The organism is Paraburkholderia sp. EG286B (assembly GCF_040965655.1).
Lineage (GTDB): Bacteria > Pseudomonadota > Gammaproteobacteria > Burkholderiales > Burkholderiaceae > Paraburkholderia.
In genome coordinates this window covers 57,672-168,991 of the sequence record NZ_JBFRCF010000011.1, presented here as the reverse complement: position 1 = coordinate 168,991, position 111,320 = coordinate 57,672, and the positions used below count along the sequence as shown (strand labels likewise).

Below are 111,320 nucleotides of genomic sequence, written 5' to 3'. Positions count from 1 at the left end.
GGTCACCGACATCGACGGGGTCGAGCGCGTGCATTACGCGGGCATCGACAACCGGCTTGCGGGGCGCACGGCGGGCTATTTCGTCGGGCGCCTCGCAAAAGCGCCGGGCCGCGTGCTGCTGATCTGCTCGCGCAAGGACTATCACGCGCATATCGAACGGATCAGCGGGTGCCGCGAACAGCTGGCCGAATCGTTTCCGCACCTCGTCTGCGACGAAGAGGCAGTGGAAACGCTCGACGACGTGGACCAATGCCATCGCGCGGTGCTCAAGTCGCTCAAGCACGGCGGCGTGGTCGGCATCTACAATAGCGGCTATGCGTCGGCAGGAATCGAGGCCGCGTTGCGCAAGGTGGGCGCGACGGGAAAGATCGTGTGGGCAGGCCATGAAATGCTCGACCTGCATCGCCAGTACATCGAGCAAGGAACGATGGATATCGCCATCGACCAGGACCCGGACGGTCAGGTCATTTCAGCGTTGCAGCACGCGCTCAACGCATGCGGCGTGCTCGAAACGCCCGCGCCGCCGGGGCCGGTGGAGTTCCGGATTTTTTGCTCGGCGAATGTGCGGCGCAATCCGTATCTGGGCGTGGGGAATTGAGTGACTGGCTTCACGCCGCGGCACTGTCGCGCGCGGATTCCTTTTCGACCGCTTGCCACAACTCGCGAATCCAGTCGCGCATGAGCAGCGATTCGCGCCAGCGGTCGGTCGTGTCGTTGCCATCCGGCCCGATGATCGCGTAAGGCTGCGGCCCCAGCTCGCAGGTGAACGCGAGCGTGTCGTCCGCGCCCGCGCGCTTGCGCCACGAATGAAAGCCGTAGCGCCACCAGTCGAGAAAGAGATCCACCCATTTGCGGTGCGGCGCGAACGACAGCTCGATCTGCACCTGCTCGCGGCTCGCCACACGGCCATGAAACGCCCACGATGCGTCGAGTATGCGATGCATGAGCGCGTGATTCTCCTGCGAAACCGGCCACGCGAACTCGCGCCCCACCAGGTAGTGCGAAATGTCGCCGAGCAGCTTGAGGTCCGGGCGCGCATCGAGCAGATCGAGCGTGAAATACAGGTCCGTCGTCATGCGGTCGCGATGCGTTTCGATGTAGACCGGGATCTCCACCTGCTCGGCCAGCCGCTGCCAGCCGTCCAGCAACGCGAGCGCCTCGCGCTGCGTGCGCGGGCGCACGTCGGGCTGCAGGTCGACGTGGTGCAGGCCGAATTCGGTTGCGAGTTCGAGCACCGGTTGCAGGTCGTCGACGGTCGTCGGGAAGCATTGGCCTTCCGCCGCCAGCCCGTAGGTCTTGCGCAGTTCCGCGAGGCGCTTCACGTCCTCGCGCTGCGTGCAGTGCGCGCTCACGCCGTCGAAGCCCGCCTCGGCGATCATCCGCACGTTTTGTTCGAGCGTGCGCTCGTAGCCGTCGCTATGGCGGCGTTCCATCGACCAGAGCGACTGGAACACCAGGAGTCGTTGCGCCATCATGTCTCCGTTTTTCGTCTCAAAGCAGGCTCTTGAGCTTGACCTCGGGGTTGGCCAACGCCGATGGCAACGCCTCGGGCGCGATCGAAACGCCGCGCTCCACCAGCATGCGCGCGAGCTTCATCTCTTTGGCGAGCGCACTGGTGGGTCCGAAGCCGCTCGCGCCAACGAGCCGCGCGTCGTTGTCCTCCTGGGATCAAACATAAGCGGCGCGCCTGTCGCGCTCAACGGAAACCTTGATGAAATTTCGTCAATTTTCGTCCGGGTCGATGAGCTCCATCGAGTTCATAGGGTCTTGTTCAGTGCCGAGCATGCGCGAAATATCCGCGACGAGCGCATCCACGGCCACGCGCACCTTCGACGGTATGTGCCGCGCCTTCTGCCGCACGACGTGAACTTCGTCGCCCATCACGCTCTTGCTGTCCATGACGAGTTCGAGCCGACCGTCGCTCAGATACGGGCTCATTAGCCAGCACGGCAGCCACGCGAGACCGGCGCCGGCGGCGGCCGCGTCGGCGATCGCCAGCAGGTCGTCGAAGCACAGCCGCGACGCGAGCCGGCACTCCTCGACTGCGCCGCCGGGGCCGCGCACGCGCCATGCCGGGCTCTGTCCCGCGCGGCCATAGGCGATGCCGGTGTGCGTGGCGAGCGCCGCGACGTCCGCGGGCTTGCCGTGCTGCGCGAGATACGCCGGCGACGCGCAGATGCCCATGCGCTGCACCCCGAGCCGGCGCGCGACGAGCGTGCCGTGGTCGGGCAGCGTGCCGATGCGCACGGCCAGATCGAAGCCGTCCTCGACGAGATCGGCCACGCGGTCGCTGAACGAGAGTTCGACATTGAGACGCGGATGCGCCTCGACGAGCCGCCGCACCACGGGCGCCACGCACTGGCGCCCGAACAGCACCGGCGCGCTGATCCGCAGGCGCCCCGCCGGCTCGCGCCGTCCGTGATCGAAAGCGGCCTCCACGGCGCTCAACTCGCCCAGCACGCGGCGGCACTGTTCGTAGTAGGCGTGGCCTTCGTCGGTGAGGCTCAGGCTGCGCGTGGTCCGCTGCAGCAGGCGTACGCCCAGGCGCTGTTCGAGCCGCGCGACGATCTTCGCGACCGCCGAGCGCGTCACGCCAAGGCGCTCGCCCGCGGCGGAGAAGCTGCCCGCGTCCACCACGTCCACGAATTCGGCCACGCCGCTCAGGCGGTCGTTCATATCCCCACTCCTTTTGTATCCCTTACGGCGACAACCAAGCTCCAGAATCTCACCAATGTCGCCTCGCAAGCAACACTATCATAGGTGTTCCCACTCGTACTGGAGCAGTCATGAACGCATGGAAACTGAAGGCCGGCAGCGGCCATGGCGCACTCGTGCGCGCCGACTTCACGCCGCGCACGCCCGGCCCGCATGACGTGGTCGTGAAGATTCACGCGGCCTCGCTCAACTATCGCGACCTGATGTTCGCGCGCGGCGATTACCTCGGTCTTGGCGACACGCCGCTCGTGCCGGTCGCCGACGGAGCGGGCGAAGTGGTCGAAGTCGGCGCGGCCGTCACGCGCTTCAAACCCGGCGACCGCGTGATCAACACCTACTTCCCGCATTGGGTGGACGGCCCGCCCACGCCGTCGAAAGTGCGCGAGACGCCCGGTGCGCAATTCGACGGCGTGCTCGCCGAACGCTTCGTCGCCGCGGAAACTTCGCTCGTTGCGATTCCCGCGCACCTGAACTACGAGGAAGCCGCGACGATCTCGTGCGCCGGCATCACCGCCTGGAACGCGATCTTCGCCGATGGCGGCGCACGGCCCGGCGCGACCGTGGTGCTGCTCGGCACCGGCGGCGTGTCGATCTGGGCGTTGCAACTCGCCCATGCGGCGGGCTTGCGGACCATCATCACGTCGTCGAGCGACGAGAAGCTCGAACGCGCCCGCACGCTAGGCGCGAGCGAGACGATCAACTATCGTTCGCATCCCGAATGGCAGGACGAAGTGCTGCGGCTCACGGGCGGCGAAGGTGCGGATATCGTCGTGGAAGTGGGCGGACGCGATACGCTGCCGCGCTCGGTGGCGGCCGCGAAGATGAGCGGGCTCGTGACGATCATCGGCGGCGTGACGAGTTTCGCGGGCCCCGAACTGGGACTGCTTGCGGTGATCGGCGGAATCAAACGTCTGCACGGCATCATGGTCGGCAGCCGCGCGATGCTCGACGACCTCACGCGTTTCGTCGCCGCCCAGCAGATTCGCCCCGTGGTGGATCGCGTGTTCGCATTCGACGAAGCGCCCGAAGCTTATGCATGGCTGGAAGCCGGCAAGCATTTCGGCAAGGTGGTGATACGCGTGGCCTGACGGCACGTATGCAGAAAAGCGAGGCGGGCACGCCAGGTGCCCGCTTCTTTTTGGATGTCCCGGTCGCTTTAGAAAACCGGATGCCCGTTGATCACGCTGGGCAGCCACGTCGAGAAGAACGGAAAGTAGGTGACCAGATTGATCGCGCTAAAGATCGCGAGATAGTACGGCCACGCGACCTTGGTCGTCTCCCCGATCGACACGTCGCCGATTGCACAGCCGATGAACTGCACCGAGCCGATTGGCGGATGCACGAGGCCGAGTGCGCAGTTCAGCAGGATCATGATGCCGAACTGCACCGGAGCCCACGCCGCTATGCATGGCGAGCGGCAGGAACAGCGGCGTCGTGATGAGGATGTGCGCCGCCATGTCGATGAACGTGCCCAGAAACACCTGGATGATGTTGATGTAGAGAAGCATCAGCCAGGGTAGCGTCGTGGCATGTTCGAGCACGCGCTCGATGGCCTCCGGAATCTCCAGATACGCCATCTGATAGCGCAGCATGTTCGACACCGCGATCAGCAGCAGCACCACGCCCGTCGTCTTGGCCGCGCGCGAGAGGGCGAAGAACAGCTTCTCCTTCGTCATCGAGCGATACACGACCACGGTGAGCGCGAGCGAATACACCACGGCAATCGCGGCCGCTTCGGTTGCGGTCGCAATGCCCCGCGCCACGCAGAACAGAATGATCGCGATCACGAGCAGCCCGGGCAGCGCGCCGAGGAACGCCCGCACCACGGCGAGCCAGCCGGGAAACACCTGCAGCCTGGTCGAACCGTCCGCACTGCGCGGATAGCCGAAGCGGCGCGCCTGCCAGTACGCGGCAACCAGCACGAAGCCCATGACCCACAACACCGGCAGCAGGCCCGAGAACAGCAGGTCGCCAATCGACACGCCGCTCATCTGCTGGCCGTTCAGCGTGCCCGTGATGCCTTGCGCCGCGAACGCGTAGATGATCATGTTCGTCGAGGTGGGCATCAACGCGCCCGCCAGCGACGAGTGCGTCGTCACGTTGACGGCGTAGGCCGCGCTATAGCCCTCGCGCTTCATGAGCGGAATGACCACGCCGCCCATGGCCGACGTGTCGGCGGAAGGCGAACCGGAAACGCCGCCGAACAACGTGCAGGCGACGACATTGGCCATGCCGAGACCGCCGCGAAAATGCCCCACGGTGGCCTGGGCGAAGCGCAGGATGCGGTCGGCAATGCCGCCGTGCAGCATCAGCTCACCGGAGAAGATGAAGAACGGCACCGCGAGAAACGAAAACGCGTTCATGCCCGAGATCATCGACTGCATGGCAGTCGCGGCCGGCAGTCCTTCGTAAAGGTACGTGCTGACGCAGGCGAGCCCGAGGGAGAAAGATACCGGCACCCCAACGGCGAGGAGCACCAAAAAACTGAGCGAAAGAATTGCGAGTTCCATGTTTTCCCTACTTTGCCTTGCGTACGAACAGCGCCAGCAGATGCTCGAGCGAGAACAGCACGATGCAGGTGCCGGCCACGACCGGAATGACATAGCGCACCGCTTCCGGTATGCCGAGAATCGCGATGTGGTCGTCCATGGTCGTGTCCGCCATTTGCAGGCAGCCGAAGAAAATCGCCACGCCGAGCGCGATCAGGCAGAGGTGCTGGAACGCCTCCGCGATCAGCTGCCCCCGCGGGGACAGCTTCTTGACGAGCGAATCGAGACCGATATGGCCGCGCTCGCGCACCTTGAGCGCGGCGCCGAACATGGCGATCGTGACCACCAGCAACAACGCGACCGGCTCGACGAAATCGGGTGCGCTCTCGAACACGTAGCGCATGATCACGCCGTAGAAGACGAGAACCGTCAGCGCGGCGAGCGCGACCGAGGCAACGATCGTCAGCAGGCGAAACAGCAAATCGTTGGGGAGTTTCAGGAAAGTCATGATCCATCCTTGCACGGCACACACGACACAACTGCGTTGCTTCGGCTCCGCGCCGCTCGCGACGCGGAGCCCCGGGCTTTAGTGAATCGCCTGGATTTCGTCCACGATCTTCTTCATGTCGGCCGTCTTTTCATACTTCGTCCAGACCGGCTGCATCGCCTTCACGAAGGCCGCGCGATCGACCTGCGCGGCCGGAATGATGGTCGCGCCGCCCTTCTCCACCGTCTTGCCCGCCGTATCTTCGCGCGCCGTCCAGAGCTTTACGTAGTACGGCACCGAGTCGGCGGCCGCCTTCTTGATGATCTCCTGCTCCTGCGGCGTGAGCGTGTCCCATACCTTCTTCGAGAACACGAGCACTTCCGGCGTCATCGCGTGATCGGTCTCGGAGTACACCTGCGCCACTTCGTAGTGCCTGGTTTCCTCGTACGACGGCAGGTTGTTTTCCGCTGCGTCCACGAGGCCGGTCTTCAGGCCCGTATAGACTTCGGCGAACGGCATCGGCGTGGGCGTGCCGCCCATCGCCTTGATTTCGTCGACCATGAGGTCGGACGGCTGCACACGCACCTTCAGGCCCTTCATGTCGGCCGGCGACTTGATCGGACGCTTCGCGTAGATCGAGCGCGCGCCGCTCTCGTAGAACGTCAGCGCGATCATGCCCTTGGCCTTGAACGCGTCGAGAATCTTCTGGCCTTCGGGGCCGTACATCACCTTGCGGAAATGGTCGATGTCGCGAAAGAGGAACGGCAGCGAGGGAATCATCGATTCCGGCACGATCTCGTTGAACGCGGCGCCATTGGCGCGCACCATGTCGAGCGCGCCGATGCGCACCTGATCGATCGTGTCGTTCTCCGAACCGAGCGCGCTGTTGCCGAACACCTTGATGGAATCCTTGCCGCCCGTGGCCTGCGAAATTTCCTCGCCCATGTGCTTGAGCGCCATGTTGGTCGGGAAGGTGTCGCTGTGCACGTCGGCGACGCGGAACACGCGCGCGTGCGCGGCGCCTGCGGTGAGCGCGAGCGCCGCCGCCAGAACGGTCATTGCGGCGCGTGCGCTACGTGAATTGCGAAAGGTCTTTTTCATCGCTTGCCCCAAGAATGGATGAGTTGTTTTCGAGCCGTGTTTGGGCTGATTCGCTGGCCAACCGGGTGTCTCATAACCGGTGGATGATGCCTGCACCTGCTGCGACCATGCTGCGTGACGAAGACGGCGCGGCCTGGAAGCCGTCGCCGCTCGTTGCGGTCGCGTTGATGATCTGCGTAGCGTTGCCTGCGGGCGTGAGGGTCTTGCCGTTGGCACGCTGGAAAGCCTGCAACGCGTAAAGTCCCGTGCGCCTGGAACGCGTGAAGGACTGCGAGAGATTGAACTGCCGGTATTGCGCGGTGCTCGTGATGCCGTTGGCTCGCGTGGCGCGTGTCGGTGTAGCCGGTCGCAAAGACCTGCGTCGGGACTGGCTTCCCGTGCAGGACGACGCAAAGGCGGGTGCGGCGCCCGCAATCGCCACCCCGACCACAGCGCACTTCAACCGGCGCCTGTTCTCCGCCATTTCCCGATCTCCTTTTGTTCTTCGCGCGCCATTTCTGGAAAACGTTTTCTCGAAATTTAATGCGTTCCTTTTGAAATGGCTAGTAGGTAGTTACGCGGAGCGGCGCAGGGTCGGCGCAGGGTCGGCGCAGGGTCGGCGCAGGGTCGGCGCAGGGTCGGCGCAGGGTCGGCGCAGGGTCGGCGCGGGCGAGGCGGCGGATCGGGAGCGGGCGTGGCGAGGCCGCCGGCCGTTGTCTGGCGGCCAGCGCGGGGGATCTACAGCGATCAGGAAATCAGCGGCAGGCGACGGTCGAGTCGCGCACGACGAGGCGGGGTTCGAGCACGACCTGCTCGACATCGGCGCGGCCGGCGAGGACGTCGATGAGCTTTTGCATGGCCAGCTCGCCCATGCGCTCGCTCTGCCCGTCGATCGTGGTGAGGCGCGGCTCGACATATTCGCCGTAGGGCACGTTGTCGATGCCGGCGACCGAGACGTCCTGCGGCACGCGAAAGCCGAGCGACCGGGCCTCCTTCATGAAGCCGAGCGCGATCAGGTCGTTGTAGCAGATCACCGCCTGCGGGCGCTTCGGTCCCAGCATCACCCGCGAGCAGGCCTGCTCGCCCGCCTGGGCGGTCGGCGCGTGCGTCTCGTAGACGTCGAGCGTGAGGCCGGCCTCGGCCAGCGCCTCGGTGGCGCCGGCAATACGCTCGTCGTTGATGGTCGCCGCGGCGAAGCCCAGATAGGCCACATGGCGGTGCCCGAGATTGAGCAGGTGGCGCACCAGCATGGACGTCGCGAGCCGGTTGTCGAATCCCACGGTGGGCATGTCGAGCCCGCGCACGGTCCGGAGCATGACGACCGGCTTGCCCAGATTCATCGTCCACCGGGCGATCTCCTCGGAAGCCCGCGAGCTGACGATCAGCCCGTCCACGCGCGGCGCGAGCGCTTCGATGAGCGAGCGCTCGCGCGCGAGATTCTCTTCGGCGTCCACGAGAAGCAGCGTGTAGTCGTGCTGGAGCGCCACGCGGTTCGCGCCCTTGACCACGTTCGTGAAGTGCGGGTTCGCGATGTCCAGAATGGCGATGCCGATGGTGCGCGTGCGCCCCGTGATCATCGAGCGCGCCAGCGGATTGGAGCGGTAGCCGAGCCGCTCGATGGCGTCCTTGACCTTCGCTTCCACCGCCGGCGAAAAGCGCTGCGTGCCGTTCACGTACTTCGATACCGTCGCGACCGAGACGCCGGCCATGGCGGCGACATCGCGAATCGTCGGGGAACCACTTTTCATAGATTGGCAACGCCAGGGAGGATCGACGGCGAGCATTGTCGCAGAAACGGACCTGGGGTGAACCCCGGTATTCGCCGCAGGTATTCCTCCATTGACGCTGCGACTCGCGATGGCTATATTCGGAAAACGTTTTCCTCGCGTTTTCCATATCAAAATAATTCCCAGGGAGCCCTGATGTCGCAACACTCACTTGCAGCCAAACCGTTCGGCCGCCTTCTTCTCACTGGCGCGGGCGGCAATCTGGGCCGTCAGTTGCGCGGCGCGCTCGCGAACTGGGCCGACGTCGTGCGCGTCAGCGACATCACGGAACTGGGCGAGGCGGCGCCGCACGAGGAAACGCGCCGCGTCGACCTCTCGGACCGCGAGGCGGTCATGCAACTCGTGGAAGGCGTGGATGCGATCGTGCACCTGGGCGGCATCTCCATCGACGCGCCGTTCGACGATCTGCTCGAAGCCAACATCCGCGGCACGTACAACCTCTATGAAGCCGCGCGCAAGCACGGCATCAAGCGCATCGTCTACGCCAGCTCCAATCACGTCACGGGCTTCCATCCTGTGACGAGCGTGCTCGATACCGATGCCGCGCACCGGCCGGACAGCCTGTACGGCGTGACGAAATGCTTCGGCGAATCGCTGTCGCGCTATTACTTCGATCGCTTCGGCATGGAAACCGTCTGTCTGCGCATCGGTTCGTCGTTCGAAGAACCGAAGAACGCACGCATGCTCGTCACGTTCCTGAGCTATCGCGACTTCATCGAACTCGTGCGCTGCTCGCTGTTCACCAACCGCGTGGGCCATGCGATCGTCTATGGCGTGTCGGACAACCCGGCAAGCTGGTGGGACAACGGCAAGGCGGGTTTCCTCGGCTACCGGCCGCGCGACAGCTCGGCGGCGTACGCCGAGCGCTTCCCGGCGACCGCGCCGAACGCCGAGCTGGCCGACGCCGCGCAGCAGTATCAGGGCGGACCGTTCGTGCTTGGCGAGCCGATGCAAGGCGCCGAACTCTGATCGGAGTCCTGATAGAAAGCGGAGACTGGCGCAGACGCCTGAAAGCAGACCGCTCTGGCCGCGAAGCGGCTGGGGCGGGGTTGGGCGGCGATTGACAGTTAGTTGCACATTCGCCGGCACCACGCGCGCCCAAGGCGCCCTCGCCCGGCAGCGAATACAACCTGCAGGCTGTATTTTCAAATTACAGCCTTTGATTTGTATTTTTATTTTACAGGGTATAGACTGTATTCGACCGCGCCGCGCGTTTCCGTTTGCCGCGGCCGTCTGCATCGGCATGTCGCCGCCCGGAGTTGCCGTGGACTACCCTCTCAAGACCCTGAGCCAGCTGCGCCCGATTCTCGTCGGCTTCCGCAAGAAGGCCGGCCTCACCCAGCAAGACCTCGCCGCACGGCTCGGCATCTCGCAGCAGAGCTATGCCGCGTTCGAGGCGAATCCCGAAGCGGCGAGTGTCGAACGGCTCGTGCGGGTCCTGCGGCTCCTCGACGTCGAAATCAAGCTCGGCGCGCCCGAAGCCAAGGCCTCGCCGGTCGCTGCGAAAGCCACACCCCGGCCGGCAAAGACGCCTGCAGCCACCGCCAGGATGTCGAGCGCGGCCAAGCCCCCGGCCGGCCGCAAACGCACCCGCACCACGCCAGAGGCCGCAGCGCCGCAGCGCCAGTCCACCGCCCGCCGCAAGCCGAGGGAGGACTGGTGAGCGCACGCCCCCGCCTGCCCAACCGGCTCGACCTGTGGATGAACGGCCTGCCGGTCGGATACTGGGAGAACGCGCGCGGCAACGAACGCCTCGTCTACCTCGACAGCTGGCTCGACGACGAGCAAGGCCGCCCCCTCTCCCTTTCGCTGCCGTTCACGCCCGGCAACCAGCCCTACCGCGGCCAGATCGTCGCGGACTATTTCGACAATCTGCTGCCGGACAGCGACCGCATCCGCAGACGCATCGCCGCGCGCTACCAGACCGGCGGCACCTCGCCGTTCGAACTGCTCGCTACGCTCGGCCGCGATTGCGTGGGTGCGCTGCAGATTCTTCCAGCTGGCGTTGCGCCCACCGGCCTGAAGAGCATCAAGGGGCGTGCCCTGAGCGACGGCGACATCGCGCAACTGCTGCGCGAAACCACCGCCACGCCACATGCGGGCGCGCACGATGCCGTGGACAGCCTGCGGCTGTCGATCGCCGGGGCGCAGGAAAAGACCGCGCTGCTGCGGCATGGCGGCGAGTGGCTGCTTCCGCAGGGCAGCACGCCGACCACGCACATCCTGAAGCTGCCGCTCGGCCTCGTCGGCAATATGCGCGCCGACATGCGCACTTCGGTGGAAAACGAGTGGCTGTGCACGCAAATCATCGCGGCCTACGGTCTGCTCGTCGCGCCGTGCGAAATCGCGCAATTCGAGGACACGAAGGCACTGGTCGTGGAGCGCTTCGACCGGCGTCTCGCGAGCGACGCGAAATGGATCGTGCGCCTGCCGCAGGAGGATCTGTGCCAGGCCACGGGCACGTCCGGCCTCGCCAAATACGAAGCCGACGGCGGCCCCGGCATCGACGCGATCATGCAGGTGCTGGACGGCTCCGCGCACGCTACGGCCGACCGCCGCAACTTCTTCGTCACGCAGGTCATCTTCTGGCTGCTCGCGGCCACGGACGGCCACGCGAAGAACTACAGCATTGCGCTGCTGCCCGGCGCCCAGTACGCGGCCACGCCGCTCTATGACGTGCTCAGCGCGCATCCGGTCATCGGCCGGGGCCGCAATCATATTGCGCCGCAACGCGTGAGCCTTGCGATGGCCGTGCGCGGACGCAACCGGCACTACCGCGTCGAGGAGATCTATCCGCGCCACTGGATCGCGCAGGGCCAGCGCGTGGGCTTCGCCGGGGCGGAGGTCGAAGCGATGCTTGCGCAGTTGGCGGCGCAAACACCGCGCGTGATCGAAGCCGTCGCGGCGCAAATCCCCACCGACTTCCCCGCAGACGTAGCCGATGCCGTTTTCGCCGGCATGCGCCGGCTCGCCGCGAGGCTTACCGCGTAGGCAAAATCAGCCGCATGCAAGCTCCTCGTCGTCGATCGCGCGTGTGAGCAGGTCGAGAAACGCCTGCATGGTTTGCGGCAGCGTACGGCCCGCCATCGTCTGGATCTGCAGCGTACGCTGATGCAGCTCCGGATTCGTGAGCGGCACGGCGGCCAGCCCCTCCACCTCGAGACGGCCGCGCACGGTCAGAAAACCGGTGAACGTCACGGCATCGGTCAGGCGTACGAATCGTTGCAACGCCACATGATAGTTGCTGACGAACACCGGCTCGAAGATCAACCCCTCGAGGCTGCAGGCGATGTCGAGCAGCTGGCGGATCGTCACGCCCTGGCTGTTCATGGCGACCGGCCACGGGATCAGATCGCGCAGCGACAGCGACTCGCGCGCCGCCAGCGGATGATCGCGCCGCATCAGCGCGAAGATCGGCGCACGCTGCGAACAGTGCACGGCAATCTCTTTCTCGGGCGCGACGCTGAAGCACAACGCGATATCGGCCGTGCCCTCGCGCACACGCTGCGTTGCAACAGAAGGCGCCGACACGTCCAGCTGAAAATGCGTTTGCGGGTACGTCCGGAGAAAGTGCGCAAACACCTGCGGCAGAAAATCCGGCGCGAGGCCTTCGGAACTCGCCACGCGGATGGTCGCGCGGCCGCCCTCGCTCAGCCCGCGAATCTCGCCGACCACGCGCTCCGTTTCGAGCAGGCTGCGCCGCGCGTGCTCGGCCAGCATGCGTCCCGCCTCGCTCAGCACCATGCCGCGCGGGCGCCGTTCGAATAGCGGCGTGCCGAGTTCTTCTTCGAGCCGGGCGATCTGCCGGCTGAGCGCCGAAACGGCGACGTAGAGCCGCTCGGACGCCTTGCTCAGCGAGCCGCTGCGGGCCACTTCCAGAAAATAGCGCAGTGCGGTGTTGTCCATGTCGATGCGCGCGGTCTCGTCCGCTTTGCCGTTTCGGCAAAGATAAATCACAAATATTGTAATTGTGCAGAAATATCGGCGGTTGCACGATCGTTCGACGGCTGCAGACGGCCTCAACCAGAGGGAGACGCGCGTTGACCCGTGACACCGCCATTCAAACCGCAACCGCTCAATACGATTCAGGCCGCTTCCTGAACGATCTGCGCCGCCGCGTGGCGTTTCGCACCGAGAGCCAGGAGCCGGAGAGCGGCGGCCGTTTGCGCGGCTATCTGGACGAAGAACTCACGCCGCTGCTCACCCAATGGGGTTTCACCTGCCGGGTCGTCGAGAATCCCGCCAAAGGCGCGGGCCCGTTCCTGATTGCCCACCGCCACGAAGACGACGCGCTGCCCACCGTGCTCAGCTACGGCCACGGCGACGTGGTGCGCGGCTACGACGCGCAGTGGCGCGCGGGCCTCACGCCATGGGACGTGACCGTCGACGGCGAGCGCTGGTACGGCCGCGGCACCGCCGACAACAAAGGCCAGCACAGCATCAACCTCGCGGCACTCGAGGCGGTGCTCGACGCGCGCGGCGGCCGACTCGGCTTCAACCTCAAGCTGCTGTTCGAAACGGGCGAGGAAGTGGGCTCGCCGGGCCTGCACGAACTGTGCACGCGGCTGCGCGACGAACTCGCCGCCGACGTGCTGATCGCCTCCGACGGACCGCGCCTCTCCGCGCACCGCCCGACGATCTTTCTCGGCTCGCGCGGCCTCGTCAATTTCAGGCTCGAACTCACGCTGCGCGAAGGCGGCCATCATTCGGGCAACTGGGGCGGCCTGCTGCGCAATCCGGGCGTCGTGCTCGCGAATGCGATCGCTTCCATGGTCGATGCGCACGGCAAGATCCTCGTCGATGGCCTGCGCCCGCCGCCGATTCCGGAATCCGTGCGCCGCGCGCTCGCCGAAATTCGCGTGGGCGGCAATCCGGGCGAGCCCGAGATCGATCGCGATTACGGCGAGCCGGGCCTCACGCCCACCGAGCGCGTGTTCGGCTGGAACAATCTGGAAGTACTCGCGTTCCGCACGGGCAACCCTGAGAAGCCCGTGAACGCGATTCCGCCGCACGCCATCGCTTACCTGCAGATCCGCTTCGTCGTCGGCACGAACTGGCAGGACCTCGAACGGATCGTGCGCGCGCACCTCGACGCGCACGGCTTCGACATGATCGAACTCGAAGTGGAACGCGGCGCACCGGCCACGCGTGTCGATCCCGACAACGCCTGGGTGCAGTGGGCGCTACGCTCGCTGCGCGAGACCACGGGCGCCGACCCCGTGCTGCTGCCGAACCTGGGCGGCACGCTGCCCAACGAGGTATTCGCCGAGGTGCTCGGCATGCCCACGCTGTGGGTGCCGCATTCGTATCCAGGCTGCTCGCAGCACGCGCCGAACGAGCACCTGCTCGGCCCGGTCGTGCGCGACGGGCTGCGCATCATGGCTGGCCTCTTCTGGGACCTCGGCGCAAGAGAGGCCGGCGCGTCCAACCCCGCACCGCATCCAACCACGCTTGCATGAGGACGTCCCAATGAGCATCGAATCCCTACCCGCGCACGGCAGCGAACACTGGTCAGAGCCCGCTCAAGGCACGTCAGGCAAGAACGTCTCGCGGCTCATCGTCGCGACTTCGATCGGCAACGCGCTCGAGTTCTACGACCTGCTGGCGTACGGCTACTTCGCCTCGACGCTCTCCAAGCTCTTCTTCCCCGTTCACAACGCAACGATGTCGCTGCTGCTCACGCTCGGCACCTTCGCGCTCTCGTACCTCGCGCGGCCGGTCGGTGCGCTCGTGCTCGGCTCGTACAGCGACCGCAAGGGCCGCAAGGCGTCGCTCACGCTCTCCATTGCGACGATGACGATCGGCACCGGCATGGTCGCGCTGATGCCCACCTACGCGACGATCGGCATCCTCGCGCCCATCGGCATTTTTGCCTCGCGTCTTCTACAGGGCTTTTCGGCGGGCGGCGAGTTCGGCAGTTCGACCGCCTTCCTGATCGAGCACGCGCCGCAGCGCAGCGGTTTCATGTCGAGCTGGCAGTTCTCGAGCCAGGGCGCGAGCACGCTGCTCGTCTCCTTGTTCGGCGCGGTGCTCACGGGCATGCTCACGCAGCCGCAGCTCGAAGGCTGGGGCTGGCGCATTCCATTCCTGTTCGGCGTGCTGATCGGTCCCGTGGGTCTTTATATCCGCAGACGCATGGACGAAACGCCCGAATTCGAGCGCATCGAAAAAGCCGAGTCGCCCGTGCGCGAACTGTTCGCCACGCAGAAGTCGCGTGTGATCGCATCGATCGGCGTGCTGATCCTGACCACGTCGGCCCAGTACGTGCTGCTCTACATGCCGACTTATGCCGCGCGGCAGCTCGGCCTCGCGCCTTCGTCGGGCTTCATTGCCACGCTCGTGGCCGGCCTGATCGCCATCGTGCTCACGCCGATCGTGGGCCACTGGTCGGACAAAGTGGGCCGCACGCGCATCATGTTCGTGGCGGGCGTGCTGTTCCTGCTCACCGTCTATCCCGCGTTCGTGTTCGTCAATACCCATCCTTCGCTGCCCTCGCTGCTGGCCGCCGTGGTCTGGATCGCGGTGCTGAAGGTCACCTACTTCGCCTCGATTCCGGCGCTCATGGCCAGCTTCTTCCCCACGCGCACGCGCACCACGGGCATGGCGCTCGCCTATAACGTCGGCACGACCGTGTTCGGCGGCTTCACGCCGCTGGCCGTGGCCTCGCTCATTGCGGCGACGGGCAACAATCTCGCGCCGGGGCTCTGGCTGATGTTCGCGGCCGTGCTGAGCCTCGCCACGCTGATCTGGGCCAGCGTACGCCTCGGCGCCCGTTGAAACGGCGCCTTACAAGAACACCAACAGGAAACACGCACGTATGCAACACGATTTGCCGCAGGAAGTTCAGGACGCCATCCAGTTTTCCGTCGATCACGAATCGGCATGGGACCGCAATGCCGATGGCAACTTCGGCGTGCACGTGAACGACCCGCCACCGTGGAACCGCTTGCTGGGCCCCATTCACGACCGCGGCCCCGTGTCCGGCGCCATCGCCGTGAATGGACAGCCACTCGCGCAATGGGGCGCGCCCGATCGGCCCGATCTGACCTTCAGCATCGCGAAGACGTATCTGGCGCTGCTTGCGGGCGTGGCGCACGACCGCGGCCTGCTGCCCGATCCCGACGAGCCCGTCCACGTGCGCGTGCCCGGCATCGGCTTCGATGATGCCCACAACGCCCAGGTCACGTGGACGCATCTGCTGCAACAGACGAGCGAATGGCAAGGCACGTGCTTCGGCCTCTCCGATCAGGCCGATCACTATCGCGCCGTCACGTTCGGCGAGCCGCCCGATGGGAAAAAGGGCGACTTGCGCCCGTTGCGCGCGCCAGGCACGTATTGGGAATACAACGACGTGCGCATCAACCAGCTTTCGTTCGCGCTCCTACGCCTGTTCGGTCGTTCGTTACCCGAAGTCTTTCGCGAGACGATCATGCGACCCGTCGGCGCGAGCGAGAACTGGCAATGGGTCGGCTACGACGACGCGTGGATCGACCTGGGCGGCCGACGCGTGCAGTCGGTGCCGGGCGGCTCGCATTGGGGCGGCGGCATGTCGGTGAGCGCCAACGATCAGTTGAAGGTCGCACAAATGCTGCTCGACGATGGCGTCGCCGCGGGCCGCCGCGTGCTTTCGAGCGAATGGATCGCGCGCATGCGCACGCCCTGTCCGCTCGCGCCGTTTTACGGTTCGCTGGTCTGGCTCAACACGGGGCGGCGCATGTTTCCGGGCGTGCCGGAGTCGAGCTGGTTCGGCGTCGGCGCGGGCAGTTCGTTCATGTGGATCGAGCCCGAGCGCAGGATCGCGCTGATCGTGCGCTGGCTCGATTCACAATTCGCCGATGCGTTCTTCGGCAAGATGCTGCACGCCGTGGATGCCGTGCGCGCGCGCCAGGGCGCGAGCACGCTGGCGACCTAGCGCATCGCCATTTCCAGCACCCGCGCCACGTGCAGCGCCGTGGCGTTTGCGCCGTCGTGGATCTGGTGGCGGCAGCTCGTGCCGTCCGCCACGACGAGATCGGCGCGATCCACCTTGCGCACGGCGGGCAACAGCGCCAGCTCGGCCATCGCCAGCGAAGCTTCGTAGTGCTCCGCTTCGTAGCCGAAGCTGCCCGCCATCCCGCAGCATGACGATTCGATCGGCTTGACCTCGAGGCCCGGAATCCAGCCTAGCACCGTGAGCACGGGCCGGAAGGCATCGAACGCTTTCTGGTGGCAGTGGCCGTGCACCCACGCGCGCGGCGCGTCGAGTTCGTGCAAGGTCAGATCGAAGCGGCCCGCGCCCTTTTCGCGCACGAGGAATTCCTCGAACAGGAACGCCGCGGCCGACAGCTCGCGCGCTTCGTCGCCGTAGCCGTATTGCAGGAATTCGTCGCGCATCGAGAGCAGGCACGAAGGTTCGAGCCCGACGATCGACACGCCGCGCGCCACGAACGGCATGAGGGTATCGAGCAGGCGCCGCGCCTCGTGCTTCGCCTCGTCCACCAGCCCCGCAGCGAGGAACGTGCGGCCGCAGCAGAGCGGGCGCTCTTCGCCGCGCACGTTGAAGTGCACGAAATAGCCGGCCGCTTCGAGCACGCGTTTCGCGGCGCGGGCGTTTTCGGGCTCGAAGTTGTCGTTGAAGGTGTCGACGAACAGCACCACTTCCTTCGTTGCCGCTGCTGCGTCGGGCTTTGCGGCCGCGACCTCAGCAAGGAACGAAGGCCGGAACTGCGGCAGCGAGCGTTGCGGCGCGATGCCGAGCACGCGCTTCGCCCACGCGGAGACCAGCGGAATGCGCTCGCCCGCCGCCGCAAGGCCGCCCGCTTGCGCCACGCGTCGCGCATAGCGCGGTAAATACGCAATCGTCTTCTCGCGCAGCTTGAGGCCGTGCTTCGTGTTCCAGGCCGCGCGCGCCTCGATCTTCAGCTTCGCCATGTCCACGCCGGTCGGACAGTCGCGCTTGCAGCCCTTGCACGAGACGCACAGGTCGAGCGTGTCCTTGACGTCGTCGCTCGCGAGTCCGTCCTCGCCCAACTGCCCTGAGATCGCGAGCCGCAACGTGTTCGCGCGACCGCGCGTCACGTGCTTCTCGTCTTTCGTCACGCGGTAGCTCGGGCACATCGTGCCCGCGTCGAACTTGCGGCAGTGGCCGTTGTTGTTGCACATCTCCACGGCTTTCGCGAGGCCGCCCGTCAGGTCGTCGCCGCTGCCGGGCGGCGTTTCCGCACCCGTCAGCGGATCGCGGCCAACGTCCCATGCCGACCAGTCGAGCAGCGGGCGCATCTGGCGCTCGCGATAGCCCGGCGCGAAGCGGAACAGCTTCGCGTCGTCCATCTTCGGCGGCCGCACGATCTTGTCGGGATTGAAGCGGTTCTCCGGGTCGAACAGCTGCTTGATTTCCATGAACGCCTGGTTGATCTTCGGTCCGTACTGCCAGGCAATCCATTCGCCGCGGCACAAACCGTCACCATGCTCGCCCGAAAACGCGCCCTTGTACTCGCGCACCAGCTCCGCAGCCTGCTCCCCTATCGCGCGCATTTTGGCCGCGCCGTCGCGGCGCATGTCGAGTATCGGCCGCACATGCAGCGTGCCGACGCTCGCGTGCGCGTACCACGTGCCTTCGGTACCGTGCTGATGAAAGATCTCGGTCAGGCGGCTCGTGTACTCCGCGAGATGTTCGAGCGGCACCGCGCAGTCCTCGATGAACGAGACGGGCTTGCCGTCGCCCTTCATGCTCATCATGATGTTCAGGCCCGCCTTGCGCACTTCCCACAGCGCCTTTTGCTCGTTTGCATCGGTCATCTTCACGACCGAGTCCGGCAGACCGTGGTCGCCCATCAGCTCGACCAGTTCATCGAGGCGGCGCAGTTGGGCGTCGCGTTCGTCGCCCGCGAACTCGACCAGCAGGATCGCATCGGGCCTGCCCACCAGCGCCTTTTCGATCACCGGCTTGAAGCCCGGATTGCCGAGCGCGAGTTCGATCATCGTGCGATCGACCAGTTCGACCGCAGTCGGCTTGAGCTTGACGATGTGCTGCGCCGAGTCCATCGCCTGCCAGAACGTAGGAAAGCTCACCACGCCCAGCGTTTTGTGCGCGGGCAGCGGCGCGAGCTTCAGCGTGATCTGCTGGCTGAACGCGAGCGTGCCTTCGGAGCCCACGAGCAGATGCGCGAGATTCGCCACGCCGTCGTCGGTATACGCGAGCGGGTTCTGGCAATCGAACAGGTCGATGTTGTAGCCGGCCACGCGGCGCAGCACCTTCGGCATGCGTTCGGCGATCTCGCCGCGCTCGCGCGTGGCGATGCGCTGCACGCCTTCGAGCAGCCCCGCCAGCCGCGCGCCTTCGTGCGGCAGGTTCAGCGACTGGAAGCGCGCTTCGGTGCCGTCCGCGAGAATGGCGTCGATGCCGAGCACGTTGTGCACCATGTTGCCGTATTCGATCGAACGCGAGCCACATGAGTTGTTGCCCACCATGCCGCCGATCGTGCACTGCGCGGCCGTCGAAACATCCACGGAAAACCACAACCCGTGCGGCTTGAGCCACGCGTTCAGATGATCGAGCACGACGCCCGGCTCGACCGTTACCGTGCGCGCATCGGCGTCGAAATCGACGACGTTGTTGAGCCACTTCGACGTGTCGATCACGAGCGCTTCGCCCACCGTCTGCCCGCACTGGCTCGTACCCGCGCCGCGCGCCAGCACGGGAGCGTGCGCGAGGCGCGCCACTTCCAGCGCGGCGCGCAAATCGTCCTGATCGCGCGGTACGACTACGCCGATGGGCATGATCTGATAGATCGAGGCGTCGGTCGCGTAACGGCCGCGGCTCGCGGCGTCGAACAACACGTCGCCGCGCAGCGCTTCACGCAGGCGCCGCGCGAGCGGCGAGCCGTGGCCCGCGCTCGAGGGAACGAGATGAACCGGTTTGACCAGCATGCCCGAGGTGCGTGCGCCTTTCATCGCCGTTCACACTCCTTGATGAGAACCCGCGGGTTCCTCAGCCTTCTTGCCCAGCTCGAAGCGGCTCTCCGGCTGCATGCGGAACGCGAGAATCACGCCACACCCCATCAGCACCATGCTGCCCACGAACGGCAGGTCCCAGTTGCCGAAGCGGTCGATCAAAAAGCCGCCGACCACGGGCGAGATGATCGCGGCCAGCGCCGAGCCCGTGTTCATCATGCCGCTCGCCGTACCCGAGAACTCCGGGGCGATATCCATGGGAATCGCCCACATCGGCCCGATCGTCATTTCGGCGAAGAAGAAACCCGCCGCGAGGCACGCCATGGAAATGACGGGATCGTGCACGAACATCAGCGGCACGAGCACGATCAGCGTGATCAGCATGCAGACGGAGACCATCCAGCTGCGCGCGCGCTTGAGGTTGCCCGTGCGCTGAAAGAGCCAGTCGGTCACGAGGCCGCCGAGCGTGTCGCCCACCACGCCCGCGAGGAACACCACCGAGGCGAAGATCGCCGACTTGCCCAACTGCAGGTGATAGTTGTGCAGGAAGTATTGCGGAATCCAGCTAAGGAACAGCCACAGCGTCCAGCCGTAGCAGAAGTAGACGATCGTCACCGGAATCATGCGCTTGAAGAGCGCCATCCACGGCAGGCCGGTCACGCGCGGCTTGGGCGGCGGCAGGATCGCGAGTTCGGCCTCGGTGATGCGCGGGTGATCCTTCGGATGTTCGGTGAACGTGAACGCCCACACCACCACCCACAGCAGGCTGAGCGCGCCGCACACGTAGAACGATTCGCGCCAGCCGTAGCGCGCCATCACCAGCACGACCACCGCGGGCGCCACCGCATTGCCGATGCGCGACGCGGAGTGCGTGATGCCCTGCGCGAAGCCGCGCCGCTCTTTCGCGACCCAGCGCGACATGGCCGAGGTCGAGGCGGGAAACGTCGCGCCCTCGCCGAAGCCGAGCAACAGGCGCGCGGCGAGCAGCGTGGCGAGGCCGCCCGCCATGCCCGTGAGAATCGTGGCCACGCCCCACAGCGCGCCGCAGAAAAGCAGCGTGCGGCGCGCGCCGAAGCGGTCGCTCACCCAGCCGCCAATGATCTGAAACAGCAGATACGGATACGCAAACGCCGAAAAGACCAGCCCCACTTCGGTATGCGAGAGCTGGAACTCCTTGCCGAAGCCCGCCGCCGCCGTGCTCACGTTCACCCGGTCGAGGTAGGTGATGAAGTACATGATGCAGAGCATGATCAGCACGATGCTGCTCGCGCTCGTCAATCGAAACCGTTTCATCGTCAGTCTCCGTTGCTGGTTCTATCGGCCGCATCGCCCTTCTCGAAGTGGCGTCCGGCATGGGAACGACCCTGCATCACCCGGAATCGGCCTGGCATGCCGCGCCCCGTGCGCGGCATGGGCAAACGCGCCTCGTCAAGCGGCTTTCAGCGACACCACGTTGGGTTGCGCCGCGAGATATTCCATTGCGGCGGGCAAGCCGCTGTCCTTCAAGGGCACGCCCGCAATGCGCAGGCCCATCTCGCAGCCGGCCAGGGCCGCCAGCAGCGTGAGATCGTTGCAGTCGCCCAGATGCCCGATACGGAACATGCGCCCCTTGACCTTGCCGAGGCCCGTGCCGAGCGAAAGATCGAAGCGCTCGTAGATGAGCTTGCGCACGGCGTCCGCATCGACACCTTCGGGCATCATCACGCCCGTGAGCACGGGACTGTAGACGGCGGGATCGACGCACTGGATCTCGAGGCCCCACGCGCGCACGGCGCGCCGGCACGCCTCGCCCAGCCGCTGATGGCGCGCGAACACGTTGTCGAGCCCTTCGTCCTGCAGCATGTCGAGCGCTTCGGACAGGCCGTAGAGCAGGTTCGTGTTGGGCGTGTACGGCCAGTACCCGCTCTTGTTCATCTCGATGATCTCGGCCCAGCCCCAGAAGCTGCGCGGCAGCTTCGCATGCTCGCTCGCGGCCAGCGCCTTCGCCGAAACGGCGTTGAAACTGATACCCGGCGGCAGCATGAGACCCTTCTGCGAGCCGGAGACGGTCACGTCCACGCCCCATTCGTCATGGCGATAGTCCGCGCTCGCGAGACCCGAAATCGTGTCGACGAGCAGCAGTGCCGGGTGGCCCGCGGCGTCGATCGCGCGGCGCACCGCGGCGATGTCCGAGGTCACGCCAGTCGAGGTCTCGTTGTGCACCACGCACACCGCCTTGATGGCGTGCTGCGCGTCCTCGCGCAGCCGTTTTTCGATCATGTCGGCCTGCACGCCGCGCCGCCAGCCCTCGATGCCCGGCAGGCCGAGAAATTCCGGCTTCAGGCCGAGGCGTTCGGCCATCTGCTTCCATAACGCCGCGAAATGGCCCGTTTCATACATCAGCACCGTGTCGCCGGGGCTCAACGTATTGGCGAGCGCGGCTTCCCACGCGCCGGTGCCGGAGGCCGGATAGATCACCACCGGCTGCTGCGTCTTGAAGATCTTCTTGATGCCATCGAGCACCTTGAGTCCGAGCACGCCGAACTCGGGGCCGCGATGGTCGATGGTCGGATAGCTCATCGCGTGCAGGATGCGATCGGGCACCGGGCTCGGCCCCGGAATCTGCAGGAAATGGCGACCAGCGGGATGGAAATCGAGCTTCAACATACAATCGCTCCTGTTTTGAATTTTGCATTCAAAAAACTATAATCCAGTCAGCTCACGTATAGACAGACAATTCTGACGTGGTTTACCCCAATCACGCGTTGCTTCTTTGGGGTCCCGTCCTTGGGCTAGAATTCGCTGGAAATCGATGGAAATGCCTTTTGCATGCAAAACCCGAACCTGAACTCCTCTGCGATCAGCCCGGAACTGCCGCCCATTCCGCGCCAGCAACTCCATGACACCGTCGTCGACCATCTGCGACGGTTCATCGTGGAAGGCGTGCTCGAGGCCGGGCGCAAGCTCAACGAGCGCGAGCTATGCGAAACCCTGGGCATTTCGCGCACGCCGCTGCGCGAGGCGCTGAAGGTGCTCGCGTCCGAAGGGCTGATCGAGATTTCGCCGAATCGCGGCGCCTCGGTCTCGAAAATGTCGGAGGCGGAGTTGCGCGAGACCTTCGAACTCATGAGCGGGCTCGAAGCGTTTTCAGGCGAACTGGCCTGCGAGCGGATCACCTCGGCTGAGATCGCCGAGATCAAGGCGTTGCACTACGCCATGCTCGCCTGCCGCGCGCAGAACGATCTGGCCGGCTATTACAGCCGCAATCAGGCGATTCACGACAAGATCAACGAAGCGGCGCGCAATTCGGCGCTGCGGCAAACGTATATCGCGGTGAATCGCCGTTTGCAGGCGCTGCGGTTTCGCTCGAACTTCGAGACCCCGAAGTGGGACCGCGCGATTCAGGAGCACGGCGAAATGCTGGAGGCGCTCGACGCGCGCGACGGCAAGCGGCTGGCCGCGATACTGCGGCAGCATTTGCTCGCCAAACGCGATGCGGTGTTGCGGATCGGGGACACGCCTTCGGTGCAGGACGCCGGCAACTGATTCGTTGCGCGCGCAACGTCTTTCGACTACTTCGCCGCCGACTCCAGAAAACTCTGCGCCAACTGCTTCCTCAGGTGATCGGCGGCGGGCGAGAGCCTGCGGCCCACGCGCGTGACCATCTGGCTCGAAAAGCCCGCCGCGATCGGATGATCGATCGGCACGGCCACCAGCTCGCCCAGATCGATGCCGCGGCGCGCCGTGATCGACGACATGAACGCCACGCCCAGCCCGGCGGCTGCGAGCGTCTGCGCCGTGTTGAACAGGTCCACGCGATACGCCGGCATCACGTTCAGACGCGCGTCTTCGAACAGCGACTGCACGAAGTGCTGCACACCGAACGACTCGGTCATGAAGATCAGGCGCTCGCTGGCGAGTTCGGCGGGCGCCACCTTCTGCAGTTTCGCAAAGCGGTGCGAGGGCGCGACGAGCGCACAGAGCGGCCGCGACGCGAAGGGATGAATGCGCATGGCAGGGTCGTCGGAGGTACGCGTGCACAGGCCGATGTCGACGACGTCGTCGCGCACGAGCGACAGCACGACCGGCGTCGGTCCCGAGCGGATCTCCACGAGAATGTCCGGGTACGTCATCGAAAAGCGCTGCAGCGCCCGCGCGATCAGATTGCCGATGAAGCCCTCGCCCACACCCAGCGCCACGCGGCCGCGCCGCAGGTGCCGATACTCCTCCAGACGCGCGGCCAGATCGCGCTGGCGCCGCTGCCCGTCGCGATAATGGTCCACGAGCACCTGACCGATCTCGGTCACGGCCACGCTGCGCCCGCGCCGCTCGATCAACGGAAAGCGCAGCCGCCGCTCCAGCGCCGCCACCTGCCGGCTGATGACCGAGGCGTTGATACCCAAAGCCTCCGCGGCCATGCGCACGCCGCCCGCAGCCGCAATTTCGGCCAGATAGCGCAGCGGCCGCTCGCCGATATCGTCGATCGCGTCTCGCGCCGCATCTTCCCAATCTGCCTTTCCCCGCATTGCATTGCTCCTACCGCGCGCGCTGTCCTTGATCTCGCGATTCAAGAATGTTGTCATGAGGTTGAATTTGACCACGCCTGAGTTCGATCAAAAAATAAAACCTGCTGGCGTGACGTCCGTGCTTCGCGATCCGGAGCACGTGCGATGGCACGCATCATAACGACGACACGCTCGCAGAAAAAGATAACTTTCCTGTATCAGATGAGCGGCGCCCAGGCATGACAGTGCATTTCCGAAAGAACCAACTCTTTGAGTGTGACGCGACCACATGGGCTACGCGCTTTCCGGGCGGATGGCGGAGGGTCAATTGCGCAAGATCGCTGTCGACGTCTGCAACGAGCCTGGCGGGCATCCCGAACCGTGGAGGTAGAAGCGTGCCCTATCGCAGCCCCATCCGTCGACGAGGCGCGGCCATGCATCGTCTCAAAGCGCGCGTTGGCGCGATCGTGATGTTCGGCGTCTGCGCTGCCTGCGCAGTCGCCGGGGTCCGTGCCGACTCGATCGACACGTCCGCGCCGCTGGCACAGTATCGACTCGATCCAGGCCGCTCGGGTGTCACGTTCGATGTCGCGAACGTCTGGCACGCGAACCTCACGATGCGCTTCAGCCGCATAGGTGCCCAGCTTGAAGGATTCCAGGGCTTTGCCGTCGGCCGCGTCATGGTGACGATCGACGCGACAAGCCTCGAATCGAATACCCCGTTTGTCGCCGGATTCGTCGCAGGCGGCGACATGCTGGACGTAGCGCATTTTCCGGCCATTCGCTTCGTGAGCACCCGCTTTGTCCGAACCGGTACATTGACCGGCCTCTTGACGGGCGATCTGACGATCCGCACGACGACGTGTCCGGTCACGCTCGCCGTGGCGTTCGACGAAGACCCGCGCGATCCACCGGGCGCCCGCCGAACGCTGGTTTTTTTCGCCGACGGCCGCTTCAGCCGGGCGGCGTTCGGACTGTCGAAGTGGTCGCGCGCTGTCGGGGACGAGGTGCACTTGAGGATCCATGCCGAATTTGTGCAGGAACGCGCGGATCCTTGAACCATCACACTACCGTTTCACCCGCCGAGTCCCGTCATGACCCAGGCCTTGCAGGGCATCGCGACCGCGGCGACGTGTATGGCAAAGAGCGCGATGTGACGACGGGCTGCTGGAATAGGTCTCCCGCCACGCACGTTTACGGCACGTATCGCGCTGCAGAAAACGTTCATGCCATCTCACCGGGCAAGAGCAAGCGCGTGTCGTTCAAGCTCGCGCCCGGCCACTACGCGCTGATCTGCAACAAGCCGGGACACTATGCAGCGGGGATGCATACGGCACTTGTCGTGGCGCCGTAGATCACCCTGTGAGTCAGAAGAAGCTCGAAAGGCGGCAAAAAAGAGCCATGCGCCGACGGCGGCAATATATCCGCTTTGGCGCGGCGCTTCGACCAAACGGGCATCATTGTTGCGCACGAGGAATAAGGCGTCGGTGCGCCGCGTTTATAGCTATGTAGGTGCCTGCGTTCGCGATGAGCCGCGTGACGCGTCCGCGCCGCATGCGACGTTCGGCGTCGTCGGCCATTGCGCGGCCAATGCCTCGCTGGATACCCCTCAGCGCGACTTCCAGCGAACTTCCCCAGGAGGAAATCATCATGAAGCGGCTTCGGATGGTTCTTGCATGTCTCGTTTGCCTCGGATTGGCCGCGGTTTCTGGATCCGTAGCCGCGAGCGGCGATATGAATCAAGGCGGCAATGGCGCGTCAAGCACCTCGACCAATTCCTCAGGCGGTGGTTACTGAGCGCGGCAGGCGGTAATGCGCAGCACGTCGCCGGGCTCTCCGCGTGATCCGCAGCGTTGCCTTGTGACACTGCTCCCGGCAGCGACCCACCTTTGTATGCTGACCCCTCGTGTCAGATGGCGTTGCGCCGGACCGGAATGGGGTCCGCACCCCGGTCCGGCGCGTGGATCGTGATTGCCCGAGAACTTCCGGGAAATCCGCACGCTTTCTCTTACATTGGCGGGACGACCCCGTTCTTTTCGACCACCAGGCGCTGCGCGGCATAGGTACCCTGTGGCGCCGGTTTCGCAACCACGAAGACTTGCTTGCCTGGCGCCAGATCGGAGCGCGCAGCCGGCATGAAGGTGACGATCGGGACATTCGGAGGCACCGTAATTTCATTGCTGCCGCCCTTGTACGACAGCTTCAGATTGCGACCTTCCGTGCCCTGCACGACGGTATCAACATTCGCATTGGTCATCGTGCTGTTCGGCCCGAGGTCCCACGCGTAGTGACCCTCCCCCGTGCCGCGTGCGGCTTCGGGAAAGACGACGACTTCGGTCGCCGTCAGCTTGCCATCAGTGCCCGTCGTCGCGGCCGTGCCGACGAACGTACCCGGCTTGATGTCGGACAGTTGCATCGCTTTGACGGACGACACTGGAACGTTTGTCTCGAGGGCGATTGAGACCGTGTCGCCACTGCGTCGATGGACCTTGAGCACATCGCCGTCGAGAGAAACGATACTGCCGCGAATACGTACCGGCCTGGTGTCAGCAGTCTGCGCCAGCACGCTGCCGGCTATCGCCATTGCGGCAATGGCCGCTCCAGCTTTCAGTCGAATGGTCATGAATGCTCCATATAGCGGATATGCGTTGAGGAAGGAATCAATTGCACTTCAGGAACCGCCGAACCAGTTATAGCCCTGGTTCTCCCAATAACCACCGGGATACTCGTTCGTCAGCGTGATTGCGACGATATGCTTCGGATTCTTGTAGCCGAGTTTGGTCGGCATGCGCAGCTTCATCGGGAAGCCGTATTTGGGCGGCAGCACATCGCCGTCGTAGGTCAGCGTAAGCAGCGTTTGCGCGTGCAGGGCTGTCGGCATATCAATACTGGTCCAATAGTTATCGGCGCAATGGAGCGCGACGTACTTCGCTGTTGTGTCCGCGCCCGCACGGCGGAGAAAGTCGGAGAAACGCACCCCGCCCCAATGGCCAATGGCGCTCCAACCCTCGATGCAGATATGGCGCGTGATCTGGCTTTCCTGTGGCAGCGCTCGAAGTTCGTCGAGCGTCCATATGCGCTTGCCATTCGCGAGTCCCCCCACCTGCAGCCGATAAGTCGCGGCGTCGACTTCCGGCACGTCGTCGATGTCGTAGAACGCGTTGAAGGGAAAAGGCCGCGTGATCATCGACTCCGGATACGTCGGCGCCATCTTGTCTGGATCGAACAGCAGCGCCTGCACGCGGTCGTTGAAGAACGACATCTTGCGCAGCGCGGTATTCACCGACTTGTCGTTCGAGAGATCGCAGCCCGAGAGCATAGCAATGCCGCCGAGCGTGAGTATCTGTTTGCCGAGCAGTCTGCGCGCGGGACTCTTCAATTCACTGCGCACGTCCTTGATGATCGAATCGGCGTTCGAGACGAGAAACGCATTGGCTTGTTTTTTGCGTGGGCGCATCATCGTTTACCGTCCGCGTATCATCAGGAGCAGTGAGCGCGGCACGAATGCGACCATGACGACGTGCACGACGAAAAACGCGACGAGAATGCTCATCGAGAAAAAATGGACAACACGCGCGTTGTCGTATCCCCCCATCAGCGTTCGCAACAGAGGCAACTGAACCGATTTCCAGACCGCCAACCCCGAAAGGATCACGATCGCGATGTCCACGATCGTCACCACATACGCCAGCTTTTGAACAGCGTTGTAGCGCGCAAGATCCTCGTGCCCCAGCTTGCCGCGCATCGCGGCGGCAAGCTCCCGGGCTACGGCACTGAAACGAATCGGTAGAAGCTTCCGCCACAGACGCTTTGAAAGCACGTTCAGGGACAGGTATGCAAGATAGTTCGCGACCAGCAGCCACATGATTGCGAAGTGCCACTGCAAGGCGCCACCCAGCCAGCCGCCCAAGGTCATGCTTGCGGGAAATTTCAGTCGCGCGAAGACAGGCGAGGCGTCGTATATCTGCCAGCCGCTTGTCACCATCAGCACGACCGCCACGGCATTGATCCAGTGTGTCGTGCGGACCCAGAGAGGCTGAATTATCGTTCGGCTCATTTGCAGGCTTCGTGGAAGTTGTTCGTTGACGACCGGACCCGACTCGATCGTTCCGTGGTCGCACCGTGCTGTTGGGTAAACCACGCACGTGCATCCCTATTCCACTGCTGCCGAGAAATTTCTTCTTACAGAAATCCAGCGAGACGAGTCGACATTCAAAGGCACCTTCAACGACGACCCGCGTGATCCGCCGGGCGCCAGCCAACGCTCGACGCGTCCGGCGGCTCCCTGAGTGAAGGTAGCGAATCGGTCAAGCGGGCCGTAGCGCGCGATCCAGGTCGTCGAGCAAGCGCTCGATCGCCTCGCGATTGGGCTTGTAGTACACCCAGTTTTTGATTTTCTTCGAAGTCACGAGGTCTGCCGCTGCCAGCGCCTGCATATGCGTGGTGACAGTGGGTTGACTCAGGCCTGTTTTCTCCGTGATGAAACTGACACACACCCCGTCCTTCACGAGGTCCGCGTCCCGCTGCGGTGGAAAGTGCTTTTCCGGCTCGGTAAGCCAGATGAGGATCGTCAGCCGGTGGCGATTTGAGAGTGCATGCAGCGCGTCCTGCAGCGGGCTCTCATCGAGGTTGTCCATTTTCGACATTGCTCAGATTTTCCTTGACGGGACCAATCTATATTGTACTCTATCTATATAGACATTTATCGATATAGGTCGATTATGGCGACGGATGCAATGACTTCCACAAGCACTCAGTCGATCGCGCGCACGATCAGCGTTGCCGTCGTCTTCACGCTGTTCGTGGCGGTCGTGTTCGGTTTTGGGCTCTATCTTTTTGCGCTGGTCGTGCCAGTGATGCGGCAGAGTCTCGGGTTCGACTATACGGCGATTGGCATCGTAACTGGCGGGGCCCAGACTGCGTATCTCGTTGCGGCGCTGGTTTGTCCGCGTCTCGCAACCCGCTTCGGCGAGGGGCAGGTCATTGTGGTCGCCGTCGCTGCGGCAGCCTTGCTTTTGCTCCTGTTCGCGCAAGTCCAGAGCGTAATGTCGGTCGGACTCGTTCTCGCCGGACTGGGCGCGACGGCGGCTTTCATGATGGTCCCGAGCGTCGGCGCCATCTCCGGGACAGTCCCTTTCGGGTACCGGTCGCGCGTCAATGGTCTGGTTTCGAGCGGCACGGCCTATGGGCAGTTCGCGAATGGCGTTCTGGTGTCGCGGGTTTTACCGGAATACAGCTGGCACTCGATATGGATTGTGGCGGCGTCGGTCTCGCTCGTCATTGCGCTCGTGGGACTGCTTGCGCTGCGCCGCTTCGCTCCACAGGTTTTCAGCCGCAAGGCGCCAAAGCGCGCCGAAAGTCGCCACGCGTCGGGCGACCGGTGGCGCCTGGTGACTCGCCCCAACCTGACGGTCTGGATCCTGCTCGCGTTGAGCGGAATGGCTTGCGGGCCGTGGCAAAACTATCTGTCGAGCTTTCTGGCCGATGAACAGGGGCATTCGCTGGAAACGATCGGGCAGGTCTGGTCGACGATTGGCGTGGTCGGACTGTTCAGCGGATTTGCGGCGGGCATGGCGGCCGACAAGGCAGGGGTGCGGATTGCGCTCGCATTCTCTTTCACTGCACTCGCCGGCTCCGGTCTCCTGATCGCTTTCCATTCCGACGCATGGCAATTGCGAGCGGCCGCCGTGTGTTTCGGTCTCTCGTTCTATGCGATTTACGGACTGATTCCCGCGTATATCAGCAAGACCATGGACCCTCGCTCGGCAACCACGGTGTTTGGGGTTGCCAACGTCTTTCTCGGTCTGGGAACGACATTGGGCAACGTGATGGGGGGCAACTTCGCAGGCTGGTTTGGGTCGCTCAAGGACGTTTTTATCACCGCCTCGGCGCTTGCTTGCGTGGCGCTGATACTTACAGCGACGCTCCGTGATGAACGAGCAGTGACCTCCTGAGATATCGTTTGGTCCTTCGATGTGGGCGCCAGACCAGACCAACTTGCAGGCCAGATCGCCGGTCAAATGCGCCCGGCAACCCTTGTGCAGTTCGACGCGGTATGGGTCAATGGAGGGAACGCATTCAAACTTCGTCGGGCAATGAAGCGGATTCGATGTCGCGATAGCGGATTGGCTCGAACAAGCCTAACTGTTTTGCCAGCGGAGGTTGCAGATGGGTTCTGATGAACGCGCGATTCGCGAGGTGCACGCGACCTGGATTGATGCAGTCAACGCCGGCGATCTTGTCCGCCTGCTCACCCTGATGGCGGACGATGTCGTGTTTCTCACTCCGGGCCAGGCACCGCTCGGCCGGGAAGGATTCCCCGTTGGCTTCTCGGCCGCGCACCAGCAATCCCGAATCCGTTGCATCAGCGAGTTGGAAGAAGTCGTGATCGTCGGCGAAGTCGCCTACACCCTGTGCCGGGACTCGTTATCTGTGACACCGCGCGTCGGCGGAGAAGCAACGCAGCTGGCCGGTCACCGGATCACCCTATACCGCAAACAACCCGACGGCCGCTGGCTTCTGGCCCGCGACGCCAACACGCTCGCCCCGGTGGCAAGCTGAGGTCGTGAGCATTGTCTCAGTCGACCTATCGGCGCCCTTCGATCGCCATCCGAACGGCCAGACCCGTCAACACGGTTCTCATCATCCAGCGCTGCATCGCCAGCCATCCGGGCCGGCGCGCGAGAAACCCGGCGATCGAACCCGCAGCCATCGCAATGAATGCGTTCACGCTGATACTCAAAGCAATCTGCACGAAGCCCGTGGCCCGACAACGGTCTGCCGATCGACTTTGTTGTCGAGTCGGATCGTTCTCAACTGCGTGAGATTGTCCAGCGGGTGCGGGACGGGCGCCTGCGGACGAATATCGGCAACATCGTGCCCCTCGACGAAGCCGTCGCCACGTTCAATTCCACCAAACGGATCAGCGGGAAGACGACCGTACAGGTTCGTTAGTCAACGCTCGGGGAGGTCGAGCCGTGCTGCGCTTCGCCTTCCCCGCCATTGCGGAACAAAACCGGGCGCGCCCCGCAAATCCGGTTTTGCGGCAACGCTCAAAGTAGCCGGGAAGGTTCGAGCCCGGCTAGGCGCACACGCTCGTGGTCGATCACCGCGTGCCGCACTCCACATCGCGGATGCCGCTGACGGCCTTGATTCGCAGGGGACAGAATTTTATTTCCAGGATCATCTTGCTGCGCCGCGACAATCGATCGTTGACTTAAAGTCAACGTTTTCGATGCATTTCCGTCATGGGTCGAGTTTTTCGTCGATGCAATACTCGGCCTTTGGCGTGTGTCCAAACCTATTCCAATAAAAGGAGTCCCCCGTGAGCGAGCAGCACTACTGCGAAGTCGCCGACCTGGCCGAAGCCCGATCGGAACTCGACGAAATCCGTCATCACCTCCACAAGCACCCCGAGCTGTCGTACGAGGAAGCCGACACGTCGCGCTTCGTCGCCGACAAGCTCGAGTCCTGGGGCTACGAAGTCACGCGCCACGTGGGCGGGCACGGGGTCGTGGCGGCGCTCAAGGCGGGCACGAGCACACGCACCGTAGGCGTGCGCGCCGACATGGACGCCCTGCCGATCCAGGAGCTGACCGGCCTCGACTACGCCAGCGTCCACGCGGGCAAGATGCACGCGTGCGGCCACGACGGCCACACGACCGTGCTGCTCGGCGCAGCACGCCAGCTCGCCAGAACGCGCAATTTCGACGGCACCGTCCACCTGATCTTCCAGCCCGCCGAGGAAGCCGGTTCGGACAGCGGCGCCGAGCGCATGATCGCCGACGGCCTGTTCGAGCGTTTCCCCTGCGAAGCCATCTTCGGGCTGCACAACCATCCGGGCGTGCCCACCGGCACCTTCGGCTTTCGCGCAGGCCCGCTCATGGCCGCGTGCGACACCGTCAAGCTGCGCGTTCACGGCAAGGGCGGCCATGCCGCGCGCCCGCATCTGGCCGTCGACCCGGTGCTCGTGGGCAGCAGCATCGTGATGGCCCTGCAGTCGGTGGTGTCGCGCAACGTCGATCCGAACGAAGCCGCGGTCGTGACCGTTGGCGCGTTCCGTTCGGGCCACGCGCCGAACGTGATTCCTGAAGACGCCGTGCTCGAAATGAGCGTGCGCTCGTTCTCGCCCGAGGTGCGCGCGACGCTCGAAGCGCGCATCCGCGCGCTCGTGCAGGCGCAGGCGCAAAGCTACGGCGCGACGGTGGACATCGAATTCATCCGCGGCTATCCCGTGCTGATCAATAGCGAAGCCGAAACCGAATTCGCACGTCAGGTCGCCGAGGAGCTGGTCGGGCCGGAGCACATCATCGCACCGTTCCCGCCGATCGCCGGCAGCGAGGACTTCGCGTACTACCTGCAGCAGCGCCCCGGTTGTTTCGTACGCCTTGGCAATGGCGAAGGCCGCCCGATGCTGCACAACGCGCGCTACGACTTCAACGACGAGAACCTGACCATCGGCGCGGCGTTCTGGACGCGCCTCGTCGAACGCTTCCTCAGCAAGGACCGTGCATGAACGCCGCCACCGAACCGCTCCTGGAAGCGGCCGAAGAAGCGACACTCTCGCCGGGCTACCAGCGCAAGATCGTTCTCGCGGCGGTGATCGGCAACCTGCTCGAATTCTTCGACTTCACCGTCTATAGCTATTTCGCGCTCACGATCGGCCATCAGTTCTTTCCGGCCGACAGCCAGGTCACGTCGCTCCTGCTCGCGTTCGCGGTGTTCGCCGTGGGCTTCGTGATGCGCCCGCTCGGCGGCATCGTGCTCGGCCGCTACGCGGACCGCGCGGGCCGCAAGCCGGCGCTCACGCTCACCATCCTGCTGATGGCGGTGGGTTCCGCGTCCATCGGTCTCGCGCCCACCTATGCGCAGATCGGCCTCGCCGCGCCGCTGTTGATCGTCGTCGCGCGCCTCGTGCAGGGGTTCGCGCAAGGCGGCGAGTTCGGCGCCGCCACCGCCACCCTCCTCGAAATGGGCGGCCAGGCGAGCCGCGGCTTTCGCGCGAGCTGGCAGCTCGCGAGCCAGGGCGCGGCGGCGCTGCTCGGCTCGGGCCTCGCGGCGAGCCTCGGCTTTCTGCTCTCCGCGGAAACGATGCATAGCTGGGGCTGGCGCATTCCGTTCCTGCTCGGCACGCTCATCGCGCCGGTCGGCATCTATCTGCGCCGGCACATTCGCGAAGAGCCGCCGGCGCAGCGCGTGGTCGCGGACCGCAACGACCCGAAGCGCGGCCTGTACGTGCGCAACTGGTTTCTCACGATCTTCGCGATCATGGGCATGTCGGTTTCGACCTACGTGATGATGTACTACATGCCGACCTACTGCATCCAGTACCTGGGACTGCCACCCAAAATGTCGATCCTCGCTGGCGTGGCGTCCAGCACGATCTCGCTCGTGATGTGCCCGATCTACGGCGCGTGGTCGGACCGCATGGGACGCCGCAAGCCGCTCACGGTGATCGGCCGCGTCGCGCTGATCCTGCTGCTCTATCCGGCGTTCTGGCTCATGACGCACTTTCCGTCGCTGCCGGTCGTGCTCGCCGCGCTCGTCGTGCTCATGCTCTGCTATACGATGGGCTCCGCACCCGCTTACGCGCTGATGCCGGAAAACTTTCCGAAACATCTGCGCGCGAGCTATATGTCGAGCGCGTACGCGATTGCGGTTTCCGTGTTCGGCGGTACGGCTCAACTCGTGGCCGGCTGGCTCATCCACGTGACGGGCAACAAGATGGCGCCCGCATGGTACATGATCGGCTGCGTGCTGATTTCACTCATCGCCGTTTCGATGTTCGAGGAAACCGGCAACAAGCAGATCGACTGACCGCTCGCCTGAAAAGATGCAGCCCTAAAAAGGGCGGCCGACGCACGCTGCGTCGCCCGCCCTTCGCACTACACCCCGATTATTCTTCTTTAGTCAGTTCGACTACATACCACGCCCTTATTGGCTGCCGCCAGGCTGCGTGCTCATCCCGCCATTGCCGTTGTCGTTGTTATACGGCATGCTTTGAGGGGTTCCCGTGGCAGGCGCAGGCGCCGCGCCAGTCCCCGTCCCCTGGCCGCCGCCGGTCGCTGTAGTGCCGGGCGCGCCATAGCCGCTATTGTTATAACGGGTGCCTGCGGTGCTGCCCGGCGGACGCGCCGTATTGATGCCCGCCGCGCCCGTCGTGCCGCCGCCCGCGCCTACGCCATTGCTACCGCCGCCGGCGCCACCGCCCCCCCCGCCGGCTCCCCCGCCTGCGCCCTGCGCGAGCGCCGCTGCCGAACACGTTGCGATGATGACCCCAGCCAGCAATTGTTTGATCGATCCATTCATTTCGCTCTCCTTGAGGATTGTGGATGGAACTGCTACGTGGCGAACCGGCGGCGCACCACGCCTGCCTGTTGTTCCGCAAGCGCCATGCCGCCGCAGAGTCGAACCCGGCTGCGCGCCGTTCGCTCTGATTCGAGGTTTCACGCACCGCGCGGTATCCGCCTTGCTACAGCTGAGATTGGTTGCAAACGGTCTCAGACGGTCTCACTCAAGGAGGAAATCGCAATGGCTAACATGCTCGACAACTGCAAGGTCGCAATCCTTGCCATGGACGGATTCGAGGAAGTCGAACTTACCGAGCCGCGCCGCGCATTGAAGGAAGCGGGGGCGCACGTGGACGTGATATCGCAGAAAAGCGGTGAAATTCAGGGTTTTCGTCACGTCGACAAGGGCAGCAAGATCAAGGTGGACCGCACCTTCGGCAGCGCGAAGGCGGATGACTACGACGCGGTCGTATTGCCCGGCGGCGTGGTGAACTCTGACGCCATCCGCCTGATTCCGGAGGCGCAGGCGTTCGTGCGTGCGGCCAACGACGCGCATAAGACGATTGCCGTGATCTGCCATGGTGGTTGGCTGCCAGTCTCAGCTGGTATCGTCAAGGGACACACCATGACGAGCTGGCCCTCGCTTCAGGACGATATCCGCAATGCGGGCGGCAAGTGGGTCGACGAGACCATGGTCCACGACGGCAACTTCATTACGAGCCGCAAGCCCGACGATATACCTGCCTTCAACGCCGAGATCATCTCCACCCTTTCGGCGGCGGCGGGCACGGCATGACGGCGCCGGCCGGCGTCATGCTCACAGCGCCACCTGCACGCCCAGCTCGACCACATGCGCGGGAGCCAGACCGTAATATTCGGCGCTCGAAGTGCAGTGGTACGACATGAACGCGAAGAGCCGCGCACGCCAGCGGCTCACGTCGTGCTGGGCTTGCTCGCGCAGCACCTCGTCGCGCGGCAAGTAGAACGTGGTCTGTTGCGGGTCGAAACGCCAATCGCCCAACCTGCCTTGCAGCGATGCCAAAAGCCGCGGCAGATTGGGCCGCTCGACGAAGCCATGATGCGCGACGATCTCCCAGCAACCCGCGCCGAGGTCGCGCGCTTCGATGCGCGTTTCATCGTCGGCCTGCGGTGCGGACTCCGAAACATTGGCGAACACGATCACCGTGCGATGCAGGACGTGATTGTGGCGCACGTTGCTCGCGAGCGCGGCCGGCGTCATGCCGGGTGCGTTGCCCGGATACACGGCCGTGCCCGGCACGCGAGGCGGCTTCGGATCGGCAGTGCAGATACCACGCAAAAAGACGTCCACCGATTCGCCGCGTGCCGCATGACGCGCCTCGAGTTCGCGGCCACGGTGCCAGGTACTCGTCATGATGAACAGCAATGCGCCCACGGAAACCGGGAACCAGCCACCGGTGGGAATTTTCGGCAAGCTCGCGGCAAGCAGCATGCCGTCCACGATCAGCAGCGGCACACATGCCAGCCATGTGGCGACGCGCGGCCAGCCCCATACTTCGCGACATACAGATAGCATCTGCATCGACGTGGTCACCATCGTCATCGCCACGGCGAGGCCGTAGGCGGACGTGAGCCGCTCGGAGCTGCGAAAGAACAGCACGAGAAACACCACGGCCACGAGCAAGCCCGCGTTGACCGCCGGAACATAAATCTGGCCGCGCCGCGTGCTCGAGGTTTCGATCGTACGCATGCGCGGCAGGAAGCCCAGTTCGATGGCCTGGCTCGTCATGGAAAACGCGCCCGAGATCACCGCCTGCGAGGCGATGATGGTGGCGAGCATGGCAATACCCACTGCCGGAATCAGTGCCCAATGCGGCACCGAGCGAAAGAACGGCTGGCTGGCGCCGCCCGGCTCGAACAGCACGGTCGCGGCCTGGCCGAAATAGCCCGCGACGATCGCGGGCAGCACGACGCAAAAGAACGCCATGCGGATGGAGCGCGTGCCGAAATGGCCGATGTCGGCGTAGAGCGCCTCGGCGCCCGTCAACGCGAGAATCACGGCGGCTAGCACGCCGAACGCGAGCCCCGGATGCGCGAGCGCGAGCCGCACGGCCCAGACCGGCGACGCCGCGGCGAGAATCGCCGGATAGCGCACGATGTGATACACGCCCACCGCGCCGAGGCTCAGGAACCAGAGCGCCATGACGGGCCCGAACGTGCGCCCGACCACGGCGGTGCCGCGCGACTGGAACAGGAAGAGCGCCACGAGAATCGCCAATGAAACCGGCAGCACGGCACTGTCGAATGCGGGATTGATTTCCTTGAGCCCTTCCACCGCGGAGAGCACGGAAATGGCGGGCGTGATCATCGAGTCGCCGTAGAACATCGCCGCGCCGACGAGCCCCGCGAGCACGAGCAGACGCGGGGCGGGCCGCCCCGCCTTCGCGAACCCGGCGCGCACGAGCGCCGTGAGCGCGACGATGCCGCCCTCGCCTTCGTTGTCGGCGCGCATGACGAAAGTGGCGTACTTGAGCACCACGACGATCAGCACCGCCCACAGGATCATGGAGAGCACGCCCATCACCACGGGCTGCGCCGTGGAATGCGCCGTCTGCACGGCTTCGCGCAGCGCGTAGATCGGGCTCGTGCCGATGTCGCCGAACACCACGCCGAGCGCGCCGAGCGCCAGCGCGCGCTGGCCAGCATCGGCGGCGTCCTGCTTGCGCGCCCGCTCTTTCGGCGCGTTTCCGGGCGGGTTGAGGCGTTCCTTGAGCATGGCTGCGCGGCGATCGTGGAGGCTTTGCCTTCACGCAATTGGCGTTCCTCTTGCGCCTCGGCGAGTCAAGGGTCGAACGCAATTTCCCGGCCGCGTGGCGAACTTGCGTTATCCGCCGGGCGCGCCTATATTGAGTTCGAATGGTTGCGACTCGCAACCATTCGCATGAAGACCATAACGGAGACCATCATGGATTTTGTCGACGTGCCCGCGCAGCCCCGCGAGACGACCATCCTCGAGCTGCGCGAGTTCTCGCGGCGGCTGGTGCGCGAGCTGGGCTTCATGCGTACGACGCTCGCCGACAGCGATCTCGCCCCTTCCGCCGTGCACGCCATCATCGAGATCGGCGCGCAGCCGGGCATCAACGCGAGGGCGCTGGGCGACATCCTGCGGCTCGACAAGTCGAATACGAGCCGGCAGGTCGCACGGCTCGAGGCGGCCGGCCTCGTCAAACGCAAGACCGCCGACGACGACGCGCGCTCGTCCGAGCTGACCCTGAGCGCGGCAGGCCAGAAGCTGCGCGCGAAGATCGACCGCTTCGCCACGGACCAGGTGTCCAACGCGCTGCGCAGGCTCGTTCCGGCCGACCAGCAGACACTCGTGCGGGCGCTCGCGCTCTATGCCGACGCGCTCGCGCACGACAACCCCAACGAGACCAGCACAACCGCGCCGACGGCGGGCGTGCAGATCGTGGAAGGCTACCGGCCCGGCTGCATCGGCGACATTGCGAGTCTGCACGCGCGGTTCTACGCGGCGAACTGGGGCTTCGGCGCTTTCTTCGAAAAGAAGGTGGCGGCGGAACTCGCCGATTTCGCCGGCGCCTTGCCAGCCGTTGGCAAGGCGCTCTGGCTCGCGGTGGAGCGCGATCGCGTACTGGCTTCGCTGGCGATCGACGGCAACGAGAGCGGCAACGCCGGCGTGGCCCACCTGCGCTGGTTCATCGTGGACGACTCACTGCGCGGCACCGGCGTCGGCAGGCAGCTGATGACGAACGCGATGCAGTTCGTCGATGCGCACTACGCCGAGACTTACCTGTGGACCTTCAAGGGCCTCGACGCCGCGCGGCATCTGTACGAGTCGTTCGGCTTTCACCTCGCGGAAGCGTCCGAAGGCGACCAGTGGGGCACGAAGGTCACGGAGCAGCGCTTCGTGCGGCGCCGCGCCGGTTGACTCGCATCACACGGAACTTGCCGGGCGCCCGCGCGTTTCCGGCATGCGCAGATACACGATCAGCGAAATCGCCGCGCAGGCCGTGACGTACCAGTAGAAGTACTGCTCGTGCCCGCTCGCCTTGAAGCGCAGCGCGACGAACTCCGTCGTGCCGCCGAGAATCGCCGTGGTGAGCGCATACGGCAGGCCCACGGCGAGCGCGCGGATGCGCGTGGGGAACAGCTCCGTTTTCGCGAGCATGTGCACCGAGGTGAAGCCGCTCAGCATCACGAGCCCGGCGAACGACAGCAGGAATGCCACCAGCGGATCGCGCGTATGGCTCAGCGCCGTGAAGAGCGGCACGGAAAACAGCGTGGTCGACAGGCCAAAACAGATCAGCACCGGGCGGCGGCCGAACACGTCGGAAGCGAGCCCGAACAGCGGCTGGAGCGGCATATACAGCAGCAGCGCGCCGGTGGAGACGAGCGTCGACATCTCCTTCGAAAGGCCCACGGTGTTCACGAGGTACTTCTGCATATAAATCGTGAACGTATAGAAGCCCACCGTGCCGCCCACGGTAATGCCGATGGCGAGCAGAATCTGCCGCCAGTGCGACAGCAGTTGCTGCAGCGCCGGCGGACCGGCTTCACGCCGGCCGCGCTCGAACGCTTCGGTTTCCGTCACGTTGCGGCGCATGTAAAGCGCGAACAGCGCGAGCGCGCCGCCCAGCAGAAACGGCACGCGCCAGCCCCAGCGCTCGATCTGCTCGGCCGTCATCAGCAGGTTCTGCATGACGAGCATGAGGGCGAGCGCAACGAGCTGCCCGGCCACCACGCTCACCTGCAAAAAGCCGAGATAAAAGCCGCGCCGGTTGGCGGGCGCGATCTCGCTGAGGTAAGTCGCGCTGGTGCCGTACTCGCCGCCCATGCTCAGGCCCTGCAGCAGGCGCGCCGCAATCAGCACGACAGGCGCGAGCACGCCGATGCTCGCGTAACCGGGCGTGAGCGCGATCATCAGCGAGCCGATGCACATGGCCGTGACCGACCACGTGAGCGCGGACTTGCGCCCGTGGCGGTCGGCGTAGAAGCCCACGAGCCAGCTGCCGAGCGGTCTCGCCACGTAGCCCACGGCCGCGATGGCCGCCGTGTTCATGAGCTGCACGGTCGGCTTGTCGCTCGGGAAAAACGACTTCGCGAAGTAAATCGAAAAAATGCTGTACGCCAGAAAGTCGTACCACTCGATCAGGTTGCCGGCCAGGCCCCCGACGATCGAACGGATGCGTGGCCGTGCGCTCGGTGCAGCGTATGCTTCCACCGCCTGGTTGTCGATTCGGACTCCGAAATCCGTGTCATTCGACATGCGTGTCTCCTCCTCTTGTTTTTCAAAATTCCGGGGGGTGCCGTTCAGTCCTTCGGTGCGTACTCGCGATCGAGCCGGTCGAAGAGCGGCTTGTTCACGAGGCGCTGACGCTCGGCGAACGGCGCGACGATCGTCGCGTCTTCATCGAGCCGGCCATTCGCGCGCAATTGCCCGAGAGCACGCTGCATGCCGACCACGGCGCCCTGCAGCGCCGCGTTCGCGTACAGCACCAGCGCGTAGCCAAGGCCCGCCAGCGCTTCGCGCGACTGCACCGGCGTCTTGCCGCCAATCACGATGTTGATGAGTTGCGGCGCGTCGATGAGTTTGGGCAGCCGTTCGATGTCTTCGAGCTTTTCCGTGGCTTCGATGAAGAGAATGTCCGCGCCCGCCTCGATGAACGCGTGGCCGCGCGCGATCGCGTCTTCGATGCCGTGCACGGCAGCCGCATCGGTGCGCGCCATGATGAGCAGGTTGCCGTCTTCGCGCGCGTCCACGGCCGCGCGGATCTTGCCCACCATCTCGCTCGCGCCGATCACTTCCTTGTTGGCGAAGTGGCCGCACTTCTTCGGCGTCACCTGGTCTTCGAACTGGATCGCGTCGGCGCCGCTGCGCTCGAGCGTGCGCACGGTCTGGCGCACGTTGAGCGCGTTGCCGAAGCCCGTGTCGGCGTCGACGATGAGCGGCAGGTTGACCGCGTCGCGCACGCGCGCCGTGTGCTCGGCAATGTCGCTCAAGCCGATGAAGCCGAGATCGGGCAGGCCGAACGACATGTTGGTGACGCCCGCGCCCGTGAGGTACAGCGCCTCGAAGCCGGCGTCCTCGATCACGCGGGCGCTCATGGCGTTGAAGGCGCCCGGCACGAGCAGGCCGCGGCGTTCGTCGACCTTGGCGCGGAACGCGGCGCGGCGTGCGGCAGTGGAAGTGGTCATCGCGATGACTCCGTTCAGTGGGTTTTGAGATGGCTCGGATATTCGCACGATGTATGCCAACCAGCGGAAGCTGGGCGCAAGCCATATAAAACAATACTTTAGGCGGCCCAGCGTGCGATCGACGTTTCATGCCACAATCTCTGGAACGTTTCATGAAACGTTCCAGAACGCCAAATTTCGTACCGAGGATTCCGCCGTGCCTCCCCCCAGCCCGCCCCAGGCCGCCAGCCGCCCGAGCATCGCGCTCGTGAGCATCAGCCGCTTGCGCAATCTCTGCGAAACCGTGGCGCCGCGCTATGCCAGCGAGGCGCGCTTCTTCAACGTGCGCGAAGGCTATGGCGACGCCGTCACGGCGCTGCAGCCCTATATCGAAGCCGGCACCGTGGACGTGGTGCTCGCCGCCGGCTCCAACGGCGCGTACCTGCGCGACAACCTGAGCGTGCCCGTGGTCATGGTCAAAGTGAACGGCTTCGACGTACTGGCCGGCATCACGCACGCGAACGCCACCTGGCCCGGCGCGCCGATCGGGCTGATCCTGCATGAGAGCGTCTCGCACGAACTCGCCGACCTCGGGGCGTGGCTCAACCTGCGCCTCACGCAGCGCGCCTATCGCACGGTGGACGAAGTGCGCGACGCCGTCACGGCGCTCGCCGACGAGGGCTGCCGCGTCATCATCGGCCCCGGCATGGCCTGCGATCTCGCCCAGGCCGCGGGGCTCGAAAGCGTGTTCCTCTACTCGCTGGGCGCGGTGCACGAGGCGTTCGAGCGCTCCGTGGAACTGGCGCGCGTGAGCCGCCAGAAGGAGTCCAAGCGGGTGCGCCTGAACACGATCGTCGCGCACCTGCGCGACGGCGTGGCCGCGTTCGACGCAGCCGGTCAGCTCGAAGCGGTCAATCCGGCCATGCTCGATCTGCTCGGTCTCGACCGCGCGCGCGATGTGAGCGCGCAACTGGTCCGCTCGGTGGGCCCGCTGCTGCGCGAAGTGGCCGGCAGCGATGCGGCCGTCGATGAACGCATCGAGCAGATCGGCGGGCGCTCGCTGATCGTAAGCTGCGTGCCGATCGTCGAGCAAGGCGCGCGCTCGGGCGCGGTGGTCACGGCGCAGGATGCGCTCGTCGCGCAGCGCATCGACCGGTCGCTGCGCACGACCCAGCGGCCGCGGCACCTCGTGGCCCGCTACGAACTGGACGACCTGGTCGGCGTTGCGCCCGCCATGGCGCGCGTCCGCCGCCTCGCGGCCATGAGCGCCGCCCACGACGCCACCGTACTGCTCACGGGAGAAAGCGGCACGGGCAAGGAACTCGTCGCGCAGGGCATCCACAACGCGAGCCGGCGGCGCGGCAATCCATTCGTCGCCTTCAACTGCGCGGCGCTGCCCGAGGGGCTGATCGAGAGCGAGCTGTTCGGTCACGAGGAAGGCGCATTTACGGGCGCGCGGCGCGGCGGCAAGCCTGGCCTCGTCGAAATCGCGCATACGGGCACGATCTTTCTCGACGAAATCGGCGAGATGCCGCCCGCGCTGCAAAGCCGCCTGCTGCGTGTGCTCCAGGAGCGCGAGGTGATGAAGCTGGGCGCCAGCCGCGCCACGCCCGTGGACGTGCGCGTGATCGCCGCCACGCACCGCGACTTGCGCGCGCTGGTGCAGGAAGGCGCATTTCGCGCCGATCTGTATTTCCGGCTCAACCTGCTTCATATTCCGTTGCCGGCCTTGCGCGAACGGCGCGAGGACATAGGCGCGCTCGCGCGCCATCTACTCGAACGTATGGCCGATCGCTACGCCCTGCGCGCCGCCGCGATCGAGCGCGTGCTCACGCTGTTCGCGCCGTACTTCGCGAGCTATGCGTGGCCGGGGAATGTTCGCGAACTCGAAAATCTGCTCGCGCGGGCGGCCATCTTCCTCGCCGACGAAACCGGCGGCACGCACGGCGATAGTTCGTTATACGATGTATTTCCGGAGTTCGCGCAAAGCGACGCAGCGAGCCATGCGCCGCGGCGCGCGGCGACTGCCTCGAACGGCGCGCGGCGCGACGACGCCACGCCGGTCACGCGGGAAGACGTCGAGCGCGCGCTCGCCGCGCACGGCGGCAATCGGGCCGCCGCCAGCCGCGCGCTCGGCATAGGCCGCACGACGCTGTGGCGCTTGATGAAGGGCGCCTGAGCGCACGGAGTATCATGACGACCTTCACGATGCGTCGATTGAGGGCGCATCGGACCTGCCGCGGAACCTGCTATCGTGAACTATTTCAACGTCCTGCTCGCGCTTTCGGGCGTCCTGCTGCTGAGCGTCGCCAGCCCCGGGCCGAACTTCGTGATCGTCACGTCCACGGCGGTGGCCTCGCGGCGCGCGGGCCTCGCGACCGGCCTCGGCCTCGCCGCCGCCTCCGGCACGTGGGCATGGATCGCCATCGCGGGCCTGAGCCTGATCGTCACCCACGTGGCCTGGATCGGCACCGGGCTGCGCATCGCGGGCGCGGGCTATCTGATCTGGCTCGGCGCGAAAATGCTCCTCACGGCGCGACAGCCCTTGCAGGTTGCCGCGCAGGCGGGCGCATCGGGTTGGGCCGCCGCGAAGAAGGGCTACGTCGTCAGCATGACGAATCCCAAGGCCATTGCGTTCTACGGCAGCATCTTCGCGTTGATGGTGCCCGCTACGGCGCCGCGCTGGCTCGAAGTGGCGGTCGTCGTGATCGCCATTCTCATTTCGTGCGCCTGGTATTGTTCGATGGCCCTGCTCGCCTCGCATCCCACCGTGCGCCAATTCCTCGTCCGGCGCAAAGCCGCGCTCGACTCGGTGGTGGGCGTTGTGCTGATCGGACTCGGCGGGCGCATGCTCGCAGGCCGCTGAGCCCGGTCACGCGGCCATGAGCGGGCGCCTGGCCTGGCGATGGCTGCTTGCCGCGCCGCTGGTGTCGGCATTGACACTGGCGTTCGTGCTCGCGGCGGCGTCCTTGCTAGCCCACGCGCAAAGCGCGCCCAGGGTCGTCGACCTTCCTACCCGGCCCGGCGTCACCCAGCGCTTCCTGTTCATTGCACCGGCAGCGCCAAAGGCGGTCGCGATTCTTTACGCGGGCGGGCACGGCGGCCTGCAACTGGAACCGCAGGGAAGCTTCGGCTGGGGCGCCAACAATTTTCTAGTGCGCAGCCGCATGCTGTTCGTGAACGACGGCGTGGCCGTGGCGCTCGTCGACGCACCGAGCGACCGGCAAGCGCCGCCCTACCTCGACGGCTTTCGCCTCACGCCCGAACACGCCGCGGACGCCCGCGCCGTGATCGCATGGTTGCGCGAACAACTGCACGTGCCGGTCTGGCTCGTCGGCACGAGCCGCGGCACGCAGTCGGTCGCGGCCATCGCCATTGCGCTCGCGAAAGACGACGCAAGCCCCGGCGCGGGCCCGGACGGCATCGTGCTCACCTCGACCATCCTGCGCGAAAACCGGGGCGGCGATCCGGTCACGGGCATGAACCTCGCCGCACTCAGGATTCCCGTGCTCGTGGTGCACAACAAGGACGACGCCTGCAAGGTGTGCCCGGTAGCCGAAACGGACACCCTCATGCAAAAGCTCACGCAAGCGCCGAGAACGAAGCTGACGCTCGTCTCCGGCGGCGCCTCGCGGGGCGACCCGTGCGGGGCGTTCGCGTATCACGGCTTCAATGGCATCGAAAGCGAGGTCGTGCACGGCATCACGGCGTGGATGCTTGCGCCCTAGCGGGTTTTCGCACCGGCCGCCCCACCTCTTCCCGCACCTCGCTTCTCAGCCAGTCGCGAAACGCCGTGAGCTTCGGCAGACTCGCGCACTCGGGCCGATAGACCACGTAGTACGCCAGCGCCGACGTAAGGGCGACCTCCGGAAAGAGACGCACGGCGTACTCGGCGGCCAATGCGAGCGCGTCGCGGCATTTCGCAGGACTAACCGCCCTTCTTTTTCACGGGCGCGCTGTTGTGCCCGAACGACCCCGGCGGCTCCGCCCGGCCGTGGTGGCCGAGCGGCACCTCTGCGGTCTGCTCCGGATGCGGGCCGCCCTCGCGCGGCATGAACTCGGGCCGCGACTCCGGTTGATCGAAGCTGCCCGGCGCACCCCGTGCGGGTTTCTCCTGCGCCGGTTGCTTGCCGGCGGCGAGTTCGTCGCCGGTTTTGCTGGCCTCGTCCGGCCTGGGGTTTTGTGGCGAAAGACCCATACTCGGCTCCTTAAGGGGCGTGGATGCGAGGCATCCTGTTCATTCTTTCGGACCGCTCGCCGGCGCCGCTTGCGGGCCGGCTGGCGCCGACATCTGGCTACCCGGAGAATTCTGGGTTTGCGGGCGCGCACCTTCGTCCGCACGTTTGCAGGCCGTACAGCCGAGCGCCAGCGCGGCCGCGCCGAGCAGCCACAAACGCGGCCAGGAGCGGGGACGCGGCCTGGCCAGATTGGCAGCCGATTTCGCAGAGCTTTTCATCTGATCCCTCCCTTGTGTGCGCCATTTGCAAATCCGCGCGCCACGCTTGTAATTCTTCTACCCCGTTCCCCGCCTCTCCAATCTTTCACTTTGGCGCTGGCGCGCTCCGTCTCGCGCCGGTCCTGCGCCTATCCTTCATTCCCGATAGGCCGCCATCACGATCCACATGTCGCGCTCGCCGTTGCTCACTTCAGCAGCCAGCGCATAGCGGTCGTGCGGGCTGCAGGCGTTCTGCAGCGCCTTGCGCGCCTGTTCCGTGTTGTCGTAATCGCGCTTTTCCAGCGGACGCACTTCGTTGCGTCCCTCGAACATCTTCTGGTCCCTCCGGTAGATAAGCGTTTCGGTTTTCCATTCGCGAAAACATTCCCGGACATGCTGGAAATCGCCTCCGCAGACGTTCACTTCGTAGCGTGGAGTTGACTTCATGATCGACTGCCTCCCTTGCCGGTTCGACGCGCACCTGCCGCTTTCCTCACGCCGCGCGCGTGCACACCCGCGAGGTCGCATAGGGCGTGCCGGACCTGACCTCACAGTGCGGGCGGTATTGCAATTGCGCAGCGGGTGAATCGTCTGATGGGAGAGGGAGAAGTCATGAGCACGAGCCAGCATCCAGCTACGCGGCGCAAGGGCGGCCGCCCCGCGCGGCAGCGTCATGCCCACGCGAGCGCCGCGAAAGGTCACTCGAAACGTGCCACGAGCGGCGCCACGAACAAATGGTCGAAGCACGTGAACGAGACGAGCGACGCCATGGACATCGAGTCTGGCGTATTCAGGTCCGGCAGCGCCGAAGCGATCGCCCGTTCGCTCAAGGAATCGTCGCTGCACAGCCGGCGGCGCAAGGGCACGCCGTTTCAGTCGGCCATGTCGATGCTGAACTTCTACATCAATCGCGCGGGTAGAAATCTGCCCAAATCGCGGCGCGACACGCTCGTGAAAGCCAAGGGAAAGCTGCGGGAAGCGTTTGGCCGCAAGCCCTGAGCGAAAATTTCAGGCTTTTTCACGGTGGCATCGGCTTCGCGGCTCAACTCTTATATAAGACATAAGACATTTGACGTTATATCGTATTGCGCTTAAAATCCCGCTCAAAGCAGTGCCTGGAAAAGCCTCGGAGTGCCTGAAAAGCCTTCGCCTTCAAACGCAATACCAGTAGGTCCCCCAATGCTTGAAAACTTTCGCGCTCACGTAGCCGCACGCGCCGCGCTCGGCATTCCCCCCCTGCCGCTCACGGCTCAGCAGACCGCCGAACTGGTGGAACTGCTGACGAATCCTCCCGCTGGCGAAGAGCAGACGCTGCTCGACCTGATCACCAACCGCGTGCCCGCAGGCGTCGACGAAGCCGCCCGCGTGAAGGCCGGGTTCCTGGCCGCCGTGGCCAAGGGCGAAACCGCCTGCGCGCTGATCTCGCGCGCTCGCGCCACCGAACTGCTCGGCACGATGCTGGGCGGCTACAACATCGCCCCGCTGATCGCCCTGCTGTCCGACGCCGAAGTGGGCACCGTGGCTGCCGACGCGCTGAAGAAAACCCTGCTGATGTTCGACCAGTTCCACGACGTCAAGGAACTGGCCGACAACGGCAACGCCAACGCCAAGGCAGTGCTGCAAAGCTGGGCTGACGCCGAATGGTTCACGAGCCGTCCGGAAGTGCCGCAAAGCCTGACCATCACCGTGTTCAAGGTGACGGGCGAAACCAACACCGACGACCTCTCGCCGGCCCCGGACGCGACCACCCGCCCGGACATCCCGCTGCACGCGCTGGCGATGCTGAAGAACGCGCGTCCCGGCATCACGCCGGAAGAAGACGGCAAGCGCGGCCCGGTCAAGTTCATCGAATCGCTGAAGGAAAAGGGCCACCTGGTCGCCTACGTGGGCGACGTGGTCGGCACCGGCTCCTCGCGCAAGTCGGCCACCAACTCGGTGCTGTGGTTCACGGGCGAAGACATCCCCTTCATCCCGAACAAGCGCTTCGGCGGCGTGTGCCTGGGCGGCAAGATCGCACCGATCTTCTACAACACGATGGAAGACGCCGGCGCCCTGCCGATCGAACTCGACGTGTCGCAGATGGAAATGGGCGACGTGGTCGAACTGCGCCCGTACGAAGGCAAGGCGCTCAAGAACGGCGCAGTGATCGCCGAATTCCAGGTCAAGTCCGACGTGCTGTTCGACGAAGTGCGCGCCGGCGGCCGCATTCCGCTGATCATCGGCCGCGGCCTGACGGCCAAGGCGCGTGAAGCGCTGGGCCTGGCCCCGTCGACGCTGTTCCGCCTGCCGCAGAACCCGGCCGACAGCGGCAAGGGCTTCTCGCTGGCGCAGAAGATGGTTGGCCGCGCGTGCGGTCTGCCGGAAGGCCAGGGCGTGCGCCCGGGCACGTACTGCGAACCGAAGATGACCTCGGTCGGCTCGCAGGACACCACGGGCCCGATGACCCGCGACGAACTGAAGGACCTGGCGTGCCTCGGCTTCTCGGCCGACCTCGTCATGCAGTCGTTCTGCCACACCGCCGCTTATCCGAAGCCGGTGGACGTGAAGACGCACCAGACGCTGCCGAACTTCATCAGCAACCGTGGCGGCATCGCGCTGCGTCCGGGCGACGGCGTGATCCACTCGTGGCTGAACCGCATGCTGCTGCCCGACACCGTCGGCACCGGCGGCGACTCGCACACGCGCTTCCCGATCGGCATCAGCTTCCCGGCAGGCTCGGGTCTGGTCGCCTTCGCGGCCGCCACCGGCACGATGCCGCTGGACATGCCCGAATCGGTGCTCGTGCGCTTCAAGGGCAAGATGCAGCCGGGCGTCACGCTGCGCGACCTCGTGAATGCGATCCCGCTGTGGGCGATCAAGCAAGGCTCGCTGACGGTCGCCAAGCAAGGCAAGAAGAACATTTTCTCGGGCCGCATTCTCGAAATCGAAGGCCTGCCCGATCTGAAGGTCGAGCAAGCGTTCGAACTCTCGGACGCATCGGCTGAACGTTCGGCTGCCGGTTGCACGGTGCACCTGAACAAGGAACCGATCATCGAATACCTCAACAGCAACATCACGCTGCTGAAGTGGATGATCGCCCAGGGCTACCAGGACCCGCGCAGCCTGCAGCGCCGTATCAAGGCGATGGAAGCATGGCTGGCCGATCCGCAACTGCTCCAACCGGATGCCGACGCCGAGTACGCCGCCGTCATCGAAATCGACCTAGCCGACGTGCATGAGCCGATCGTGGCCTGCCCGAACGATCCGGACGACGTGAAGACGCTGTCGGACGTCGCCGGCGCCAAGATCGACGAAGTGTTCATCGGCTCGTGCATGACCAACATCGGTCACTTCCGTGCCGCGTCGAAGCTGCTCGAAGGCAAGCGCGACATTCCGGTCAAGCTGTGGGTCGCGCCGCCGACCAAGATGGACCAGAAGCAGCTGACCGAAGAAGGCCACTACGGCGTGTTCGGCACGGCTGGCGCGCGTACCGAAATGCCGGGCTGCTCGCTGTGCATGGGCAACCAGGCACAGGTGCGCGAAGGCGCAACGGTCATGTCGACCTCGACGCGTAACTTCCCGAACCGCCTGGGCAAGAACACGAACGTGTACCTCGGCTCGGCGGAACTGGCGGCGATCTGCTCGCGTCTGGGCAAGATCCCGACCAAGGAAGAGTACATGGCCGATATGGGCGTGCTCAACGCCAACGGCGACAAGATTTATCAGTACATGAACTTCGACCAGATCGCCGACTTCAAGGAAGTGGCCGATACGGTGACGATGTAAGTGTGATGCTGGAGTACGGCGCGGGACTTTAGTTCTAGATCTGCGCCGTAGCACCAGACAGTGGCGCCGCAGGCTGAATGCCTGCGGCGCCATTTTTTTTGGTTCGTCGAGGTGCTTCCTTATGAGCCGGGGTCGAGCGAGCCGTTGCGAGAAGCGATGACTGCCCGGACGACCAGCATGATGCGTTCGACCCGCGCGCCGGGCCGGATTCGGCCTGCACGTTCGAGTTCGGCAAGCCCATGCAAAGCTGCCCAAAAGGTCTCGGTCACGTTCTCGACATCGACGCAGAACGGCGCGACGACCGATGCGAGCGCTTCGAAACCGGCCCGCAGTTCCGGCCGCGTTTCGGCGTCGGCAAACCGCAGATTGGTCGGAAGCGTGAACATCGCCTCGTAGAGCGCGGGACACCGCGCTGCGAAGCCGAGATAGGCCACGGCGACATTCTCGACGGCGTTTTCTTGCCCCGCCGCTCCATGCGCCGCTTCCCGCAGCGCTACCGTGAGTTCCTGAAAGCCCTCGAGAGCAACGGCTGAAACGATCGCGTCCCGATTCTCGAAATGCGAGTAGAGGACCGGCTGGCTATATTCGATCTCTTCGGCGAGGCGGCGAACCGTGACGGCGTCCCACCCATCGCGCTCCGCGATCACGCGCGCTGCCGCGACGATGCGGGACTCGCGCTCAGCCCGTTGCCTGCCTTTGCGCTCGGCAATACTCAACTTGTCCTCTCCCTGACCCCGATGGTCCACATGGCCTGCGATGATACGGAAGCTTGAAAATATAGCAACGCTAGATTATATTCCGCCACTACACCACGAAGCATAGGACTCTGCGATGCATTGGCTTTCGTTCGGACTGGCGCTGTTTCTCGCCCTCGCGATTATCGCGATCGGCACCCAATATCTCGTTAGGCCGATGACCGCGACACGCAGTTTCGGTCTGCCGCTTCCAGAAAACGGCGCCAACACTGCCTGGTGGCTTCGCCTCAAGGGCGTGCGCGACATTGCGTCGGGATTGGCGGTCCTGGCGTTCATGGTGTGGGGCACGCCGCTCGGGATCGGCATCGTCCTGCTCGTGGAAGCCGTCATTCCGGTTGGCGACATGTTGCTCATTCTTGCCGCGAAGGGCTCCACCAAAAGCGCCTTCGGCATGCATGGCGCGACGGCCGCGCTGATGGTCTTCACCGCGATTTCGATGATGATGGGAGGGCGCTGAGATGGTCCACGCGCTTTCGATCTGGCTGCTCGCCGCCGGCTTCTTCGGCGCAGGTCTCTTCAACGCGATCGGCACGCCCGCTTCGCAAGGCGATTACGCCCGGTGGGGTTACCCGCGCTGGTGGGGTCGTTTGACCGGCGCACTGGAGATGCTGTCCGCCGTGCTGATCGCGCTTCCGGCAACTCGCATGATTGGCCTGGCGCTCGGGACGCTCATCATTGCGGCTGCGGTGTTGACCGTTCTGCGTCACCGCGACTTCTCGCACCTTGTGCCGCTGGGTGTGTTTGTCGCTGTGATCGCGATCGCAGGAATCTCCGCTTGAAAGGGCCGCGCGCTGATCTGCACATCCCGCACAGTCAGCGCGCGAATGCCAACGCGGGGTACTCAGCCATTCCCGCCGTGAAAGAGCGTCAGCCTGTTCGTCACCGAAGTCACACCCTGCACCGAACGCGCAACGTCTTCCGCCTGGCGGATCTGGTCGCCAGTGCGAACCGTGCCGCTCAGCGTCACGGCGCCGCTGCGCGCGCGCACGAAAACGCCGGACACGTTGAATCCCTGCGCCCTCGACAACGCACGTCGCACGGCACGGGCAAGTGCGCGGTCCGCCTTCTTCTCGCTGGGCGCCGCCTGGGTCGTGCTCGGCGCCATCGACGCGTCAGTTGGCGCATTTGCCGATTGGGCATGCGCCATGCCAGCGGCGGTCAACAGAAAAGACGCCAACACGGCGCATCGCAGATTCGATTTCATGACCCACTCCTGACAGTGCCGCGCAGGGACGCGCCGGCCGCCGTCCATATTGCACCTCCACGCAAGCACCCGCTCCGAAGGCGCTCGCATCGCGCCGCCGCACTACACGGCCGCGGATGCCGCCGCCACGCCCAGAAAGGTCTGCACGATTCCTCGCTTGCGCTGGCTGTGCAGGCAGGCCACCGAATCGATATTGCAGCCGCGCAGTTCCTCCACCGGGATGGCAACGCAACGCGCGCACTCGGGAATCTCGCGTTCGAGCACGAATCCGATGCCGAGGCCTTGCCGCACGGCTCGGCATTAATTTGACTGGCACCGGGTACGCGCTCTAAGCTCGATGTCGTTGCGGTTCTGGCGACCCGCCCTGTTGACGCCTGGTGAGATTCGTAATGAGCAAAGAGATCGACTACCTCAATCCCGCCCTCCCTCGGGGCCTGCGGCGAGTGGCGATGCCCGTGGTCGACGCGACCACGGCAACGCTGAATGGCTATGGCAAGCTGGTGGACGACCCGCACGCATGCCAGGTGGAAATCGTCCAGTGGCCTGCGATGGGGTCAAGGCCGATCGACCCGGGAACCGGCGACGAAGCGGGCACGACCGAAGGCACGTTCGTCAGCGAATGGCGCGGCGACATTCTCTACGGGCGAAACGAAGCCGTAGGCGGCAACTATGTTCTCGCCTACGCAACGGAGCCGGAAGACGCACGCGAAGACAACGCCGCCGCACCCGAACGCATGTTGATATGGCATGCGAACTATCACCCGGACGGCGGCCAACTGTTCTTTCCGCTCGATCATCGCCCGTTCTACGTGCCGCTGGCATTGCCGGGCGACGACATTACGCCGGAGAAGTTCGTGTGCTTCCGCTTCGACGGACACCAGGGTCTCTATATCCACCCCAACATCTGGCATGAAGGCGTGTTCACGCTCGAGGGGACGCAGCGATTCTTCGACAAACAAGGCGCTGTTCATGCGCGCGTCTCGGTCGAATTTGCGTCGGAGTTCGGCTGTCTGCTCGAGGCCGCCATCGCGCGTGACTAGCGCGCGTTGCACCCGCAGACGCACGGAGACGGATGAGGCTAGCGGACGTCGCTCGAGCGGGTCACGTCCTTTACTTCCGCGTCGACGGCATCGCTGTGCTGCAATGCAGGCTGCCGTTCAGGCGTTTCGCCTTGCGCCATGCCTTCCTTGAATCCCTTCACCGCGACGCCCAGATCGCCGCCGATGTTCCGTAGCTTGTTCGTACCGAAAACCAGTGCCACGATCAGAAGAACGATCATCCAATGCCAGATGCTCAATGAACCCATAACTGAAAATCCTCTCTTTGCCGTCGCAAGCGTCGCTTGCGACGAATGACATGAACGTTGCGGCCCGAACCGGCGTATCGCCCGATGTGCCGCAGGCGTATTGGAACGCGCGGACGTGTCTCGCTCGTTTCCTGGAACGGCGGTTTTGTATGCGCATGTACGCATGCGCCCTGTAGATACATGCAAATACAAAAGGGAGCCGGGTCCGCCAATTTGCGCGCGAATCCCGGCGTCAGCGCGGTCGTCGCACGACCGCCTTTCAAACGGTTCCAGACAAGCGTTTAATATCGGCTGCAACGTCTCTTTGGGAGCCCTCCCATGCTTAGGGTCCTTGAACCGGGCGACTACTTCGGCACCACTTCCCTGCGCTACGGTAGTGACGGCATCTCGCTCGTGGAGACCGATTTCGCCACGGATCTGATCATTCCGCAGCACGAGCATGTCAACCCGTTTTTCTGTTTCGTGCTGAACGGTTGCGGAACCCGATCCTGGCCGGCCCGCCGCGGTCAAGACGGGCCGATGTCACTGACGTTTTTCCCCGCAGGCGTGCCCCATGCCAACACCTGGTACGGGGCCGGCGGCAAAGCCCTCCATCTCGAGTTCACGACCTCGTGGGCACAGCGCCTTGGCGGGCGGACCCGGGTGCTCGATCGTCCCGATGACTTTGCAGGCGGGGCGCCGCTGTCGTTCATGCGCCGCCTGGTCCGCGAATGCCGTGAGCAGGATTCGGCGACGTCGCTGGCCGTCGAAGGGCTGGTACTCGAACTTCTCGCCGCGTGCGAGCGGTCCGTCCCGCGCGCGCCGACGGTTGGCGGTTCGCGCCGCTGGCTCACTCGCGTGGAAGCCATGCTGCACGATCGCTTTCGCGAGACGTTGACGCTCGATGAAATTGCTTCGGAGAACCATGTTTCTGCCGACCACCTCGCGCGTGAATTCCGCAAGCACGTTGGCTGTACGGTCGGAGAGTACGTGCGCCAGCTGCGGCTCGATTTCGCCTGCGCTCAATTAACGAGTGGACGCCTTTCGCTCGCCGCGATTGCCGAGGCCGCCGGCTTTGCCGATCAAAGCCACTTTACGCGGGTCTTTCGGCGCAGCATGGGGCTGACACCAGGCGCGTATCGCGCGCAGCTGCTCGAAGATCGCTCCCGTACCAAAGATTGACGGTCCGGTACAAGACTCACGGTGCGGCCACGGCCTAAAGTGGCTCGCATGTTCGACACGAACTGACGTTCCTGGAGATCGATGTGAGCCCACATGCCTGTCCTTATTTGACGCGCCTTGACGTCCTCTACGCCTTCGGCGAAATCATCGACGTGCCCGCCCTCGTGGCGGCAAACAGCCATCCCTGGTACAACCAGACGCTATGCGAGGTAAACCAGTCGGTCGTTCGACTGGGTGTCGTGGAGGGCGCATATCACTGGCACAAACACGACGCACAGGACGAGTTCTTCTATGTCGTAAGCGGACACTTCCTGATCGATCTCGAGGACCGCGTCGTCGATCTGAGCCCAGGACAAGCGTTTGTCGTGCGTAAAGGCCAGCTGCACCGCCCGCGAGCGCCGGAGAAGACAGTGATCCTGATGGTCGAGTCAGCGGGCATCGTTCCCACGGGCGACACGCCACCCCCGCTCGTCTGACAAATTTACAATACCGTAAGCTACCCGCAACCACGGGCCATATCCCGGAAACCCAGGTACACCACCTAGACAAATCTGATTGACGATTTCGATGTCGTCTGACAACAATATCCAGGGTGATCGAGTCAGCCGCTCCTGTTCGATCTCGCCGCTGTAACCGTGCCTCTCCCGTTCGCATTAGCGTCGCCACGCGGCCCAATCGCCGCCGAAGTCGAGCCACGCCCGCTGCAGCAAAACAATCCAGCGAGACAACTAGGAGAACGAATCAAATGGCAACTCATGACCAGGACGATCCCCTGTCTTCCGAAGCCCCCGCCTCGCCCAAACGGCGCGCGTTCATGGCCTTTGCCGGCGCGTCCGCAGGCGCAAGCCTCCTCGCCGCCAGCCGGGCAGCGGCAGCAGCCCACGCCTGCCACCTTCGGAGGCAAGATTCCGCCGCCGCCCGGCCACTCTGCCGGCGATCCGATCTGGGGCCCGGACGGCCAGGCCACGGCGATCATCAGGAGGCTTGCCCACGTCGATCGCTCGCTGTTCTCCCGCGCCGACTTTCACGTGACGAGCTACGGCGCGCGCACGCTCCCCGCCTCCGCGCTGATTACGTCGACCGCGTGGCCCGGCGGCAAGATTCCATGGGTGACGGGCGGCACGGAACAGACCGCGCATCCGACCAGCGATCTGCAAAGCCCGGGCTCGGGCGTGATGGTGCCGTGCGACTACACGGGCACGCAATACGACTCAAGCACGGCGATCAATGCCGCGATTGTCGACGCGAGCCGTGCCGGTGGCGGCCGCGTGGTGGTGCCGGCCGGCAACTGGTACTGCGGCGGTCCCATCGTGCTGCTGAGCCACGTGAACCTCCACCTCGAATCGGGCTGCACGATCTATTTCAGCCCGAATCCTGCCGACTATGCGAAAAACGGCCCATACAAGACGGCGAACGGCAATCTCTACCACACGCGCTGGCAGGCGAACGACTGCCTGAATTTCGGCTCGCCGATCTACGCATTCCGCCAGACCAACATCGCCGTGACCGCCGACGACAACACCTGCGTGCTGAACGGTCAGGCGATGACGCCGATGCAGCTGAGCACCCAGGCGCCGACCTCGTGCTGGTGGACCTACAAGGGAAGCAGCAACACCTACGGCTGCGCCGGTTCCTCGACGCCTTCCCAGGCCTATGTGAATCCGAACAACGTCGCGCTAACGAGCCTCCCCGCTGGCCAGATCCAGAACCCGCAGGCGAACGTTTCCTTCACGAATCAGTACGGCGTGACGACGTCGCTGATGACCCTGCTCACGGGCACGGGCTGGAACCAGGACCAGAACTATCTGCCCGCGCTCTCCGAGCTGCGCGTGCCCATCGAGAACCGCATTTTCGGCAACGGTCACTATCTGCGTCCGTGCATGATCGAGTTCATCGGCTGCACCAATGTGTATCTGCAGAACTACCACACGCAGAACACGCCGTTCTGGCAACACCATCCCACCGATTGCACGAACGTGGTGATCGACGGCGTGTTTGCCGACAGCATCGGACCGAACAACGACGGCTTCGATCCGGACGCGTGCAATCACGTGCTGGTGCAAAACGTTCAGTTCAACACCGGCGACGACTGCATCGCGATCAAGTCCGGCAAGTATCTCGACACCGAGTACGGTCCGATGCAGAACATCGTCGTGCAGAACTGCACGATGCAAAGCGGCCATGGCGGTCTGACGATCGGCAGCGAAATGAGCGCGGGCGTGCGCAACGTCTACGCTCGCAATCTGACGATGCAAAACGAGAACTGGGCGAGCAATCCGCTCAATATCGCGCTGCGGTTCAAGAGCAACATGAACCGCGGCGGCTTCATCGACAACGTCTGGATCAACGGCGTGACGCTCGCCAACGGCGTGAACCTCGCGGGCAAATACGGCGGCGGCTCGCTGGGCGCGGCGATCAGCAAGATCACGGGCACGGGCACGACCGGTCTCGCCACGAACCCGTCGACGGGCCAGGGCGGCCTGATCACGTTCGACTGCGATTACAGCCCGTCCGGCGACGCGGTGCGCTGGAGTCCGTCGGTGATCAGCAACATCAACATCACCAACGTGAACGCGAGCAACGTGTCGGGCGCGGTGTCCTACTCGATGCCTTCGGGCTTCGTCGCCGGGTCGAACTCCTGCTTCCAGGCGATCGTCATGCAGGGCCCCGAGGCGGTCGACTACAACGGTGCGCTGCCGGTGCCGACCGCGAGTCCGATCAGCGGCGTCACGATCTCGAACTGCAACCTCGGCAGCCCGGTGTGCACGGGCGCGGTGCCGACCACGCCTTCGACAGCGGCGACGGCCGCGCCGGGGCCGGTCTTCGCGAGCAACGTGAGCGGCATTACGCTGACCAATGTGGTGATCGCGGGCACCACCTACAACACCTCGCTGACCGCACCGGCGACCTGAAGCCGACGCAACGCACACGGACGCGGGCAAGCGCGTTCCGTGTGCGTTGCGATCGGTTCGTCAGCGTGGTTCCTTGTCTGCCGGAGGTTGCCGGCGTTTCGGCGCCGGCTCGTTTCCGGAGCCCACCGGCTCGCGCGCACAGGCGTCCGGCGGCATGACAAAGGGAATGTCGTCGCGGCAACACGCATACACCGGAAACCCGTACGCGTTAGTACCGACGATGGTCGTTGGCCCGTGCAACGGGCACACCGCCTTCATGGCGCCTCCCGAAACGGATTGCTCGATGGCTTGTAGTCTACCCCTCGCGGGGCATGGCTCAGGCCTTCTTCACGTAGGCATTGCACCAGCCTTTGGCGTCGACGATCTTGCCGCCATAAGTCGCGCATGGGCCATTCGGCGCGCCCGGCTTGCCCTGAAACAGCTGGCAGTTCGCGCAGGTCTGCCCCGCCTGGAAGCGCGGAAACTTGGTCTTGTCGACTTTGCTCGCGTCGGTTTTGTAGCCGAGCGCCATGGCGGTCGGGTCGCTCTCGGAGAGCACCGGCGCGTCGGCGCGCGACTCGCTGGAAAGCGCCGCCGTGGAAGCCACGGAGGCGGCAAGGATCATGAAGCGACGACGGGAAAGCGGCATGGTGGGGCTCCTGAGCATGGAACGTACCCGGCTCTCGTTGTTGCCGATCAGCTGGACGATTCGTTCGTGTTTTTTCCGTGTGCTATTTATTTATATCACTTCGTGATGCCTTGTAAAGAACGGAAACATTGCAGCACTTCGCATAGCGCTTGTAATTATTTCGCTATGCCAGGCAATTCTAACGGCGAGCGCAAACGCGACGCCACAGCGGCGCCGCATTGACTTCACCAGGCCGCGCAGACCTTGCCGAAATGCGCCCCGGCCTGCTGATGACGAAACGCATCGGCCAGTTCGTCCAGCCCGAACGTCCGGTCGAGCACGGGGCGAATGCCAGCCTGGTCGAGCGCCGCGACGTACTCTTGCTGCTGGCGCCGGCTGCCCACGATCAAGCCCTGCAGGCGCGCCTGCTTCGCCATCAGCACGGAGGTCGGCACGGTGCCTTCGCGTCCGGTCAACACGCCGATCAGCGCGATGTGGCCGCCCACACGCACCGCGTCGATCGACTGGGCGAGCGTGCCCGGACCGCCGACTTCGATCACGTGATCCACGCCCTTGCCGCCCGTCATGTCGCGCACGAGCGCGCCCCACTTTTCGTGTTGCCGGTAGTTCACCACCTGGTCGGCGCCCAGCGCTTTCGCACGCGCCAGCTTCTCGTCCGACGATGACGTGACGATGACCGAAGCGCCCATCATCCGCGCGATCTGCAACGCTGCGATCGACACGCCGCCGGTGCCGAGCGTCAGCACGGTGTCGCCGGCCTTGAGGCCGCCGTCGGCCACCAGCGCGCGCCAAGCGGTGAGCCCGGCCGTCGTGATCGTCGCCGCCTCGGCGTAGCTCCAGCCGCGCGGCGCGAGCGTGAAGGCGCTCGCGGGCCGCACGGCGTGCAAGGTCGCGAAGCCGTCCGCGCCGTCGCCGGGCGTCTGCGCGAAGTTGCCCACGGCCTGCCACGGCAACCCGTCCGCCCATTGCGGGAAGAAGCACGACACCACGTGGTCGCCGCGCTTGAATTCCGTCACGCCCGCGCCGACCGCCGACACCACGCCCGCGCCATCGGACATCAGCACGCGCCCATCCGCCGTGGGGATCGCGCCATTGGCGACCAGCAGGTCGTGAAAATTGAGCGAGGTGGCGTGAAGCTCCACGCGGATCTCGCCAGCGCCGGGCGCACCGGGCTCGGCGATCTCGCACAGCTCGATGCGGTCGAGCCCGCCCGGCGCACGCACCACGGCGGCCTTCATGGCCGTGCTCCCTTCGCCTTGCGCGCGGCGTCGATCAGGCCGTCGAGCCAGTCCTGGTGCCCGTTGATCATCGGATTCGGACGCGTTTTCGCCAGCGTTACAGCCGGTTTGCCCTTCTGCGATTCCTGCGTGAGCACGCGCACGCGGCCGCCGGCAAGGTCTTCGATGAGCCAGGCGTGAATCACGTCCAGACGCGTTTCTGCGTCGCCCTCGGCCCAGCCGTGCCACGCCACGCGCGCGGGCTGGCCCGCGGCCGGCGGCACGTGCTCGGTCACTTTGGCCTGCACCGGAAAGCCGAAGGTCTTGAATTGAAAACGCGCGCCCGCGCTCAGTTCGGGGCCCAGGCCGTCGTGGAAGCCGACATCCGCGGAATTGCTGTAATAGCTCGGCCACACGGTCGCGTTGTTGAGCAGCGGCCAGACGTCGGCAGTGGAGAGGCCCGCCACGATCACTTCGTTGGAACAGAAGTTATCGGTCGTGCCGGGCAAGTAGTCTTCGGGCCAGAGAATCTCGTTCATGTTCGTTACCTTTCGATGCTGTCGGTTTCGGTGCGGTGGACACGAGAAATCATGCAGGCTATGCTGAAATAAATCCAATCGTAGATCATTATTTCCGTCATAAACCGTGTTGATATCAGAATGCTCGATCTGAATCTCTTGCGGGCGCTCGACGCCCTGCTCGACGAACGCAACGTCACGCGCGCCGCGCAGCGTCTGTCGCTCACGCAGCCGGCCGTGAGCGCGATGTTGACGCGTCTGCGTGAGAGTTTCGGCGATCCGCTGTTCGTGCGCTCGCAACGTGGCATCGTGCCGACCGAACGCGCGCTGCAACTGGCCGCGCCGCTCAAGCAGGTCTTGAGCGAGATCGAGCAGATGCTGCAGCCGCAGGCCTTCGCACCGGCCGAGGCCGAGATGACACTCACCCTCGCTTCGACCGACTACGCGTTACGCGCCGTCGTCGTGCCGTATCTCGCGCGGCTGCGGGAAACGGCGCCCGGCGTGCGCGCCGTCATCGTGCCGGTGCAGCACGAGCGCCTGCAGGCACAACTGGAAAGCGGCGACGTCGATCTAGCCCTGATCACACCGGAGACCACGCCCGCCGACCTGCATGCACGGCGCCTGTTCGACGAGCGCTACGTGTGCGTGATGCGCGCGGATCACCCCGCCGCCCAGCGGCGGCTCACGCTGGAGCGCTTTTGCGCGCTCGATCATGCGCTGGTGTCGTATGAGGGCGGGAGCCTGAGCGGCGTCACGGATGAGGCGCTGGCGCGCGTGGGGCGTACGCGTCGCGTGACGGTGTCGGTGAACAGCTTTCTCGTGCTGCCCGATATCTTGCTGACGAGCGACCTGATTGCGGTCGTGCCGTCACGGCTCGTGAAGGACGCAGCGGGGCTCGCCGTGATCGAGCCGCCGCTCGCGATACCGGGGTTCACCAAGACGCTCGCGTGGCACGAGCGCACGCATCGCTCGCCAGGGCATCAGTGGGCGCGCGCGTTGTTGTTCGAGACGTGTGAGGCGTTGGCGGGCGAGGCGCGGGGGTGACGTCGTCCCGTCGGCGCGCACGATGCCATCAGCAGGACGGGCTGCCGTTGGCCGTGCAGAACGCCGCGGGCGCCCCCGCGATGAGCGGGAGCGGCATGACGGGTCCTGGCGGTGGCGGCACGATCCTCACGGCGCCGCACCACGAGGTATGGCTGTGCCCCGCGCTGGGCACGCAGGGCGCAACGGCCGCGCGCAGTTCCTCGGCCGCTTCCTCGCTCAGTTCGTTGCGTTCGCGCGCTTCGAGCGCGGGACGCAACTGGTCGTCCAGCCATGACGCGAACGCGACGACACAGCCCGCCGCGACGGCCAGCAGCACGACCCGCGCCTTGTGCTCGCGCAGCTTGATGAGCAGGCGCACCGTCGCCGGGCGCCCTGCAATGGGCGCCTCGCGCCCGGCGGCGGCCCGCACTGCCGCTCCTTCGATGATTCTCGTTGCCACTGTTTATTCGTTTTGCTCTTGTGATTGCGCCTGGCGCCCGTATCGAGGCATACGGGTTAACGGCAGGTCGGCGCAATCCGAAAGGGGCGCAACGAAAATATTTGAAAGCCTTAGTGGCCTTCGCGCGAGCGCTCCGCAAACGCGAACACGGTTTCGCGGAACCGCTCCACCGCCGGATTGCGCACGGCGGGCTTCGTCACGAGATGAAGCGGCGCGCGAAACGCCTCGTCCCCAGCCACGCGGCAGTAGCGCACGCTCTCCTGCTGGTAGCGCCGCATCGAAGCCGGCACGAGCGTCACGCCGCCGCCCGCGGCCACGAGATTGATCGCGGTGACCATGCGCGGCACCTCGTCGACCACGCGCAGCTGCACGCCCTGGGCTTCGCAGGCGCGCACGAAATCGGCGTACATGCCGGGGGCGCCGGGCCGCCGCACGAAGATGAACGGCTCGCCCGCGAGGCGCTTGAGCGACACCGCCCGCGTCCCCGCCAGCCGGTGGCCCGCCGGCAGCACGAGCAGCATGTGCTCCTGGGCGATGCGCTCGAAGCGCAGCTCGGCGGGCGTCTCGATCGGTTTGCGCAGGATCGCGACATCGACCTGCCCGTTCATCATCATCTCGATGATCTCGGCCGCGTTGATCTCGCTGAGCTCGATGGCGATGTCGGGATGCGCGTCGCGATACGCGCGGATCACGGCTGGCGCGAGCGGATGAAACGCGGCCGAACTCGTGAGCGCCACATGCAGCTTGCCCACCTGCCCGAGGGCCACCCGCCGCGCGTGCGTCACGCCCTGCTCGAGCGTGCGCAGAAGGTTGCGCGCGCAAGCAGCGAACGCCTCGCCCGGCGCGGTCAGCTCCACGCCGCGCGGCTGCCGCGTGAACAGCGCAAAGCCCAGTTCCTGCTCGAGTTCCTGGATCTGCTGCGAGAGCGGCGGTTGCTGCATGTGCAGGCGCGCGGCCGCACGCGTGAACTGGCGCTCTTCGCAAACCGCGAGGAAGTAGCGCAGGTGACGTAGCTCCATCGGGACGCTCCGGCAGAAGTAATTGGTATAGGCATTGGATATGGCAACCCCATCCGATATGTATTTTACATTTGCCGCGCAACTCCCTAGTCTGTGAGGAAAACACCAACGACGACCTCCGGAGACATATGCAATCCATTCTCGAAGCAGGCCCAGCGGCGCTCGACGCGCCCCGCCTCCCCACCTCGCAGGTGCGCCGCGCCGTGCTCGCCTCGGTCATCGGCAACGGGCTCGAGTGGTTCGACTTCCTCATCTACGGCTACTTCGCGAAGACCATCGCGCACGTGTTCTTCCCCGTGCAGAGCAGCTTTCTGTCGATCACGCTCACGCTCGCCACGTTCGCGATCGGCTTCGTCGTGCGGCCGCTCGGCGGCGTGGTGATCGGCGCATTCGCCGACCGCTACGGGCGGCGCAGGACCCTGTCGGCGCTGATCGTGCTGATGGCGGCGAGCACGCTGCTCATGGGCGTCACGCCCGGCTATGCGTCGATCGGCATCGCCGCGCCGCTCATCGTGCTGCTCGCGCGCATCCTGCAAGGGCTTTCGGTGGGCGGCGAGTTCGCCACCGCCGCGTCGATGCTCACCGAGTACGCGCCGCCCGGCCGCAAGATGTTCTATGGCAGCTTCCAGATGACGTCCCAGGCCGTCGCGTTGCTGCTTTCCTCGGCGTGCAGCTTCCTGCTCACCACGCGGCTATCGCCGGCGGCGCTCGTCGAATGGGGCTGGCGCGTGCCCTTTCTGCTCGGCGCGCTGGTCGGCCCGGTGGGCTTCTATATCCGCCACAAGGTCGCCGAATCGCCGGAGTTCGTGCAGTTGCGCGAGCGCCTCGGCCATGCGCCGCGCCAGTCCTTGCGCACGTTCCTGCGCGAGCGCGGCGACGCGGCGCTGTGCGCGGTCGGCGTGATCGCCGTGGGCGCGGCGACCAACTATCTCTGGCATTCGTATATGCCGCTCTATGTCGAGCGCCAGCTGCATCTGCCGCTCAAGAGCGCGCTGCTCGGCACAGCGGTGTCGGGGCTCATCGGCATCGTCGGCTATCCGCTCGCGGGCAAGCTCGCCGACCGCTTCGGCGCGTACCGGCTGTTCCTGCCCGTGACGCTCGTGTGGATCTGCGCCGCCTGGCCGCTCTTCGCCTGGGTCCTCGCCGCGCCCACGCCCGAGCGCGTGTTCGCCGCGCAGATGGTCGCCACCGTCGTGCTGAGCCTGATGTCGGGCGCGCACCCCGGTATGCTCACGCAGCTGTTCCCCACGTCCACGCGCTCCACGGGCGTCGCGCTCTCGTACAACATCGCCGTCACGCTGTTCGGCGGCATGGCGCCGCTCACGGTCTCGACGCTGATCGGGGTAACCGGTTCGCGCATCGTGCCGGCGTGGTATCTCATCGTCACGGGCATCGTGTCGCTCGTGCTGGTCTTTGCGAGCGTGTCGGGCCGGCGTCTCTTTCGCGAGCCCAATGCGTGGCCGGCCGAGTCGGAGCTTGAATGAGCGAGCCGTCCATCGTGAGCGACGTGAGCCACGCGAGCGATCAACGCCCGCGCAACGAGTACCCGGTGCGCGCGATCGGCGAGGTGATGCTGCGCGTCGTCACGGCGCAAGGCAGCGGCAGCGTGCCGATGTTCGTGGGCGGCTGCACCCAGAGCGAGCGCGCCACGCGTGCCCTCGTGGTGCTGCACGGCCGCCTGCGCGACGCCGACGCCTATTTGCGCTCGACGCTGCGCGCCCGCGCCGCCTCCTCCGCGCATGACGACGACACGCTCGTCGTGGTGCCGCAGTTCCTCGCCAGCGCCGATGTCGAACATCACCGCGCGCCAGCGCACCTGCTGCACTGGGAATGGACCGCCTGGATGGGCGGAGCCGATGCGCGCGGTCCGGCGCCCTTGAGTTCGTTCGACGCGCTCGATGCCCTCGTCGCGCAGCTTGCCGACCGCGCCCGTTATCCGGCGCTGCGCGAAATCGTGATCGCCGGGCATTCGGGCGGCGCCCAGGTCGCGCATCGCTATGCGATCCTGAGTGCCGCGCCCGAGCGATGCGCGCAGCGCGGCGTGACCCTGCGCTTCGTGATCGCGAATCCCTCCTCCTGGGTGTATTTCGATTCGTTGCGCCCGCAACCGGATGGCGGCTTCGCGCCTGCGGATCGCACCGCATGCCCCGACGTCGACGACTGGAAGTACGGCATGCGCAAGCTCCCGCGCTATGCGGCGGCCATGCACGATGCCACCACGCTCGAGCGCCGCTACCTTGAAAGAGAAGTGGTCTATCTGGCAGGCGAGCGCGATTGCGACCCCGTGCATCCGGCGCTCGACCGTTCCTGCGCGGCCAGCGCGCAGGGGCCGCACCGGCTCGCGCGGGCCCGCGCCTACTTCGCCTACCTCGGCGCCCGGCATCCCCAGTTGCGCCATACGTGGTTCGAGGTGCCGGGTGCGGGCCACAACGCCGAGGCCATGTTCCTCTCCGGGGCAGGCATACGCGCCCTGTTCGGCGCGCACGCCACGATAGACGCGGCACGCGCCGCGAGCACGGAGCAAAGCACAGGCGGCGCAGACGATTGAAGCGGGCGGCCGTCGTATCATAGCGGCTCGATTCCCGCCGGCTGCGCGCACTCGCCCGGCCGCCCAACGACCGCCATGAGACGCCTTCCCCCGCTCAACGCCCTGCAGATTTTCGAAACGGTCGCCCGCTACGGCAGCTTTACGCGCGCGGCCGAGCACCTTTGCCTCACACAGGGCGCAGTCAGCCGGCAGATCCTCGCGCTCGAGCAGTACTATGGCCTGCCGCTCTTTCGCCGCTCGTCCAAAGGTCTCACGCTCACCGCCGAAGGCGAGCAACTGCTGCCGGCCGTGCGCGACGGCTTCGGGCGTATCGAAGAAGCCTCGCAGCGCCTCACGCGCCAGCGCACCGAGCTTGCGCTCAAGGTCCCGACCTGCGTGATGCGCTGGATGCTGCCGCGCATCATGCGCTTCCAGAACGAGCACCCCGACCTGCAGATCCAGATCACGACCACCTGGGGGCACGAAGTCGACTTCCAGGCCGAGCCGTTCGACGCGGCGATCATCTACGGTTCGTCGCCCGGCGCCGACGTGCATGCGGTGCCGCTCTTCGACGAATACCTCACGCCCGTCTGCACGCCCGAGGTGCTCTCGCGCCGCCCGCTCGTCGAGCCCGACGACCTCGCGCACCAGACCCTGCTGCACCCCACGCGCGACCACGCCGACTGGCGCCTGTGGCTCGCGCGCGCGGGCGCGGAGAAAGTCGATGCCGATCTCGGCCCCACGTTCGAATCGCTCGATCTCGCGGCCACTGCCGCCATGCAGGGGTTCGGCGTCGCCATCACCGATCGCACGCTCGTCCGCGAGGATGTCGAAACACGCCGCCTCGTCATGCCCTTCGACCTCGCCGTACCCACGGGCTCGCGCTACTATTTCGTGTACCCCGAATGTGTGGCCCAGCAGAACAAGGTGCAGCTGTTCAGCGACTGGATGGGCCGGGACCGCTCGACGCCGTAGCGCGCCATGAGGGCCGTGCATGGCGGCCATGAGAATTAATCGATTGCATGCGGGCCGCTCTTTCGGCGTAATGGGGCGCTCCGCGCAAGGCCCGATCTTCCGGCAACCTCGCATTTGTCACACCATGCGGCCGCGCGCCGCCCGAAGGGAGACCGACCATGCAGAGCGCCGCGCAGGCCCGCTCGAAGCTGCCCGATGTAGGCACGACGATTTTCACGGTAATCGGCCAGCTTGCCGCCGAGCATCAGGCGCTGAACCTCTCGCAAGGCGCGCCGAATTTCGACCCGAGCGCGAAACTCGTCGACGATGTGGCCGCCGCCATGCGCGCGGGCCACAACCAGTACGCGCCGATGGCGGGGCTGGCCGACCTGCGCGAAGCGCTCGCTGTGAAGTTCGAAACACTCCATGGCGCGCACTACGATCCGTCGAGCGAAGTGACCGTGCTCGCGAGCGCGAGCGAGGGCCTGTACTCGACGATCAGCGCGCTCGTGCATCCCGGCGACGAAGTGATCTATTTCGAGCCCGCGTTCGACAGCTATGCGCCCATCGTGCGCCTGCAGGGCGCGCAGCCCGTGGCGATCAAGCTCGCGCAGCCGCATTTCCGCGTCGACTGGGACGCCGTGAGCGCGGCCATCACGCCGCGCACGCGCATGATCATCGTGAACACGCCGCACAATCCCACGGCCACGATCTTCGGCGAGGACGACATCGCGCGGCTCACGGCGCTCACGCGCAACACCGACATCGTGATTCTCTCCGACGAGGTGTACGAGCACGTGGTGTTCGACGGCGCGCCGCACCGGAGCATGGCGCGCTATCGCGAGCTGGCCGAGCGCAGCGTGATCGTATCGTCGTTCGGCAAGTCGTATCACGTCACGGGCTGGCGGGTGGGCTATTGCCTCGCCCCCGCCGTGCTGATGGACGAGATCCGCAAGGTCCACCAGTTCATGGTCTTTTCGGCCGACACGCCCATGCAGTATGCGTTCACGCAGGCGCTTGCCGAGCCGCAGAGCTATCTGGGACTCGCGGCCTTCTACCAGCACAAGCGCGACCTGCTCGCGCGCGCGCTGTCAGCCTCGCGCTTCGAACTGCTGGCGAGCGAAGGCAGCTTTTTCATGCTCGCGCGCTTCCGCTCCTTCTCCGACGAGCGCGACAGCGACTTCGTGCTGCGGCTCATCCGCGATGCGCGCGTGGCGACGATTCCGCTCTCGGCGTTCTACACCGACGGCACCGACGAAGGCATCATCCGCCTGAGCTTCGCCAAGGATGACGAAACATTGCTCGAAGGCGCACGCCGCCTTTGCGCGATCTAGCGCACCGGATTCGAAACACAACGAAACTGCCTGGAACTGGCAGGCAAGGAGATCACCATGAAGCGACTCAACGCGCTCCTCGCGCTCGCATGCGTGTACGGCGTACTCGGCCCGGCATCGGCATTCGCCGATGCGAACCTGTTGCGCTTCGGCGTCGAGGCGCAGTATCCGCCGTTCGAAACCAAAGCCTCGGACGGCACGCTGCAAGGCTTCGATATCGACATCGGCAATGCCGTGTGCGCGAAGGCGGGCATGACCTGCAAATGGGTCGAAACCTCGTTCGACGGCCTGATTCCCGCGCTGCAGGGCCGCAAGTTCGACGCCATCAACTCGGCGATGAACGCGACCGAAAAGCGCCGCGAGGCCATCGACTTCACCACGGTGATCTATCGTGTGCCGAGCCGACTGATCGCGCGCAGTGACAGCGGACTCGTGGCCACCGCCGCGTCGCTCAAGGGCAAACGGGTCGGCGTGCTGCAGTCGTCGATTCAGGAAACCTATGCGAAGGTGCACTGGGAGCCGGCCGGCGTGACGGTGGTGCCCTACCAGGACCAGAACCAGATTTACGCGGACCTCGGCGCGGGCCGTCTCGATGCAACGCTCGTGCTCGCGCCCGCAGGCCAGAAGGGCTTTCTTTCGCAGCCTGACGGCAAGGGTTTCGCGTTCGTGGGCGAAGCCGTGCGCGACGACAGGATTCTGGGCAGCGGCGTGGCGTTCGGCATCCGCAAGGGCGATACGGCCTTGCGCGAGCGCCTGAACGCGGCCATCGCGAAGATCGAGTCCGACGGCACGGTCACCTCGCTCGCGCACAAATACTTCGGCGACGTCGACGTTTCGCCCAAGTAATACCCCGCACTCAGGGGCGGGCGCATGGCATGAGTCAGCGCCGCCCCTCGCGCGAATTGCGGTTCACGTGGGCGTCGTTCTTCGTGCGCTCCTGGTACTCATCGCCGCCCCAGCGGTCCGTGTCCTCCTGCCCGCTTTCCACGTCGCTATGCCCCTGGCGGCCCACCGAGCGCGGCTCGTGCGGGTGGCGCCGCGCGAGCGGCTCGCTGCTTTCATGCTGCGGACGCTTGACGTTAGTGCCGTCGTCGTCCGGGGTCTCGTGATGCTTCATGGTTGCCTCCTTGTCTGCGCAACGCGCCGCCGCTCATTCGCGCAGCGGCTCGACGCTGCGGGTCGGGTCGAAGTCGGCCCAATGGCCCTGCTGCCAGCGGCCGTCGGCGCGCTCGATCTCCATGCCGCCCGCCGCGCCCAGCACCTGCGCGGCTGTGTGCTGCGTGCCGGGGCTCACGTGCACGGCCACCAGCACGCCGGACTCGCGCGCCTTCGGCGTGCCGTCGGGCTCGTGGCCGATGTCGGGCTGGCGCCCCTTGCCGCCGCCCCTCGTCTGCCATAGCGCGCCCGCGAGCGTGCCCACATAGGCGCCCACGCCGGCGGCCACCGCCAGCACCACCAGCGAGTGGAACACGACATACGAGATCAGCACGCCGAGCACGAGGCCGAGCACCGCGCCCGCCGCCGCTCCCGTGGCCGCGCCGAGCGACGTGTCGCGCGCGCCCGGGTCGACGAACTCGTCGCCGCCCACCGGATAGCGCGCGTGCTGGCCGCTCGGGTTCACGAAGAACGAGGCGACATCCTCGCCGACGAAGCCGCTCGAATGCAGCTTGTCGACGGCCACTTCCGCTTCGTGCAGGGTCGTGAAGCGGCTTGCAACGATCATGGACATGGCTCTCTCCTTGCAGGCTTCGATGAGTGGAAGTTCCTGAGCGAGCGCGCACGCGTCGTGCCATTCGCCTCGCGCTACGCGATGCGCGCGTTCGCCTGCCGCTTGCCGGTTAGCGCATCGGGCGTGCCCAGGTGCGGCTGGAACGCCCGATGCGCGCTGGGAGGTCACCGGGAAGCAGCCATCGAGACGGGAGCCCCTATGAACACCTTCGATTTCGACCAGCGTCTGGAGGAAATCCAGATCGCTGTCGCGACTATTTTCGATTCGCCCAAGCGGCCCGCGGTCAGCCTCATCGACGAGGGCGAGACGATCGTCATCCAGCTTTCGTGGGTCGTGGACTCGCACCGCGACACCACGCTCGACGCGCGCTGCGCCGCCACGCTGCGCTTCGCGCGCGCGCAGCTCGACCGCTACGCCGCGATGGACACGGCGCGCCGGCGCATGATCCAGCAGCGCATCCGCGAGCGCGTGCGCGAGCGCTTCGAGGCAAGGCAGACGCCGCCCGCCACGGAGGGCGCGTGCTCGATTGAACTCGACGTCGACGATTCGGAGTTCGAAATGCCGGCAGGCTTTCCTTGAGCCACGCGTACGCCTAACCCGCGGCTGCCGCCGGGCGCTCCACCCGCGAGCGCGACGACGCGTGCAGCCCGAGGTTCGCCACCAGCGCGACCAGCGCCGAGCCGATCACGTACCACGCGGGCGCAGCCGGCGACCCGCTCATGCGCACGAAGGCCGCGCAGAGCAACGGCGCAAAACCGCTGAACACGACCACCGAAACGTTGTAGGCGAGCGCGATGCCGCTAAAGCGCACCTGCACCGGAAAGAGGTCGGCGAGGACCGCGGCCCACGTGCCGCTGGCGAGCGAGAACACCAGCGCGGCGATCACGAACAGCACGACCACGTTCACGCTGTGCGCTGCGAGCGCGGTATAGAACGGCCAGGCGAGCGCGGCGAGCAGCACGCACGACACGCGCAGCAGGTATCGGCGCGGCACGAAGTCGCCAGCCCAGGCCGCCGCGAGCAGCCCCACCGAACTCACGAGCAAGTACGCATTCTGGGCGAGCGCGGCCTCGCGTGGCGCGTATTTCAACGTCTCGATCAGATACGCGGGCATGTGGCCGTAGAGCACGCCGTTGAAGCCCGCCATCACCGCAATCGACAGCGCGCCGCCCACCACCGCGCCGCGATGGTGGCGCAGCGTTTCGCGAAACGGCTGCTTCACCACGGCGCCCTGCATTTGCCGGAATTCGGGCGACTCGTCGAGATTGCGGCGCAGCAGATACGAAACGATCCCGCACAGGCCGCCCACGAGGAACGCGATACGCCAGCCGTAGCTCGCGGCGTCGGCGGGTCTGAGCGCGGACTGCACGACGAGATTGACGATCGTCGCGAGCATCACGCCCGTATTGATCGCGCAGACGATCACGCCGGCCGCGAGGCCCGCGCGTCGCGGCGCCGCCTCCACCGCGTAGGTGATCGCGCCGGGCATCTCGCCGCCCACGCAGAAGCCTTGCAGCACGCGCAGGCCGATCAACGCGATGGGCGCCGCAATGCCCCAGCGCGCGTAATTGGGCAACAGGCCGATGCAGATTGTCGCGAGTGTCACGACGACGATCGAGCCCATGAACACGGGGCGCCGCCCGATGCGGTCGCCCAGGCTGCTGAGCACGATGCCGCCGAGCGGCCGGATGATATAGCCGATGGCGAGCACCGAAAACGTGAGCAGCATGCTCACGAGCGGGTCGCTCGCCGGAAAGAATTGCGCGGCGATCGAATGCGCGAAGAAACCGTAAATCACGAAATCATAGAACTCCAGCGAGCCGCCCAGACTCGCAATGAGGATCATCTTCCACTGGGCGCGGGTCAGGCCAGGCGCCGCGGCGTGCGACGTTGGCAGTGAGGGTGTCGTCTCCATATGCTCTCCTTGTTGATGGACCTGGCGGCGCTTGGGGTTGCTGCTAGCGGATCTTCGTCCTGCGCCACTTCTTCTAAAGCATCGGCCCGCGCGGCCGCGTTTCATCGCGAACTGCCCGGGCGTTGGGTCAAGCGGCCTCGCGTCGCTGCAGCGCGCACGCAACGCCTGCGCGTGCGAGCAGTGCTTCCAGTTCAAGCGCGTCGTGCGCCACGCCGCCGACGTAGCGGTCGGGCCGCAGCAGCACGGCGCGCGCGCCGGTTTCCGCAAGCCAGGCGCGCAGCGGCTCCCGTGTGGCCGGCACGATCGCCACGCGCGCGCCTTGCGCTGCGTTCGTCAGCGCGTCCTGCGCGGGTTGCGCCAGCGCTTCGTCGACGATCAGGGCGAAGCGATAACCGACGGCGTCGTCGAGGCGCGAGCCGTCGTCGAACACGGGTTGCGGCCCGATATCGCCGCCCGCCGCACCGGCGTGCCAGCCCGGGCCCAAGCGCGGCTGGGGCGTGCGGAACTCGCGAATCGCGGCCGTCATCTCGCGGTCGCGCGCGGCGACGGCGTCGCTGTCGGTGGCCTGGATCACGCCGCCTAGCTGCACCGCCGTTTCGATGAACGTGCGCACGTGCGGCTCGCGCTCGCTCTCGTAGGTGTCGAGCAGCGCGTCGGGCAGCGCGCCGTGGATCACGTCGGCGAGCTTCCATGCGAGGTTCGAGGCGTCGCGTATGCCCGCGGCCATGCCCTGCCCCATGAACGGCGGCGTCTGGTGCGCGGCGTCGCCCGCGATCAGCAGCCTGCCGCGCCGCCAGCCCTGCGCGATCACCGAATGGAACGTGTAGATCGCCGAGCGTTCGAGTTGCGCGTGCTCCGGCGTGATCCATCGTGCGAGCCGCTCCCAGATCCATTCCGGCGTGCCGATGCGGCGCTCGTCGTCGCCCGGCATCACCATGATTTCCCAGCGGCGGCGGTTGTGCGGTCCGCGCGTGTAGGTGGTCGGCCGCGCGGGGTCGCAGTACTGGATCGAGTAGTCGCCGAGATCGGCGCGCTCGCCCTCCAGCAGCACGTCCACCACGACCCAGCGTTCGTGCGATTTCAGATCGGCCAGCTCGGTGCCGATGAAGCGGCGCACCGTCGAGCGCGCGCCGTCGCACCCCACCACGTAGCGCGCCGTGGTATGGGCGAGGCGCCCTTGCGCCGTATCCTCGAAGCGGATGCGCACGTGGTCGTCGCGTTCGTCGAGCGCGAACACCTCATGACGCAAGTGCACGTCGGCGCCGCCGCGCGAGCATAGCTGCGCGCGCAACGCCCGTTCGAGATCCGGCTGATGAAACTTGTAGCTCGCGCACCAGCCTTGCGGGCCGATGCCGCCGGGCCGGGTCCAGTCGATCATCAGCTCGCCGCGCGCATTCACGAACTTCATGCCGGGGCCGACGAAGAGATTGGGCAGCAGCGTCTGCGCGATCCCGGCAGCCTGAAACACGCGCATGCATTCGCCGTCGAAGTGCACCGCGCGCGGCAGCTGGAACACGTCATTGTCGCGCTCGAACACCACGACTTTCAGGCCGCGCAGCGTGAGCAGATTGGCGAGCGTCGCGCCCGTCGGCCCGAAGCCGACGATCGCGACGTCATAGTCGGGCTCCGGATTTGATTTGCATACCGAACTGTTTACGACATCCTTCATCCCATTCACCTGATCCATGGCTAACTGCGTGAAAACTGCGTGGATGACTGCGCCGCCCGCAGCGAGCGGGCGGCGTCCTGCGGCTTACGCTTCGTCCGCGACGGGGTTCCTGAGCGTGCCGATGCGATCCACTTCGACTTCCACCACGTCGCCGTGCTTCATGAAGAGCGGCGGATTGCGCTTCGCGCCCACGCCGCCGGGCGTGCCGGTCACGATCACGTCGCCGGGGAACAGCGGCGTGAAAGTGGAGAGATACGCGATCTGCTTCGCAATGCCGTGAATCAGCATCTCCGTGGTCGCGCGCTGCACTTCCTGGCCGTTCAGACGCGTGACGAGCGTCATCAGCGCGTTCGGCTCGATCTCGTCGCTCGTGACCATCCACGGGCCGAACGCGCCCGTGCGATAGAAGTTCTTGCCCGGTCCCCATTGGCCCGTGTGACGCTGCCAGTCGCGCACCGAGCCGTCGTTGTAGCAGCTGTAGCCCGCGATATGACGCCATGCGTCGGCCTCGACGATGCGCCGCCCGCCCTCGCCGATGATCACGGCGATCTCGCCTTCATAGTCGAACTGCGTGGACTCGCGCGGACGCAGCATCGGTTCGCCCGCGCCCACTTGCGAAGCCGGCAGGCGCATGAAGATCACGGGCTGCTCGGTGGTCTCGCGATTGGTCTCCTTCACGTGCTCCGCGTAGTTCAGGCCCACGCAGAAGATCTGCTGCGGATTCGCAATAACGGGCTCGAGCGTGACTTCGGCAAGCGGATAGTCGCCCTTGCCTTCGCTCGCGGCACGTTCCGCTTCGGCGAACGCTCCGGCTGCGATCAGCGACTTGAGGTCGGCATAGCGGCCGTCCAGGCGCTTCTTGAGGTCGAACACCGCGCCGTCGCGCACGACGCCGAACGACGAACCTTCATGGGTGGAAAAGCTGGCGAGTTTCATGATGCTCCGATGATAAAGAGTGGGGTTTCCTTGATATCGAGACGCGCATTTGTTGGTGCGTTTATCGTATTTTGAGAATACACTACGAAAAACGCGCTACACAACTTGATTTTTATCAGGGTTTATCACTACCACTGGAGACAGCATGACTCTGCCGAACACCGAAACAGCCACGAAGCGCACCGGCCTCACGCTCAGCCATATGGGCTTTTTCGTGAACGACATGGCGAAGGTCGAAGACTTCTATACGCGGGTGCTCGAATTCACGGTGACGGACCGCGGCACGCTGCCCTCGCCGCGTGGCACGGTCAGCCTCGTCTTTCTCAGCCGCGATCCCCGCGTGCATCACCAGATCGTGCTGGCGAGCGGCAGACCCGAGCAGTTGCCGTTCAATCCGATCAACCAGATTTCACTGGAGGCGGACAGCCTCGCCACGCTCAAGCACTTTCACCGGCGCTTCGTGGAGGAAGGGATGGAGGAGATCGTGCCGGTCACGCACGGCAATGCGATCTCTTTCTACGCGCGCGACCCGGAGGGCAACCGGCTGGAGATCTTCATCGACACGCCGTGGTACGTGGATCAGCCCATGCGTGTCGCCGTGGACTTCACGCTGCCCGACGACGCGTTGCTGGCCGAGGTCGAGCGCCATGCGAGCACGTTGCCGGGCTTCCGGCCACGCGCGGTGTGGGAGAGGGAGATGGCGGCGCGGATGGGCGTAGCGTGACGCCGCGCCGTTTTATGACTCGATCAATGCACGCACGCGCGTGGAAATGCGCGCGGCGGCTTCCTTCACCGCCTCGACCACGCGCTCGAGGTTGAAGAACGCGAGGCGCTGCTCGGGCACGACGAGCGCGAGCGCGGCCACGGCTTCGCCCGATGCGTCGGTGAACAGCGGCGAAGCGACGGCGGACATGCCCGCTTCGAGTTCGCCCTTCGAGAGATAGAAGCCCGCGCGGCGGATCTTGAGCAGGCTCGCGCGGAATTCTTCGAGCGAGCCGCCGAGTCCGCTGGCCGCGATGTCTTCGGGGTACTGCTCGAACAGCGCGGCGAGTTTCGCCTTCCGAAACGTCGAAAGGATCGCCTTGGGCGCGGCGCCAAGAAAGAGCGGACGCGGACGGCCGCGTCCATAGCGCAGGTCGAATACGGCGTCGTGCGATTCGCGATGCGTATCGACGAGTTCATTGCCGTACCAGCGCGACATGACGGCGTCGAAGCCCGATTGCTCCGCCAGCTCGCGCATGACCGGCTGCCCCGCTTTCAACAGCGGATCGGAAATGCGCAGATGGTAGTCGAGCGTGATGATGCGCGGACCGAGGCCATATTCGCCGCCCACGAAGCGCAGCAGCATGCCCGTCTCGACGAGTTCGCGCAGATAGCGGTAAGCGGTCGGCACTGAGCATTGCAGTTCGGCCGCCACCTGTTCGGCGGAAAGAAAAGGCCGCGCCTCGGAGAAGAGTTCGAGGATGGACAGCAGTTTCGCAATGCTCGACAAAGGCCGGTCTCCGGTCACGCGTGGGGTGGCCAATTATAGCGGCACGCTTGACCGCGTTCGTGCCCCGCAATCCCGGCGGCACCATGCAAAACCGCCGCATTGCAGGGCACGCTTTACACGTGCCCTGCAATGCGGCGGTCGGTATGGATTACCGCTGCCACATGCACCTCGCATCGCCCAGGCGAAATTCGCCTGACATCATTCATGCGAGATACATGTTTAGCATAGCTTTATTGCATATGCTGGCCGCCGTTGATAGGAATATTTGCGCCCGTCACGAAGCCCGCTTCGTCCGAACACAGGAACAGCACGAGCGCAGCGACTTCACCCGGATTACCGAGGCGGCCCATCGGGATTTGCGGCAGGATCTTCGAGTCGAGAATGTCCTGAGGAATGGCGGTCACCATTTTCGTGGCGAGATAGCCCGGCGAAATGGTGTTTACGGTCACGCCCTTGCGAGCCACTTCCAGCGCGAGCGACTTCGTGAAGCCGTGCATGCCGGCCTTCGCCGCTGCGTAATTGGTCTGGCCGACCGAACCCTTCGAGCCGTTCACCGACGAAATGTTGATGATGCGGCCCCACGCGCGCTCAACCATGCTGTCGCACAGCGGCTTCGAGATATTGAAGATCGAGTCGAGATTCGTGCGCAGCACGGCGTCCCAATTGACCTTGTCGAGCTTGCGGAACGTCATGTCGCGCGTGATGCCCGCGTTGTTCACGAGAATATCGACAGGGCCGATCTCGCTCTGGATCTTCTGCGCGCCGCGCTGGCACGAATCGTAGTCGGCCACGTCCATGCCGTAGGCGTGGAATTCGCGGTCGGTCTCCTTCATGCGCGCCAGCCAGTCCTTCGCGCCTGCGTTATCGGGCGAGTGCGTCACCACAACGCGATAACCCGCGTCATGCAGTTTCACGCTGATGGCCTCGCCAAGGCCGCCCATACCACCAGTCACCAATGCAATACGATTAGTCATCCTATATATCCGCGAGAGTTGAGCGTCACTAAAACCGTGGCGTTACGCGCTACGCGTGCAGGCGCCACATACACTGATGCCCGGCTTCATCCTTCCACCCAGGAAAAAGACAGGCGAATGCCGCGCGGCTTCTGATCAATTTCTAGTATTGCGCGTGGTTGCTGCTACAGGCGGATCGCCGCTGCTTTTCGCGCGACGAACCGCCTGATACCTCCATACTGCTCTGCTTACTGCCTTGATAACGGGATCAAGCTGAATCAAGCGCGCTCGAGCGCGAGCGCCACGCCCATGCCGCCGCCGATGCACAGCGAGGCGAGACCCCGCTTCGCATCGCGGCGCTGCATTTCGTGCAGCAGCGTCACGAGAATCCGGCAGCCCGACGCGCCGATCGGGTGACCGATCGCAATCGCCCCGCCGTTCACGTTGATCTTCGACGTGTCCCAGCCCATCTGCTTGTTCACGGCCAGCGCCTGCGCCGCGAACGCCTCGTTGATCTCCATGAGATCGAGGTCGTTCACCGACCAGCCCGCGCGCTCCAGCGCCCGCTTCGACGCCGGCACCGGGCCCATGCCCATCACCTTCGGATCGACGCCGCCGCTGGCGTACGCCTTGATGCGCGCGAGCGGCGTGAGGCCCAGCGCCTCGGCCTTCTTCGCCGACATCACCACGACCGCCGCTGCGCCGTCGTTGATGCCCGACGCGTTCGCCGCCGTCACCGTGCCTTCCTTGTTGAACGCCGGCTTCAGGCCCGCGAGCGATTCGGCCGTCACGCCGTGGCGCACGAACTCGTCGGTCGCGAACTGCAGCGGCTCGCCCTTGCGCTGGGGAATCGCCACCGGCACGATTTCCGCGTCGAAGCGGCCGGCCTTCTGCGCGGCTTCCGCCTTGTTCTGCGACAGCGCCGCAAACGCGTCCTGCTCCTCGCGCGTGATGCCGTATTCCTTCGCGACGTTTTCCGCCGTCACGCCCATGTGGTACTGGTTGTACACGTCCCACAGGCCGTCGACGATCATGCTGTCGATGAGCTTCGCATCGCCCATGCGGAAGCCGTCGCGCGAGCCCGGCAGCACGTGCGGCGCGGCGCTCATGTTCTCCTGGCCGCCGGCCACGACGATGTCCGAATCGCCCGCGATGATCGCGTTGGCCGCGAGCATCACCGCCTTCAGGCCCGAGCCGCACACCTTGTTGATCGTCATGGCGGGCACAGCCGCGGGCAGGCCCGCCTTGATCGACGCCTGGCGCGCCACGTTCTGGCCCGAACCGGCCGTGAGCACCTGACCCATGATCACGTCGCTCACCTGCTCGGGCGTCACGCCCGCGCGCTCGAGCGCGGCCTTGATGACGATCGCGCCCAGGTCGGGCGCCGCCACCTTCGCGAGCGAGCCGCCGAATTTGCCTACTGCCGTACGTGCGGCCGAAACGATCACAATGTCAGTCATGTTGAGCTCCTGCTCTGCAAATGCGCTAAAAAATCGATGTCTGGAAAACTGAGCCGGCAAACGCCGCGCCCCCGTCGTTCACATTCACGACGAAGACGCGTGTTGACACGTACTGGCGTATTGCCGGCGGGCAGGAACGTGAATCAGGCCTTGGCCGGGCTGGCCTTGGCGGCAGCCGGCTGGACCGCGACCGGCGCGGCTTCCTGGGCGGAAGCCACGACGTGCTGGAAACCGCTCTGGGCCGTTTCGATGGCCTGGCGGGTCACGCCGCGCAGCGTTTCGGCGGCGTTGTTGACTGCGGCGAAGGTCGAGTTCATGGCCGCGACGAACGGCTCCACGCCCGCGGGCGCGTTTTGCGTCAGGCCTTCGGAGAAGGCCTTGAAACGCTGCTCGTTTTCGCCCGATTGCGCCTGGGCAGCTTGAATCAACTCGTTTTGGGTCGTCGTCGCGATGTCGACGAGATGGCGGCCGTACGACATGGCCTTGGCGGCGGCTTGCTGCGACGCACCAATCTGCTGCGTCAGGAACTCGGCGGGATTGCCGCTTTCGAGGGCGCCCTTGAGCGTCGCTTCGCTTTCTGCGATGGCAGCCTTGCTGGCCTGGACGTTGAGATCGATCACGGCCTGCACGCCCTCGACAACGGGCTTCGTGAGCGCAAAGAACGCTGCGACGCCAGCCTGGTAGTTCGCGCGGAATTGTTCGGGTGCGGAAATGGACATCAGCTCATACTCCTTGGTTAGTCTTACTAATTAAAGCGCCAACCCCGATGGCCTGACTTGCGGCTGTATTCCTATGTTTTGAAAGCTAATGCTGCATTGCCGCAGTCGATCTCGAGTGTCCATTCTAAGACAGAAATTTAACAATTTTGTGGCGATTCATATTAGGTAGAAACCCTTAACGTAAGTCTTTCGGGTTCGGAAATTGCAGTTGTCAAGCAACCCCTTTCGAGACCGGTAAATTCGACGCTGAGCGCGAAAATTGCATGGTGAATAAATGGTCCGCGACGGGTTTTCCCCGCGGCGCCGTTTAAGTCCTTATAGGGGCTGTTGACCCCTCTGCATCAAGGGAGAGAAATCATGACCCGCAAACCGCTGCGTTCGTCACTTGCCGCCGCTCTGCTCGCCTCCACCGCAACGGCCGCGCTCGCACAGCCCGTGGTCGTCGAGCCGAATGAGGCGCCACGGCAGCCCATGGTCGTCGAGCCAAATGAGCCGCCGCAGCAGCCCGTGATGGTCGCGCCGACGTCGCCGCCGCCTCCGCCGCGGGAAGAAGCGGCTCCCCCGCCGCGCCAGGGTTACGTGTGGCAGTCCGGCCACTGGCGCTGGGACCGGGGCGTGTACGTCTGGGAACCGGGCCACTGGGAAGAAGCCCGCTCGGGGTACAACTGGGTGCCGGGGCACTGGGTCGAGGACGGCCCGAACTGGCGATGGATCCCGGGCCACTGGGCATAATGCCGCTCGAGCGGCATCAGGCCTGAGTGCCCGACTTCAAACTGGGAAACGACTATGACGGCGCGGCAGCGGGTTCGCCTGCGGTTCCATCGTTGCAGACCGACAAGGCCGGGAAGGCCTTGAACGAACGCGATCCGGACGCGGAACTCGTTGCGCGTGTCGGCGCGCGTGATCCGCTTGCCGTGCGCGCGCTCGTCGCGAGCAAGCTGCCGCGCCTCATCGCACTCGCCACACGCATGCTCGGCGACCACAGCGAAGCCGAAGACGTCGCTCAGGAAGCGTTCGTGCGGATCTGGAAACAGGCGCCCACCTGGCGCACGGGCGAAGCGAAATTCGACACGTGGCTGCATCGCGTGGCGCTCAACCTGTGCTACGACCGCTTGCGTGGACGGCGCGAAGAAACCGTGGAAGACGTGCACGCCGTGAGCGCGCCCGCACCCGATCCCGCAGGCTCGCCCGACCAGCAGATCGAAGCACGCACGCGCGACGAACGCGTGCGGGCCGCACTCGCGGCGCTGCCCGTGCGCCAGCGCGAAGCGCTCGTGCTCACTTACTATCAGGAGCTTTCGAACCTCGAAGCAGCCAGCCTGATGGATATTTCGGTGGACGCGCTCGAAAGCCTGCTGGCGCGCGCCCGGCGCACCCTGCGCGCACAACTGGCCGGCGAAGCTGCCGGTAAGGACTCCGTATGACACCCGAACGATTCCACACGCTCGTCGCGGCCTATGGCGCCGACCCGCAACGCTGGCCGCAGCACGAGCGCGAAGACGCGCTCGAATGGGCGCGCGCGCACCGCGCCGAAGCCAACGCGGCGCTCGACGAAGCCATGGCGCTCGACAGCTGGCTCGCCCGCGACATGGTCGCGCCGCCGGGACGCGCGCTCTTCGAGCAGATCGTTGCGGGCGCACCGGTGAAGCCCGTTGCGGCCGTGAAGCGCCGCAGCTTCTGGTGGTCCGGCGCGGCATTCGCGGGCGTGGGCCTCGCGGGCGCACTCGCGGGCGCGCTGACGATATCGCTCGTCGTGCTCGGCGGCGCGGCGCCCGCCGCCCCGCACGAGACGTATCTCAGCACGAGCTTCGGGGGGACGGGTTCGGACTGGAGCGAAGCGAACCTCAACCCCGGCGCCGAAGGGAGTGACGAATGAACGGCTGCTCATGGAAAACGCTGCTCGTCGGCTCGGTCCTCCTGAACGTTTTTCTGCTCGGCGGAATTGCGGGCGGTGCGTGGCGCTGGTTCGCCGTACGCGGCGAGCCGCAGGCGCAAGCGACGCAACGCGTGGCGTTGCGCTTCGCCACCGAAGAGCTTTCGCCGGCCCGCCAGCAGCAGTTCGCCCAGGCGCTCAAGTCCTCGCGCCGCGAAGGCCGCCAGTACGCGCGCGACGGACGCGACGGAAGGCGCGAGGTGCTCGACCTGCTCGCCGCGCCGCAACTCGACCGCAACGCCATCGACGCCGCGCTCACGCGCACGCGCACCGCAGACAGCGCGTTGCGCGCGCAAATCGAAAGCGGCGTGGTCGATTTCGCGGCCACGCTCACGCCCGAAGAACGCGTGAAGTTCGTCGCAGGGCTCGAAAAGCGCGGCCAGTGGCGGCTGCCGGCACAGTCGCAAAAGCAGCCGCAAATGCAACCCCAGAAAGCCGTGAGCGAGGCGAGCGGCGCGCAGTAAAAAATCTGGCAGACCAGCGACGGATACCGCGAGCGACGAGCGTTTAACGGGAATACGCAACGCTCCAGTGAGCACAAGGGACCGCGCATGGAAAGCCTTTCGAATGCCCGCGCCGGCGCGATCGCCATGAACCGCTTCGGCCTCGGCGCGCGCGCCGACGAGACGCCGCCCGCCAACCCTCGCGGCTGGCTGCTCGGCCAGTTCCAGGCCTACGAACCGCTGCCCGCCGCATGGCGCAACGAGCCCGGCGCACTGGCGCTCGCGGCGCGCTTCGGGGAGGAACGCCAGCAAGGCATGGCGGGCAACGCGGCAGCGAGCGCGGCTTCAGAGACGAACGCACAAGAGAACGCGCAACAAGCCGCACGCCGCGCGGTCAACCAGGCGATCCGCCGCGAGAGCGTGGGCATCTACCGCAGCGCGGTCAACGCGCGCCTCGTGAGCGCCTTGCAGACCGATACGCCTTTCGTCGAGCGCCTCGTACATTTCTGGTCGAACCACTTCGCCGTATCGGTGGACAAGGCGCTGATTGCGGGCATTGCGGGCGCATTCGAAATGGAAGCGATACGGCCGCACGTGCTCGGCAATTTCGCGGACATGCTGGTCGCCGTCGAGCAGCACCCTGCCATGCAGCTCTTTCTCGATCAGGCGCGCTCCGTCGGCCCCGACAGCCGCGCCGCGCTGCGCGCCGATCAGCGCGACCCCGCGCACAAGCGCGGCCTCAACGAGAACCTCGCACGCGAGATCATGGAACTGCACACGCTCGGCGTGCGCACCGGCTACACGCAGGACGACGTGACCGAATTCGCCCGCGCGCTCACGGGCTGGAGCGTGGCAGGCGTGCGCGGGCCGCAGCCCGGCAATGCCGCGCCCGGCAGCTTCGTGTTTCGCCCCGCGCTGCACGAGCCGGGCACGCGCACCGTGATGGGCAAGCGTTACGATCAAGCGGGCGAGCAGCAGGCGCTCGCCATCCTCAACGACCTCGCACACGCGAACGCCACGAGCCGCCATATCGCGTTCCAGCTCGCGCGCCACTTCGTCGCCGACAATCCGCCACCGGCGCTCACCGAGCGTCTCGCGCTCGCCTTCGAGCAAAGCGGCGGCGACCTGCCCACCGTGTACCGCGCGCTCGTTGAAGCGCCGCAGGCGTGGGCGCCCGTCGATACGAAGTTCAAGACACCGTGGGAGTGGACCGTATCGTCGATGCGCGGTCTCGGCTGGCGCGAACCCGGCGAAGCGGGCGAAATCAACGCCGCGCCGCTGCTCACGCAGCTTGGCCAGCCCGTGTGGCGGCCGGGCTCGCCCGCCGGCTACGACGACATCGCTGCAAGCTGGGCCGCGCCCGATGCGCTCGTGCGCCGCGTCGAAGTCGCGCAGCGCTTCTCGGCGCGCGTGGGCGACCGGCTCGACCCGCGCACGCTCGGCAACACGCTCATGGGCGCCACGCTCAGCGCGCCCACGGCCAGTGCCGTCGCGCATGCAGAAAGCGCGTCCACAGCGATCGCCTTGCTGCTCGTCTCGCCCGATTTCCTGAGGAGATAACCGCCATGGTTTCCCGCCGCCATTTCCTGCGCGTTGCCGCCGCCGGCGCGGGCGCGATGCTCGTCGCGCCCCGCATCGTGTTCGCCAGCGTCGAAACCGAGCGCCGCTTCGTGTTCGTGATCCAGCGCGGCGCGGCCGACGGCCTCAACATCGTCGTGCCCTATGCGGAGCCGGCCTACGCCACGCTGCGCGGCCCGCTCGCCATCGACATCGACAAGGCCACGAAACTCGACGGCACGTTCGCGCTGCATCCGTCGCTCGTCCAGATGGCGCAGATGTATGGTGAAAAGCAGGCGCTCTTCGTGCATGCAATCGCTTCGCCGTATCGCGACCGCTCCCACTTCGACGGTCAGAACGTGCTGGAAACGGGCGGCCGCGCGCCCTACCAGGTCAAGGACGGCTGGCTCAACCGGCTCGTCGCCATGCTGCCGGCCTCGCGCGAAAGCGCCATTGCGCTCGCGCCCACCGTGCCGCTCGCGCTGCGCGGCACGGTCCAGGTAAGTTCGTTTGCGCCCTCGGCGCTGCCCAGCGCGTCCGACGATCTGCTCACGCGCGTGTCCGCGCTCTACGAAGCCGATCCGCAGCTGCGCGCGCTCTGGACTTCGGCAATGAATGCACGCGGGCTCGCGGGCGACGCGAGCGCGCGCCAGGACCCTGCGAGCGTCGGCAAGCTTGCGGCGGGCTTCCTCTCGCGCCCCGATGGCCCGCGCATCGCCATGATCGAAAGCGGCGGATGGGACACGCACAGCGCGCAAAACGCGCGGCTCGCGAATCAGCTGAAAGCGCTCGACACGATGCTCGCCGCGCTGCGCGATGGCCTCGGCCCCGCATGGGACAAGACCACGGTGCTCGTCGCGACGGAGTTCGGCCGCACGGCCGCCGCGAACGGCACGGGCGGCACCGACCACGGGCAGGCTTCGGTAGCGATGCTCGTGGGCGGCGCCGTGGCGGGCGGACGCGTGCGGGCCGACTGGCCGGGGCTGCGCAGCGCGGATCTCTACGAGTCGCGCGACCTCAAGCCCACGGCCTCACTCGATGCATTGATCGCGGGCGCGGCCGCGGAGAGCCTCGGGCTCGATCCACAGCGCACTGCATCGACGCTATTCGGCGATGCGGGCACAAAAAATGCGGCTACGGGTTTGATAAGGACATGAACGGATAGAACAGACGAACACGAAAGCGGGCCGCTTTACGTGGACCCGGATGCCGCCATGCGACGAGACCAGCCAGCCGTTCGGATAACCAAACAATTTCAGTCAGTGGAGGAAACCCGCCATGAAGATAAAACTACTGCACCCCGTGACCCTGGTCGCCTGCGCCGCCCTGCTTTCCGCCTGTATCGTGGAGCCGGCCCACCCGCCGGAGCCGGCGCCCCGCGTCGAGACACCGCCGCCCGCCCCCGCCGAGGGCTATGCCTGGACCAAGGGACATTACCGCTGGGAAGGCAACCAGTGGGTGTGGATTCCGGGACATTGGGTGCAGGGGTACTAACAGGGAACGTTGGGAAGGAATACTGAGTATTCGTATTGCGGCGGTGAAATTGCATTCACCGGGCAAATCGACCGCCGCACCTCGTTGAATTCGAACTTGCCGCAAACAGAATCGTGACACCGACGCGCCAGCATTCGATCACCTCGCGCGCCGCTGATGGTCGAGCACATGACCGAGGCGTCCAGGCATGTCAAGCGAATGGAAGGCAAGCTGCGCGGGCGACTGATTCTCGATTCGGAAATTCGCAAACGCGTACGCATGATCGTGGGTGCCGCCGCTGCCGACGACAAGGAGGAGTGAGCCGCTGCCATCGGAGCCTGCGATTGCGGCTGTCTTTGTCTAGACTGGAACGAGTACGTGCGCTTCCCCACTCGTGAAAGGAGGACCGACAATGCTCACGCAGCGAACGAAGGACATCGTGAAGGCGACCGCGCCCGTGCTCGCCGACCACGGTTTCGCCATCATCAAGCGTTTTTACACGCGGCTCTTCGAGGCCCACCCTGAACTGAAGAATGTGTTCAACATGGCGCACCAGGAACAGGGGCAGCAACAGCAGGCGCTCGCGCGCGCCGTCTATGCGTATGCGGAAAACATCGAAGACCCCTCGAGCCTCGCGGCCGTGCTCAAGAACATTGCAAACAAGCACGCGAGCCTCGGCGTGCTGCCCGAGCACTACCCTATCGTTGGCGAACATCTGCTAGGCGCGATCAAGGACGTGCTCGGCGACGCCGCCACGGAGGACATCATCTCCGCATGGGCGCAGGCCTACGGCAATCTCGCCGACGTGCTCATGGGCATGGAAAGCGAACTCTATGAAGGTTCCGGCGACAAGCTGGGCGGCTGGACCGGCTGGCGCAAGTTCGTCGTGCGCGAGAGGCGGCCCGAAAGCAGCATCATCACCTCGTTCGTGCTCGAACCGGCCGATGGCGGCCCGGTCGCGAACTTCGAACCCGGCCAGTACATCAGCATCGGCGTGACCGTGCCGGCGCTCGGCTTGCAGCAGATCCGCCAATACAGTCTTTCCGACATGCCCAACGGCCGGACCTACCGCATTTCCGTGAAGCGCGAGGCCGGCGGCCCGCAGCCGGCCGGCTACGTTTCGAACCTGCTGCATGACCACCTGAACGTGGGCGACGAAGTGAAGCTGGCCGCGCCCTACGGCAACGTCCATATCGACGTGAACGCGCATACGCCTATCGTGCTCATCAGCGGCGGCGTGGGCCTCACGCCGATGATCAGCATGCTCAAGCGCGCGCTTCAGGATCCGAACCGCAAAGTGGTGTTCGTGCACGGCGCGCGCAATAGCGGCGTGCATGCCATGCGCGACCGTCTGCGCGAGACCGCGGCCACGAACGCCAACTTCCATCTCGAGATTTTCTACAACGAGCCGCTGCCCGGCGACGTGCAGGGCCGCGATTACGATTACGCGGGGTTCGTCGATATCGGGCAGATCAAGCAGGCGATCCTGCAACCCGACGCCGACTACTATATTTGCGGCCCCATTCCCTTCATGCGCATGCAGCACGATGCGCTCAAGAATCTCGGCGTCCACGAAGCCCGGATTCACTACGAAGTCTTCGGGCCGGATCTCTTCGCGGAATAGGCGCGAAGTTCATCCAGGCAAGCGCGGCGCCAACGCCGCGCGTGTCGTGCACCTGGTGCGGCCAGTCCGTGCCGAACATGACCTGGTCCGCGCCCACCACCGAGATCAGGAACTCGACCGAGGCCGGGCTATACGTGATGCAGTCGTAATAGATGTGGCGCAGATAGTCGATGGGCTTGCGCCCCTCACTTGCGCAGCGCCTCGCCGGAGCATTCGATCATCCCCCGAATCAGGCGGCTGCGCGCGGAAGCGCGCGACCACAGAATGCCGAAGCGGCGCGGCTCGGTTGCCTCGGCCAGCGGCAGGCGCGCGAGCCGCAAGCCCTTCGTAAGCGGCGTGCCGATATCGGGCACGAGCGAGACGCCAAGGCCGCGGTCCACCATCAACGCGATCGCCATCAGCGAGTTCAGTTCGAACAGCTCGCGCGGTGCGATCTTCGCGCGGCGCAAATACTGGTCGGCCTGCTTGCCGCCGCCCAGTGCGCGGTCGTAGCGAATGAACGGCTCGCGGCGCAGCAGGTCGTGCGGATCGGCGCGCGCGAATTTTGCCGGCGCGAGCACGACGATGGGCTCCTCGCGCAGCAGATGCCAGTCGTACGACTTCGGCAGCGCGAAGGCGGGATGCAGGCAAATCGCCACGTCCACCTCGCCGCGCTGCAAGGCTTCGAAGAGTTCCATCGACGTGCCCGCGCGTATCAGCAGCTTCACTTGCGGGAACGCGGCGGCGAAGCGCGCCAGCACGTCGGGCAGCACGCTCAGCAGCGCCGACGTGATGGTCCCCACGCGCAGCTCGCCGCCCATTTCCTGCTCCTGCGCGAGCGCTTTCAGCTCATCGAAACCGCGCACGAGCGAGCGGGCGCGCTCCACCACGCGCTGGCCCGCCTCCGTGGGAATGACCGTGCGGCCCGCGCGCATGACGAGCGCCACGCCCAGTTCGCGCTCCAGCGCCTGGATTTGCTGCGCGATCGCGGCGGGCGTCACGCCCACGCGCCGCGCGGCCTCCGCCATCGAGCCGCTCTCCACGACGAGCAGCAGGTTGCTCAGGAACCCCGTGTCCATAAACGTAGCTTCTCTATGGTTTAAAGATAGATTTGCATAGTTTATCTAAATCGTTACCGATCGTAGACTGCCCTTCAGTGGTGATCTATACGGAAAGCATGGAGATGAGAAGCAAGTTGTTCGTGCCGGCATCGCGCCCGGAGCTGTTCGAAAAGGCGCTGGGCAGCGCCGCGGACGCGTTGTCGTTCGACCTGGAAGACTCGGTTGCCCCTGCGCGTAAACCCGAAGCGCGTGAGGCGCTGCGCACGCTGCTGGTGTCGTCTGCCGTGCGCGAACGCGGCAAGGTGCTGATCGTGCGCGTGAACGCGCTCGACACAGCGTGGTTCGCCGACGATATCGCCGCCGTGGTTCAACCGGGCCTCGACTACGTGAATCTGCCGAAACCCGAATCCGCCGACGACGTGCGCGCCGCTGCTGACGCGATCGAGCGCGCGGAGCACGCCAATGGCGTAAGCCGCCCCGTGAGGCTGTTGCTCAACGTCGAGTCGCCGCGCGCGCTGCGCGAAGCGGCGACGCTCGCCGCCGCGCATGCCCGCGTGGCAGGCCTCCAGCTGGGTCTTGGCGACCTCTTCGAGCCGCTCGGCATCGCGCGGCGCGACCCGGCGGCCATTCAGCAAGCCATGTTCAGCCTGCGGCTCGCCGCGGGTGAAGCGGGCGTGTTCGCGTACGACTCGGCTTTCGCCAATATCAAGGATGCCAAAGGATTTCGCGCCGAAGCCGAACTGGCCCGTTCGCTAGGCTTTCTCGGCAAAAGCTGCATCCACCCGAGCCAGATCGCGCTCGCCAACGACGTGTTCCGCCCTACCGACGAAGAAATCGCCCACGCGCTGCGCGTGGTGGAAGCGGCGCGCAACGCCGAACACGACGGCGTGGGCGCTTATGTCGTCGACGGCAAGATGATCGACGCGCCTTTCGTCGAGCGCGCCCGCGCGCTCGTGCAAAGCGCCGAACGGCTTGGACTCGTTGCGTCCGCAACGTCGAGCGAGGTGCGCCAATGAGCCGGCTTCCCAAAACGAATGCGGCGCCGCGCGGCCCGCTCGCGGGTGTGCGCGTGCTCGACCTGAGCGCCTATATCGCGGGCCCGTATGGCTGCACGCTGCTCGCCGATCAGGGCGCCGACGTCATCAAGATCGAGCCGCCCACGGGTGACAACCTGCGCAAGTATCCGTCGACGCTGCAGGCCGAAAGCCGCGCCTTTCTCGGCGTCAACCGCGGCAAGCGCGGGCTTGTGCTCGATCTGAAGCAACCATGCGCGCAGGAGGTGCTGCTGCGCCTCGTCGAACAGGCCGACGTGCTCGTGCACAACTTCCGGCCCGGCGTGCCGGCACGCCTTGGCATTGCCTGGGAACAGCTGCGCGAAGTGAACCCGCGGCTCATCTACTGCGCGGTCACCGGCTACGGCGACCAGGGGCCGAACAAGGACAAGGCCGGCTATGACCAGGTGCTGCAGACCATGACGGGCATGTGCGCGCTGCAGGGCAAGAGCGACGGCCCGCCCGAGATTCTCTATGGCTCGGTGGTCGACTACTACGCGGCCGCGCTCGTCGCAGCGGGCGTATCCTCCGCGCTGTTCGAGCGCGAGCGCAGCGGTGCGGGCCAGTACGTGGGCGTTTCGCTGCTGCGCAGCGCGCTCACCATGCAATCGGCGCGCATGATCTGGGCCGACGACGAACCGAAGGACGTGGGCCGTGACATGCGCTCGGGCGGCATCACCGGCATTCATCCCACGCGCGAAGGCTGGCTCTACATCTCCGCGAACACGCCGCATTTCTGGCAGGCGCTCTGCGAAAAAACCGGGCTCGCTGCACTCGCGCAGAACGCGCGTTACGATTCGGTGCGCAAACGTGCCGAGCATCGCGACGAGATCGTGCCGCAACTGCACGCCGCGTTGCAGGCGCGCAGCGCGCTCGAATGGGAGGCGCACTTTGGCGAGGCGGTGCCCTGCGCGGCGGCGCGCACGGTCGAAGACATGTTCGACGATCCCCAGGTGCTCGCCGAGGAGATGGTCACGCGCTACGACTATCCCGGCGTGGGCGCGTATCGCGGCTTTCGCGAGCCGATTCGCTTCGGCGCGACGCCGGCACCGGACCCGATCGCGGCGCCCGCCTTCGGCGAGCATTCCGATGCGGTGCTGCGCGAAGCCGGCTGGAGCGATGCCGATATCGAACGATTGAGAAACGAGCACGCCGTGCTCTGAACACACAAAGCGGCATCCGCGCGCATCCATGCCTGGCGGCGCGCGGCAAACAAGGAGACAACGCGATGGACCGTGAGCAGCATGTCCATACCCTCGACGCCCCCAGGGCGCGCATAGCGGCGCCTGCCTTCGCGTGCGATTCGCACATCCACATCTACGATCGCCGCTTCGCGGCCTCGCCCGGCAATGGCGCGCATATCGTCGATCGCGCGACGGTCGAGGACTATCGACGCGTGCAGGAACGCACGGGCACGCAGCGCACCGTCATCGTCACGCCGCGCCCGTACGGCACCGATAACTGCGTGACGCTCGACGCGATCCGCCAGCTGGGCATCGACAACGCCCGCGGCGTAGCTGTGCTGCGCCCCGAGGTCAGCGACGCCGAACTCGCCATGCTCGATCGCGGCGGCGTCCGCGGCATCCGCTTCACGTTGTACACGCCGCATCAGGCGGTCGTCACCTTCGACATGGTCGAGCCGCTTGCGCGGCGTATAGCGGAACTCGGCTGGCATGTGCAACTGCACTGGACCGCCGACCAGATCGTCGAGCACGAGGCCTTGCTCACTCGCCTGCCCTGCAAGATGGTGTTCGACCATCTCGCGCGCCTGCCCTTGCCCGCGGGCACCTCGCATCCCGCATTTGGCGTGGTGCGCCGCCTCGCCGCCTCGGGGCGCGTGTGGGTCAAGCTCTCGGGCGCCTACCTCGATTCGCAGGTGGGCCTCGCGGGCGGTTACGCCGACCTCGCCGAGACCGCGCGCGCATGGGCCGCACTGCTGCCGGAGCGCACCGTGTGGGGCAGCGACTGGCCGCACGTGACGGAGACGCACAAGCCCGACACCGCCGCGATCTTCGATCTGCTCAGCAGATGGGTCGAGGACGAAGCGGCACGCAAGCGGATTCTCGTCGACAACCCCGCCGAACTCTACGGCTTCGCCCGATGAACCAGCGCCACGGCGCCCCCATACAAACAGCCGTGCGCCAGGTACGCGCGGCCACATTCAGCACCAGGAGACGATACGTGAAGTCCACCGCCACCGCCGCACCCGTACGCAAGACACGCTTTACCGACGCGACGATCAGCCTGTTCGAGCGCACCATTCCCGACCCGTTCGTGCTCGCGATTCTCATCACCGCGGTCGTGGCCGCGCTCTCGGCGATGTTCGCCCCGCATGCGACGCTCAACACGCTCGTGGTCGGGTGGTACAAGGGCTTCTTCAATATCCTCACGTTCGCCTTCCAGATCACACTCGTGCTCGTCACGGGCCACGCATTCGCGCACGCCGCGCCGGTGCAGCGCGTGTTCAAGGCGCTCGTGGGCGTGGCCCGCACGCCGGTGCAGGCCGCGGCGCTCACCTTCGTGCTCGTGGCCGTGGCCTCGTTCTTCAACTGGGGTCTGGGTCTCGTGGTGAGCGCGCTGCTCGCGCGCGAAGTGGCCAAGCGCATGCGCGTGGACTTCGCGTGGATCGTCGCGGCGGGCTTTTCGGGCTGGGTGGTGTGGGCGAGCGGCATTTCCAGCTCCATCGCGCTCGCGCAATCCACGCCGGGCAGCGCGATGAACGTCGTGCAAAAGCTCACGGGCGAAGTGCTGCCGTTCAACGACACCGTGTTCACGGCGTTCAACCTCGTGCCCGTGGTCGTGATGCTGATCGCCACGCCCATCGTGCTCGCGCTCCTCAAGCCGCGCGATGAAGACGCCGTCGTGCTCGACATCGAGAAGAACCCCGACCCGGAACCGCGCAAGCGCCCCGAAGGCAAGCTGAGCTTCGCGAAGTGGCTCGAATACTCGTGGATCGGCAGCGCGTTCATCGGCCTCGTGGGCGTGACGTTCCTCGTGCTCGCGCACGTCGAGCATATCGAAGCGTTTTCCGGCGTGAACGCCGTGATCTTCGTGATGTTCATCGCGGGCGTGATCCTGCATGGCTATCCGCTTGCCTACGCGGACGCGGTCAAGAACGCCGCCAAACAAACCGGCTCGATGATGCTGCAATACCCGCTCTACGGCGGCGTGATGGGCATGATGGACGCCACGGGCCTGCCCAACGTGATCTCGCACTTCTTCATCGCGATCTCGAACACGCATACGCTGCCGTTCTGGAGCTATGTGTGCTCGCTCATCGTCACGTTCTTCATTCCGAGCGGCGGCGGCCACTGGGCCGTGCAGGGGCCGTTCGTCGTGCCCGCCGCGATCGCGCTGCATGCTTCGATGCCCGCGACCACCATGGCCGTCGCCATGGGCGAGCAGGTCTCGAACATGATGCAGCCGTTCTGGGCCGCGCCCGTGGTCGCGATGGCGGGCATCGGCGTGCAGCGCGTGCTGGGCTTCACGGTCATGACGTTCCTGCTCGGCACCGTGGTATTCGGCGCGGCGCTGCTGCTGCTCGTTTGATCGGCATTCTTCCCTAAAACCAACGAAGATCAAGGAGACACCGCATGCAACGGCGTGCATTCATGGCGTCGCTCACGGCGCTCGCCGCGAGCGCGGGTACATTCGGCGGCATCGGCGCGGCGCGCGCGCAGAAGGTCGCGTCCGCATCGGCATCGGCCACCATCGCGCAGCGGCTTGCGGCTTACGCCGCCGCACTGAACTACGACGACCTCGACGCCGGCACGATCGAAGCGGTCAAGACCCACACTGCCGACGCGCTGGGCTGCGGCATCGCTGCGCTCGGCGAGAAACCCGTGGGCATCGCGCGCCGGGTCGCGCTCAACTACGCGAGCGGCGACGGCCGGGGTGCAACGGTGCTCGGCACCCAGCGGCGCACGTCGCCCGACCTCGCGACCTTCGCGAACGGCGCGGCCATCCGCTACTACGACCTCAACGACGTCTACGCGGGCAAGGAAATCGGCCACCCGAGCGACAACATCGCAGCGTGTCTCGCCCAGGCCGAGGCCGAAGGTGCGAATGGCCGCGATCTGATCGTCGCCATCGCCCTTGCCTACGAAATCGATTGCCGCCTCATGGACGCCGCCTCGATCAGTTCGCGCGGCTGGGATCACCCCATCTTCAGCCTGCCCGCAGCCGCGCTCGCGGCGGGCAAGCTCATGAAGCTCGACGAGCGGCAACTGGCCGAGGCGGTCAACCTCGCGCTCAACGGCCACCTCGCGCTGAACCAGACGCGCGTGCAGACCATGTCGAACTGGAAGGGTCTCGCCGATGCCGACGCCGCACGCAACGCCGTGTTCTCGGCCGCCCTCGCGCGCGACGGACTCACGGGCCCCGCGCCGATCTTCGAGGGCAATGCGGGGCTGTTCAAGCAGGTGTCCGGACCATTCAGCATCGACACGGCGAGCTTCGGCGGCAAAGGCCGGCCGTTTCGCATCAACGACTGTGCCGTAAAGTTCTACCCGGCGCAGGCGCTCACGCAGACGGCCATTGCCGCCGGCATCGACGTGGCGAAGCAGGTGGGCGACCTCGACCGTATCGTCAGCATGGAGATTCGCACCTCGCACGAAGGCTACTTCTCGGCGGGCATGGACCCGCAGAAATGGGCCCCCGAAACGAGCGAGACCGCCGATCACAGCCTGCCCTACGTGACCGCGCGCGCCATGTTCGACGGCGATATCAGCCTGGCGAGCTATCGCCCCGAAGCGCTGCGCGACCCGAAGATCCGCGCGTTCATGCAAAAGATCAAGGTTGTAGACGATGCCGAACTGACCCGGCTCTATCCGAAGTATTACGCGACCCTCGTGAGCGCCACGCTCGCGGACGGACAAACCGTGTCGAAGCGCGTGGACGACATTCCAGGCTTCGCCACTCGGCCGATGCAGCGCGGCGACTTCGAGGTCAAGTTCCGCAAGAACGCGGCGCCTGCGATCGGCAAGGCGCGCGCCGACGATGCGCTTGGGTTTCTCTGGAACCTCGACCAGCAGCGCGACCTCTCGCACCTGTTCGCGCCACTCGTCGTGCACGCCTGAAGAACGCGGGGGAAAGCATCAACCCCTGCCGTGCCGCGCCGAAAGCTCCTCCAGATCGAGATCGCGTTCGAGCACGCGCAGCAGTTCGTCGTGGATGAGTCCCGCGCGGTGCATCTTCAACAGCTCCGCGCGCCCGGCCTCCACGGCGGCCAGCACGACGTCGTAGTGCGAGGTGCGCATCCCCTGCGGATAGCTCTCGGCATTCGCATAATTGCGCGTCAGGTTCGCGCGATACGTGTACTGCTCCAGCAGCCGCGGGTGGATCACGCTGCCGTCCGGCCCGTGGACGAGCGGCGTGATCGCCGCCAGCTGGGCAGCTTCGAGGCGCGCCCATGCCTGCGGCTCGTTGAGGTAGGGCTCCTCCCCTTCCATATCGTCCGCAGGCCTGATCAGCTTGATGAGCGGCCCGATGGTCGTGCCTTGCAGCAGCACCGTGAACAGAATGACGGCAAACGCGGCGAAGAGAATGAGATCGCGGCCCGGCATCGCTTCGGGCAGCGCGAGCGCAATGGCCAGCGTGACCACGCCGCGCATGCCGGCCCAGCTCACCACGGTTGCGCCGCGAAAGTCCGGCGCGCTCACGCGGCGCGGCATGATCCGGTGCAGCGCGGTCCTCACGATCTCGATGCCATACGTCCACACGCAGCGCGAGGCGACAACGGCGAGCACCACGGCCATCGCAGCCGGACCGAGCAGCGCGACCGCATTGCCCGTCCCGCCGAGGCGCAGCATGACCCCACGCAGCGAGAGGCCGATCAGCACGAACACCAGCGCCTCGAGCACGAAGACCATGACCTGCCAGAACGCCGTACCGCGGCTGCGCACCGTGGCCGAAAAGATTTCGTGCTGATGCCAGCCTAGCTGCATGCCGCACGTGACCGTGGCGATCACACTCGAAACGCCCAGCATGTCCCCGGCGATATAGGCAATCCAGCCCGCCAGCACGGAGGCGGTGATGATCAGATACTCGTCTTCGAGCTGACGCAGCAGGCACACGACGACATAGCCGACGACAGCGCCGACCACAATGCCGCCCAGCGCGAGCCCGACGAAACTGAGCGCCGCATTCGGCTCGCTGAAAACGCCCGTCAATGCCGCCGCGACGGCGAAGCGAAACAGCACGAGACCGGCGGCGTCGTTGAGCAGGCTCTCGCCTTCGAGCAGCACCATCAGGCGGCGCGGCAGCGCGAGCCGTTCGAGCACGGCTTTCGCGGCGACCGCATCGGGCGGCGATACCACCGCGCCCAGCGCGAAACATGCGGCCCACGGCAGCGACGGAACGGCCCAATGCGCGACCACGCCAACGGCCCACGTCGTGAAAGCCACCGCGCCGATGGCGAAGAGCAGGATGGGCGCGAGGTGACGCTTGAAGTCGGACCAGACGAAGAAGTAGGCGCCGTCCATCAGCAAGGGCGGCAGAAACACGATGAGGACGAGGTCCGGGTCGATCACGACCGGCGGCAGGCCGGGCGCGAAGGCCATGGCGGCGCCGCCGACCAGCAGCGCGGCAGCGGGCGGCAGGCGCAGGCGTTTGGCGAGCAACTCGAGCGCGATGATGGCGATGAGCGAAAGGAGCACGAGCTTGAACGCCGACACGGCCGACATGAGGCTTCCTTGTTTTTACCCAGGTACGGTGCGTGGAGGAGCGCGGCCGCCCCCCTCAATTCCCGCAAGCATGAATCAAAAACTGCTGCATCGCTCTCGCCGGATCGCTGAGCACTGCCCCAGGATGCCACAACATGCCCGCTTCCATCTGCGGAATGGCATCCTCGATGGCGCACGCGTCGATGCGCTTGCCCTCCAGCGACCACGGCCTGAACACCATGTCCGAGAGAATCGTCACGCCGAAGCCGTGCGCCACGAGCCCGCGCAGCGCTTCCATCGAACTCGTGCGAAACGCGATATTCGGCGCAACACGGCGCTTTTTCCAGTAGCGCAGCGTCGAGGCTTCGCCCTCGTCCACCGTGAGCTGGATATAGGGGTAACGCGCGATGTCGCGCAGCGTGACGGTGCCCATCTGCGCGAGCGGATGCGTCGGCGCAGCCCACAACTGGCGGCGTGAACGCATCAGCAAGTGGTGGCCGAAGCGCGCGCGCCGCTCCACGTTGGAAAGCAACGCCACGCCGAGATCCACCTCGCCCGCGAGCACCGCCGCCTCGATGGCGGGCCGGTCCAGATCGTGCAGGTCGATCTCGATCTCGGGATAGGTCGCGCGAAAGCGCGCGAGCAGTTCCGGCAGGAAGTAGCCGAGCAGCGTATAGGAGGCGGCCATGCGCACCGTGCCGCGCAGGCTATGCGCGCGAAATGGCGCCTTGTGCAGCGCGTCGCGCACCGACTCCAGCACGTGGCGCGCGTGATTGAGGAAGTCCTGCCCGTCGGGCGTCAGCTCCACGCCCTGGGGCAAGCGCACGAAGAGCCGCGTGCCGAGCGCCTCCTCGAGCGCGAGCACCGCATTGGTGATTGCCGACTGCGAAACATGCTCGGCCGCCGCCGCCATCGAAAACTGCCCGTTCTGCGCCGCCGCCACAAAGTAGCGGAACTGCCGCAAGGTCACGTCCTTGGCCATGTGCTTTTCGAATATCGTGAGTCGATGGTTCCGATTCTACGATACGCGGTCTGCGACGTCGCCCCGACGGTCGGCCCCACACAAACCGGATATCAGCGCGGCGCCATGCGCAAGGCGCCGTCGAGCCGGATCACCTCGCCGTTCAGATAGCGGTTGCCGACGATATGCTTGACGAGCGCCGCGAACTCCGCGGGCTGGCCAAGACGTTGCGGAAACGGCACGCCCGCGCCCAGCGCCTGCTGCACTTCGGCGGGCATGGCGAGCAGCATCGGCGTTTCGAAGATGCCGGGCGCGACGGTCACGACGCGAATGCCGTTGCGCGCCAGTTCGCGCGCAGCGGGCAGCGTGAGCGAAACGACGCCGCCCTTCGAGGCCGCATAGGCCGACTGCCCGATCTGGCCATCGTACGCGGCCACCGAAGCCGTATTGACGATCACGCCGCGCTCGCCGCCGGCGTCGGGCGTGTTGCTCGCCATCGCCACGGCGGCGAGGCGCATCACGTTGAAGGTGCCGATGAGGTTGACGCTCACGACCTTGGCGAACAGATCGAGCGAATGCGCGCCCTCTTTGCCGACGATGCGCTGCGCCGGTGCGATGCCCGCGCAGTTGACCACGCCATGCAGCGCACCGAAGCGCTGCGTGACGAGCGCGATCGCCGCCTCGACGCTTGCCGCCAGCGTCACATCCACCTCGACGGCCAGTGCATGCTCGCCGCCGAGCGCCGCCACGTCACGCGCACGCGCTACGTCGATATCGCCGAACACGACATTCGCGCCGCGTTCGAGCAGGTGTCGGCCCACCGCCGCGCCGAGTCCCGAACCACCACCAGTGATAAAAAACGTCTTGTCCTGCACAACCATTTGAGTCTTCTCCATTAGTTATCCGATCTTTTAAACCGTCTCAACCGCCAGTTCCGCGCGATACTTTTCGCGCACGCCGCGCGAACGCTCGTAATTGCGCTCCTTGACGATACCGAAGCCTCGCACCGCACCCGGCACGCCGAGGAGGCCCACGGCCGCTGCAAGCGTCCGCTGCGTGAGCTTGCCGAGCACGAGGCGCACGTCGTCCTCGAATTCGCCGATCATCGCGCGCTCGATCACGCGGTCGCGCTGCAGTGCGAACGGATCGAGCGGCGTGCCGCGCAGCGCCTTGCCGTGCTTGAGCACGCGCAGCAGCGGCTCGGCCCACACGCCGCGCAGCGCGATCTTGTTGCGGCGTCCCGTTTGCGCGTCGCGGCGCGTGAGGAGCGGCGGCGCCATGTGGAAAGTCTTCTTGCCCGCCGTGCCGTCGAACAGGCCGGACAGGTACGCGCCGAAGCCGCCATCCGTGTGCAGGCGCGCCACTTCGTACTCGTCCTTGTAAGCCAGCACCTTGAAGTAATGGCGCGCTGCCGCTTGCGCGAGCGCGCCGCTCGCCCCTTCGATCGCGCGCTCGGCCTGCGCAACGGTATCGACCAGCGCGCGATAGCGCTTCGCATAGGCGGCGTTCTGGTACCGCGTGAGGTCGCGCTCGCGTTCGGCCACGAAACGTGCGAGATCGAACGGCGTGTCCGCGGCCGCAACCTCCGCTCCCGTCACGCGTTCGAGCACGCGAGTGTCCTGTGCGATCAGACGCCCCCAGAGGAACGCGCGTTCGTTCATCTTTACAGCCGCGCCGTTGAGCCCGATTGCCTGCAGGATCGATGCTTCGGCAAGCGGCACGAGGCCAGACTGATACGCGTAGCCCACCATCATCATGTTCGAGGCGATGGCGTCGCCGAAAATCGCTTCCGCCGCCGCCGTACAGTCCCAGAACACCGCGCCGTCCGCGCCCATCGCGCTCTCTATCGCTGCCTGATGCACGGCCTTGCTCACGGGCAGATCGCCGTCGCGCACGAAGTCGGCGGTAGCGGTGATGCGCTCGTTCACGATCGCGCGCGCGCCGCTGGCCGGCAGGCGCGAGAGCGCGCCCGACGATGCCGCCACCACGGCGTCGCAGCCCAGCAGTACGTTGGCCGCCTGTGCGCCGATGCGCGAGGTGGTGATGAGCCCGCGGCTCTGCGCGATCTGCACGTGGCTCAACACCGCGCCGTTCTTTTGCGCGAGGCCGGTGAAGTCGAGCGTCGAGGCGCCGCGCCCTTCAAGGTGCGCGGCCATGGCGAGGATCGCGCCGATCGTCACGACGCCCGTGCCGCCCACACCCGTCACAACCATGCGCAGATGTTGCTCCAGCGCCTGCGGCACGCGCGCGGGCGGCGCGAGCGTGGCGCGCAGTTCGGCCTCGATGCGCTGGATGCGCGCGGCGTCCGGGCGCTTCGGCTCCATGCCCTCCACCGTCACGAAGCTCGGGCAAAAGCCCTTCACGCACGCGGTGTCCTTGTTGCAGCTCGATTGATTGATGGCCCGCTTGCGGCCGAGCGCCGTTTCGAGCGGCTCGATCGCGATGCAGTTCGACTGCACGGAACAGTCGCCGCAGCCTTCGCACACGGCCGGATTGATCACCACACGCGTAGGCGGATCGATCAGCTTGCCGCGCTTGCGGCGGCGGCGCTTTTCGGCGGCGCAGGTCTGGTCGTAGACGATCACCGAAACGCCCTTCTGCTCGCGCAGGCGGCGTTGCAGCGCATCGAGCGCGTCGCGGTGGAGGAGCGTCACGCCCGCAGGCAACCCCAGCGATCCCGCGTATTGCTCAGGCCGGTCGGTGACCACCACGACTTCGTTCACGCCTTCGGCCTGCACCTGCGCCACCACGCGATGCACGGTCAGGCCGCCCTCGGCGGGCTGGCCGCCGGTCATCGCCACCGCGTCGTTGAAGAGAATCTTGTAGGTGACGTTCGCGCGCGCCGCCACGGCCTGGCGGATCGCCAGGCTGCCCGAGTGCTGGTAGGTGCCGTCACCGAGATTCACGAACAGATGCGGCATGTCCGTGAAGGTCGACATGCCGACCCACTGCACGCCTTCGCCGCCCATCTGGCAGAACGTCGCCGTGTTGCCCGCCTCGCCGAGCGCCATGATGTGGCAGCCGATGCCGGCCGCGGCATGCGAGCCGTCCGGCAGACGCGTCGACGTATTGTGCGGGCAGCCCGCGCAGAAGAACGGCTTGCGCGTGAGCGGTTCGCCTTGCGGCACCTGCGCGAGCGCGATCACGCGCTGCGCGCCGCCCAGACGCGCCTGGGTTGCGCCCGTAGCGAGCAGCGGCACATCGACCTCGACGTGCCGGAAAAACCGCTGCAGTGCGTGCGCCAACTGCTCGGGCGCGAACTCCATCGCGGCGGGCAGCAGCGGCTCGTGCTCGCCAAGCGTCTTGCCGTGCACGGAGGGCCGCTCGTCGGCACGCACGTTGAAGAGCGCCTCCTTGATCTGCCGCTCCACGAACGAGCGCTTCTCCTCCACGACGAAAAGCGCCAGCATGCCGCGCGCAAATACCTTGATCCCTTCGGTTTCGAGCGGCCAGATCATGCCGACCTTATAAAGCCCGATACCGAGTTGTTCGAGGCGCTCCGCCGTGAGGCCCAGCGCCTCGAACGCGGCCAGCACGTCCGCATGCGCCTTGCCCGCCGTGACGATGCCCACGCGTGCCTGCGCGGGACGCAGCAACGCGCGGTCGAGCGGATTCGCGCGCATGAAGGCGAGCGCGGCGGGCAGGCGCTCTTCCAGCACGCGGCGCTCCAGTTCGGCGCGCTCCGCGGGCCAGCGCAATTGCGTGTCGTAGTTGAAGCCGCGCTGCGGCGGCACCGCGATGTCCGCAGGCAAGCGCAACGGCGCGCCACGGCCCACGCGCATCGAGCGGCCGCTTTCCACCGTTTCCGTAATCGCCTTGAAACCGACCCACAGCCCGCTGAAACGCGACAGCGCATAGCCGGTGAGCCCGTAGTCGATGTACTCCTCGACCGACGCCGGAAAGAGAATCGGCATCATCGCGCCTTCGAAGACGTGGTCCGTCTGGTGCGGAAACATCGACGACTGCGCCGCGTGGTCGTCGCCGGCCACGGCCAGCACACCGCCGTGCCGCGCGGTGCCGAGCATGTTGGCGTTGCGGAATACGTCGCCGGTGCGGTCCACGCCCGGCCCCTTGCCGTACCACATCGAGTACACGCCTTCCACACGTTTGCCGGGAAACGCGTCGAGTTGCTGTGCGCCCCACAGCATGGTCGCGCCGAGGTCCTCGTTCAGGCCCGGCTCGAAACGCACATCGAAGTCCGCGAGCAGCGCCTTCTGGCGCCACAGTTCCTGATCGAATCCGCCGAGCGGCGAGCCGCGATAGCCGGAAACGAGACCCGCCGTTTTCAGCCCGGCAAGCCGGTCCGTGCGCGCCTGTTCGATCAGGATGCGCACCAGCGCCTGGGTGCCGGTGAGAAACACCGCGCCGTCCTCGCGCAGATAGCGGTCTTCGAGGCGATAGTCCGTATCGATCTGGCGGTCGGTCTCGACGGCTCGCATGTTCATGTTTGTCTCCGCTGTTCGGCTTGTGGGTATTAGCGGATTCTAGGTAGCCAATAGCGGCGATTCGTGCCAAACTGAGCCACGGTTTGCTCATGAATTAGCAACACTCGCCCCAAATTCACCTTTTTCAGGGAAACCTGGCCAATGAAATTCGACCGCGTAGATGTGGCCATCCTGCACGCCCTGCAGCGCGACGCGCACGTGAAGTCCGCCGACCTCGCGGAATCGCTCGGGCTTTCGCTCTCGCCGTTCTACCGGCGCATCCGCATGCTCGAAGAGCGCGGCGTCATCACGCAGTACGTCACGCTGCTCGATCAGGAGAAGGCGGGCTTTCCCGTCAACGCGTACGTGTCGGTGGCAATCGAGAAGAAGAACGAGACACGGCTGGCCGCGTTCGAGCGCGCGATCTCGAACTACGACGAGGTGATGGAGTGTTATTTGATGACGGGCGCGTTCGACTACATGCTGCGCGTAGTGGCGAGCGATATTGCGGGCATCGAGCGTTTCGTCATGACGCGCCTCACCAAGATCGAGGGCGTGCGTGACATTCACACTTCCGTCGCGCTGCGCCGCGTGGAGTACAAAACCGAGCTGCCGGTGCGCGTGCGCGACGAGTGACACGCGGCGCGACGCCGTGGTTCAGTGAGGATCTCGAAGGAATCGCGGAACAGATAAAGCCTTCACGCCTTTTGCCCCGCCTTGCGCGCCGCTCGCAACGGCTTCGCAGCAGCGCCGTTCTCCGGCGCCGCCTCACGCTCTTGCCCCTGAATTGTGTGGGTCGAACGCAGTGCGTCGAGCCGGCCTTCGAGCGTGCCCACCTGGTGGCGCAAATCGCCGAGCTGCGTCTGCAACGCCTGAATTTCGGCGCGCGCACTGTCCTCCGTGCGCGCCGCGCGCTGCGTGGCGGCTTCGGCATCGCGCTGCAAACGCGCGTTGGCCGTGCGCTCGCGCTCGATTTCGAGCTGGGCGCGCTTCTCCGCTGCCTGCCAGCGCGTTTCCGCGAGTTCGGCGCTTGCGCGCAGCTTGTCGCGTTCGGCCGCAAAGTCGGCGCGCGCCTGGGTGAGCGCCGTGTCGCGTTCGCGGCTCGCCTCGCGCTCGCGCACCAGTTCCGCTTCGAGTGCGCCGCGCGTGGCAACCGCGGCGGCTTGCGCCTGCTCCAGCTCCTGAATGCGCACCTGCGCCGTGAGCAACGCGGCGGTGCGCTGTTCGAGCGCCACCTCCGTGTGTGAGAGGTCCGCGCGCACGGTGGCCGTTGCGCCTTCCGCGGCGCGGCGCGCCTCCTCCACTTCCAGCCGCAGCGCTTCGAGCGACGCCTGTGCGGCCGCCGTGGCGCGCGTCCAGAGCGCGCCCATGAGTTCGCCGGCGGCCCCTTGCAGTTCCTCGGGCAGATCGGCGTGCTCGATACGCACGCGGCTCTTCTCGCGCAGGGTGGCCCAGAACTCCGAAAGGACTGCCGTAGGCGTGCTCATGCTGCCGCGGTGCACGAGCTGATAGAGCCGGTTGGCCGTGGGCGTGATGCCATAACGGAAGAACATCAGCGCGCACACTTCGCGATACAGCTCGCGCGTTTTGGGAAACTCGGCCTTGAGCCGTTCGATCTCGGCGGCGAGGCGTACTTCGTCGGGGGCGACGTCGGTCATGGGGCGGTGCGGGGCTGGAATGCGTCGATATTACAACGTAAAGCGTATGATTCCTACCGCCACGCATGCCGCCCGCTCGTGCGCGAAAATGATAGAAGCCATGCAGTGCGCTTGCTAAACTATTAAAGCGAATCCAGACGCGACAATAATCTGAATTAATTGCACGTTTTTTTATCAGGCTGCGTAATTTAGGTTATCTAATGAATCGGCGAGGCTCGGTGTCACAAAGCGCTCGCCCCCGGTCCCTCGCGGTCCGGCCAGAGGCGGCCCCCACCGCCCTTTGCGAAAGCCCTTCCTTCCCGCTTTCCCGACCGGACGCATGCCGCGTCACGCGCGTGCGTCAGCCGCATTGATTCGACAATTGAAGCGGTCGCCCGCAGTTCCGTTCAGTCCATGAAAACGCACGCCCGGCTAGTGGCGCGCGCTTGTCCGATCCGTTGAATTGAGAGGTGTGCCATGTCGAGCCTGTCGAGCGAATCCATCGCCACATTGAAAAGCGCGCTGCGCGGCGAAGCCCTGCAACCCGGCGACGCGGCCTACGAAGAAGCCCGGCAAATCTGGAACGCGATGATCGAGCGCCGCCCCGCACTCATCGTGCGCTGCCGCGGTTGCGCCGACGTGCGCCAGGCCGTGGCGCTAGCGCGTGAAAGCGGGCTGCCGCTCGCCGTGCGCGGCGGCGGCCACAATATCGCGGGCAGCGCGCTATGCGACGGCGGCATCGTGATCGATCTCTCGCTCATGAAGTCGGTCAGAGTCGAGCCCGCCACGCGCCGCGCGTATGTGGAGCCAGGCGCCACGCTGCACGACTTCGACCATGAAGCGCAGGCGTTCGGCCTCGCCACGCCGCTCGGCATCAACTCGACGACGGGCGTCGCGGGTCTCACGCTGGGCGGTGGCTTCGGCTGGCTGAGCCGGCGCTTCGGCATGTCGATCGACAACCTCGTCGCTGCCGACGTCGTGACCGCCGACGGCAATCTGCTGCGTGCGAGCGCCGAAGACAACGCCGACCTCTTCTGGGCGCTGCGCGGCGGCGGCGGCAACTTCGGCGTGGTGACGATGTTCGAGTTCGCGCTTCACCCCGTCGGCCCCGAGATCTACGGCGGACTGGTCGTGCTGCCGTTCGACGCCGCGAAAGAAGCGCTGACGCATTACCGCGAGGCGGCCGAAGCGATGCCCGAAGACCTGACCGTGTGGAGCGTCTCGCGTCTCGCGCCGCCGCTGCCGTTCCTGCCGCCCGAGGTGCACGGCAAGCCCGTCATCGTGTTCGCGATCTGCTATTCGGGGCCGCCGGAAAACGGGCCGAACGCGGTGGACGCGGTGCGGCGCTTCGGCAAGCCGTGTGGCGAACATCTCGGGCCGATGCCCTACGCCGCGTGGCAGCAGGCGTTCGATCCGCTCCTCACGCCGGGCGCGCGCAACTACTGGAAATCGCACAATCTCAACGCGTTGCCCGACGGTCTCATCGACACGCTGATCGACGCCATCGCCGCGCTGCCCTCGCCCGAGTGCGAAATATTCTTCGGCCAGATCGGCGGCGCGACGCTGCGCGTCGCGCCCGATGCGATGGCCTACCCGAATCGCGACGCACTCTACGTCATGAACGTGCACGGCCGCTGGACCGATCCCGCCGACGACACCCGCTGCGTCGCCTGGGCGCGCGGCTTCTTCGAAGCTTCCGCGCCTTACGCGCTCGGCAGCGTCTACGTAAACTTCCTCACCGACGACGAAAGCACGCGCGTCGAAGCCGCCTACGGTCCGAACATGAGCCGTCTCGTCGCCGTCAAGACGAAATACGACCCGCACAATCTTTTCCGCCACAACCAGAACATCCGGCCCGAAGGGTCGGCCGAGGGAAGCCAGTAGTCCGCGTATCGATGTCATCGTAAGGAGATTCGTCATGGCGACTTATGTGGTGCTCTCGCAGTTCACCGACCAGGGTATCCGCGCCGTCAAGAACAGCGCGCAACGCGCCAGTCAGGCAGCGGAACTCGCCAAAACTTTCGGCTGCGAAATGAAGCAGATCTACTGGACGCTCGGGAAATACGACGTCGTCACGGTCATCGACGCGCCCGACGAGCAAAGCTTCATGGCGTTCGGCCTCGCCCTCGGGTCGCTCGGCAATATCCGCACGCAAACGCTGCGCGCCTTGAGCAAGGACGAGTTCACGGCGGTGCTCGGCAAGCTCAATTAACGAGCGCCGGCGCGCGGCACCCGGGCCGGTGCCGCGCCGCCGTTCAGCATTCTTCACACCTATTCGCCGCATGCGCAGCGCATTCCCCATCCAGATCGGGGAGGCAGTTCCCTGCCCGAACACACCATGGCGCGCGGGCAACCTTCCGGGAAGCGGCACTGCGCGAGCGAAGTCTTTCTTTTTGGCAAACGTTTGCCGCCTGGGTATCAAGTCCGCGCGCGCGAGGCCGACAACGCGTACATCGCCACGAATTTTTGGAGACCCGGACGTGACGCGCGTTTTGCTTTTACTTGCCGTAATGGTTATGACAGGCTGCGCGCAACTGCAGCCGGCCACCACGGCACAAACCGGGAAACCCGCCGTGTCGAACGTCATCATGAAGTTCGACATTCCCGCCGATGCGCTAGGCGCGCACGACCCGCAGCTGAGCGCGGTGCTCGCCAAGGCGGGCGCGCTCGCCGCCGCGCAGAAGCAGCCCACCGTGATCCGCGTGACGGCGCTCGGCCAGGACTTCAAGTACATCAATCAGGCCATCTGGCGGGGCGTGCCCGCGCAAGGGCCCAAGCCCACGCTCGAAAACCTGACGGCCGGCGCGAACCAGACGTACAGCGTCTCGATCGAGCCGTGGCATGCGGGGAGCTGACACGATGCGTCCGATCGTTCTCGCCGCCGCCGCATTCGGCTTCTGTAGCGCCGCCTGGGCGGGCCAACCCGCCGCCAGCGCGCCCGCCACTGCCACCGTCGTTGCCGCTGCGGCGACGCCCGCCGCCGACAAGGTCTATCCGCCGCTGCCCTCGCTCGCCATGCTGCCGCCCACGACCGGCGACGACGACGAGGTTCCCGCGCCGCATTCGTCTTCGCACAGCAAGAAGAAGGTGCGCCAGCGCGATTGCCATTGCGCCATGCCCACGCCGCGCCTCGTCGTCTCCGACACCTCGCGCGCCTACCTCAAGGACATCGAGCAGCAACTCGATTCCGCTCTCGCGCAGTGACGTCGCGCATTGACGCCCAACCCGGAGCTTCGACCCATGCAGCAGAAGACCAACGCCCTGCGCCAGCTGCGATCGCGAGTCATGCGCGCGTGGGTCGCGTTCATGAGCCTCGCGGCGCTCGGCGCAACGGCCGCGCACGCCGCGCCGCCCGCCGACGAATGCTTTGAAAAGGCCGGCGCCTACCAGGGCGTGAATCCGCTCGTGCTGCGCGCCGTGGCGTGGCGTGAATCGAAAGGCGACGCGGCGGCCATCAATCACAATGCGAACGGCTCGATCGACGTCGGGCAAGCGCAGATCAACTCGATCCACTTTTCGGAGCTTTCGCGCGAGGGCATTCCACACGGCGCCCTCACGGACCCGTGCGTGAATATTTTCGTGGCCGCCTGGCTGCTCAAGCAAAAGATGGTGCGATACGGCAACACGTGGCGCGCCATTGGCGCGTACCACTCGGAGTCGCCGCACGAGCGCGATGCCTACGCGCGCAGCATTCAGGCCATCCTCGTGAGCTGGGGCCACCTGCAGCCGGGGCGATGAACGACGCGCCCGGCGTCGTTTCGGGCTCGCTTCAAACGCAACGGCCTGATTAGCCGCGCAGCTTGTTCAACAGCTTGAGCCCGCGACGCGCCACAGCCGAATAAAGCTCGGCACCCTTGAGCGTGGGGTCGATATGGCGCTCGTAAGGCTGCAGCGTGATCGGGAAATACGGCGCAAGCTTTTCCACCACGCGCTGCGGCGAGATGTGCGTGTTGCTCTGGACCACGGCGAACATGCCGTCGCTTTCCGGCGCGAGGTGGCGCGCCTCGCTCCAGCCTTCCATCTTGTCGGCAAACCAGACGCTTTCGTCGGCGTGCAGCGCGCGCTGGCCAGGCTTCGGGCCCGTGTGGTACTGCTCCAGCAACCCTTCGTTTTCCGCGTTGAGCCAGTAAAGCGTGTATTCGGTCCAGTCGAGCGCGTAATTGGCGAGCAGCACGCGGCGCCAGTCGGTGCCGTGCAACGCCGCCAGGCGCTCTTGCAGGCTCAGGCACAGCGTGCGCGACAGGATGGCCGGCGTCCACCAGATGCCGTCGCGCGCGAGTTGCGGATCGAGATTCAGCAGCTTCGCCGAAGCCTCCCAGTAATACGGCTCCGCCGTACGCGGCTGCACATGCGTGAGCGCACGGCCGTCGAGAATCAGCGTATCCGCGCTGAAGCGATGCGTGGCGAAGCAGTCGGGGTCGAGCACGAGGAAATACTCGGTCTCGATCCATTCGGGCGCATTCAGCTTGATGATCTGCTGCCGGTGCCAGTTGCGGATCTGGTGACGCTGCGAGAACTCCGCAAAAATGCCCATGTACAGCGATTCGTCGACCACTTCGATGGGGAAATCGGACCACGCCTTCGCGTAGCCTTTGACCTCGTCGAGTTCCTCGTGCGGCACGACGATCACGAAACGGTGAAACGTTTTGGGCGTCGTGAAGTGACGCAGCGACGAGAACAGGATGTCGCAGCGGCCGATGTTGTCGGCGTAATGCCGTCCCCGCGTCTTGACCGGCAGGATGGCGCTGATCTGATGCATGGCAGTCAGGTCCCGAATGTTAGAAGAATCGATAAATGAAGTTCGGGATATAGCCGCGCCGATGCGTCAGCGCGATGCCGATCAACCTGCCGCCCGCGTCGAGCAGCTGCGTTTTGAGGCCGAGGACTACGGGCTTGCGCGACACCTCTGCGCGCACCGCCATGACCGTGGCGTCCGCCAGCGCCGCGTTTTCGATGCCGGCGAAGGACTGGCTCGCGGGCGGCGCATGTACGACGATGTAGTCGTGCGCCTCGCGCAGCGCGTCGAAGAGAGTCGTGGTCTGCTGCCACGAAGCCGGGAACGTGCCGCTTTCCGGCCGCGCGACGACGATGTTGTGCCGCTCGACGCTCTCGAACACGAGTCCGCCCGAAGCCGCGATCTCCGTGGGCGCCGCGCTCGCCGCACGGCTTTGCCCGCCGTGCCCCGACCACGTCAGCAGGCCTTGCGCGTTCGGCGGACCGTAGAGCGGCGCGTCGGCGCCGGAAGCCATGTCGAGAATGAGGACCGGCTTGGTCGTGCGGTGCTCCAGTTCGACGGCGAGGCCGCGAATCACCGAAAGCAGCCCGTCGTTCTTGCCGAACGAGAGCGCCATGACGACCTTGGCGGGCGAGTCCGTGCTCGCGTTGATGGCCGCGATCATGCGGCCGTACGCCATATGCGCGGGCCGGCTGGCCGCCTTGCCCGCGTCGGCTGACGCGCCCGCGGCGCCGGGCCGGCGCGCGCCGCCGCCGCCGCCGAGCATCACGGGCGCGTTCAGCACCGGCAGCAGCAGCGAGCGCTCGGCCTGCTCCGGACTCAGGAAGGTCTCGCGCAGGCTCGCCATGACGAGCACGACGAGCGCCGCAATCAGCAGACCCGCCGCCACGCTCGCCGCAATGATGAGACTGGCCGACACGCTGCGCTGCGAAGGCGGGAACGGCGCCTGGATCACGCGCACGTTCGTGCTGTTCACCTGGCTCACCTGCCCCTGCTGGATCTTCGCCAGCTCGACCTGGCGCGAACGGTCCTTGAAGCTGTCGGCCAGAATGTCGCGCGTTGCCTGCAGCTGGCGCATCTGGCTGGAGATGTCGCTCAAGTTCCGCAGCGTCGCGCGGGTGTCCTTGATCTGATCTTCGAGCGCCTGCTGGCGCGCGGTTTCGCCCGCGATGCTCGCATTGAGCGCGGCCAGCCGCCCTTGCACCACGTCGTAGTAGTCGTTGTGGCCGTAGCGCGTGGCCGTGGCCATCTGCGCCTTGCGACGCGCGATGCTCGCGTGCATGTCGGCAATCTGCTGATCGAGCTGCTGCACGAACGGCGAGCTATCCATGTAGCGCGAGGCGAAATCGGCGCGGCGCGCTTCGAGCTGCATCAGCGAAAGCTGCATCGTGTCGAGCGCGTGGGCGGCTTCGGAGTCGTCGGTGAAGATCGGAATCGTCGCCTTCACCCCCTTCGAGGACGCCTGCTCCGACTTCAGTTCGCCGCGATGCTGCGCGAGCGACGTGTCGTTCTCGAGCTTTTGCTGCACGAGCTGGCTTTCGAGCAGCACGGCACGCGAAGTCTGGTCGTCGATATTGACGATGCCGTGCGTTTTCTGGAACGCGAGCAGGTTGGCATCGGCCTTTTTCAGCTGCCTTGCGACTTCGTCGCGCTGGCCGGTCAGGAAATCGACGCGGCCCGACGTGAAGATCGTCGCGCGCCGGCGGAAGTACGTGTCGAGCAGACGCGACAGCCCATCGGCCGCTTCCTTGGGATCGGCGTCGTAATACGTGAGGTTGATGGTGCTCGCGAGATCGTTCTGCTCGATATGCAGCCGGTGCTCGAATTCCTGCAAATGGCTGTCGATTTCGTGTTCGCTGGCGTTCGGCCCCAGTTTCGCAATCACCACGTCGCGATGCAGTTCCGGGCTGCTGAGAATTTGCGCCTCGACGCCGTCGAGCTGGCCAATGGCGGGCTGCACCGCGGCGGCGCCATTCGGGTTGTTCGACTGGTCGTAATATCCTGCAAGGAGTACGAGCAGCGTCGACTGCGCCCGGTAAGGCATGGGCACCAGCAGCGCGACCGCCACGCCGATCGCCACAACGGAAAGAAATACCGCCGTGGCAAGCTTGCGATAATAAAAAACGGTGTTGAGATAATCCCGGACCGTCAGTTCGACAACAGCCGCCTTCCTTTCAGGCCTTGTTCTAGTAGTAATAACCATACAGGTGCGGTTCCGGGCCAACAGTGAAGATTCGACGGCGCATATAATACGTAAGAAAACATCCAGGATGTCGCGTTAAACTGACAGTCTTGGCAAATTCGCGAAAAAATCGTGTGAGTTCCACCCTTCATTAACGGCAATTCCTGCCGTTACTTGACAAGAGATCAGGAACCGCAAGCCACCGCTTCACCCACGCGCCCGATGAACATACTCCGACCAGCCTGCGTCCTCGGGCTGCTGACGCTTACCGCCTGCACCCAGACCTGGGTGGAACCGCAATTCCAGCAGCGCGCGCAGTTCGCCGCGTGGTCGCAAGCCACGCCCGGCGTCTATCGCATCGAACCCGGCGACGACCTCTCGGTCGTCATGCCTTTCAATGCCGAGCTGAACTTCCGCGGTTCGGTCGCGCCGGACGGCGGCCTGACCATGCCGTTTGCGGGCACGATCCCCGCCGCGGGCCTCACGGTGGCCCAACTCGGCGACGCCATCAACAAGGCGCTCGCCGCCAACGGCATGGCGAAGAACGCGCACGCTTCAGTTGCCATCGTGCAGTCGGCCGCCAAGGTCTATGTGGCCGGCCAGGTCGGGCGCCCCGGCGAAATCGCGCTGCACACGGGCATGAGCGTGCTGCAGGCCATCTCCGCCGCGCAGGGCTTGCTCGACACGGCGCGTACCAACGAAGTCGTGCTGATCCGCCGCAGCCCCGACGGCCGTCCGATGCTGCGCACGATCGACCTCGACGCGCTCACGCATCGCGGCGACCCGATCCAGGACGTCGTCCTGCAGGCCACCGACACGATCTTCGTGCCGAAGTCCTCGATCGCCGAAGTCGACCAGTGGGTCGATCAGTACATCGACAAGGTCATTCCGTTCCAGCGCGGCTTCGATTACACGATCTCGAACAACCCCACGACTTACTAGGCCTGCTCCGCGAGCCCGTGGTTTTCCACGCCCGGGCCAACGAATCAAGCGCGAATCACACGCGATGGAAACCGCCACCACGACCACCGGGCTTGCCCCGGTCTTTTCGAGCGAGCCCGCCAGGTGGCGGGTCACGTGGTGGCTGCTCGCGCTCTTGCCGCTCTTCGGCCAGACCTTCCACTACCTGAGCACGCTCGTGCCGCTCTGGGCGCTCTCGAAAGCGCTGCCGGTCATTTCGCTGCCCGCCGTGCTGCGTCTGGGCGGCGAACCGCGTTTTCCCATGACGCGGCAAATCCTCATCAGCTTCGCGTGGCTCCTGCTGGTGCCGAGCTTCGCCGCCGTGTTCTATTTTCACGAGGGCTTTTTCACGAGCATCACGGCGCAGGTGAAGCTGCTGCCCGTGCTCTATTTCTTCTCGTTTCTCGCGCTGCTCCTCACGCTCAAGCCCACGCTTGGCGAGCTGGAGCGCGGCTTCCTGGTGCTCGGCGTCGTCATTCTCGCGGTGCTGATCGTGCTCTGGGCCGTGGTGCCCTCCGACTGGTACCAGGAGTCGTATGTGATCGGCCAGTCGCCCTTTTTCAGCAGCGACAACCGCGGCCATCGCATCCGCATGTCGATGTATTTCCCGCTCATCCTGCTGTTCTTCTGCTACCGGCGGGCCTTTTTCGAAAAGCACGCGGGCTATCTGTGCGGCGTGGTCGTCGCGTTCGCCGTCACGCTGCTGATCGTCAAGACGCGCGCCATGGTCATCGGCATCATGGGCGTGCTCGTCATCAACACCTTCGCCTGGTCGCGCATGCGCACGCGCGTCCTGCTGCTGCTCGCCGCGCCCGTCGCGCTCGTCGCCCTGTTCTCGGCGGGCTACCTCGCCACGACCTTCAGCACCGACGCGAGCACGGGCTTCGACACGCGCCGCATCACCATCCTGCTCGCCACGAAGTTCCTCGGCAGCGAGCCGATGCGCTGGCTCTTCGGCGTGGGCACGATCAGCTCGACCAGCAAAGACAACCTGATCGACTACTTTCATCACTTTTTCTTCCTCGCCGACATTACGTGGCTCGGCATCGTATTCGAGTACGGCCTGATCGGCGCGCTCATCATCCTGTTCTTCCAGCTGCGCGGCATCGTGTTCTACCGGCGCCTGCGCAAGAAGGTCGACGACGATTTTCTCGGCGCGCTGTTCGACTATCTCGTCTACGTCCTGCTCATTTCATTCTTTTACCCGCCTACCCTCACGCCGGGCGAGACCGCGGTCATTCTCGCGATCTTCGCGTACATCTGGCGCGTGGGCGAGCTGGACGGCCATCACGACGACCATGCCGATCTGCAGGTTCACCATGCCACGCCCTAAGCGCAACAAGCGCATCAAGCGCCCCAACCTGCATGCGCTGCTGGTGGGCGCGCTGCTCATGTCGGGCGCGGCGGCCTGCACCGACGCGACCTCGGGCACGCCCTTGCCGGTAGCCATCCCGGTGGATGCCGCCGCCGGCCGGCACCCCATCAGCCCGCTGATTTACGGCGTCAACTTCGGCACGACGGCCGTCCTGCAAGACCTGCGCGCGCCCATCAACCGCTCGGGCGGCAACAGCGCTTCGGCCTATAACTGGCGCCTCGACGCACGCAACGCGGGCAAGGACTGGTATTTCGAGAGCCTCGCCGTCAATCCAGCCGATATCAACGACCAGTTCGGCGAGCGCTTCGTCGCGCTCACCCAGGCGGCGGGCGCCACGCCCATCGTGACCATTCCAATGCTCGGCCGTGTGGCGAAACTCGGACCGGCGCGCGAGACGCTCGCGAGCTTCTCGATCGCCAAGTACGGCCCGCAGCCGAATCACGACGTGAACGGTCACGCCGACGCCGGCAACGGCGTGGCGGCCGGCGGCAAGCCGATTGCCGGCAACGACGCGAACGACGCCTCGACGCCCGACGACCCGCAAAACGAGCAGGCGCGCGTCGCCGATCTGGTGAAGCAATTCGGCGGCGCGAGCGGGGGCGGCGTGCGCTACTATGCGCTCGACAACGAGCCGAGCCTCTGGCAGCTCATACACCGCGACGTGCATCCCACGGGCGCGCATGCGAGCGAAATCGCCGGCAAGGTGATCGCCTATGCGCGCGCCGTGAAGGCGGCGGACCCGCACGCGCAGATCGTGGCGCCCGAAGAATGGGGCTGGCAGGGCTATTTCTACAGCGGCTTCGACCAGCAGTACGCCGCGGACCACGGCCTCGATCACACGCCGGACCGTACAGGCGAAACCCAGGGCATGCCGTACGTGCCCTGGCTGCTCGCGCAATGGAAAGCGGCGGGCCATCCGGTCGACGTGTTCAGCCTGCACTTCTACCCGCAGGGCGGCGAATACGCCGAAACGGGCGTGACGAACTCGCAGGCCGTGGCGCTCATGCGCAACCGCTCCACGCGCGACCTGTGGGACCCGAACTACAAAGACCCCACGTGGATCAACAACGTCGTGGCGCTGATCCCGCTGATGCGCCATTGGGTCGATACGTACTACTACCCGGGCACGCCCATCGGCATCACGGAATACAACTGGGGTGGCGACACGCTGATGAACGGCGCGACGGCCCAGGCCGACGTGCTCGGCATTTTCGGCCGCGAGGGGCTGGATATCGCCACGCGCTGGGGCACGCTCGATCCCTCGATGCCGGTGTACAAGGCATTCAAGCTCTACCGCAACTACGACGGCAACGGTGCGGCGTTCGGCGCGACCAGCATTGCCGCGAACGCGCCCGACCCGGACACCGTTTCCGCATTCGCCGCCTTGCGCGAGCGCGACCATGCGCTGACGCTCGTGGTCATCAACAAGCAGCTGGACCGCCCAGCCGACGCCGCCGTCACGCTCGCTCATTTCGCGGCGAGCGGCGTGGCCGAAACGTGGCGGCTCGCGAACAACCAGCTGTTCCGCATGCCCGACGCGCGCTACCAGGACAGCACGCTGCGCGCGAGCCTGCCCGCGCAGAGCGTGACGCTGTTCGTCCTGCGCGGCGCACAGGCGCAGCATGAGTGAAGCCCGCGAAGCGCGCGTGCCCGCGCGCCCAACCGGCGGTTCGATGATCCGGGGCTCGCTCGTGAGCCTCGGCGTGCGCCTGCTCGACCTGCCGAGCCGCTACGGCTTCCATCTGCTGATCGCCGCCATGCTGGGCGTGGTGCAGACGGGCGACTTCTATATCGTGTTCAGCACGATGGTGGCGCTTGCGGGGTTCGGGCGCCTCGGCATCGACCAGGCGCTCACGCGGCAGATCGCGATGGACCTCGCGGCGGGCGAGGCGCGCGCCGTGCGGCCCGCCATTCGCCGCGCGCTGTGGCTGGTGCTGCTCGCCTCCACCGCCATCTCGATCGCGCTTGGCGCCGGCGCATTCGCCTTCGCGCACGACGTGCTGAAGAAACCCGAACTCGCCTGGCCGCTCGCGCTCGGCGCGCTCTCGTTCATCCCGCAAAATCTCAGCGCGGCCATGGCGGGGGCGCTTGCCGGACTCCAGCGCGTGGGCTGCAGCCAGATGATCTATTCCTGGCTCTGGCCCGCGATCTTCTGCGCCGTCGCCATCCCGCTCGGACTGACGCACGGCATGAGCGTCGCCAGCACGCTCATGCTGATCGCCGCCAGCTTCACGCTCACCGCGCTGACCGGCGCGTTTCTGCTCTGGCGTTTTCTTGCCGGCGTGCCCGCTAGCACACCAGCGCCCGCCGAACCGCCGCGCCTGCTCAAGGCGGGCTTGCCGCTTTTCACGCTGGAATTCACGAAGCTGTTGATCACCTCGGCGCCCGCCATCGTGCTCGGCATCGTCGCCTCGTCGCGCGAGACCGGGCTCTTCGCGCTGGCGTGGCGTCTCGCGCTCGTCATCAATCTGCTGATCAGCGGCGTGACCGGCATGGCCGCGCCGAAGTTCGCGAGCCTTTTCGCGCGCAACGACCGGCATGGGCTCGACAAAAGCGCGGCCCAGGCGGCGGGCCTCGTGCTGTGCCTCGCGTTGCCCGCCGCGCTCTGCATGCTGCTCTTTCCCGAACACTTGCTGCGCCTGTTCGGGCCGGGCTTCGGCGGCGGCGCGGCCGCGCTGCGCGTGCTCGCGCTCGGCCAGATCGCCGCGGCCTGCTTTACCGCCATGCCCGAACTGCT

At 65.8% G+C, this 111,320-nt stretch carries 105 protein-coding genes and 7 pseudogenes (2 of these 112 cut by a window edge); 61 read left to right on the top strand and 51 right to left on the bottom strand.

The window, feature by feature from the left end; all coding sequences use genetic code 11:
- Positions 1-598: the 3' portion of a LacI family DNA-binding transcriptional regulator gene (locus tag AB4Y42_RS24330; protein ID WP_368695582.1), read on the top strand. 467 nt of this gene lie to the left of the window's left edge; only the last 598 of its 1,065 coding nucleotides appear in the window; its start codon lies beyond the left edge, outside the window; it ends in the stop codon at positions 596-598.
- Positions 599-608: 10 nt separating this feature from the next.
- Here AB4Y42_RS24330 and AB4Y42_RS24325 read toward each other — a convergent pair whose 3' ends face one another.
- Together AB4Y42_RS24325 and AB4Y42_RS24320 are read right to left on the bottom strand one after the other, a co-directional pair.
- Positions 609-1,472 carry a sugar phosphate isomerase/epimerase family protein gene (locus AB4Y42_RS24325; protein WP_368695581.1) on the bottom strand — a complete coding sequence of 288 codons (864 nt, stop codon included), beginning with the start codon at positions 1,470-1,472 and terminating at the stop codon, positions 609-611.
- Between the two features lie 250 nt (positions 1,473-1,722).
- Complete coding sequence (locus AB4Y42_RS24320) at positions 1,723-2,676, bottom strand: LysR family transcriptional regulator (RefSeq protein ID WP_368695580.1); 954 nt, start codon at positions 2,674-2,676, stop codon at positions 1,723-1,725.
- A gap of 110 nt (positions 2,677-2,786) precedes the next feature.
- Here AB4Y42_RS24320 and AB4Y42_RS24315 point away from each other — a divergent pair, with 110 nt between their 5' ends.
- Complete coding sequence (locus AB4Y42_RS24315; protein WP_368695579.1) at positions 2,787-3,803, top strand: NAD(P)-dependent alcohol dehydrogenase; 1,017 nt, start codon at positions 2,787-2,789, stop codon at positions 3,801-3,803.
- Between the two features lie 68 nt (positions 3,804-3,871).
- On the opposite strand, the pseudogene AB4Y42_RS24310 reads toward AB4Y42_RS24315, so the two are convergent.
- The 5 genes and pseudogenes from AB4Y42_RS24310 to AB4Y42_RS24290 all read right to left on the bottom strand — a co-directional run bounded on the left by AB4Y42_RS24310 (position 3,872) and on the right by AB4Y42_RS24290 (position 8,519).
- Positions 3,872-5,225 (bottom strand): annotated as a pseudogene (locus AB4Y42_RS24310) (TRAP transporter large permease).
- A gap of 7 nt (positions 5,226-5,232) precedes the next feature.
- The gene (locus AB4Y42_RS24305) at positions 5,233-5,712 is read right to left on the bottom strand and encodes a TRAP transporter small permease (protein WP_368604437.1); all 480 of its coding nucleotides are present in this window, start codon (positions 5,710-5,712) and stop codon (positions 5,233-5,235) included.
- A 78-nt stretch (positions 5,713-5,790) separates the two neighbouring features.
- Positions 5,791-6,792, bottom strand: coding sequence for a TRAP transporter substrate-binding protein (locus AB4Y42_RS24300; RefSeq protein WP_368690703.1), 1,002 nt, complete (start codon positions 6,790-6,792; stop codon positions 5,791-5,793).
- A 70-nt stretch (positions 6,793-6,862) separates the two neighbouring features.
- A pseudogene (locus AB4Y42_RS24295) lies at positions 6,863-7,145 on the bottom strand (porin); the annotation flags it as partial.
- Between the two features lie 381 nt (positions 7,146-7,526).
- Positions 7,527-8,519: a LacI family DNA-binding transcriptional regulator gene (locus AB4Y42_RS24290; RefSeq protein WP_368690702.1), complete on the bottom strand. Its 993-nt coding sequence runs from the start codon at positions 8,517-8,519 to the stop codon at positions 7,527-7,529.
- A gap of 174 nt (positions 8,520-8,693) precedes the next feature.
- On the opposite strand from AB4Y42_RS24290, the gene AB4Y42_RS24285 reads away from it, so the two are divergent.
- From AB4Y42_RS24285 to AB4Y42_RS24275, 3 genes are all read left to right on the top strand, one after another.
- A complete protein-coding gene (locus tag AB4Y42_RS24285; protein ID WP_368690701.1) occupies positions 8,694-9,527 on the top strand; it encodes an NAD-dependent epimerase/dehydratase family protein in 834 nt (277 codons plus the stop codon).
- A gap of 295 nt (positions 9,528-9,822) precedes the next feature.
- On the top strand, positions 9,823-10,221 hold the full coding sequence (locus tag AB4Y42_RS24280) for a helix-turn-helix domain-containing protein (protein ID WP_368690700.1): 399 nt from the start codon (positions 9,823-9,825) through the stop codon (positions 10,219-10,221).
- Between the two features lie 38 nt (positions 10,222-10,259).
- Entirely contained in the window at positions 10,260-11,549 is a 1,290-nt protein-coding gene (locus AB4Y42_RS24275) for a type II toxin-antitoxin system HipA family toxin (protein WP_368695661.1), read from the top strand.
- Between the two features lie 6 nt (positions 11,550-11,555).
- Here AB4Y42_RS24275 and AB4Y42_RS24270 read toward each other — a convergent pair whose 3' ends face one another.
- The gene (locus tag AB4Y42_RS24270; protein WP_368695578.1) at positions 11,556-12,464 is read right to left on the bottom strand and encodes a LysR substrate-binding domain-containing protein; all 909 of its coding nucleotides are present in this window, start codon (positions 12,462-12,464) and stop codon (positions 11,556-11,558) included.
- Positions 12,465-12,598: 134 nt separating this feature from the next.
- Between AB4Y42_RS24270 and AB4Y42_RS24265 the strand changes: the two genes are divergently transcribed.
- The 3 genes from AB4Y42_RS24265 to AB4Y42_RS24255 are packed head-to-tail and all read left to right on the top strand — an operon-like array spanning position 12,599 to position 16,470.
- Positions 12,599-14,017: a M20 family metallopeptidase gene (locus AB4Y42_RS24265; protein WP_368695577.1), complete on the top strand. Its 1,419-nt coding sequence runs from the start codon at positions 12,599-12,601 to the stop codon at positions 14,015-14,017.
- Between the two features lie 10 nt (positions 14,018-14,027).
- Positions 14,028-15,335: an MFS transporter gene (locus tag AB4Y42_RS24260; RefSeq protein WP_368695576.1), complete on the top strand. Its 1,308-nt coding sequence runs from the start codon at positions 14,028-14,030 to the stop codon at positions 15,333-15,335.
- 40 nt (positions 15,336-15,375) lie between these two features.
- Positions 15,376-16,470 carry a serine hydrolase domain-containing protein gene (locus tag AB4Y42_RS24255; RefSeq protein ID WP_368690696.1) on the top strand — a complete coding sequence of 365 codons (1,095 nt, stop codon included), beginning with the start codon at positions 15,376-15,378 and terminating at the stop codon, positions 16,468-16,470.
- Here the strand turns inward: AB4Y42_RS24255 and AB4Y42_RS24250 are convergent.
- From AB4Y42_RS24250 to AB4Y42_RS24240, 3 genes are all read right to left on the bottom strand, one after another.
- Complete coding sequence (locus tag AB4Y42_RS24250) at positions 16,467-19,490, bottom strand: FAD-binding and (Fe-S)-binding domain-containing protein (RefSeq protein ID WP_368695575.1); 3,024 nt, start codon at positions 19,488-19,490, stop codon at positions 16,467-16,469. The genes AB4Y42_RS24255 and AB4Y42_RS24250 overlap by 4 nt on opposite strands.
- A 6-nt stretch (positions 19,491-19,496) precedes the next feature.
- Positions 19,497-20,783, bottom strand: coding sequence for an MFS transporter (locus tag AB4Y42_RS24245; RefSeq protein WP_368695574.1), 1,287 nt, complete (start codon positions 20,781-20,783; stop codon positions 19,497-19,499).
- A gap of 135 nt (positions 20,784-20,918) precedes the next feature.
- Positions 20,919-22,136 (bottom strand): alanine--glyoxylate aminotransferase family protein, encoded by a 1,218-nt coding sequence (locus AB4Y42_RS24240; RefSeq protein ID WP_368695573.1) that lies wholly within the window; start codon positions 22,134-22,136, stop codon positions 20,919-20,921.
- A 162-nt stretch (positions 22,137-22,298) separates the two neighbouring features.
- Between AB4Y42_RS24240 and AB4Y42_RS24235 the strand changes: the two genes are divergently transcribed.
- Complete coding sequence (locus tag AB4Y42_RS24235) at positions 22,299-23,015, top strand: GntR family transcriptional regulator (protein ID WP_368690692.1); 717 nt, start codon at positions 22,299-22,301, stop codon at positions 23,013-23,015.
- 26 nt (positions 23,016-23,041) lie between these two features.
- Here the strand turns inward: AB4Y42_RS24235 and AB4Y42_RS24230 are convergent, their stop codons facing one another.
- Positions 23,042-23,995 (bottom strand): LysR family transcriptional regulator, encoded by a 954-nt coding sequence (locus AB4Y42_RS24230; protein WP_368690691.1) that lies wholly within the window; start codon positions 23,993-23,995, stop codon positions 23,042-23,044.
- Positions 23,996-24,257: 262 nt separating this feature from the next.
- Between AB4Y42_RS24230 and AB4Y42_RS24225 the strand changes: the two are divergent.
- The 3 genes and pseudogenes from AB4Y42_RS24225 to AB4Y42_RS24215 form a co-directional block, all read left to right on the top strand.
- Positions 24,258-24,365: pseudogene (locus AB4Y42_RS24225) on the top strand (anti-sigma factor); the annotation flags it as partial.
- A gap of 4 nt (positions 24,366-24,369) precedes the next feature.
- Positions 24,370-25,032 (top strand): YceI family protein, encoded by a 663-nt coding sequence (locus AB4Y42_RS24220; protein WP_368695572.1) that lies wholly within the window; start codon positions 24,370-24,372, stop codon positions 25,030-25,032.
- Positions 25,033-25,205: 173 nt separating this feature from the next.
- Positions 25,206-25,328, top strand: a pseudogene (locus AB4Y42_RS24215) (plastocyanin/azurin family copper-binding protein); the annotation flags it as partial.
- A gap of 654 nt (positions 25,329-25,982) precedes the next feature.
- Here the strand turns inward: AB4Y42_RS24215 and AB4Y42_RS24210 are convergent.
- The 4 genes from AB4Y42_RS24210 to AB4Y42_RS24195 form a co-directional block, all read right to left on the bottom strand.
- Positions 25,983-26,597 carry a hypothetical protein gene (locus AB4Y42_RS24210; protein ID WP_368695571.1) on the bottom strand — a complete coding sequence of 205 codons (615 nt, stop codon included), beginning with the start codon at positions 26,595-26,597 and terminating at the stop codon, positions 25,983-25,985.
- Between the two features lie 48 nt (positions 26,598-26,645).
- The gene (locus tag AB4Y42_RS24205) at positions 26,646-27,434 is read right to left on the bottom strand and encodes a molybdopterin-dependent oxidoreductase (RefSeq protein WP_368690688.1); all 789 of its coding nucleotides are present in this window, start codon (positions 27,432-27,434) and stop codon (positions 26,646-26,648) included.
- A 3-nt stretch (positions 27,435-27,437) separates the two neighbouring features.
- Positions 27,438-28,031, bottom strand: a complete 594-nt coding sequence (locus tag AB4Y42_RS24200; protein WP_368695570.1) for a cytochrome b/b6 domain-containing protein — start codon at positions 28,029-28,031, stop codon at positions 27,438-27,440.
- 250 nt (positions 28,032-28,281) lie between these two features.
- Positions 28,282-28,620 carry an ArsR/SmtB family transcription factor gene (locus tag AB4Y42_RS24195; protein ID WP_368690687.1) on the bottom strand — a complete coding sequence of 113 codons (339 nt, stop codon included), beginning with the start codon at positions 28,618-28,620 and terminating at the stop codon, positions 28,282-28,284.
- A gap of 90 nt (positions 28,621-28,710) precedes the next feature.
- On the opposite strand from AB4Y42_RS24195, the gene AB4Y42_RS24190 reads away from it, so the two are divergent.
- Both AB4Y42_RS24190 and AB4Y42_RS24185 read left to right on the top strand, forming a co-directional pair.
- Complete coding sequence (locus AB4Y42_RS24190; protein WP_368695569.1) at positions 28,711-29,928, top strand: MFS transporter; 1,218 nt, start codon at positions 28,711-28,713, stop codon at positions 29,926-29,928.
- Positions 29,929-30,142: 214 nt separating this feature from the next.
- Positions 30,143-30,535 (top strand): SgcJ/EcaC family oxidoreductase, encoded by a 393-nt coding sequence (locus tag AB4Y42_RS24185; RefSeq protein WP_368695568.1) that lies wholly within the window; start codon positions 30,143-30,145, stop codon positions 30,533-30,535.
- A gap of 25 nt (positions 30,536-30,560) precedes the next feature.
- On the opposite strand, the pseudogene AB4Y42_RS24180 reads toward AB4Y42_RS24185, so the two are convergent.
- A pseudogene (locus AB4Y42_RS24180) lies at positions 30,561-30,740 on the bottom strand (LysE family translocator); the annotation flags it as partial.
- Between the two features lie 558 nt (positions 30,741-31,298).
- On the opposite strand from AB4Y42_RS24180, the gene AB4Y42_RS24175 reads away from it, so the two are divergent.
- Together AB4Y42_RS24175 and AB4Y42_RS24170 are read left to right on the top strand one after the other, a co-directional pair.
- The gene (locus tag AB4Y42_RS24175) at positions 31,299-32,489 is read left to right on the top strand and encodes a M20 aminoacylase family protein (RefSeq protein WP_368695567.1); all 1,191 of its coding nucleotides are present in this window, start codon (positions 31,299-31,301) and stop codon (positions 32,487-32,489) included.
- Positions 32,486-33,790 (top strand): MFS transporter, encoded by a 1,305-nt coding sequence (locus AB4Y42_RS24170; RefSeq protein ID WP_368690683.1) that lies wholly within the window; start codon positions 32,486-32,488, stop codon positions 33,788-33,790. The genes AB4Y42_RS24175 and AB4Y42_RS24170 overlap by 4 nt, the downstream gene beginning before the upstream one ends.
- Positions 33,791-33,907: 117 nt before the next feature.
- Here the strand turns inward: AB4Y42_RS24170 and AB4Y42_RS24165 are convergent, their stop codons facing one another.
- Complete coding sequence (locus AB4Y42_RS24165; RefSeq protein WP_368695566.1) at positions 33,908-34,282, bottom strand: hypothetical protein; 375 nt, start codon at positions 34,280-34,282, stop codon at positions 33,908-33,910.
- Positions 34,283-34,504: 222 nt separating this feature from the next.
- On the opposite strand from AB4Y42_RS24165, the gene AB4Y42_RS24160 reads away from it, so the two are divergent.
- Positions 34,505-35,059: a type 1 glutamine amidotransferase domain-containing protein gene (locus AB4Y42_RS24160; RefSeq protein ID WP_342948876.1), complete on the top strand. Its 555-nt coding sequence runs from the start codon at positions 34,505-34,507 to the stop codon at positions 35,057-35,059.
- 21 nt (positions 35,060-35,080) lie between these two features.
- On the opposite strand, the gene AB4Y42_RS24155 is transcribed toward AB4Y42_RS24160, so the two are convergent.
- Positions 35,081-37,018 (bottom strand): potassium transporter Kup, encoded by a 1,938-nt coding sequence (locus AB4Y42_RS24155; RefSeq protein ID WP_368695565.1) that lies wholly within the window; start codon positions 37,016-37,018, stop codon positions 35,081-35,083.
- Between the two features lie 189 nt (positions 37,019-37,207).
- On the opposite strand from AB4Y42_RS24155, the gene AB4Y42_RS24150 reads away from it, so the two are divergent.
- On the top strand, positions 37,208-38,188 hold the full coding sequence (locus AB4Y42_RS24150; protein WP_368695564.1) for a GNAT family N-acetyltransferase: 981 nt from the start codon (positions 37,208-37,210) through the stop codon (positions 38,186-38,188).
- 6 nt (positions 38,189-38,194) lie between these two features.
- Here the strand turns inward: AB4Y42_RS24150 and AB4Y42_RS24145 are convergent, their stop codons facing one another.
- Together AB4Y42_RS24145 and AB4Y42_RS24140 are read right to left on the bottom strand one after the other, a co-directional pair.
- Positions 38,195-39,526, bottom strand: a complete 1,332-nt coding sequence (locus AB4Y42_RS24145) for an MFS transporter (RefSeq protein WP_368690679.1) — start codon at positions 39,524-39,526, stop codon at positions 38,195-38,197.
- 44 nt (positions 39,527-39,570) lie between these two features.
- Complete coding sequence (locus AB4Y42_RS24140) at positions 39,571-40,455, bottom strand: oxaloacetate decarboxylase (protein ID WP_368695563.1); 885 nt, start codon at positions 40,453-40,455, stop codon at positions 39,571-39,573.
- A 196-nt stretch (positions 40,456-40,651) separates the two neighbouring features.
- Here AB4Y42_RS24140 and prpR point away from each other — a divergent pair, with 196 nt between their 5' ends.
- The 3 genes from prpR to AB4Y42_RS24125 all read left to right on the top strand — a co-directional run bounded on the left by prpR (position 40,652) and on the right by AB4Y42_RS24125 (position 44,162).
- Entirely contained in the window at positions 40,652-42,613 is a 1,962-nt protein-coding gene (gene prpR, locus AB4Y42_RS24135; RefSeq protein ID WP_368695562.1) for a propionate catabolism operon regulatory protein PrpR, read from the top strand.
- A 72-nt stretch (positions 42,614-42,685) separates the two neighbouring features.
- Complete coding sequence (locus AB4Y42_RS24130; protein WP_368690817.1) at positions 42,686-43,300, top strand: LysE family translocator; 615 nt, start codon at positions 42,686-42,688, stop codon at positions 43,298-43,300.
- A 16-nt stretch (positions 43,301-43,316) separates the two neighbouring features.
- Positions 43,317-44,162 (top strand): alpha/beta hydrolase, encoded by an 846-nt coding sequence (locus tag AB4Y42_RS24125; protein WP_368695561.1) that lies wholly within the window; start codon positions 43,317-43,319, stop codon positions 44,160-44,162.
- Here the strand turns inward: AB4Y42_RS24125 and AB4Y42_RS24120 are convergent.
- The 3 genes and pseudogenes from AB4Y42_RS24120 to AB4Y42_RS24110 all read right to left on the bottom strand — a co-directional run.
- A pseudogene (locus tag AB4Y42_RS24120) lies at positions 44,137-44,334 on the bottom strand (hypothetical protein); the annotation flags it as partial. The gene AB4Y42_RS24125 and the pseudogene AB4Y42_RS24120 overlap by 26 nt on opposite strands.
- A 28-nt stretch (positions 44,335-44,362) precedes the next feature.
- Positions 44,363-44,632, bottom strand: a complete 270-nt coding sequence (locus tag AB4Y42_RS24115; protein WP_368690675.1) for a hypothetical protein — start codon at positions 44,630-44,632, stop codon at positions 44,363-44,365.
- A gap of 393 nt (positions 44,633-45,025) precedes the next feature.
- Positions 45,026-45,316 (bottom strand): hypothetical protein, encoded by a 291-nt coding sequence (locus tag AB4Y42_RS24110; protein WP_368690674.1) that lies wholly within the window; start codon positions 45,314-45,316, stop codon positions 45,026-45,028.
- A gap of 165 nt (positions 45,317-45,481) precedes the next feature.
- Between AB4Y42_RS24110 and AB4Y42_RS24105 the strand changes: the two genes are divergently transcribed.
- Positions 45,482-45,868, top strand: a complete 387-nt coding sequence (locus tag AB4Y42_RS24105) for a DUF3175 domain-containing protein (protein ID WP_368690673.1) — start codon at positions 45,482-45,484, stop codon at positions 45,866-45,868.
- A gap of 180 nt (positions 45,869-46,048) precedes the next feature.
- The gene (gene acnB, locus AB4Y42_RS24100) at positions 46,049-48,634 is read left to right on the top strand and encodes a bifunctional aconitate hydratase 2/2-methylisocitrate dehydratase (RefSeq protein WP_368695560.1); all 2,586 of its coding nucleotides are present in this window, start codon (positions 46,049-46,051) and stop codon (positions 48,632-48,634) included.
- 119 nt (positions 48,635-48,753) lie between these two features.
- On the opposite strand, the gene AB4Y42_RS24095 is transcribed toward acnB, so the two are convergent.
- Positions 48,754-49,350 (bottom strand): TetR/AcrR family transcriptional regulator, encoded by a 597-nt coding sequence (locus tag AB4Y42_RS24095; protein WP_368695559.1) that lies wholly within the window; start codon positions 49,348-49,350, stop codon positions 48,754-48,756.
- Between the two features lie 115 nt (positions 49,351-49,465).
- On the opposite strand from AB4Y42_RS24095, the gene AB4Y42_RS24090 reads away from it, so the two are divergent.
- Positions 49,466-49,846 carry a DUF4267 domain-containing protein gene (locus AB4Y42_RS24090; protein ID WP_368695558.1) on the top strand — a complete coding sequence of 127 codons (381 nt, stop codon included), beginning with the start codon at positions 49,466-49,468 and terminating at the stop codon, positions 49,844-49,846.
- Position 49,847: 1 nt separating this feature from the next.
- On the top strand, positions 49,848-50,168 hold the full coding sequence (locus AB4Y42_RS24085; protein ID WP_368695557.1) for a DoxX family protein: 321 nt from the start codon (positions 49,848-49,850) through the stop codon (positions 50,166-50,168).
- Positions 50,169-50,230: 62 nt separating this feature from the next.
- Here the strand turns inward: AB4Y42_RS24085 and AB4Y42_RS24080 are convergent, their stop codons facing one another.
- Together AB4Y42_RS24080 and AB4Y42_RS24075 are read right to left on the bottom strand one after the other, a co-directional pair.
- Positions 50,231-50,641: a BON domain-containing protein gene (locus AB4Y42_RS24080; RefSeq protein WP_368695556.1), complete on the bottom strand. Its 411-nt coding sequence runs from the start codon at positions 50,639-50,641 to the stop codon at positions 50,231-50,233.
- Positions 50,642-50,695: 54 nt separating this feature from the next.
- Positions 50,696-50,884, bottom strand: a complete 189-nt coding sequence (locus AB4Y42_RS24075) for a hypothetical protein (protein WP_368690667.1) — start codon at positions 50,882-50,884, stop codon at positions 50,696-50,698.
- Positions 50,885-50,982: 98 nt separating this feature from the next.
- Here AB4Y42_RS24075 and AB4Y42_RS24070 point away from each other — a divergent pair, with 98 nt between their 5' ends.
- Positions 50,983-51,633: an ureidoglycolate lyase gene (locus AB4Y42_RS24070; RefSeq protein ID WP_368695555.1), complete on the top strand. Its 651-nt coding sequence runs from the start codon at positions 50,983-50,985 to the stop codon at positions 51,631-51,633.
- Between the two features lie 38 nt (positions 51,634-51,671).
- On the opposite strand, the gene tatA is transcribed toward AB4Y42_RS24070, so the two are convergent.
- Entirely contained in the window at positions 51,672-51,899 is a 228-nt protein-coding gene (tatA, locus tag AB4Y42_RS24065; protein ID WP_368695554.1) for a Sec-independent protein translocase subunit TatA, read from the bottom strand.
- A gap of 318 nt (positions 51,900-52,217) precedes the next feature.
- On the opposite strand from tatA, the gene AB4Y42_RS24060 reads away from it, so the two are divergent.
- From AB4Y42_RS24060 to AB4Y42_RS24050, 3 genes are all read left to right on the top strand, one after another.
- Positions 52,218-53,060 carry a helix-turn-helix transcriptional regulator gene (locus AB4Y42_RS24060; RefSeq protein WP_368695553.1) on the top strand — a complete coding sequence of 281 codons (843 nt, stop codon included), beginning with the start codon at positions 52,218-52,220 and terminating at the stop codon, positions 53,058-53,060.
- 83 nt (positions 53,061-53,143) lie between these two features.
- A complete protein-coding gene (locus AB4Y42_RS24055) occupies positions 53,144-53,536 on the top strand; it encodes a cupin domain-containing protein (protein ID WP_368695552.1) in 393 nt (130 codons plus the stop codon).
- A gap of 345 nt (positions 53,537-53,881) precedes the next feature.
- Positions 53,882-55,972, top strand: a complete 2,091-nt coding sequence (locus tag AB4Y42_RS24050; protein ID WP_368695551.1) for a glycoside hydrolase family 28 protein — start codon at positions 53,882-53,884, stop codon at positions 55,970-55,972.
- A 316-nt stretch (positions 55,973-56,288) separates the two neighbouring features.
- Here the strand turns inward: AB4Y42_RS24050 and AB4Y42_RS24045 are convergent, their stop codons facing one another.
- From AB4Y42_RS24045 to AB4Y42_RS24035, 3 genes are all read right to left on the bottom strand, one after another.
- Positions 56,289-56,600, bottom strand: a complete 312-nt coding sequence (locus AB4Y42_RS24045; protein WP_028206842.1) for a high-potential iron-sulfur protein — start codon at positions 56,598-56,600, stop codon at positions 56,289-56,291.
- A 224-nt stretch (positions 56,601-56,824) separates the two neighbouring features.
- Complete coding sequence (locus tag AB4Y42_RS24040) at positions 56,825-57,838, bottom strand: NAD(P)-dependent alcohol dehydrogenase (protein ID WP_368695550.1); 1,014 nt, start codon at positions 57,836-57,838, stop codon at positions 56,825-56,827.
- A complete protein-coding gene (locus tag AB4Y42_RS24035; protein ID WP_368695549.1) occupies positions 57,835-58,356 on the bottom strand; it encodes an SRPBCC domain-containing protein in 522 nt (173 codons plus the stop codon). The genes AB4Y42_RS24040 and AB4Y42_RS24035 overlap by 4 nt, the downstream gene beginning before the upstream one ends.
- A 120-nt stretch (positions 58,357-58,476) precedes the next feature.
- Between AB4Y42_RS24035 and AB4Y42_RS24030 the strand changes: the two genes are divergently transcribed.
- Positions 58,477-59,379, top strand: coding sequence for a LysR family transcriptional regulator (locus tag AB4Y42_RS24030; protein ID WP_368690659.1), 903 nt, complete (start codon positions 58,477-58,479; stop codon positions 59,377-59,379).
- Between the two features lie 28 nt (positions 59,380-59,407).
- On the opposite strand, the gene AB4Y42_RS24025 is transcribed toward AB4Y42_RS24030, so the two are convergent.
- Positions 59,408-59,818: a hypothetical protein gene (locus AB4Y42_RS24025; protein ID WP_368690658.1), complete on the bottom strand. Its 411-nt coding sequence runs from the start codon at positions 59,816-59,818 to the stop codon at positions 59,408-59,410.
- A gap of 110 nt (positions 59,819-59,928) precedes the next feature.
- Positions 59,929-60,837, bottom strand: a complete 909-nt coding sequence (locus AB4Y42_RS24020) for a LysR family transcriptional regulator (protein WP_368690657.1) — start codon at positions 60,835-60,837, stop codon at positions 59,929-59,931.
- Positions 60,838-60,965: 128 nt separating this feature from the next.
- On the opposite strand from AB4Y42_RS24020, the gene AB4Y42_RS24015 reads away from it, so the two are divergent.
- The 5 genes from AB4Y42_RS24015 to AB4Y42_RS23995 all read left to right on the top strand — a co-directional run bounded on the left by AB4Y42_RS24015 (position 60,966) and on the right by AB4Y42_RS23995 (position 66,498).
- Positions 60,966-62,321, top strand: a complete 1,356-nt coding sequence (locus tag AB4Y42_RS24015) for an MFS transporter (RefSeq protein WP_368695548.1) — start codon at positions 60,966-60,968, stop codon at positions 62,319-62,321.
- Positions 62,318-63,385, top strand: coding sequence for a hypothetical protein (locus AB4Y42_RS24010; protein WP_368695547.1), 1,068 nt, complete (start codon positions 62,318-62,320; stop codon positions 63,383-63,385). Before AB4Y42_RS24015 ends, AB4Y42_RS24010 begins: the two co-directional genes overlap by 4 nt.
- Positions 63,386-63,460: 75 nt before the next feature.
- The gene (locus AB4Y42_RS24005; RefSeq protein WP_368695546.1) at positions 63,461-64,339 is read left to right on the top strand and encodes a LysR substrate-binding domain-containing protein; all 879 of its coding nucleotides are present in this window, start codon (positions 63,461-63,463) and stop codon (positions 64,337-64,339) included.
- A gap of 158 nt (positions 64,340-64,497) precedes the next feature.
- On the top strand, positions 64,498-65,652 hold the full coding sequence (locus AB4Y42_RS24000; protein ID WP_368695545.1) for a methionine aminotransferase: 1,155 nt from the start codon (positions 64,498-64,500) through the stop codon (positions 65,650-65,652).
- Positions 65,653-65,709: 57 nt separating this feature from the next.
- Positions 65,710-66,498, top strand: a complete 789-nt coding sequence (locus tag AB4Y42_RS23995) for an ABC transporter substrate-binding protein (RefSeq protein ID WP_368695544.1) — start codon at positions 65,710-65,712, stop codon at positions 66,496-66,498.
- Positions 66,499-66,532: 34 nt separating this feature from the next.
- Here the strand turns inward: AB4Y42_RS23995 and AB4Y42_RS23990 are convergent, their stop codons facing one another.
- Both AB4Y42_RS23990 and AB4Y42_RS23985 read right to left on the bottom strand, forming a co-directional pair.
- Positions 66,533-66,769: a hypothetical protein gene (locus AB4Y42_RS23990; RefSeq protein WP_368690651.1), complete on the bottom strand. Its 237-nt coding sequence runs from the start codon at positions 66,767-66,769 to the stop codon at positions 66,533-66,535.
- Between the two features lie 33 nt (positions 66,770-66,802).
- The gene (locus AB4Y42_RS23985) at positions 66,803-67,381 is read right to left on the bottom strand and encodes a hypothetical protein (protein ID WP_368695543.1); all 579 of its coding nucleotides are present in this window, start codon (positions 67,379-67,381) and stop codon (positions 66,803-66,805) included.
- Positions 67,382-67,579: 198 nt separating this feature from the next.
- On the opposite strand from AB4Y42_RS23985, the gene AB4Y42_RS23980 reads away from it, so the two are divergent.
- Positions 67,580-67,960, top strand: a complete 381-nt coding sequence (locus AB4Y42_RS23980) for a hypothetical protein (RefSeq protein ID WP_368695542.1) — start codon at positions 67,580-67,582, stop codon at positions 67,958-67,960.
- A 13-nt stretch (positions 67,961-67,973) separates the two neighbouring features.
- Here the strand turns inward: AB4Y42_RS23980 and AB4Y42_RS23975 are convergent, their stop codons facing one another.
- From AB4Y42_RS23975 to AB4Y42_RS23965, 3 genes are all read right to left on the bottom strand, one after another.
- The gene (locus tag AB4Y42_RS23975) at positions 67,974-69,296 is read right to left on the bottom strand and encodes an MFS transporter (protein ID WP_368695541.1); all 1,323 of its coding nucleotides are present in this window, start codon (positions 69,294-69,296) and stop codon (positions 67,974-67,976) included.
- A gap of 127 nt (positions 69,297-69,423) precedes the next feature.
- Positions 69,424-70,965, bottom strand: a complete 1,542-nt coding sequence (locus AB4Y42_RS23970; protein WP_368695540.1) for a bifunctional 3-(3-hydroxy-phenyl)propionate/3-hydroxycinnamic acid hydroxylase — start codon at positions 70,963-70,965, stop codon at positions 69,424-69,426.
- A gap of 84 nt (positions 70,966-71,049) precedes the next feature.
- Positions 71,050-71,901, bottom strand: a complete 852-nt coding sequence (locus AB4Y42_RS23965) for a fumarylacetoacetate hydrolase family protein (RefSeq protein WP_368695539.1) — start codon at positions 71,899-71,901, stop codon at positions 71,050-71,052.
- 145 nt (positions 71,902-72,046) lie between these two features.
- On the opposite strand from AB4Y42_RS23965, the gene AB4Y42_RS23960 reads away from it, so the two are divergent.
- A complete protein-coding gene (locus AB4Y42_RS23960) occupies positions 72,047-72,625 on the top strand; it encodes a VOC family protein (protein ID WP_368690645.1) in 579 nt (192 codons plus the stop codon).
- A 12-nt stretch (positions 72,626-72,637) separates the two neighbouring features.
- On the opposite strand, the gene AB4Y42_RS23955 is transcribed toward AB4Y42_RS23960, so the two are convergent.
- The 4 genes from AB4Y42_RS23955 to phaP form a co-directional block, all read right to left on the bottom strand.
- On the bottom strand, positions 72,638-73,393 hold the full coding sequence (locus AB4Y42_RS23955; protein ID WP_368690644.1) for an IclR family transcriptional regulator: 756 nt from the start codon (positions 73,391-73,393) through the stop codon (positions 72,638-72,640).
- Between the two features lie 230 nt (positions 73,394-73,623).
- On the bottom strand, positions 73,624-74,367 hold the full coding sequence (phbB, locus tag AB4Y42_RS23950; RefSeq protein WP_342924554.1) for an acetoacetyl-CoA reductase: 744 nt from the start codon (positions 74,365-74,367) through the stop codon (positions 73,624-73,626).
- A gap of 257 nt (positions 74,368-74,624) precedes the next feature.
- A complete protein-coding gene (locus AB4Y42_RS23945; RefSeq protein ID WP_368685958.1) occupies positions 74,625-75,806 on the bottom strand; it encodes an acetyl-CoA C-acetyltransferase in 1,182 nt (393 codons plus the stop codon).
- 143 nt (positions 75,807-75,949) lie between these two features.
- Entirely contained in the window at positions 75,950-76,525 is a 576-nt protein-coding gene (phaP, locus tag AB4Y42_RS23940) for a TIGR01841 family phasin (RefSeq protein WP_368690643.1), read from the bottom strand.
- Between the two features lie 471 nt (positions 76,526-76,996).
- Between phaP and AB4Y42_RS23935 the strand changes: the two genes are divergently transcribed.
- From AB4Y42_RS23935 to hmpA, 9 genes and pseudogenes are all read left to right on the top strand, one after another.
- On the top strand, positions 76,997-77,257 hold the full coding sequence (locus AB4Y42_RS23935; protein WP_176732864.1) for a YXWGXW repeat-containing protein: 261 nt from the start codon (positions 76,997-76,999) through the stop codon (positions 77,255-77,257).
- 92 nt (positions 77,258-77,349) lie between these two features.
- Complete coding sequence (locus tag AB4Y42_RS23930; protein WP_368690816.1) at positions 77,350-77,949, top strand: RNA polymerase sigma factor; 600 nt, start codon at positions 77,350-77,352, stop codon at positions 77,947-77,949.
- Entirely contained in the window at positions 77,946-78,401 is a 456-nt protein-coding gene (locus tag AB4Y42_RS23925; protein WP_368690642.1) for a hypothetical protein, read from the top strand. Before AB4Y42_RS23930 ends, AB4Y42_RS23925 begins: the two co-directional genes overlap by 4 nt.
- A complete protein-coding gene (locus AB4Y42_RS23920; RefSeq protein WP_368690641.1) occupies positions 78,398-78,922 on the top strand; it encodes a periplasmic heavy metal sensor in 525 nt (174 codons plus the stop codon). Before AB4Y42_RS23925 ends, AB4Y42_RS23920 begins: the two co-directional genes overlap by 4 nt.
- Positions 78,923-79,009: 87 nt before the next feature.
- A complete protein-coding gene (locus tag AB4Y42_RS23915; RefSeq protein WP_368695538.1) occupies positions 79,010-80,461 on the top strand; it encodes a DUF1800 family protein in 1,452 nt (483 codons plus the stop codon).
- Positions 80,458-81,615: a DUF1501 domain-containing protein gene (locus AB4Y42_RS23910; protein ID WP_368695660.1), complete on the top strand. Its 1,158-nt coding sequence runs from the start codon at positions 80,458-80,460 to the stop codon at positions 81,613-81,615. Before AB4Y42_RS23915 ends, AB4Y42_RS23910 begins: the two co-directional genes overlap by 4 nt.
- A 121-nt stretch (positions 81,616-81,736) precedes the next feature.
- Positions 81,737-81,952, top strand: coding sequence for a YXWGXW repeat-containing protein (locus AB4Y42_RS23905; protein WP_342923058.1), 216 nt, complete (start codon positions 81,737-81,739; stop codon positions 81,950-81,952).
- Between the two features lie 144 nt (positions 81,953-82,096).
- Positions 82,097-82,252: pseudogene (locus AB4Y42_RS23900) on the top strand (GntR family transcriptional regulator); the annotation flags it as partial.
- Positions 82,253-82,343: 91 nt separating this feature from the next.
- Entirely contained in the window at positions 82,344-83,555 is a 1,212-nt protein-coding gene (gene hmpA, locus AB4Y42_RS23895) for an NO-inducible flavohemoprotein (RefSeq protein WP_368695537.1), read from the top strand.
- Here the strand turns inward: hmpA and AB4Y42_RS23890 are convergent.
- Together AB4Y42_RS23890 and AB4Y42_RS23885 are read right to left on the bottom strand one after the other, a co-directional pair.
- Positions 83,485-83,694 carry an amidohydrolase family protein gene (locus tag AB4Y42_RS23890; RefSeq protein ID WP_368690814.1) on the bottom strand — a complete coding sequence of 70 codons (210 nt, stop codon included), beginning with the start codon at positions 83,692-83,694 and terminating at the stop codon, positions 83,485-83,487. The two genes, hmpA and AB4Y42_RS23890, sit on opposite strands and share 71 nt — an antisense overlap.
- A 46-nt stretch (positions 83,695-83,740) precedes the next feature.
- Positions 83,741-84,613, bottom strand: a complete 873-nt coding sequence (locus AB4Y42_RS23885) for a LysR family transcriptional regulator (protein WP_368695536.1) — start codon at positions 84,611-84,613, stop codon at positions 83,741-83,743.
- A gap of 104 nt (positions 84,614-84,717) precedes the next feature.
- On the opposite strand from AB4Y42_RS23885, the gene AB4Y42_RS23880 reads away from it, so the two are divergent.
- The 5 genes from AB4Y42_RS23880 (at position 84,718) to AB4Y42_RS23860 (ending at position 90,725) form a co-directional block, all read left to right on the top strand.
- A complete protein-coding gene (locus AB4Y42_RS23880) occupies positions 84,718-85,611 on the top strand; it encodes a CoA ester lyase (RefSeq protein ID WP_368690637.1) in 894 nt (297 codons plus the stop codon).
- The gene (locus tag AB4Y42_RS23875) at positions 85,608-86,810 is read left to right on the top strand and encodes a CaiB/BaiF CoA transferase family protein (protein WP_368690636.1); all 1,203 of its coding nucleotides are present in this window, start codon (positions 85,608-85,610) and stop codon (positions 86,808-86,810) included. The genes AB4Y42_RS23880 and AB4Y42_RS23875 overlap by 4 nt, the downstream gene beginning before the upstream one ends.
- A gap of 65 nt (positions 86,811-86,875) precedes the next feature.
- A complete protein-coding gene (locus AB4Y42_RS23870) occupies positions 86,876-87,751 on the top strand; it encodes an amidohydrolase (protein ID WP_368690635.1) in 876 nt (291 codons plus the stop codon).
- Between the two features lie 77 nt (positions 87,752-87,828).
- The gene (locus tag AB4Y42_RS23865; protein WP_368695535.1) at positions 87,829-89,196 is read left to right on the top strand and encodes a short-chain fatty acid transporter; all 1,368 of its coding nucleotides are present in this window, start codon (positions 87,829-87,831) and stop codon (positions 89,194-89,196) included.
- Positions 89,197-89,240: 44 nt separating this feature from the next.
- On the top strand, positions 89,241-90,725 hold the full coding sequence (locus AB4Y42_RS23860; protein WP_368695534.1) for an MmgE/PrpD family protein: 1,485 nt from the start codon (positions 89,241-89,243) through the stop codon (positions 90,723-90,725).
- Between the two features lie 18 nt (positions 90,726-90,743).
- Here the strand turns inward: AB4Y42_RS23860 and AB4Y42_RS23855 are convergent, their stop codons facing one another.
- The 4 genes from AB4Y42_RS23855 to AB4Y42_RS23840 all read right to left on the bottom strand — a co-directional run bounded on the left by AB4Y42_RS23855 (position 90,744) and on the right by AB4Y42_RS23840 (position 97,715).
- Positions 90,744-92,330 (bottom strand): Na+/H+ antiporter, encoded by a 1,587-nt coding sequence (locus tag AB4Y42_RS23855; protein WP_368695533.1) that lies wholly within the window; start codon positions 92,328-92,330, stop codon positions 90,744-90,746.
- A 55-nt stretch (positions 92,331-92,385) separates the two neighbouring features.
- A complete protein-coding gene (locus tag AB4Y42_RS23850; RefSeq protein WP_342923066.1) occupies positions 92,386-93,291 on the bottom strand; it encodes a LysR family transcriptional regulator in 906 nt (301 codons plus the stop codon).
- Positions 93,292-93,383: 92 nt separating this feature from the next.
- Entirely contained in the window at positions 93,384-94,151 is a 768-nt protein-coding gene (locus AB4Y42_RS23845; protein WP_368695659.1) for an SDR family NAD(P)-dependent oxidoreductase, read from the bottom strand.
- 30 nt (positions 94,152-94,181) lie between these two features.
- Complete coding sequence (locus AB4Y42_RS23840; RefSeq protein WP_368695532.1) at positions 94,182-97,715, bottom strand: indolepyruvate ferredoxin oxidoreductase family protein; 3,534 nt, start codon at positions 97,713-97,715, stop codon at positions 94,182-94,184.
- 141 nt (positions 97,716-97,856) lie between these two features.
- Here AB4Y42_RS23840 and AB4Y42_RS23835 point away from each other — a divergent pair, with 141 nt between their 5' ends.
- Complete coding sequence (locus AB4Y42_RS23835) at positions 97,857-98,330, top strand: Lrp/AsnC family transcriptional regulator (protein WP_069263434.1); 474 nt, start codon at positions 97,857-97,859, stop codon at positions 98,328-98,330.
- A 62-nt stretch (positions 98,331-98,392) separates the two neighbouring features.
- Here AB4Y42_RS23835 and AB4Y42_RS23830 read toward each other — a convergent pair whose 3' ends face one another.
- Positions 98,393-99,352 carry a DNA-binding protein gene (locus tag AB4Y42_RS23830; RefSeq protein WP_368690630.1) on the bottom strand — a complete coding sequence of 320 codons (960 nt, stop codon included), beginning with the start codon at positions 99,350-99,352 and terminating at the stop codon, positions 98,393-98,395.
- 456 nt (positions 99,353-99,808) lie between these two features.
- On the opposite strand from AB4Y42_RS23830, the gene AB4Y42_RS23825 reads away from it, so the two are divergent.
- The 5 genes from AB4Y42_RS23825 (at position 99,809) to AB4Y42_RS23805 (ending at position 103,069) form a co-directional block, all read left to right on the top strand.
- Entirely contained in the window at positions 99,809-101,215 is a 1,407-nt protein-coding gene (locus tag AB4Y42_RS23825; RefSeq protein WP_368695531.1) for an FAD-binding oxidoreductase, read from the top strand.
- A 34-nt stretch (positions 101,216-101,249) separates the two neighbouring features.
- Positions 101,250-101,543 carry a GYD domain-containing protein gene (locus tag AB4Y42_RS23820; protein ID WP_342923072.1) on the top strand — a complete coding sequence of 98 codons (294 nt, stop codon included), beginning with the start codon at positions 101,250-101,252 and terminating at the stop codon, positions 101,541-101,543.
- Between the two features lie 298 nt (positions 101,544-101,841).
- Positions 101,842-102,186, top strand: coding sequence for a hypothetical protein (locus AB4Y42_RS23815; RefSeq protein ID WP_368690812.1), 345 nt, complete (start codon positions 101,842-101,844; stop codon positions 102,184-102,186).
- A gap of 4 nt (positions 102,187-102,190) precedes the next feature.
- The gene (locus AB4Y42_RS23810; RefSeq protein ID WP_342923073.1) at positions 102,191-102,535 is read left to right on the top strand and encodes a hypothetical protein; all 345 of its coding nucleotides are present in this window, start codon (positions 102,191-102,193) and stop codon (positions 102,533-102,535) included.
- A 102-nt stretch (positions 102,536-102,637) separates the two neighbouring features.
- The gene (locus AB4Y42_RS23805) at positions 102,638-103,069 is read left to right on the top strand and encodes a lytic transglycosylase domain-containing protein (protein ID WP_342923158.1); all 432 of its coding nucleotides are present in this window, start codon (positions 102,638-102,640) and stop codon (positions 103,067-103,069) included.
- Between the two features lie 49 nt (positions 103,070-103,118).
- On the opposite strand, the gene AB4Y42_RS23800 is transcribed toward AB4Y42_RS23805, so the two are convergent.
- Together AB4Y42_RS23800 and AB4Y42_RS23795 are read right to left on the bottom strand one after the other, a co-directional pair.
- Positions 103,119-104,090 carry a DUF6492 family protein gene (locus AB4Y42_RS23800; protein WP_368695530.1) on the bottom strand — a complete coding sequence of 324 codons (972 nt, stop codon included), beginning with the start codon at positions 104,088-104,090 and terminating at the stop codon, positions 103,119-103,121.
- A 19-nt stretch (positions 104,091-104,109) separates the two neighbouring features.
- Positions 104,110-106,269 (bottom strand): GumC family protein, encoded by a 2,160-nt coding sequence (locus AB4Y42_RS23795; RefSeq protein WP_368695529.1) that lies wholly within the window; start codon positions 106,267-106,269, stop codon positions 104,110-104,112.
- A gap of 201 nt (positions 106,270-106,470) precedes the next feature.
- Between AB4Y42_RS23795 and AB4Y42_RS23790 the strand changes: the two genes are divergently transcribed.
- The 4 genes from AB4Y42_RS23790 to AB4Y42_RS23775 all read left to right on the top strand — a co-directional run.
- Positions 106,471-107,190 carry a polysaccharide biosynthesis/export family protein gene (locus AB4Y42_RS23790; RefSeq protein WP_368695528.1) on the top strand — a complete coding sequence of 240 codons (720 nt, stop codon included), beginning with the start codon at positions 106,471-106,473 and terminating at the stop codon, positions 107,188-107,190.
- Between the two features lie 64 nt (positions 107,191-107,254).
- Positions 107,255-108,541, top strand: coding sequence for a hypothetical protein (locus tag AB4Y42_RS23785; RefSeq protein ID WP_368690625.1), 1,287 nt, complete (start codon positions 107,255-107,257; stop codon positions 108,539-108,541).
- On the top strand, positions 108,528-110,213 hold the full coding sequence (locus AB4Y42_RS23780; RefSeq protein WP_368695527.1) for a glycoside hydrolase family 44 protein: 1,686 nt from the start codon (positions 108,528-108,530) through the stop codon (positions 110,211-110,213). Before AB4Y42_RS23785 ends, AB4Y42_RS23780 begins: the two co-directional genes overlap by 14 nt.
- Positions 110,206-111,320 carry the 5' portion of a lipopolysaccharide biosynthesis protein gene (locus AB4Y42_RS23775; protein WP_368695526.1) on the top strand. The gene runs 268 nt beyond the window's last position, so the window shows 1,115 of its 1,383 coding nt (coding positions 1-1,115); it begins with the start codon at positions 110,206-110,208; its stop codon lies beyond the right edge, outside the window. The genes AB4Y42_RS23780 and AB4Y42_RS23775 overlap by 8 nt, the downstream gene beginning before the upstream one ends.

Bases quoted from the DNA above. Each gene is read 5' to 3' on its own strand.
- AB4Y42_RS24325 (WP_368695581.1), bottom strand. From the start codon at position 1,472: ATGGCGCAACGACTCCTGGTGTTCCAGTCGCTCTGGTCGATGGAACGC.
- AB4Y42_RS24320 (WP_368695580.1), bottom strand. From the start codon at position 2,676: ATGAACGACCGCCTGAGCGGCGTGGCCGAATTCGTGGACGTGGTGGAC.
- AB4Y42_RS24315 (WP_368695579.1), top strand. From the start codon at position 2,787: ATGAACGCATGGAAACTGAAGGCCGGCAGCGGCCATGGCGCACTCGTG.
- AB4Y42_RS24305 (WP_368604437.1), bottom strand. From the start codon at position 5,712: ATGACTTTCCTGAAACTCCCCAACGATTTGCTGTTTCGCCTGCTGACG.
- AB4Y42_RS24300 (WP_368690703.1), bottom strand. From the start codon at position 6,792: ATGAAAAAGACCTTTCGCAATTCACGTAGCGCACGCGCCGCAATGACC.
- AB4Y42_RS24290 (WP_368690702.1), bottom strand. From the start codon at position 8,519: ATGAAAAGTGGTTCCCCGACGATTCGCGATGTCGCCGCCATGGCCGGC.
- AB4Y42_RS24285 (WP_368690701.1), top strand. From the start codon at position 8,694: ATGTCGCAACACTCACTTGCAGCCAAACCGTTCGGCCGCCTTCTTCTC.
- AB4Y42_RS24275 (WP_368695661.1), top strand. From the start codon at position 10,260: ATGAACGGCCTGCCGGTCGGATACTGGGAGAACGCGCGCGGCAACGAA.
- AB4Y42_RS24270 (WP_368695578.1), bottom strand. From the start codon at position 12,464: ATGGACAACACCGCACTGCGCTATTTTCTGGAAGTGGCCCGCAGCGGC.
- AB4Y42_RS24260 (WP_368695576.1), top strand. From the start codon at position 14,028: ATGAGCATCGAATCCCTACCCGCGCACGGCAGCGAACACTGGTCAGAG.
- AB4Y42_RS24255 (WP_368690696.1), top strand. From the start codon at position 15,376: ATGCAACACGATTTGCCGCAGGAAGTTCAGGACGCCATCCAGTTTTCC.
- AB4Y42_RS24250 (WP_368695575.1), bottom strand. From the start codon at position 19,490: ATGAAAGGCGCACGCACCTCGGGCATGCTGGTCAAACCGGTTCATCTC.
- AB4Y42_RS24245 (WP_368695574.1), bottom strand. From the start codon at position 20,783: ATGAAACGGTTTCGATTGACGAGCGCGAGCAGCATCGTGCTGATCATG.
- AB4Y42_RS24240 (WP_368695573.1), bottom strand. From the start codon at position 22,136: ATGTTGAAGCTCGATTTCCATCCCGCTGGTCGCCATTTCCTGCAGATT.
- AB4Y42_RS24235 (WP_368690692.1), top strand. From the start codon at position 22,299: ATGCAAAACCCGAACCTGAACTCCTCTGCGATCAGCCCGGAACTGCCG.
- AB4Y42_RS24230 (WP_368690691.1), bottom strand. From the start codon at position 23,995: ATGCGGGGAAAGGCAGATTGGGAAGATGCGGCGCGAGACGCGATCGAC.
- AB4Y42_RS24210 (WP_368695571.1), bottom strand. From the start codon at position 26,597: ATGACCATTCGACTGAAAGCTGGAGCGGCCATTGCCGCAATGGCGATA.
- AB4Y42_RS24205 (WP_368690688.1), bottom strand. From the start codon at position 27,434: ATGATGCGCCCACGCAAAAAACAAGCCAATGCGTTTCTCGTCTCGAAC.
- AB4Y42_RS24200 (WP_368695570.1), bottom strand. From the start codon at position 28,031: ATGAGCCGAACGATAATTCAGCCTCTCTGGGTCCGCACGACACACTGG.
- AB4Y42_RS24195 (WP_368690687.1), bottom strand. From the start codon at position 28,620: ATGTCGAAAATGGACAACCTCGATGAGAGCCCGCTGCAGGACGCGCTG.
- AB4Y42_RS24190 (WP_368695569.1), top strand. From the start codon at position 28,711: ATGACTTCCACAAGCACTCAGTCGATCGCGCGCACGATCAGCGTTGCC.
- AB4Y42_RS24185 (WP_368695568.1), top strand. From the start codon at position 30,143: ATGGGTTCTGATGAACGCGCGATTCGCGAGGTGCACGCGACCTGGATT.
- AB4Y42_RS24170 (WP_368690683.1), top strand. From the start codon at position 32,486: ATGAACGCCGCCACCGAACCGCTCCTGGAAGCGGCCGAAGAAGCGACA.
- AB4Y42_RS24165 (WP_368695566.1), bottom strand. From the start codon at position 34,282: ATGAATGGATCGATCAAACAATTGCTGGCTGGGGTCATCATCGCAACG.
- AB4Y42_RS24160 (WP_342948876.1), top strand. From the start codon at position 34,505: ATGGCTAACATGCTCGACAACTGCAAGGTCGCAATCCTTGCCATGGAC.
- AB4Y42_RS24155 (WP_368695565.1), bottom strand. From the start codon at position 37,018: ATGCTCAAGGAACGCCTCAACCCGCCCGGAAACGCGCCGAAAGAGCGG.
- AB4Y42_RS24150 (WP_368695564.1), top strand. From the start codon at position 37,208: ATGGATTTTGTCGACGTGCCCGCGCAGCCCCGCGAGACGACCATCCTC.
- AB4Y42_RS24145 (WP_368690679.1), bottom strand. From the start codon at position 39,526: ATGTCGAATGACACGGATTTCGGAGTCCGAATCGACAACCAGGCGGTG.
- AB4Y42_RS24140 (WP_368695563.1), bottom strand. From the start codon at position 40,455: ATGACCACTTCCACTGCCGCACGCCGCGCCGCGTTCCGCGCCAAGGTC.
- AB4Y42_RS24125 (WP_368695561.1), top strand. From the start codon at position 43,317: ATGAGCGGGCGCCTGGCCTGGCGATGGCTGCTTGCCGCGCCGCTGGTG.
- AB4Y42_RS24115 (WP_368690675.1), bottom strand. From the start codon at position 44,632: ATGGGTCTTTCGCCACAAAACCCCAGGCCGGACGAGGCCAGCAAAACC.
- AB4Y42_RS24110 (WP_368690674.1), bottom strand. From the start codon at position 45,316: ATGAAGTCAACTCCACGCTACGAAGTGAACGTCTGCGGAGGCGATTTC.
- AB4Y42_RS24105 (WP_368690673.1), top strand. From the start codon at position 45,482: ATGAGCACGAGCCAGCATCCAGCTACGCGGCGCAAGGGCGGCCGCCCC.
- acnB (WP_368695560.1), top strand. From the start codon at position 46,049: ATGCTTGAAAACTTTCGCGCTCACGTAGCCGCACGCGCCGCGCTCGGC.
- AB4Y42_RS24090 (WP_368695558.1), top strand. From the start codon at position 49,466: ATGCATTGGCTTTCGTTCGGACTGGCGCTGTTTCTCGCCCTCGCGATT.
- AB4Y42_RS24085 (WP_368695557.1), top strand. From the start codon at position 49,848: ATGGTCCACGCGCTTTCGATCTGGCTGCTCGCCGCCGGCTTCTTCGGC.
- AB4Y42_RS24080 (WP_368695556.1), bottom strand. From the start codon at position 50,641: ATGGACGGCGGCCGGCGCGTCCCTGCGCGGCACTGTCAGGAGTGGGTC.
- AB4Y42_RS24070 (WP_368695555.1), top strand. From the start codon at position 50,983: ATGAGCAAAGAGATCGACTACCTCAATCCCGCCCTCCCTCGGGGCCTG.
- tatA (WP_368695554.1), bottom strand. From the start codon at position 51,899: ATGGGTTCATTGAGCATCTGGCATTGGATGATCGTTCTTCTGATCGTG.
- AB4Y42_RS24060 (WP_368695553.1), top strand. From the start codon at position 52,218: ATGCTTAGGGTCCTTGAACCGGGCGACTACTTCGGCACCACTTCCCTG.
- AB4Y42_RS24045 (WP_028206842.1), bottom strand. From the start codon at position 56,600: ATGCCGCTTTCCCGTCGTCGCTTCATGATCCTTGCCGCCTCCGTGGCT.
- AB4Y42_RS24040 (WP_368695550.1), bottom strand. From the start codon at position 57,838: ATGAAGGCCGCCGTGGTGCGTGCGCCGGGCGGGCTCGACCGCATCGAG.
- AB4Y42_RS24035 (WP_368695549.1), bottom strand. From the start codon at position 58,356: ATGAACGAGATTCTCTGGCCCGAAGACTACTTGCCCGGCACGACCGAT.
- AB4Y42_RS24030 (WP_368690659.1), top strand. From the start codon at position 58,477: ATGCTCGATCTGAATCTCTTGCGGGCGCTCGACGCCCTGCTCGACGAA.
- AB4Y42_RS24020 (WP_368690657.1), bottom strand. From the start codon at position 60,837: ATGGAGCTACGTCACCTGCGCTACTTCCTCGCGGTTTGCGAAGAGCGC.
- AB4Y42_RS24015 (WP_368695548.1), top strand. From the start codon at position 60,966: ATGCAATCCATTCTCGAAGCAGGCCCAGCGGCGCTCGACGCGCCCCGC.
- AB4Y42_RS24010 (WP_368695547.1), top strand. From the start codon at position 62,318: ATGAGCGAGCCGTCCATCGTGAGCGACGTGAGCCACGCGAGCGATCAA.
- AB4Y42_RS24005 (WP_368695546.1), top strand. From the start codon at position 63,461: ATGAGACGCCTTCCCCCGCTCAACGCCCTGCAGATTTTCGAAACGGTC.
- AB4Y42_RS24000 (WP_368695545.1), top strand. From the start codon at position 64,498: ATGCAGAGCGCCGCGCAGGCCCGCTCGAAGCTGCCCGATGTAGGCACG.
- AB4Y42_RS23995 (WP_368695544.1), top strand. From the start codon at position 65,710: ATGAAGCGACTCAACGCGCTCCTCGCGCTCGCATGCGTGTACGGCGTA.
- AB4Y42_RS23990 (WP_368690651.1), bottom strand. From the start codon at position 66,769: ATGAAGCATCACGAGACCCCGGACGACGACGGCACTAACGTCAAGCGT.
- AB4Y42_RS23985 (WP_368695543.1), bottom strand. From the start codon at position 67,381: ATGTCCATGATCGTTGCAAGCCGCTTCACGACCCTGCACGAAGCGGAA.
- AB4Y42_RS23980 (WP_368695542.1), top strand. From the start codon at position 67,580: ATGAACACCTTCGATTTCGACCAGCGTCTGGAGGAAATCCAGATCGCT.
- AB4Y42_RS23975 (WP_368695541.1), bottom strand. From the start codon at position 69,296: ATGGAGACGACACCCTCACTGCCAACGTCGCACGCCGCGGCGCCTGGC.
- AB4Y42_RS23970 (WP_368695540.1), bottom strand. From the start codon at position 70,965: ATGAAGGATGTCGTAAACAGTTCGGTATGCAAATCAAATCCGGAGCCC.
- AB4Y42_RS23965 (WP_368695539.1), bottom strand. From the start codon at position 71,901: ATGAAACTCGCCAGCTTTTCCACCCATGAAGGTTCGTCGTTCGGCGTC.
- AB4Y42_RS23960 (WP_368690645.1), top strand. From the start codon at position 72,047: ATGACTCTGCCGAACACCGAAACAGCCACGAAGCGCACCGGCCTCACG.
- phbB (WP_342924554.1), bottom strand. From the start codon at position 74,367: ATGACTAATCGTATTGCATTGGTGACTGGTGGTATGGGCGGCCTTGGC.
- AB4Y42_RS23945 (WP_368685958.1), bottom strand. From the start codon at position 75,806: ATGACTGACATTGTGATCGTTTCGGCCGCACGTACGGCAGTAGGCAAA.
- phaP (WP_368690643.1), bottom strand. From the start codon at position 76,525: ATGTCCATTTCCGCACCCGAACAATTCCGCGCGAACTACCAGGCTGGC.
- AB4Y42_RS23935 (WP_176732864.1), top strand. From the start codon at position 76,997: ATGGTCGTCGAGCCAAATGAGCCGCCGCAGCAGCCCGTGATGGTCGCG.
- AB4Y42_RS23925 (WP_368690642.1), top strand. From the start codon at position 77,946: ATGACACCCGAACGATTCCACACGCTCGTCGCGGCCTATGGCGCCGAC.
- AB4Y42_RS23920 (WP_368690641.1), top strand. From the start codon at position 78,398: ATGAACGGCTGCTCATGGAAAACGCTGCTCGTCGGCTCGGTCCTCCTG.
- AB4Y42_RS23915 (WP_368695538.1), top strand. From the start codon at position 79,010: ATGGAAAGCCTTTCGAATGCCCGCGCCGGCGCGATCGCCATGAACCGC.
- AB4Y42_RS23905 (WP_342923058.1), top strand. From the start codon at position 81,737: ATGAAGATAAAACTACTGCACCCCGTGACCCTGGTCGCCTGCGCCGCC.
- hmpA (WP_368695537.1), top strand. From the start codon at position 82,344: ATGCTCACGCAGCGAACGAAGGACATCGTGAAGGCGACCGCGCCCGTG.
- AB4Y42_RS23885 (WP_368695536.1), bottom strand. From the start codon at position 84,613: ATGGACACGGGGTTCCTGAGCAACCTGCTGCTCGTCGTGGAGAGCGGC.
- AB4Y42_RS23880 (WP_368690637.1), top strand. From the start codon at position 84,718: ATGAGAAGCAAGTTGTTCGTGCCGGCATCGCGCCCGGAGCTGTTCGAA.
- AB4Y42_RS23875 (WP_368690636.1), top strand. From the start codon at position 85,608: ATGAGCCGGCTTCCCAAAACGAATGCGGCGCCGCGCGGCCCGCTCGCG.
- AB4Y42_RS23870 (WP_368690635.1), top strand. From the start codon at position 86,876: ATGGACCGTGAGCAGCATGTCCATACCCTCGACGCCCCCAGGGCGCGC.
- AB4Y42_RS23860 (WP_368695534.1), top strand. From the start codon at position 89,241: ATGCAACGGCGTGCATTCATGGCGTCGCTCACGGCGCTCGCCGCGAGC.
- AB4Y42_RS23855 (WP_368695533.1), bottom strand. From the start codon at position 92,330: ATGTCGGCCGTGTCGGCGTTCAAGCTCGTGCTCCTTTCGCTCATCGCC.
- AB4Y42_RS23850 (WP_342923066.1), bottom strand. From the start codon at position 93,291: ATGGCCAAGGACGTGACCTTGCGGCAGTTCCGCTACTTTGTGGCGGCG.
- AB4Y42_RS23845 (WP_368695659.1), bottom strand. From the start codon at position 94,151: ATGGTTGTGCAGGACAAGACGTTTTTTATCACTGGTGGTGGTTCGGGA.
- AB4Y42_RS23840 (WP_368695532.1), bottom strand. From the start codon at position 97,715: ATGAACATGCGAGCCGTCGAGACCGACCGCCAGATCGATACGGACTAT.
- AB4Y42_RS23835 (WP_069263434.1), top strand. From the start codon at position 97,857: ATGAAATTCGACCGCGTAGATGTGGCCATCCTGCACGCCCTGCAGCGC.
- AB4Y42_RS23830 (WP_368690630.1), bottom strand. From the start codon at position 99,352: ATGACCGACGTCGCCCCCGACGAAGTACGCCTCGCCGCCGAGATCGAA.
- AB4Y42_RS23825 (WP_368695531.1), top strand. From the start codon at position 99,809: ATGTCGAGCCTGTCGAGCGAATCCATCGCCACATTGAAAAGCGCGCTG.
- AB4Y42_RS23820 (WP_342923072.1), top strand. From the start codon at position 101,250: ATGGCGACTTATGTGGTGCTCTCGCAGTTCACCGACCAGGGTATCCGC.
- AB4Y42_RS23815 (WP_368690812.1), top strand. From the start codon at position 101,842: ATGGTTATGACAGGCTGCGCGCAACTGCAGCCGGCCACCACGGCACAA.
- AB4Y42_RS23810 (WP_342923073.1), top strand. From the start codon at position 102,191: ATGCGTCCGATCGTTCTCGCCGCCGCCGCATTCGGCTTCTGTAGCGCC.
- AB4Y42_RS23805 (WP_342923158.1), top strand. From the start codon at position 102,638: ATGAGCCTCGCGGCGCTCGGCGCAACGGCCGCGCACGCCGCGCCGCCC.
- AB4Y42_RS23800 (WP_368695530.1), bottom strand. From the start codon at position 104,090: ATGCATCAGATCAGCGCCATCCTGCCGGTCAAGACGCGGGGACGGCAT.
- AB4Y42_RS23795 (WP_368695529.1), bottom strand. From the start codon at position 106,269: ATGGTTATTACTACTAGAACAAGGCCTGAAAGGAAGGCGGCTGTTGTC.
- AB4Y42_RS23790 (WP_368695528.1), top strand. From the start codon at position 106,471: ATGAACATACTCCGACCAGCCTGCGTCCTCGGGCTGCTGACGCTTACC.
- AB4Y42_RS23785 (WP_368690625.1), top strand. From the start codon at position 107,255: ATGGAAACCGCCACCACGACCACCGGGCTTGCCCCGGTCTTTTCGAGC.
- AB4Y42_RS23780 (WP_368695527.1), top strand. From the start codon at position 108,528: ATGCCACGCCCTAAGCGCAACAAGCGCATCAAGCGCCCCAACCTGCAT.